Origin of the sequence: Gilliamella sp. Occ3-1 (genome assembly GCF_001690655.1) — a bacterium.
Classification (GTDB): domain Bacteria; phylum Pseudomonadota; class Gammaproteobacteria; order Enterobacterales; family Orbaceae; genus Gilliamella; species Gilliamella apicola_P.
Genome location: NZ_LZHQ01000004.1, coordinates 57,672 through 173,014, shown reverse-complemented (window position 1 = coordinate 173,014; position 115,343 = coordinate 57,672). Strand labels below are relative to the sequence as shown.

General features: G+C 35.5%; 122 protein-coding genes, 1 tRNA gene and 1 pseudogene (2 of these 124 cut by a window edge). 46 read left to right on the top strand and 78 right to left on the bottom strand.

The annotated features are described in order from the left end of the window. Window positions 1–641: the 3' portion of a 4-hydroxybenzoate octaprenyltransferase gene (gene ubiA, locus A9G43_RS01630; RefSeq protein ID WP_065606053.1), read on the top strand. It extends 187 nt beyond the left edge of the window; 641 of the gene's 828 nt are visible here — the last part of the coding sequence; the start codon falls outside the window, past its left edge; its stop codon occupies window positions 639–641. A 438-nt stretch (window positions 642–1,079) separates the two neighbouring features. On the opposite strand, the gene folP is transcribed toward ubiA, so the two are convergent. From folP to rlmE, 3 genes are all read right to left on the bottom strand, one after another. After that, window positions 1,080–1,916, bottom strand: a complete 837-nt coding sequence (gene folP / locus A9G43_RS01625) for a dihydropteroate synthase (protein ID WP_065606051.1) — start codon at window positions 1,914–1,916, stop codon at window positions 1,080–1,082. A gap of 154 nt (window positions 1,917–2,070) precedes the next feature. Continuing rightward, window positions 2,071–3,948 carry an ATP-dependent zinc metalloprotease FtsH gene (gene ftsH, locus A9G43_RS01620; RefSeq protein WP_081297980.1) on the bottom strand — a complete coding sequence of 626 codons (1,878 nt, stop codon included), beginning with the start codon at window positions 3,946–3,948 and terminating at the stop codon, window positions 2,071–2,073. A gap of 76 nt (window positions 3,949–4,024) precedes the next feature. Beyond that, on the bottom strand, window positions 4,025–4,651 hold the full coding sequence (gene rlmE, locus A9G43_RS01615; protein ID WP_065606049.1) for a 23S rRNA (uridine(2552)-2'-O)-methyltransferase RlmE: 627 nt from the start codon (window positions 4,649–4,651) through the stop codon (window positions 4,025–4,027). 96 nt (window positions 4,652–4,747) lie between these two features. On the opposite strand from rlmE, the gene yhbY reads away from it, so the two are divergent. Next, window positions 4,748–5,041 (top strand): ribosome assembly RNA-binding protein YhbY, encoded by a 294-nt coding sequence (gene yhbY / locus A9G43_RS01610; protein WP_065606047.1) that lies wholly within the window; start codon window positions 4,748–4,750, stop codon window positions 5,039–5,041. A gap of 62 nt (window positions 5,042–5,103) precedes the next feature. On the opposite strand, the gene greA is transcribed toward yhbY, so the two are convergent. Continuing rightward, complete coding sequence (gene greA, locus A9G43_RS01605; protein WP_065606045.1) at window positions 5,104–5,580, bottom strand: transcription elongation factor GreA; 477 nt, start codon at window positions 5,578–5,580, stop codon at window positions 5,104–5,106. Window positions 5,581–5,884: 304 nt separating this feature from the next. Here greA and A9G43_RS01600 point away from each other — a divergent pair, with 304 nt between their 5' ends. From A9G43_RS01600 to hslO, 3 genes are all read left to right on the top strand, one after another. After that, entirely contained in the window at window positions 5,885–7,429 is a 1,545-nt protein-coding gene (locus tag A9G43_RS01600; RefSeq protein WP_141673992.1) for a hypothetical protein, read from the top strand. A gap of 101 nt (window positions 7,430–7,530) precedes the next feature. Beyond that, window positions 7,531–7,926 carry a ribosome-associated heat shock protein Hsp15 gene (hslR, locus tag A9G43_RS01595; protein WP_218058578.1) on the top strand — a complete coding sequence of 132 codons (396 nt, stop codon included), beginning with the start codon at window positions 7,531–7,533 and terminating at the stop codon, window positions 7,924–7,926. Continuing rightward, window positions 7,913–8,791: an Hsp33 family molecular chaperone HslO gene (gene hslO / locus A9G43_RS01590; protein ID WP_218058577.1), complete on the top strand. Its 879-nt coding sequence runs from the start codon at window positions 7,913–7,915 to the stop codon at window positions 8,789–8,791. Before hslR ends, hslO begins: the two co-directional genes overlap by 14 nt. 221 nt (window positions 8,792–9,012) lie before the next feature. Here hslO and tsaA read toward each other — a convergent pair whose 3' ends face one another. The 4 genes from tsaA to metN form a co-directional block, all read right to left on the bottom strand. Continuing rightward, a complete protein-coding gene (tsaA, locus tag A9G43_RS01585) occupies window positions 9,013–9,726 on the bottom strand; it encodes a tRNA (N6-threonylcarbamoyladenosine(37)-N6)-methyltransferase TrmO (protein ID WP_442903305.1) in 714 nt (237 codons plus the stop codon). Window positions 9,727–9,848: 122 nt separating this feature from the next. After that, window positions 9,849–10,751: a MetQ/NlpA family lipoprotein gene (locus A9G43_RS01580; protein ID WP_065606037.1), complete on the bottom strand. Its 903-nt coding sequence runs from the start codon at window positions 10,749–10,751 to the stop codon at window positions 9,849–9,851. A gap of 14 nt (window positions 10,752–10,765) precedes the next feature. After that, a complete protein-coding gene (locus A9G43_RS01575) occupies window positions 10,766–11,407 on the bottom strand; it encodes a methionine ABC transporter permease (RefSeq protein WP_065606103.1) in 642 nt (213 codons plus the stop codon). 112 nt (window positions 11,408–11,519) lie between these two features. Then, window positions 11,520–12,551 carry a methionine ABC transporter ATP-binding protein MetN gene (gene metN, locus A9G43_RS01570; protein WP_065606035.1) on the bottom strand — a complete coding sequence of 344 codons (1,032 nt, stop codon included), beginning with the start codon at window positions 12,549–12,551 and terminating at the stop codon, window positions 11,520–11,522. A 115-nt stretch (window positions 12,552–12,666) separates the two neighbouring features. Between metN and gmhB the strand changes: the two genes are divergently transcribed. After that, on the top strand, window positions 12,667–13,203 hold the full coding sequence (gene gmhB, locus A9G43_RS01565) for a D-glycero-beta-D-manno-heptose 1,7-bisphosphate 7-phosphatase (RefSeq protein WP_065606033.1): 537 nt from the start codon (window positions 12,667–12,669) through the stop codon (window positions 13,201–13,203). Between the two features lie 454 nt (window positions 13,204–13,657). Here the strand turns inward: gmhB and gyrB are convergent, their stop codons facing one another. The 7 genes from gyrB to A9G43_RS01530 all read right to left on the bottom strand — a co-directional run bounded on the left by gyrB (window position 13,658) and on the right by A9G43_RS01530 (window position 22,945). Then, window positions 13,658–16,069 carry a DNA topoisomerase (ATP-hydrolyzing) subunit B gene (gyrB, locus tag A9G43_RS01560; protein ID WP_065606031.1) on the bottom strand — a complete coding sequence of 804 codons (2,412 nt, stop codon included), beginning with the start codon at window positions 16,067–16,069 and terminating at the stop codon, window positions 13,658–13,660. A gap of 42 nt (window positions 16,070–16,111) precedes the next feature. Continuing rightward, window positions 16,112–17,185 (bottom strand): DNA replication/repair protein RecF, encoded by a 1,074-nt coding sequence (gene recF / locus A9G43_RS01555; RefSeq protein WP_065606029.1) that lies wholly within the window; start codon window positions 17,183–17,185, stop codon window positions 16,112–16,114. 48 nt (window positions 17,186–17,233) lie between these two features. Beyond that, window positions 17,234–18,337, bottom strand: coding sequence for a DNA polymerase III subunit beta (gene dnaN, locus A9G43_RS01550; protein ID WP_065606027.1), 1,104 nt, complete (start codon window positions 18,335–18,337; stop codon window positions 17,234–17,236). Window positions 18,338–18,351: 14 nt separating this feature from the next. Beyond that, window positions 18,352–19,710 (bottom strand): chromosomal replication initiator protein DnaA, encoded by a 1,359-nt coding sequence (gene dnaA / locus A9G43_RS01545; RefSeq protein ID WP_065606025.1) that lies wholly within the window; start codon window positions 19,708–19,710, stop codon window positions 18,352–18,354. Window positions 19,711–19,879: 169 nt separating this feature from the next. Next, complete coding sequence (gene ompA / locus A9G43_RS01540; protein ID WP_065606023.1) at window positions 19,880–20,977, bottom strand: porin OmpA; 1,098 nt, start codon at window positions 20,975–20,977, stop codon at window positions 19,880–19,882. 194 nt (window positions 20,978–21,171) lie between these two features. Beyond that, a complete protein-coding gene (locus tag A9G43_RS01535; protein WP_065606021.1) occupies window positions 21,172–22,080 on the bottom strand; it encodes a recombination-associated protein RdgC in 909 nt (302 codons plus the stop codon). A gap of 115 nt (window positions 22,081–22,195) precedes the next feature. Continuing rightward, window positions 22,196–22,945, bottom strand: coding sequence for a MipA/OmpV family protein (locus tag A9G43_RS01530; RefSeq protein WP_065606019.1), 750 nt, complete (start codon window positions 22,943–22,945; stop codon window positions 22,196–22,198). A 185-nt stretch (window positions 22,946–23,130) separates the two neighbouring features. Between A9G43_RS01530 and A9G43_RS01525 the strand changes: the two genes are divergently transcribed. From A9G43_RS01525 to A9G43_RS01515, 3 genes are all read left to right on the top strand, one after another. Further along, window positions 23,131–24,540, top strand: a complete 1,410-nt coding sequence (locus A9G43_RS01525; RefSeq protein WP_141671394.1) for an aspartate aminotransferase family protein — start codon at window positions 23,131–23,133, stop codon at window positions 24,538–24,540. 73 nt (window positions 24,541–24,613) lie between these two features. Further along, window positions 24,614–25,663 (top strand): GNAT family N-acetyltransferase, encoded by a 1,050-nt coding sequence (locus A9G43_RS01520; RefSeq protein WP_065606017.1) that lies wholly within the window; start codon window positions 24,614–24,616, stop codon window positions 25,661–25,663. Beyond that, on the top strand, window positions 25,660–26,532 hold the full coding sequence (locus A9G43_RS01515; RefSeq protein WP_065606015.1) for an arginase family protein: 873 nt from the start codon (window positions 25,660–25,662) through the stop codon (window positions 26,530–26,532). Before A9G43_RS01520 ends, A9G43_RS01515 begins: the two co-directional genes overlap by 4 nt. A 77-nt stretch (window positions 26,533–26,609) precedes the next feature. Here the strand turns inward: A9G43_RS01515 and A9G43_RS01510 are convergent, their stop codons facing one another. From A9G43_RS01510 to A9G43_RS01495, 4 genes are read right to left on the bottom strand one after another with little or no spacing between them, the layout of a single operon-like run. Next, the gene (locus tag A9G43_RS01510) at window positions 26,610–27,011 is read right to left on the bottom strand and encodes a DMT family transporter (protein WP_065606013.1); all 402 of its coding nucleotides are present in this window, start codon (window positions 27,009–27,011) and stop codon (window positions 26,610–26,612) included. 1 nt (window position 27,012) lies between these two features. Then, the gene (locus A9G43_RS01505; RefSeq protein WP_034914277.1) at window positions 27,013–27,369 is read right to left on the bottom strand and encodes an EamA family transporter; all 357 of its coding nucleotides are present in this window, start codon (window positions 27,367–27,369) and stop codon (window positions 27,013–27,015) included. Beyond that, window positions 27,369–28,202 carry an alpha/beta hydrolase gene (locus A9G43_RS01500; RefSeq protein ID WP_065606011.1) on the bottom strand — a complete coding sequence of 278 codons (834 nt, stop codon included), beginning with the start codon at window positions 28,200–28,202 and terminating at the stop codon, window positions 27,369–27,371. Before A9G43_RS01500 ends, A9G43_RS01505 begins: the two co-directional genes overlap by 1 nt. A 12-nt stretch (window positions 28,203–28,214) precedes the next feature. Continuing rightward, entirely contained in the window at window positions 28,215–28,943 is a 729-nt protein-coding gene (locus A9G43_RS01495; protein WP_065606101.1) for an MtnX-like HAD-IB family phosphatase, read from the bottom strand. Between the two features lie 158 nt (window positions 28,944–29,101). Between A9G43_RS01495 and A9G43_RS01490 the strand changes: the two genes are divergently transcribed. From A9G43_RS01490 to A9G43_RS01440, 11 genes are all read left to right on the top strand, one after another. Beyond that, entirely contained in the window at window positions 29,102–29,830 is a 729-nt protein-coding gene (locus tag A9G43_RS01490) for a winged helix-turn-helix domain-containing protein (protein ID WP_065560843.1), read from the top strand. Next, complete coding sequence (locus tag A9G43_RS01485; protein WP_065606009.1) at window positions 29,827–31,170, top strand: ATP-binding protein; 1,344 nt, start codon at window positions 29,827–29,829, stop codon at window positions 31,168–31,170. The genes A9G43_RS01490 and A9G43_RS01485 overlap by 4 nt, the downstream gene beginning before the upstream one ends. 269 nt (window positions 31,171–31,439) lie before the next feature. After that, complete coding sequence (gene glnS, locus A9G43_RS01480; RefSeq protein WP_065606007.1) at window positions 31,440–33,116, top strand: glutamine--tRNA ligase; 1,677 nt, start codon at window positions 31,440–31,442, stop codon at window positions 33,114–33,116. A gap of 593 nt (window positions 33,117–33,709) precedes the next feature. Beyond that, window positions 33,710–36,934, top strand: a complete 3,225-nt coding sequence (recC, locus tag A9G43_RS01475) for an exodeoxyribonuclease V subunit gamma (RefSeq protein WP_065606005.1) — start codon at window positions 33,710–33,712, stop codon at window positions 36,932–36,934. A gap of 8 nt (window positions 36,935–36,942) precedes the next feature. Further along, on the top strand, window positions 36,943–37,722 hold the full coding sequence (locus A9G43_RS01470; protein ID WP_065606003.1) for a TatD family hydrolase: 780 nt from the start codon (window positions 36,943–36,945) through the stop codon (window positions 37,720–37,722). Between the two features lie 67 nt (window positions 37,723–37,789). Further along, window positions 37,790–38,755 (top strand): ketopantoate/pantoate/pantothenate transporter PanS, encoded by a 966-nt coding sequence (gene panS, locus A9G43_RS01465; protein ID WP_065606001.1) that lies wholly within the window; start codon window positions 37,790–37,792, stop codon window positions 38,753–38,755. A 128-nt stretch (window positions 38,756–38,883) separates the two neighbouring features. Further along, window positions 38,884–40,287 (top strand): DHA2 family efflux MFS transporter permease subunit, encoded by a 1,404-nt coding sequence (locus tag A9G43_RS01460; RefSeq protein WP_065606099.1) that lies wholly within the window; start codon window positions 38,884–38,886, stop codon window positions 40,285–40,287. A 4-nt stretch (window positions 40,288–40,291) separates the two neighbouring features. Continuing rightward, window positions 40,292–40,924: an MBL fold metallo-hydrolase gene (locus A9G43_RS01455; RefSeq protein WP_065605999.1), complete on the top strand. Its 633-nt coding sequence runs from the start codon at window positions 40,292–40,294 to the stop codon at window positions 40,922–40,924. A 156-nt stretch (window positions 40,925–41,080) separates the two neighbouring features. Further along, complete coding sequence (locus A9G43_RS01450) at window positions 41,081–41,668, top strand: biotin transporter BioY (protein ID WP_051634174.1); 588 nt, start codon at window positions 41,081–41,083, stop codon at window positions 41,666–41,668. Then, window positions 41,652–42,227 carry a YiiX/YebB-like N1pC/P60 family cysteine hydrolase gene (locus tag A9G43_RS01445; RefSeq protein ID WP_065605997.1) on the top strand — a complete coding sequence of 192 codons (576 nt, stop codon included), beginning with the start codon at window positions 41,652–41,654 and terminating at the stop codon, window positions 42,225–42,227. The genes A9G43_RS01450 and A9G43_RS01445 overlap by 17 nt, the downstream gene beginning before the upstream one ends. 97 nt (window positions 42,228–42,324) lie before the next feature. Then, a tRNA-Asn gene (locus tag A9G43_RS01440) sits at window positions 42,325–42,400 on the top strand. 490 nt (window positions 42,401–42,890) lie between these two features. Here the strand turns inward: A9G43_RS01440 and ltrA are convergent. Further along, the gene (gene ltrA / locus A9G43_RS01435) at window positions 42,891–44,555 is read right to left on the bottom strand and encodes a group II intron reverse transcriptase/maturase (RefSeq protein WP_065606097.1); all 1,665 of its coding nucleotides are present in this window, start codon (window positions 44,553–44,555) and stop codon (window positions 42,891–42,893) included. A gap of 1,226 nt (window positions 44,556–45,781) precedes the next feature. Continuing rightward, window positions 45,782–46,165 (bottom strand): autonomous glycyl radical cofactor GrcA, encoded by a 384-nt coding sequence (grcA, locus tag A9G43_RS01430; protein WP_065605996.1) that lies wholly within the window; start codon window positions 46,163–46,165, stop codon window positions 45,782–45,784. Window positions 46,166–46,369: 204 nt separating this feature from the next. On the opposite strand from grcA, the gene ung reads away from it, so the two are divergent. Together ung and gntR are read left to right on the top strand one after the other, a co-directional pair. Further along, complete coding sequence (ung, locus tag A9G43_RS01425; RefSeq protein ID WP_065605995.1) at window positions 46,370–47,059, top strand: uracil-DNA glycosylase; 690 nt, start codon at window positions 46,370–46,372, stop codon at window positions 47,057–47,059. After that, window positions 47,056–48,060, top strand: a complete 1,005-nt coding sequence (gene gntR, locus A9G43_RS01420) for a gluconate operon transcriptional repressor GntR (protein ID WP_065605994.1) — start codon at window positions 47,056–47,058, stop codon at window positions 48,058–48,060. Before ung ends, gntR begins: the two co-directional genes overlap by 4 nt. A gap of 66 nt (window positions 48,061–48,126) precedes the next feature. Here the strand turns inward: gntR and A9G43_RS01415 are convergent, their stop codons facing one another. After that, window positions 48,127–48,477, bottom strand: coding sequence for a DUF805 domain-containing protein (locus tag A9G43_RS01415; RefSeq protein WP_065605993.1), 351 nt, complete (start codon window positions 48,475–48,477; stop codon window positions 48,127–48,129). 257 nt (window positions 48,478–48,734) lie between these two features. Here A9G43_RS01415 and upp point away from each other — a divergent pair, with 257 nt between their 5' ends. Next, entirely contained in the window at window positions 48,735–49,361 is a 627-nt protein-coding gene (upp, locus tag A9G43_RS01410; protein ID WP_034910795.1) for a uracil phosphoribosyltransferase, read from the top strand. A gap of 102 nt (window positions 49,362–49,463) precedes the next feature. Next, a complete protein-coding gene (locus tag A9G43_RS01405) occupies window positions 49,464–50,723 on the top strand; it encodes a uracil-xanthine permease family protein (RefSeq protein WP_081297981.1) in 1,260 nt (419 codons plus the stop codon). Window positions 50,724–51,039: 316 nt separating this feature from the next. On the opposite strand, the gene lysS is transcribed toward A9G43_RS01405, so the two are convergent. The 5 genes and pseudogenes from lysS to A9G43_RS10620 form a co-directional block, all read right to left on the bottom strand. After that, window positions 51,040–52,557, bottom strand: a complete 1,518-nt coding sequence (gene lysS / locus A9G43_RS01400) for a lysine--tRNA ligase (RefSeq protein WP_065605992.1) — start codon at window positions 52,555–52,557, stop codon at window positions 51,040–51,042. Between the two features lie 30 nt (window positions 52,558–52,587). Further along, window positions 52,588–53,686, bottom strand: a protein-coding gene (prfB, locus tag A9G43_RS01395; protein ID WP_141673991.1) for a peptide chain release factor 2 whose coding sequence is annotated in 2 segments (ribosomal slippage) — window positions 52,588–53,610 and window positions 53,612–53,686 — 1,098 coding nt in all. Because the reading frame shifts where the segments join, the coding sequence is not laid out codon by codon here. A 176-nt stretch (window positions 53,687–53,862) separates the two neighbouring features. Further along, window positions 53,863–54,489, bottom strand: a complete 627-nt coding sequence (locus A9G43_RS01390) for a Fe-Mn family superoxide dismutase (RefSeq protein ID WP_065605990.1) — start codon at window positions 54,487–54,489, stop codon at window positions 53,863–53,865. 262 nt (window positions 54,490–54,751) lie between these two features. Beyond that, window positions 54,752–55,480, bottom strand: a complete 729-nt coding sequence (locus A9G43_RS01385) for a type 1 glutamine amidotransferase (protein WP_065605988.1) — start codon at window positions 55,478–55,480, stop codon at window positions 54,752–54,754. 205 nt (window positions 55,481–55,685) lie between these two features. Further along, window positions 55,686–56,788 (bottom strand): annotated as a pseudogene (locus tag A9G43_RS10620) (IS3 family transposase). 371 nt (window positions 56,789–57,159) lie between these two features. On the opposite strand from A9G43_RS10620, the gene pgi reads away from it, so the two are divergent. Then, window positions 57,160–58,809: a glucose-6-phosphate isomerase gene (pgi, locus tag A9G43_RS01370; RefSeq protein ID WP_065605986.1), complete on the top strand. Its 1,650-nt coding sequence runs from the start codon at window positions 57,160–57,162 to the stop codon at window positions 58,807–58,809. A gap of 78 nt (window positions 58,810–58,887) precedes the next feature. Here pgi and crr read toward each other — a convergent pair whose 3' ends face one another. The 4 genes from crr to A9G43_RS01350 form a co-directional block, all read right to left on the bottom strand. Then, complete coding sequence (gene crr / locus A9G43_RS01365) at window positions 58,888–59,391, bottom strand: PTS glucose transporter subunit IIA (RefSeq protein ID WP_065605984.1); 504 nt, start codon at window positions 59,389–59,391, stop codon at window positions 58,888–58,890. A 9-nt stretch (window positions 59,392–59,400) separates the two neighbouring features. After that, window positions 59,401–61,128 carry a phosphoenolpyruvate-protein phosphotransferase PtsI gene (gene ptsI / locus A9G43_RS01360; RefSeq protein WP_065605982.1) on the bottom strand — a complete coding sequence of 576 codons (1,728 nt, stop codon included), beginning with the start codon at window positions 61,126–61,128 and terminating at the stop codon, window positions 59,401–59,403. 52 nt (window positions 61,129–61,180) lie between these two features. Further along, window positions 61,181–61,438 (bottom strand): phosphocarrier protein Hpr, encoded by a 258-nt coding sequence (ptsH, locus tag A9G43_RS01355; protein ID WP_034911114.1) that lies wholly within the window; start codon window positions 61,436–61,438, stop codon window positions 61,181–61,183. Window positions 61,439–61,572: 134 nt separating this feature from the next. Beyond that, window positions 61,573–61,905: a hypothetical protein gene (locus tag A9G43_RS01350; protein WP_065605981.1), complete on the bottom strand. Its 333-nt coding sequence runs from the start codon at window positions 61,903–61,905 to the stop codon at window positions 61,573–61,575. A gap of 144 nt (window positions 61,906–62,049) precedes the next feature. Here A9G43_RS01350 and A9G43_RS01345 point away from each other — a divergent pair, with 144 nt between their 5' ends. Both A9G43_RS01345 and pepP read left to right on the top strand, forming a co-directional pair. Continuing rightward, a complete protein-coding gene (locus A9G43_RS01345; RefSeq protein WP_065605979.1) occupies window positions 62,050–62,601 on the top strand; it encodes a UPF0149 family protein in 552 nt (183 codons plus the stop codon). Window positions 62,602–62,634: 33 nt separating this feature from the next. After that, window positions 62,635–63,954 carry a Xaa-Pro aminopeptidase gene (gene pepP / locus A9G43_RS01340; RefSeq protein ID WP_065605977.1) on the top strand — a complete coding sequence of 440 codons (1,320 nt, stop codon included), beginning with the start codon at window positions 62,635–62,637 and terminating at the stop codon, window positions 63,952–63,954. Between the two features lie 63 nt (window positions 63,955–64,017). Here the strand turns inward: pepP and A9G43_RS01335 are convergent, their stop codons facing one another. Then, window positions 64,018–64,845 (bottom strand): TonB family protein, encoded by an 828-nt coding sequence (locus A9G43_RS01335; protein ID WP_176701677.1) that lies wholly within the window; start codon window positions 64,843–64,845, stop codon window positions 64,018–64,020. A gap of 156 nt (window positions 64,846–65,001) precedes the next feature. On the opposite strand from A9G43_RS01335, the gene ispB reads away from it, so the two are divergent. Next, a complete protein-coding gene (gene ispB, locus A9G43_RS01330; RefSeq protein WP_065605973.1) occupies window positions 65,002–65,988 on the top strand; it encodes an octaprenyl diphosphate synthase in 987 nt (328 codons plus the stop codon). Between the two features lie 109 nt (window positions 65,989–66,097). Beyond that, window positions 66,098–66,970, top strand: a complete 873-nt coding sequence (locus A9G43_RS01325; RefSeq protein WP_065605971.1) for an EamA family transporter — start codon at window positions 66,098–66,100, stop codon at window positions 66,968–66,970. Window positions 66,971–67,090: 120 nt separating this feature from the next. On the opposite strand, the gene ffh is transcribed toward A9G43_RS01325, so the two are convergent. Next, the gene (ffh, locus tag A9G43_RS01320) at window positions 67,091–68,458 is read right to left on the bottom strand and encodes a signal recognition particle protein (protein ID WP_034915314.1); all 1,368 of its coding nucleotides are present in this window, start codon (window positions 68,456–68,458) and stop codon (window positions 67,091–67,093) included. A 180-nt stretch (window positions 68,459–68,638) separates the two neighbouring features. On the opposite strand from ffh, the gene A9G43_RS01315 reads away from it, so the two are divergent. The 6 genes from A9G43_RS01315 to fmt all read left to right on the top strand — a co-directional run bounded on the left by A9G43_RS01315 (window position 68,639) and on the right by fmt (window position 73,664). Then, complete coding sequence (locus A9G43_RS01315) at window positions 68,639–69,022, top strand: RidA family protein (protein ID WP_065605970.1); 384 nt, start codon at window positions 68,639–68,641, stop codon at window positions 69,020–69,022. Between the two features lie 263 nt (window positions 69,023–69,285). Continuing rightward, the gene (locus tag A9G43_RS01310) at window positions 69,286–70,488 is read left to right on the top strand and encodes an amino acid aminotransferase (protein WP_065605968.1); all 1,203 of its coding nucleotides are present in this window, start codon (window positions 69,286–69,288) and stop codon (window positions 70,486–70,488) included. Window positions 70,489–70,523: 35 nt separating this feature from the next. Further along, window positions 70,524–70,655: an entericidin A/B family lipoprotein gene (locus tag A9G43_RS01305; protein ID WP_411588277.1), complete on the top strand. Its 132-nt coding sequence runs from the start codon at window positions 70,524–70,526 to the stop codon at window positions 70,653–70,655. A gap of 54 nt (window positions 70,656–70,709) precedes the next feature. Then, the gene (locus tag A9G43_RS01300; RefSeq protein WP_065605966.1) at window positions 70,710–71,225 is read left to right on the top strand and encodes a hypothetical protein; all 516 of its coding nucleotides are present in this window, start codon (window positions 70,710–70,712) and stop codon (window positions 71,223–71,225) included. 116 nt (window positions 71,226–71,341) lie between these two features. Further along, window positions 71,342–72,256, top strand: coding sequence for a UTP--glucose-1-phosphate uridylyltransferase GalU (gene galU, locus A9G43_RS01295; RefSeq protein WP_065605964.1), 915 nt, complete (start codon window positions 71,342–71,344; stop codon window positions 72,254–72,256). 445 nt (window positions 72,257–72,701) lie between these two features. Continuing rightward, complete coding sequence (gene fmt / locus A9G43_RS01290) at window positions 72,702–73,664, top strand: methionyl-tRNA formyltransferase (protein WP_065605962.1); 963 nt, start codon at window positions 72,702–72,704, stop codon at window positions 73,662–73,664. A 40-nt stretch (window positions 73,665–73,704) separates the two neighbouring features. Here fmt and tehB read toward each other — a convergent pair whose 3' ends face one another. Then, a complete protein-coding gene (tehB, locus tag A9G43_RS01285; protein ID WP_065605960.1) occupies window positions 73,705–74,565 on the bottom strand; it encodes an SAM-dependent methyltransferase TehB in 861 nt (286 codons plus the stop codon). 190 nt (window positions 74,566–74,755) lie between these two features. Between tehB and fabI the strand changes: the two genes are divergently transcribed. From fabI to A9G43_RS01265, 4 genes are all read left to right on the top strand, one after another. Continuing rightward, a complete protein-coding gene (gene fabI, locus A9G43_RS01280; protein ID WP_065605958.1) occupies window positions 74,756–75,544 on the top strand; it encodes an enoyl-ACP reductase FabI in 789 nt (262 codons plus the stop codon). Between the two features lie 168 nt (window positions 75,545–75,712). Then, window positions 75,713–76,288, top strand: coding sequence for a peptidylprolyl isomerase (gene slyD / locus A9G43_RS01275; RefSeq protein WP_065605956.1), 576 nt, complete (start codon window positions 75,713–75,715; stop codon window positions 76,286–76,288). A gap of 176 nt (window positions 76,289–76,464) precedes the next feature. Then, a complete protein-coding gene (gene radC, locus A9G43_RS01270; protein ID WP_065605954.1) occupies window positions 76,465–77,136 on the top strand; it encodes a RadC family protein in 672 nt (223 codons plus the stop codon). Between the two features lie 51 nt (window positions 77,137–77,187). Beyond that, complete coding sequence (locus A9G43_RS01265; RefSeq protein ID WP_065605952.1) at window positions 77,188–77,391, top strand: SlyX family protein; 204 nt, start codon at window positions 77,188–77,190, stop codon at window positions 77,389–77,391. Between the two features lie 175 nt (window positions 77,392–77,566). Here A9G43_RS01265 and rplQ read toward each other — a convergent pair whose 3' ends face one another. From rplQ to iscR, 35 genes are all read right to left on the bottom strand, one after another. Beyond that, window positions 77,567–77,953 carry a 50S ribosomal protein L17 gene (rplQ, locus tag A9G43_RS01260; RefSeq protein ID WP_065605950.1) on the bottom strand — a complete coding sequence of 129 codons (387 nt, stop codon included), beginning with the start codon at window positions 77,951–77,953 and terminating at the stop codon, window positions 77,567–77,569. A 29-nt stretch (window positions 77,954–77,982) separates the two neighbouring features. Then, entirely contained in the window at window positions 77,983–78,972 is a 990-nt protein-coding gene (locus A9G43_RS01255; protein WP_034911133.1) for a DNA-directed RNA polymerase subunit alpha, read from the bottom strand. 25 nt (window positions 78,973–78,997) lie between these two features. Next, complete coding sequence (rpsD, locus tag A9G43_RS01250; protein WP_034911134.1) at window positions 78,998–79,618, bottom strand: 30S ribosomal protein S4; 621 nt, start codon at window positions 79,616–79,618, stop codon at window positions 78,998–79,000. 41 nt (window positions 79,619–79,659) lie between these two features. Then, window positions 79,660–80,049 carry a 30S ribosomal protein S11 gene (rpsK, locus tag A9G43_RS01245; RefSeq protein WP_025314405.1) on the bottom strand — a complete coding sequence of 130 codons (390 nt, stop codon included), beginning with the start codon at window positions 80,047–80,049 and terminating at the stop codon, window positions 79,660–79,662. A 15-nt stretch (window positions 80,050–80,064) separates the two neighbouring features. Next, the gene (gene rpsM, locus A9G43_RS01240) at window positions 80,065–80,421 is read right to left on the bottom strand and encodes a 30S ribosomal protein S13 (protein ID WP_025314404.1); all 357 of its coding nucleotides are present in this window, start codon (window positions 80,419–80,421) and stop codon (window positions 80,065–80,067) included. Between the two features lie 169 nt (window positions 80,422–80,590). Beyond that, complete coding sequence (gene rpmJ, locus A9G43_RS01235; RefSeq protein WP_025314403.1) at window positions 80,591–80,704, bottom strand: 50S ribosomal protein L36; 114 nt, start codon at window positions 80,702–80,704, stop codon at window positions 80,591–80,593. A gap of 26 nt (window positions 80,705–80,730) precedes the next feature. Next, window positions 80,731–82,071, bottom strand: a complete 1,341-nt coding sequence (secY, locus tag A9G43_RS01230) for a preprotein translocase subunit SecY (protein WP_065605948.1) — start codon at window positions 82,069–82,071, stop codon at window positions 80,731–80,733. 8 nt (window positions 82,072–82,079) lie between these two features. Next, on the bottom strand, window positions 82,080–82,514 hold the full coding sequence (rplO, locus tag A9G43_RS01225; protein WP_065605946.1) for a 50S ribosomal protein L15: 435 nt from the start codon (window positions 82,512–82,514) through the stop codon (window positions 82,080–82,082). A gap of 5 nt (window positions 82,515–82,519) precedes the next feature. Then, window positions 82,520–82,699, bottom strand: a complete 180-nt coding sequence (gene rpmD / locus A9G43_RS01220; RefSeq protein WP_025314400.1) for a 50S ribosomal protein L30 — start codon at window positions 82,697–82,699, stop codon at window positions 82,520–82,522. 6 nt (window positions 82,700–82,705) lie between these two features. Beyond that, on the bottom strand, window positions 82,706–83,206 hold the full coding sequence (rpsE, locus tag A9G43_RS01215; protein ID WP_034911141.1) for a 30S ribosomal protein S5: 501 nt from the start codon (window positions 83,204–83,206) through the stop codon (window positions 82,706–82,708). 14 nt (window positions 83,207–83,220) lie between these two features. Next, on the bottom strand, window positions 83,221–83,574 hold the full coding sequence (gene rplR / locus A9G43_RS01210) for a 50S ribosomal protein L18 (RefSeq protein WP_065605944.1): 354 nt from the start codon (window positions 83,572–83,574) through the stop codon (window positions 83,221–83,223). A 9-nt stretch (window positions 83,575–83,583) separates the two neighbouring features. Beyond that, the gene (gene rplF / locus A9G43_RS01205; RefSeq protein WP_065605942.1) at window positions 83,584–84,117 is read right to left on the bottom strand and encodes a 50S ribosomal protein L6; all 534 of its coding nucleotides are present in this window, start codon (window positions 84,115–84,117) and stop codon (window positions 83,584–83,586) included. Window positions 84,118–84,128: 11 nt separating this feature from the next. Continuing rightward, entirely contained in the window at window positions 84,129–84,521 is a 393-nt protein-coding gene (rpsH, locus tag A9G43_RS01200) for a 30S ribosomal protein S8 (protein ID WP_034911147.1), read from the bottom strand. A gap of 17 nt (window positions 84,522–84,538) precedes the next feature. Beyond that, entirely contained in the window at window positions 84,539–84,844 is a 306-nt protein-coding gene (rpsN, locus tag A9G43_RS01195; RefSeq protein WP_025314395.1) for a 30S ribosomal protein S14, read from the bottom strand. Between the two features lie 11 nt (window positions 84,845–84,855). After that, window positions 84,856–85,395, bottom strand: coding sequence for a 50S ribosomal protein L5 (gene rplE, locus A9G43_RS01190; protein ID WP_025314394.1), 540 nt, complete (start codon window positions 85,393–85,395; stop codon window positions 84,856–84,858). Between the two features lie 17 nt (window positions 85,396–85,412). Then, a complete protein-coding gene (rplX, locus tag A9G43_RS01185) occupies window positions 85,413–85,727 on the bottom strand; it encodes a 50S ribosomal protein L24 (RefSeq protein ID WP_065561017.1) in 315 nt (104 codons plus the stop codon). Window positions 85,728–85,737: 10 nt separating this feature from the next. After that, window positions 85,738–86,109: a 50S ribosomal protein L14 gene (gene rplN / locus A9G43_RS01180; RefSeq protein ID WP_025314392.1), complete on the bottom strand. Its 372-nt coding sequence runs from the start codon at window positions 86,107–86,109 to the stop codon at window positions 85,738–85,740. Between the two features lie 196 nt (window positions 86,110–86,305). After that, a complete protein-coding gene (gene rpsQ / locus A9G43_RS01175) occupies window positions 86,306–86,566 on the bottom strand; it encodes a 30S ribosomal protein S17 (RefSeq protein WP_034911151.1) in 261 nt (86 codons plus the stop codon). Window position 86,567: 1 nt separating this feature from the next. Beyond that, the gene (rpmC, locus tag A9G43_RS01170; RefSeq protein ID WP_065605940.1) at window positions 86,568–86,759 is read right to left on the bottom strand and encodes a 50S ribosomal protein L29; all 192 of its coding nucleotides are present in this window, start codon (window positions 86,757–86,759) and stop codon (window positions 86,568–86,570) included. Beyond that, entirely contained in the window at window positions 86,760–87,170 is a 411-nt protein-coding gene (rplP, locus tag A9G43_RS01165) for a 50S ribosomal protein L16 (protein WP_034911153.1), read from the bottom strand. A gap of 12 nt (window positions 87,171–87,182) precedes the next feature. After that, window positions 87,183–87,920 carry a 30S ribosomal protein S3 gene (gene rpsC, locus A9G43_RS01160; RefSeq protein WP_065561018.1) on the bottom strand — a complete coding sequence of 246 codons (738 nt, stop codon included), beginning with the start codon at window positions 87,918–87,920 and terminating at the stop codon, window positions 87,183–87,185. 14 nt (window positions 87,921–87,934) lie between these two features. Further along, the gene (gene rplV, locus A9G43_RS01155) at window positions 87,935–88,267 is read right to left on the bottom strand and encodes a 50S ribosomal protein L22 (RefSeq protein ID WP_034947997.1); all 333 of its coding nucleotides are present in this window, start codon (window positions 88,265–88,267) and stop codon (window positions 87,935–87,937) included. Window positions 88,268–88,280: 13 nt separating this feature from the next. Continuing rightward, a complete protein-coding gene (gene rpsS, locus A9G43_RS01150) occupies window positions 88,281–88,559 on the bottom strand; it encodes a 30S ribosomal protein S19 (protein WP_024496505.1) in 279 nt (92 codons plus the stop codon). A gap of 19 nt (window positions 88,560–88,578) precedes the next feature. Further along, entirely contained in the window at window positions 88,579–89,403 is an 825-nt protein-coding gene (rplB, locus tag A9G43_RS01145) for a 50S ribosomal protein L2 (RefSeq protein ID WP_065561019.1), read from the bottom strand. Between the two features lie 18 nt (window positions 89,404–89,421). Beyond that, window positions 89,422–89,724 (bottom strand): 50S ribosomal protein L23, encoded by a 303-nt coding sequence (rplW, locus tag A9G43_RS01140; protein WP_034885052.1) that lies wholly within the window; start codon window positions 89,722–89,724, stop codon window positions 89,422–89,424. Beyond that, entirely contained in the window at window positions 89,721–90,323 is a 603-nt protein-coding gene (gene rplD, locus A9G43_RS01135) for a 50S ribosomal protein L4 (protein ID WP_034911160.1), read from the bottom strand. The genes rplW and rplD overlap by 4 nt, the downstream gene beginning before the upstream one ends. Window positions 90,324–90,339: 16 nt before the next feature. Continuing rightward, window positions 90,340–90,966 carry a 50S ribosomal protein L3 gene (rplC, locus tag A9G43_RS01130; RefSeq protein WP_065605938.1) on the bottom strand — a complete coding sequence of 209 codons (627 nt, stop codon included), beginning with the start codon at window positions 90,964–90,966 and terminating at the stop codon, window positions 90,340–90,342. Between the two features lie 31 nt (window positions 90,967–90,997). Next, a complete protein-coding gene (rpsJ, locus tag A9G43_RS01125) occupies window positions 90,998–91,309 on the bottom strand; it encodes a 30S ribosomal protein S10 (RefSeq protein WP_006120582.1) in 312 nt (103 codons plus the stop codon). Window positions 91,310–91,675: 366 nt separating this feature from the next. Continuing rightward, window positions 91,676–92,014: an ISC system 2Fe-2S type ferredoxin gene (gene fdx / locus A9G43_RS01120; RefSeq protein WP_065605936.1), complete on the bottom strand. Its 339-nt coding sequence runs from the start codon at window positions 92,012–92,014 to the stop codon at window positions 91,676–91,678. A gap of 14 nt (window positions 92,015–92,028) precedes the next feature. Then, on the bottom strand, window positions 92,029–93,888 hold the full coding sequence (gene hscA / locus A9G43_RS01115; protein WP_065605934.1) for a Fe-S protein assembly chaperone HscA: 1,860 nt from the start codon (window positions 93,886–93,888) through the stop codon (window positions 92,029–92,031). A 36-nt stretch (window positions 93,889–93,924) separates the two neighbouring features. Continuing rightward, window positions 93,925–94,443: a Fe-S protein assembly co-chaperone HscB gene (hscB, locus tag A9G43_RS01110; RefSeq protein WP_065605932.1), complete on the bottom strand. Its 519-nt coding sequence runs from the start codon at window positions 94,441–94,443 to the stop codon at window positions 93,925–93,927. 15 nt (window positions 94,444–94,458) lie between these two features. After that, window positions 94,459–94,782, bottom strand: coding sequence for an iron-sulfur cluster assembly protein IscA (iscA, locus tag A9G43_RS01105; RefSeq protein ID WP_065561024.1), 324 nt, complete (start codon window positions 94,780–94,782; stop codon window positions 94,459–94,461). Further along, window positions 94,782–95,168, bottom strand: a complete 387-nt coding sequence (gene iscU, locus A9G43_RS01100) for a Fe-S cluster assembly scaffold IscU (RefSeq protein ID WP_034911174.1) — start codon at window positions 95,166–95,168, stop codon at window positions 94,782–94,784. The genes iscA and iscU overlap by 1 nt, the downstream gene beginning before the upstream one ends. Before the next feature lie 15 nt (window positions 95,169–95,183). Beyond that, entirely contained in the window at window positions 95,184–96,398 is a 1,215-nt protein-coding gene (locus tag A9G43_RS01095; protein WP_065561025.1) for an IscS subfamily cysteine desulfurase, read from the bottom strand. Window positions 96,399–96,436: 38 nt separating this feature from the next. Next, a complete protein-coding gene (gene iscR / locus A9G43_RS01090; RefSeq protein WP_065561026.1) occupies window positions 96,437–96,892 on the bottom strand; it encodes a Fe-S cluster assembly transcriptional regulator IscR in 456 nt (151 codons plus the stop codon). A gap of 161 nt (window positions 96,893–97,053) precedes the next feature. Between iscR and sltY the strand changes: the two genes are divergently transcribed. Both sltY and trpR read left to right on the top strand, forming a co-directional pair. Next, window positions 97,054–98,991 (top strand): murein transglycosylase, encoded by a 1,938-nt coding sequence (gene sltY, locus A9G43_RS01085; RefSeq protein WP_065605930.1) that lies wholly within the window; start codon window positions 97,054–97,056, stop codon window positions 98,989–98,991. An 11-nt stretch (window positions 98,992–99,002) separates the two neighbouring features. Continuing rightward, a complete protein-coding gene (gene trpR / locus A9G43_RS01080; RefSeq protein ID WP_218058574.1) occupies window positions 99,003–99,284 on the top strand; it encodes a trp operon repressor in 282 nt (93 codons plus the stop codon). A gap of 65 nt (window positions 99,285–99,349) precedes the next feature. Here trpR and robA read toward each other — a convergent pair whose 3' ends face one another. From robA to A9G43_RS01065, 3 genes are all read right to left on the bottom strand, one after another. Next, window positions 99,350–100,267, bottom strand: coding sequence for an MDR efflux pump AcrAB transcriptional activator RobA (robA, locus tag A9G43_RS01075; RefSeq protein WP_065605926.1), 918 nt, complete (start codon window positions 100,265–100,267; stop codon window positions 99,350–99,352). A gap of 96 nt (window positions 100,268–100,363) precedes the next feature. Next, the gene (gene nfuA / locus A9G43_RS01070; RefSeq protein WP_065606091.1) at window positions 100,364–100,939 is read right to left on the bottom strand and encodes a Fe-S biogenesis protein NfuA; all 576 of its coding nucleotides are present in this window, start codon (window positions 100,937–100,939) and stop codon (window positions 100,364–100,366) included. A gap of 117 nt (window positions 100,940–101,056) precedes the next feature. Continuing rightward, window positions 101,057–101,707 (bottom strand): phosphoribosyltransferase family protein, encoded by a 651-nt coding sequence (locus A9G43_RS01065; RefSeq protein WP_176701676.1) that lies wholly within the window; start codon window positions 101,705–101,707, stop codon window positions 101,057–101,059. Window positions 101,708–102,021: 314 nt separating this feature from the next. Between A9G43_RS01065 and A9G43_RS01060 the strand changes: the two genes are divergently transcribed. Next, on the top strand, window positions 102,022–102,588 hold the full coding sequence (locus tag A9G43_RS01060) for a peptidylprolyl isomerase (protein WP_065561031.1): 567 nt from the start codon (window positions 102,022–102,024) through the stop codon (window positions 102,586–102,588). A 49-nt stretch (window positions 102,589–102,637) separates the two neighbouring features. On the opposite strand, the gene pepB is transcribed toward A9G43_RS01060, so the two are convergent. After that, window positions 102,638–103,918 (bottom strand): aminopeptidase PepB, encoded by a 1,281-nt coding sequence (gene pepB / locus A9G43_RS01055; RefSeq protein ID WP_065561032.1) that lies wholly within the window; start codon window positions 103,916–103,918, stop codon window positions 102,638–102,640. Window positions 103,919–104,021: 103 nt separating this feature from the next. Here pepB and A9G43_RS01050 point away from each other — a divergent pair, with 103 nt between their 5' ends. Beyond that, window positions 104,022–104,795, top strand: coding sequence for a tyrosine-protein phosphatase (locus tag A9G43_RS01050; RefSeq protein WP_065605922.1), 774 nt, complete (start codon window positions 104,022–104,024; stop codon window positions 104,793–104,795). 50 nt (window positions 104,796–104,845) lie between these two features. On the opposite strand, the gene A9G43_RS01045 is transcribed toward A9G43_RS01050, so the two are convergent. Further along, window positions 104,846–105,463, bottom strand: a complete 618-nt coding sequence (locus A9G43_RS01045) for a 4'-phosphopantetheinyl transferase family protein (RefSeq protein ID WP_065605920.1) — start codon at window positions 105,461–105,463, stop codon at window positions 104,846–104,848. A 120-nt stretch (window positions 105,464–105,583) separates the two neighbouring features. Between A9G43_RS01045 and metC the strand changes: the two genes are divergently transcribed. Beyond that, the gene (gene metC / locus A9G43_RS01040; RefSeq protein WP_065605918.1) at window positions 105,584–106,765 is read left to right on the top strand and encodes a cystathionine beta-lyase; all 1,182 of its coding nucleotides are present in this window, start codon (window positions 105,584–105,586) and stop codon (window positions 106,763–106,765) included. A 62-nt stretch (window positions 106,766–106,827) separates the two neighbouring features. After that, the gene (gene tilS, locus A9G43_RS01035; protein ID WP_065605916.1) at window positions 106,828–108,138 is read left to right on the top strand and encodes a tRNA lysidine(34) synthetase TilS; all 1,311 of its coding nucleotides are present in this window, start codon (window positions 106,828–106,830) and stop codon (window positions 108,136–108,138) included. Window positions 108,139–108,205: 67 nt separating this feature from the next. Here the strand turns inward: tilS and A9G43_RS01030 are convergent, their stop codons facing one another. From A9G43_RS01030 to A9G43_RS01015, 4 genes are all read right to left on the bottom strand, one after another. Next, window positions 108,206–110,386 (bottom strand): heavy metal translocating P-type ATPase, encoded by a 2,181-nt coding sequence (locus tag A9G43_RS01030; protein WP_065605914.1) that lies wholly within the window; start codon window positions 110,384–110,386, stop codon window positions 108,206–108,208. A 132-nt stretch (window positions 110,387–110,518) separates the two neighbouring features. After that, window positions 110,519–111,322 carry an inositol-1-monophosphatase gene (gene suhB / locus A9G43_RS01025; RefSeq protein ID WP_034909524.1) on the bottom strand — a complete coding sequence of 268 codons (804 nt, stop codon included), beginning with the start codon at window positions 111,320–111,322 and terminating at the stop codon, window positions 110,519–110,521. A 285-nt stretch (window positions 111,323–111,607) separates the two neighbouring features. Then, the gene (locus A9G43_RS01020) at window positions 111,608–113,185 is read right to left on the bottom strand and encodes an alpha-glucoside-specific PTS transporter subunit IIBC (RefSeq protein WP_065605911.1); all 1,578 of its coding nucleotides are present in this window, start codon (window positions 113,183–113,185) and stop codon (window positions 111,608–111,610) included. 124 nt (window positions 113,186–113,309) lie between these two features. Next, window positions 113,310–114,638: a 6-phospho-alpha-glucosidase gene (locus A9G43_RS01015; protein ID WP_065605909.1), complete on the bottom strand. Its 1,329-nt coding sequence runs from the start codon at window positions 114,636–114,638 to the stop codon at window positions 113,310–113,312. Window positions 114,639–114,893: 255 nt separating this feature from the next. On the opposite strand from A9G43_RS01015, the gene A9G43_RS01010 reads away from it, so the two are divergent. Beyond that, window positions 114,894–115,343: the 5' portion of a GntR family transcriptional regulator gene (locus tag A9G43_RS01010; protein ID WP_065605907.1), read on the top strand. 267 nt of this gene lie beyond the right edge of the window; the window shows 450 of its 717 coding nt (coding positions 1–450); the start codon lies at window positions 114,894–114,896; its stop codon lies off the right edge, out of view.

The following is a 115,343-nucleotide window of genomic DNA, read 5'->3' as shown; positions in this document are numbered from 1 at the left end:
TTGATGCACATGTTGAACGGACTAAAAATCGCCCACTGGCTCGTGGTGCACTGACTAAAAAAAACGCATTATGGATGTTATTTGTATTATTACTTATTGCACTTTGCTTATTGCTAACTTTAAATAAACTATCATGGTTGATAGGCTGTTTTGCATTATTAACAGCACTGATTTATCCGTTTATGAAACGTTATACCCATTTACCTCAGGTCATCTTAGGTATCGCATTTGGTTGGAGTATTCCGATGGTGTATGCAGCTACTACTGAGCAGTTCCCATTAACCTGTTGGTTGCTTTTCTTTACTAATATTTGTTGGACAATTGCTTATGATACAGAATATGCAATGGTTGATCGCAATGATGATGTAAAAATTGGTATAAAATCTACTGCTATTTTATTTGGACAATATGATAAGTTAATTATAGGGATATTGCAGGCAGTTGTGGTAATTGGGTTAGTCATGATTGGTATCATCAACCAATTATCATTGTTTTTTTATATTGCTTTATTGCTTATTGCAATGCTATTTATTTACCAACAATGGCTAATCAAAAATCGAGAACGAAAACCTTGCTTTCAAGCTTTTTTAAATAATAATTATGTTGGTTTTATTGTTTTTTTAGGTCTATTTTTTGTTTAAAAATTAAGGTATTTTCTAAAGGCTATTTCACGATAAGGGTTGGGATATTTTATCCCTTTGATTGTAGTAACTAGCAATAGTGATAATGTCCGATTTAGATGTTCTTATACGGAAACCCACTAAAATTACTTGTATCATCTAATACTCATCGCTTCGAGACCATCTGCTCTATACTTAGAGATTCAAAGCTCATAGCTTCAAATTTTTTGCAGAAAGATTTCCACACGAAAAAGAAGCCAGACTAAACCTTGAGTGAAAACTATAAATTATAAAAATCACCTTCAATTGAAAACATAAACAAAATTAATGCAATACCTAATTGATTTTATAAGAAGAAAACATAATAATTTTTTCAATCTCAAAAGAAAAATATTGCTATTACAAAATGTGTCAACAATTCAAACCCAACCATTTAACTAAAAGCCTTTCTTTATGCAATTAGCCTTGTTCTGCAAGAGTTGCTTGTACAATTCTTAATGCATCAAACGTTTCTTTTACATCATGCACACGAATAATCTGCACCCCTTTCATTGCCGCTATCACCGCACAAGATACACTGCCTAACATGCGTTCTTGCGGTGGCATATTTAGCACTTGTCCTATCATGGATTTTCGGGACATACCTACTAATAAAGGCAGGTTGAAATGATGAAACCGTTCAAGCGTTGCTAATAGTCGGTAATTGTGTGCTAATGTTTTACCAAATCCAAAACCAGGGTCTAGTATGATTTTTTGGCGGTCAATGCCTACGCTTATGCAGCGTTCGATCTGTTTTGCAAAAAAATCATCGACTTCTTGATAGATATCTTGCTCGTAGTGTGGTGCATTTTGCATGGTTTGGGGGGCGCCTTGCATGTGCATGACGCAAACTGGTAAGCCGGTTTGTGTTGCGGCTTCAAGTGCACCTGGCTCTGTTAAGGCTCGAACATCATTAATTAGGTGGGCCCCTGCTTTAGCTGATTCAGTCATTATTTGTGGCTTTGAGGTATCAACCGAAATCCAAACATCAAAATAACGAGCAATTTTTTCAACTAATGGCACAACACGGTTTAGCTCTTCATCAACTGATACCTCGGTAGCACCGGGGCGTGTTGATTCGCCCCCTACATCAATAAATGTTGCGCCAGCTTGAATCATGCTGTCAACACGACGCATGGCGTCATCAAGATTGTTATAATTTCCGCCATCAGAAAACGAATCAGGCGTCATATTAACAATGCCCATGATTTGTGGAAAAGAAAGATCTATTGTCTGATTTTGAAAATGTATTTCCATGATTACGAGCTCTATTTTTTTAATTTAAAATGCAGTAGATTAAGGTTAAATTTTCAATATATTTATTATGTTATTACAGCAAATTTGTTCATTAGATATTTTTATTTTATTGATAAAAAACGCGCCGAGGCGCGTTATATTTTATTTAAGTATTTTAACTTTCTGATTTAGGTGGCGTATCACTTCCTTCATTTGGTATTTTGTTCGCTGCTTGTTCGTCACTTTCTGTCCAATCATCAGGAGTGGTAATAGGACGACGAGCAATTAAATCAGCAACTTGTTTTGCACCAATAGTTTCATATTTTATTAGAGCATCTTTCATTGCATGAAGTACATCAATATTCTCTGTTAATATTTTACGTGCGCGCTGGTAATTACGATCAATAATTGCTTTGACTTCTTCGTCAATAATTCGAGCTGTTTCGTCCGAAATATCTTTCGGTCGCCCATATGAATTATCATCGGTTTCGTAAAATAGTGGACCTAAACGATCAGAAAATCCCCATTGTGTTACCATCGCTCTTGCGTATTGTGTGGCAACTTTTATGTCATTCGATGCACCAGTGGATATTTTGTTTGCGCCATAGATTAACTCTTCAGCTAGTCGTCCACCATAAAGAGTTGCAATATCACCTTCTAATTTTTCTCGACTCTCACTAACTCGATCACCCTCAGGGAGAAAGAAAGTCACACCGAGAGCTCGTCCTCGTGGAATAATGGTAACTTTATGGATTGGATCATGATCAGGCATTAAGTGACCAATAATTGCGTGCCCTGCTTCATGATACGCAGTTGAAACAAGTTGCTCTTGAGTCATGGTTAATGAACGTCTTTCAGTTCCCATGTTGATTTTATCTTTAGCTTCTTCAAATTCTTCCATGGTCACTACACGTTTATTACGGCGTGCAGCAAATAAAGCTGCTTCATTGACTAAATTTGCTAATTCTGCACCCGAGTAGCCTGGCGTACCTCTTGCAAGAACAGATAAGTCAATATCCGTTCCTAATGGTACTTTGCGTACATGTACGGCAAGAATTTGCTCGCGACCTTTCATGTCTGGTAAGCCAATTTGAACTTGGCGATCAAAACGGCCTGGACGAAGTAACGCAGGATCTAAAATATCAACTCGATTCGTTGCAGCAATGATGATGATACCACTATTGGCCTCAAATCCATCCATTTCAACTAGCATTTGGTTTAGTGTTTGTTCACGTTCATCGTGCCCTCCCATTGAACCTGCACCACGCTTGCGACCTACAGCATCAATTTCATCGATGAAAATAATACAAGGAGAGTGTTTGCGAGCTTGTTCAAACAGATCACGTACACGCGACGCACCCACACCAACAAACATTTCAACAAAATCTGAACCTGAAATGCTAAAGAAAGGTACATTCGCTTCACCGGCAATGGCCTTCGCCAGTAATGTTTTACCTGTACCAGGAGGTCCAACCATTAAAATTCCTTTTGGAATACGTCCGCCTAATTTCTGATATTTTCCTGGATCACGTAGAAAGTCAACTACTTCAGTCACTTCCTGTTTTGCTTCTTCGCTACCGGCAACATCGGTAAATTTAGTTTTAATTTGATCGGGAGTTAGCATGTGAGCTTTACTTTTGCCTATCGACATTGGTCCCCCTTTACCACCGCCTTGCATTTGGCGCATCATGAAGAACCAAAAACCAATAAGTAAAATCATAGGAAACCAAGAGACAAAAATACTAAGTATTAAGCTTGGTTTTTCATCAGGTTTACCATAGACTGGCACCTTATTGGCTAATAAATCATCCATTAATTTTTCATCAAGGTACGGGATATAGGTAACATAATTGCCACTATTTTTTGTTGTGGCAACAATTTCTCGTCCGTTAATATGCACTTCTTGAAGATTACCAGCTGCGATATCGGAATTAAATTGAGTATAATTGACTTGAGGTCCGCTATTAGATATTGAGCTAAATTGGCTAAATCCAACAATCAATGCTACAGCGATAACTCCCCAGATCAGTAAATTCTTTACCATGTCGTTCAAAAGAAAAACCTCTCATAAAAATTAATAGTTACGACTAAATTTAACGAAATATAGTACTACAAAATTATACAACTGGCTACTTCATACCCATTGCAACAATATAAACTTCTCGTGACCTTGCGCGTGAAGCCTCAGGTTTTCGAATTTTGACAGTTTTAAACATCGAACGTACTTGCTTTAGATACGCTTCAAATCCTTCACCTTGAAACACTTTAACAATAAAATTACCATTAAGAGCAAGCACGTCTTTACACATGTCTAACGCTAGTTCAACTAAATACATTGCTCTTGGTATATCAACTGCGGGTTGCCCACTCATATTTGGTGCCATGTCTGACATGACTACTTGGACTTTTTCTTTGCCAACCCGTTCAAGTAACGCTTTTAAAACTGCTTCATCCCGAAAATCGCCTTGAAGAAAGTCAACACCAACAATGGGATCCATAGGAAGTAAGTCACAGGCAATAATACGTCCTTTATTGCCAATAAGCGATGCAACATATTGTGACCAACCGCCAGGAGCTGCTCCTAAATCAACAACCGTTATTCCTGGCTTAAATAATTTGTCACTTTTTTGAATTTCTTCAAGTTTGAACCACGCTCTAGAACGGAGCCCTTTTTTTTGTGCTTGTTGTACAAAGCGATCATTAAAATGTTCATTGAGCCAACGAGTTGAACTTGCTGAGCGTTTTTTATTACTCACAACTAATAAATCCTTAATGTAAGAGGTCACTTCATTGATTACAAACATATATAAGGGTAGAATAGCAAAATTACAACTTAATGTGATAAAAATTTAATGAATTTATCGAATAAACAAAAAAAGTATTTAAAAAGTGAAGCTCATTATTTAAAACCTATTGTGATGATTGGGGCTAATGGATTTACCGAAGGTGTACTTGCCGAGATTGACAACGCTTTAAATTTCCATGAGTTGATTAAAATTAAGGTTTCTGCTGAAGATCGTGAAACAAAAAAGCTTATTTGTGATGCAATTGTACGCGAAACAAAAGCGTTACCAGTGCAATTGGTTGGTTCTAATTTCACTATTTTTAGACCAAGCGAAGATAAGAAAATTTCCCTACCTAAATAAATGCAACAGGGCTTAGCCCTGTTGCATTTATCATCTACTTTTGTAATTGATTTATTTAATAATTAGATATATTCAACCTTAATAATATCAAATTCAACATCCCCCCCTGGCGTTTTAATTTGTACTGTATCACCGTCTTCTTTGCCGATTAAACCTCTGGCAATAGGTGAGTTGACTGAAATAAGATTTTGTCTGTAGTCAGCTTCATCATCTCCTACGATACGATATGTTGTCTCTTCGTCCGTTTCAATATTTATTACTGTTACTGTAGCACCAAAAATAATACGACCAGTATTTTTTACTTTGGTAATATCAATAATTTGAGCTTGTGATAATTTACCTTCGATTTCTTGAATACGACCCTCACAAAAACCTTGCTGTTCTCTTGCTGCATGGTATTCAGCATTTTCCTTTAAATCTCCATGAGCTCTTGCCTCTGCTATTGCTGCCGTTATTTGTGGTCTTTTAACATTTTTTAGCTCTTCTAATTCGGCTCGTAATAGTTCAGCTCCCTTGACTGTCATTGGGATTTGTTTCATCTAAGTATCTCCCGTTTTTACTCATTTAGTAAATAAAAAGTAACTATCACTTATCTTAATCAAAAGAAAGAGAAAGTTAATTGTTCTTTTGGTTATTTAAAAACATTATAGTGAATAATTATATATTAACTGTAAAGCTGACTTAATAACAAATTATTTATACCGAAAATAAGATGATATTTTGATTAAAATCGGTTATCGTAATGTAACTACCAGTAGTTGATTATAACAATTATATTTATTTATGCGACGATTACGATTTTATATAATCATCTTCCTAACCATTATTTGGTTTTTGGTATTGTTGTCTTATTTTATCGTGCAAACTTCGTTTGGAGCTAAAATAATTAGTCAACAATTATCCAAATTAAGTTCATATACAATCTCAATCGGCAGTGTTAATCACTCTTTTTCAAATTTTTATGAACTGATTTTTGATGATGTTGTTGTCAATGATAATAATCAAGAGATTGTTAATGTTCCTAAATTAGTTGTGGGGTTTGATAAAAATGATCTATGGCAATTAAGTCATTTTAAATATGTTACTGTTATTAATGGCACTATTAATAATACTCAATCTAGTAATTATGCTTTTTCAGCAAATACACTAAGATTTGTTGATTCAACCATTAATATTTTGGCCAATAATGGAAAGGACAAATTTTCTTTCACAAAAATCAATGGGGGGCTTCAACCTTTTTCTTCATCAGGAGCAGATAAATATCAATTTGATTTTACCTCGCAAGAAACTTTGTTAAATCAAATATCAATAAAATCCTTGCTTATTCAAGGATTCCATCGAGATGGTATTACAACCATTACTAATTTAGGTGGGAATATTAATGACGGATTTTTTGTTAGTAAATTAAAAATACAGGCCGACGATATTTTAAATATCGAACAATTAAATTTGCATAATATACATTTTCAATCAACTGATGATGATTTTTTTGATAAATATTCTCATGTCCTACCAAAGCTAACAATCAAACAATTATTAATACAGGAAAGTAGTATTCAGCTGCCTAGTTTTTTAATAGAAAAAGGCAATATTGAAGCGACGAATCTTCGTTATGAAGGGCAATGGAGTTTTGATCAGGGTTCCGTTATTTTTACTGCTGAGGAAATTGTTTGGCATGATGAGTTATTTTCGTCGGTATTAGCACAATTATCATTCCAAAACCAAGAAGCGACAATTCAAAAAGTATTAGCAAAATGGAATAAAGGTAGTATAACTTTTTCTGGTAAGTGGAAAGATAATACCTTACATCTAGATCAATTAATGCTAGCGGATATTGTCTATGAGATTCCTGAAAATTTAGGACAGAGTCTGTTACCTAATATTTTTAGAAATATTAAGCTTGATAAGCTGAATATTTTTCAAAGTTTGATAATTAGAAAGCAGAGCGATTTTCCTTTTAGTTTATATAATTTTCAAGCTTCAGGTAAAGATATCACTTTAGCAAAAGCGCAAAAATTAGGACTATTTTCAGGAACTTTTTTTTTGAAATCTGAAAAAGCTTCGTTAAATCGAATTGATATTCGTTATCCAGATCTTGTTCTCAAATTTGATTCTGATAACTATCCTTCATTAACTTTCAGTTCTTTAACTAATGGGGGAATAATTGAGTCGAGAGCAAAAGTTGATTTATCGCAAAATGAACTGTTATCTTTGCAATTTGATGCTTATGGCGTAACAAGCTTGCTACTAGAAAATTGGAAATTGATAAAAAAACCGCCAAATGCTATGAATTACTCAGCTAATTTACATGGTAAATTACAACCATTTAATTTATCAGGTAAATTTTCGGCAAATGGGAATGAGTATATCATTAATCTTGCGCATTGATTTTTACAAAAGCATCCTTATATAACATCGTTAAGATGTTTAAGTTATTATGTTCATTTGAGCTTAAAAAACTCAATAATAAGTAATATGAGGTAGTAATAGTGCTTATAAGATTAGATAAATGGCTTTGGGCGGCAAGATTTTATAAGTCTCGATCGTTAGCACGAGAAATGGTTGACGGTGGTAAAGTGCATTATAATGGCCAACGTACCAAACCAAGTAAGCTTGTTGAAGTCGGTGCAATCTTAACGCTTCGCCAAGGTTCTGATCAAAAAACAGTTCGGGTTTTAGCCATTAGTGAACAACGAAGAACGGCTATTGAAGCCCAACAGCTTTATAAAGAAACTCCTGATAGCATTACAAAACGAGAAAAAATAGCACAAGCGCGTAAACTTAATGCATTAACAATGCCGCATCCAGATAGACGGCCTGATAAAAAGGAACGACGTAATTTGATTAAATTTAAATATGATAGGCAAAAAGATGGCAATGATTAATATGGATACTTTAAACCGTTTTTTATTTGATAATCACCCTATTCGTGGTGAAATTACCCGTCTGGAACAGACATATCAAGCAATTTTAGATAATCATACTTATCCAATTGCAGTACAAAAATTGCTTGGTGAATTATTGGTTGTAACTAGTTTATTAACAGCAACACTAAAATTTGAAGGTGATATTGCTGTTCAGTTACAAGGTGATGGAGCGTTATCTTTAGCGGTTATTAATGGTAATGATCAACAGCAGCTACGAGGTGTTGCTCGGGTTAGTGGTGAAATCGCTGATAATGCAACACTTAAAGAAATGGTGGGTAATGGCTATGTCGTTATTACTATCACCCCTAAAAATGGTGAGCGTTATCAAGGTATCGTTGGGCTGGAAAAAGATACACTTATTGGTTGTATCGAAAATTATTTTATGCAATCAGAACAGCTCCCTACTCGTCTATTTGTAAAAACAGGTGTACATGATAATAAACCAATAGCAGCAGGTATTTTATTGCAAGTTTTACCTGCTAATAAAAATACAGTTGAATCATTTGAACATGTTAGCGCTTTAACTGAGACAATCACTAGTGATGAGTTATTTCAACTTTCTACTGATGAGATTTTATATCGTTTATATAATCAAGAAGAAGTACGTCTTTTTGAAACGCATGATATTACTTTTAAGTGTGGATGTTCACGTCAACGTTGTGAAGATAGTTTAATGACTTTACCAGCTAATGAGATTGATGAAATCCTAAAGGAAAACGAGGGGGAGATTGATATCCATTGTGATTATTGTGGAAAGCATTATCTGTTTGATGCAATTGATATTGCTGAAATTAGAAGTAAAAGTAACCTAAATTATCATTGATTTTCATAGAAAAACACCACTAAGGCTACTAATACCATAGTGGTAAAGTGAAAATATAGGGAATTAAATCCATATTTAATTTAACAGAATAAAAAAAGATACCAATCTATTTTATCTGTTTTATATAAAAATCTTGTAAAGAAAATTTACAAAATTATTTTACATTGAAATTAATAAAAAATTTTTTAGCCTTAACTTTTTAAAATTCATAAAAATTATTTTTATTTAATTCCTACATAAATATCTTCAACAATGGCGTGTTGATTTACGATTCTCCATTTAATATTAAAATGGTAAAGTGCAAGTCCGTATGCTTGTTCATTAATGTTTTTTTGTTTATAGGCTGGTCTTGGATCTTGGGATATTACTTGTGTAATTAATTCGGCGAGTTGAGGATAACTTTGTTTTTGTAACTCCAAAGATAATCGTGCTTTTTGTGAGAACTCTACTGTTATTTTTTTTTCAGGAGTAGATTGTGCGTATCCTGCAAGTGCTTCTGAGTGGCTATCGGAATAAGGGAGATAAGGCTTGATATCAATAATTGGTGTGCCATCGACTAAGTCGAGACTTCCTAATTTTAAGACTACTTGCTTATTTTCTATGATGATATCTTTTAACTCTACTGCTGAAAGCCCAATATGATTAGGTCTAAATGGCGATCGTGTAGCAAACACGCCCATTGTTTTATTACCGCCTAAACGAGGAGGGCGAACGGTTAATCTCCATTTTTCAGGGGCAACATGGTGAAATAGGAATAATAGCCATAAATGTGAAAATTGTTCTAATCCTTTTACACTGATAGGGTCATTATAAGGTGCTAATAAATAAAGTTCCCCTTGTCCTGCACTAACTAGATTGGGTTGCCTTGGAACGGCAAATTTTTCACTATACGGTGAGCGGATAATACCGATTGGTTCAATTTGATATATCATTATTGGTCGATAATTTTGTTTATGAGTAGCAGTTTTGTTAAGTCATTTAATTACTATCTCTATTTCCGCCGATCGATACAAAGATCGGCGGATTTAATATTAGTCTAATATTTATTTATAAATTATTACCAACCGCGAATAGCTCCACCATTAAAAATTTGGTCAGCTTTTTGTGCAACAGCTTCGGTTTGGTATGCTTTTACAAAATTTTTCACATTTTCATTATCTTTATCCGTTTCACGCGAAACAATAATGTTGACATATGGTGATTCTTTATCCTCAACAAAAATACCATCTTTACTTGGTGTTAAGTTTGCTTGTCCTGCAAATGCGTTATTGATGATTGCAAGATCAACTTGGGCATCATCCAATGAACGAGGTAACATTGGGGCTTCGAGTTCTAAAATATTATAGTTATAAGGGTTACTGGTAATATCAAGTACAGTTGGTAGTAAACCTTTAGATTTATCAATCGTAATCATCCCTTCATGTTGTAATAATAATAGTGCTCGTCCTAAGTTTGTAGGGTCATTAGGAATAGCAATCGTTGAGTTAGCTGGAATGAAAAATGCTTCACCGCGTGGTGAAGTGACTTTTACGCCTTCGCCTCTTTCTATTGATTCATCAATTGGTTTTAGTTTATGAGAATAGCTTGCAATAGGATAAACAAATGAATTACCTACTAAAGCTAATTTATAGTCACGTTCTTTCATTTGTTCATCTAAATAAGGTTTATGTTGGAAAGCATTTACATCAATTAAGCCATCATTTAATGCTTGATTTGGGGTTACGTAATCGTTAAAAATAACTAGTTCAACATTTAGATTATAAAGATCTTTTGCTTGTTGTTTAACTACTTCAGCAACTTCTTGTTCAGGGCCTGAAATTACTCCGACTTTTAGAACATTTACTTTAGCTGGCTCTGTTGGTTTGTTATCCGTTGTGGCTGTTTGTTTATTATTATCACAGCCAGTTAAAAAAAATGCACTTACCAATGTGGTAATAAGCGCTAGCTTTTTAATAGACATATATTTCTCCAAAATTAATGATGCGTGACGCGTTTAACAATCATATTACCAATAAATTGAATAATAAAGACAATAATAATTAATATAACTAAAACAGTATTCATTATAGCTGGCTTGTAGCCGTTGTAACCATATTGAATAGCAAGTTGCCCAAGGCCTCCTGCGCCAACAGCTCCAGCCATTGCAATATATCCTGTCAAAGTAATTAAGGTAATTGTCATACTATTGACAATTATAGGCAATGACTCAGGTAATAAAACTTTATATATGATTTGTAGTGGTGTTGCACCCATTGAGCGTGCAGCCTCTATTAATCCTTTAGGAACATCTAATAATGCATTTTCTATCATACGTGCAATTAATGGCGATACACCAATACTTAATGGTACCACTGCAGCTTGTTTACCTATAAAGGTGCCCATTAAAATTGTGGTGAAAGGAATAATCCATACAATTAATATGATAAAAGGGATTGATCGAAATACATTAGTAATAAATGAAATAGTGCTATTAGCGACATAACAATCCAATATTTGTCCTTTACGCGTCGTATAAAGTAATATACCAACGGGTAATCCAATTATCGTTCCCCAAAAACCTGATAAGATGACCATAAATAGAGTTTCATCTGTTGCTTGTGCCATTTTGAACAGCATTGCTTCATTAAAGCCATTAAATGATGAACAAAAAGCAACAAAGTCAGCCCAAAAATTATATTGAGTTAAATATCGAAATAATGATTCAAAAGGTTTAAATGAAGGAATAAAATCAAACATAGCCGAGCACCTCTACTTTAGTATTATTTTTTTCTAAGAATTGAATTGCTGATGCCATACTTTTTTGTTTCCCTTTCATTTCCGCTAACATTAAGCCAAATTTGACTCCTCCGGCATAATCCATTTGTGCACTGATAATGTTACTATCAATTTCGAATTCTTTAGCGATTTGTGATAATAATGGTAAATCAACAGAGACTCCTGTAAATTCTAAACGTAATAAAGGATTGAGTCCTTCTTTGTGTTCAGATGATAGCCTTATTAAATAATCATCTGGAATACTAAGGTGTAAGGTTGATTGAATAAATTGTCGTGCAATATCTGTTTTAGCATGAGAAAACATTTCGCCTACTGATGACTGTTCAACTAGTTTGCCATCACTTATGACAGCCACTTGATCACAAATCTGTTTTACTACATTCATTTCATGCGTAATTAATAAAATTGTTAGTCCTAATTTTTGGTTAATATTTTTTAGTAATGACAAAATTGAACGTGTTGTTTCAGGATCAAGCGCACTGGTTGCTTCATCACATAATAATACTTTGGGGTCACTTGCCAAAGCTCTCGCAATAGCAACACGTTGTTTTTGTCCACCAGATAAATTAGTTGGATAAACATTCGCTTTTTCTGTCAATCCAACTAAATCCATAAGCTCATTTACTTTCTGCTTAATTGCTATTTTAGGCGTTTTATTTAGTTCAAGAGGGAAAGCGATATTATCAAATACAGTACGTGAAGACAGTAGATTGAAATATTGAAAAATCATACTAATTTTTCGGCGTATTTCAATTAATTTTCTATTAGATAGATTAGTGATCTCTTGATTATCAAAGAAAATCTTCCCACTAGTCGGCTTTTCTAGCAGGTTAATGCAGCGAATAAGTGTGCTTTTCCCAGCCCCTGATTTGCCAATAACTCCGTAAATTTTCCCTTGGGGAACATGGATATTAATGTCTTTTAAAGCATAAATGGGAGTTTTATTATGCTCAAATGTTTTCGAAATATGTTGTAGTTGTATCATAATATATAAAAAAAAAGATGAATAAATGAATATTAAGACGTCTAGACATCTAAGTCAATCAATAATATTCTATGCAATATTAGAGTAATATCTTAATAAAAGGAAAAAACTAAACATGAAGCCAGCTATTTTTTTAGATCGAGATGGTACCATTAATATAGATTATAATTATGTGCATACAATCGATAAATTCCATTTTATTGATGGTGTTATTGAGGCAATGCAAGAACTCAAAAAAATGGGTTTTATGTTAGTTATAACAACCAATCAATCAGGTATTGCTAGAAATATATTTACAGAAGAACAATTTCATACTTTGACTGAATGGATGGATTGGTCTTTACAAGATCGTGGTGTTGATTTAGATGGTGTCTATTATTGTCCTCATGATCCGTTAATTGATAACTGTGAATGTCGCAAACCAAGTCCAGGTATGATTCAAACAGCAGCTAAAGAACTAAAAATTGATATTGCTAATTCCTATATGGTTGGAGATAGAGTGTCTGACCTATTATCGGGTAAAAAAGCTGGCGTTAAAAAAACTGTGTTAGTAAAAACGGGTGATACCATAACAGAAGAGACATTAGAACAAGCTGATTGGATTATTGATAGTTTGGCTGATTTACCAAAAAGAATTAAAAATGAATCTTAGTTATTATTTTAACTAACACTGCGTTTAAATTAAGCGCTATCTTAGTGTGCTAGTTGTGCAATCGTTAATTTAATTGATTCGCAGAAAATTAATAATTACCAAATATAAAAAAGTGATAAATACCAATATTGAAAACTACTATTGTTGGTATTAGTTTTCAATATTGGTAAACACAAAATAAATAATTCAATTAAGCCCATTCAGATTAATAAATCTACCCTGTTGTACTAATTTATAAATTGGAATTTTCATTTTTTATTATGATGATGTGAGTTGGTAAAACACTTTAAAGCGTTTTAAATTGTACAGCTAGTGATTTTAAAACTATCATTAAAGTCAAATCAGATATTTTACCTGATTTGATATTTCAATAATTTCTGGATTTTATTTCATCTACTCCAGACATATTTTATTAATTAACAGATCCAACTATTTCTCTTAATAACGATAATGTTTAGAAATCTAAATTTGCTACTTTAAGCGCATTTTCTTCAATAAATAGTCGACGGGGTTCGACTTCATCCCCCATTAGTGTTGTAAACAATTGATCTGCTTCAATTGCATCTTTAATGGTGACTTGTAACATGCGGCGGCTGGTTGGATCCATTGTGGTTTCCCATAACTGTTCTGGGTTCATTTCACCTAGTCCTTTATAACGCTGAATAGTTAATCCACGACGTGATTCTTTAATTACCCAATCAACAGCTTCGTCAAAAGATTCAACATGTTGTTTGCGCTCACCACGTTGAATAAAGGCGCTGTCTTCAAGTAGATCTTTTAATTGTGCACCAAGATGGCAAATATTACGGTATTCATTACTATGGATGAATACTTGATCTAATGGATAATTAGTATCTACACCATGAGTTTTTACTTTAATGATTGGCACATATAGCTTTGCTTTTTCATTATATTCAGCTGAATAAAGGTAGCTGCTACCATGTTGTTCTTTATTTGATAGTTTTTCAACAAAGGTTTTTGCCCAGTTTTCGGCCTGTTGTTGATTTTGTAGAATACTTTCGTTTAATACATCATGATAAACCAATTCCGATAGCAACACTTTTGGATAGCGACGTTCCATTTTTGTAATAAGTTTTTCGACTTTTTGATATTCAGCAATTAGTCTTTCTAATGCTTCGCCTGCAAGAGCAGGTGCATGGTCATTGACATGTAACGATGCATTTTCAAGCGCTAAGGCAATTTGAAATTGCGTCATTGCCTCATCATCTTTGATATATTGTTCTTGCTTGCCTTTTTTGACTTTGTATAAAGGTGGCTGTGCAATATAAACATAACCTCGCTCAATGATTTCTGGCATTTGTCGGTAGAAGAATGTTAATAATAATGTTCGAATATGCGAGCCATCAACGTCGGCATCGGTCATGATAATAATGCTGTGGTAACGCATTTTGTCTGGGTTATATTCATCACGGCCAATTCCACAACCTAATGCGGTAATTAGTGTTCCGACTTCTTGAGATGAGAGCATTTTGTCAAAGCGAGCTTTTTCAACATTCAAAATTTTACCTTTAAGTGGTAAGATTGCTTGATTTTTGCGGTTGCGCCCCTGTTTTGCTGAGCCCCCCGCAGAGTCCCCTTCCACTAAGTACAGTTCAGATAGAGCTGGGTCTTTTTCTTGGCAATCAGCAAGTTTACCCGGTAATCCGCCTAAGTCTAAAGCGCCTTTTCTACGTGTCATTTCGCGTGCTTTACGGGCGGCTTCTCGTGCTCTTGCTGCATCGATGATTTTTCCGACAACAATTTTGGCATCGCTTGGGTTTTCAAGTAGATATTCTGTTAACTTTTCACCCATTACGGATTCAACTGCGGATTTTACTTCTGATGATACCAATTTGTCTTTGGTTTGTGATGAGAATTTAGGGTCAGGTACTTTAACTGACACTACCGCAATTAACCCCTCACGAGCATCATCACCTGTGGCGCTGATTTTGGCTTTTTTGCTGTATCCTTCAGCTTCCATATAGTTGTTTAATGTTCGTGTCATTGCTCCACGGAAACCTGCTAAGTGAGTACCGCCATCTCGTTGTGGGATGTTGTTAGTAAAGCAATAGATGTTTTCTTGGTAACCATCGTTCCATTGTAGTGCTACTTCAACACCAATACCGTCTTTTTCTGTGCTGAAATAAAATATTTTAGGATGAATAGGATTTTTGTTTTTGTTTAAATATTCAACAAACGCTTGAATACCACCTTCGTAGTGATAATGTTCACTTTTGCCGGTACGCTCATCAAGTAATCTTATAGATACACCTGAGTTTAAGAATGATAATTCTCGTAGTCGTTTTGCTAATATTTCGTAGACAAACTCAATATTGGTAAACGTTTCTGGGCTTGGCCAAAAGCGTACATAAGTGCCAGATTCAGATGTTTCACCAATTACTTTTAGTGGCTCTTGCGGTACACCTAAGTTATAAACTTGTTGGTGGATTTTTCCATCACGATAAATAACTAATTCTAATTTATCTGATAAGGCGTTAACAACTGAAACACCTACACCGTGCAAACCACCAGATACTTTGTAAGAATTATCATCAAATTTACCACCAGCATGTAATACGGTCATGATAACTTCTGCTGCTGAAACACCTTCTTCTTCATGAATACCTGTTGGAATACCGCGACCATCGTCACGCACAGAAACAGAGTTGTCGGGATGGATAGTTACTTCAATATGGTGACAATACCCAGCTAATGCTTCATCTATGGCATTATCAACAACTTCAAAAACCATATGGTGAAGCCCTGTGCCATCATCAGTATCACCAATATACATACCTGGACGTTTACGGACAGCATCAAGCCCTTTGAGTACTTTAATGCTAGAAGAATCATAAGAATTAGACATGGATTTCTCGACTTATTTGATTGTTTATATCATTCTGTATATTTACGAAATTATACCAGATTTTATGTAAAAAATCTTATCATTTTCATCGATCATATGGGTAATTTGCGATTGGTTAACTGCTGTTATAAATACTTGTGAATTAGCTTGTTTTAGACGTTTAGCTAGCAATTCGCGTTTATTGTTATCTAATTCAGATGCAAAATCATCAAGTAGGTAGATACAAGCTTGAGTATTTTGCTTGGAGTAATATTCGCCTTGAGATAAGCGTAATGCGCACATTAATAATTTTAATTGACCACGTGATAACAGATCTTCAACCGAAATGTTGTCAACACGTAATCGAATATCTGCTTTATGTGGTCCGACTGATGTGTAGTTGAGGAGTTTGTCTCGTTCATATTGTTTGCGCAACATTTCGGCATAATCGGTATTATGCTCCCAACCTTGATAATATTGGCAATTAAGTTGGTACTCGGGTAAAAAATCATGGCATGTTTGTATAATTTCAGGAAAAATATGTTGTGAGTAGTTTTCTCTAATGTGGCTAATTTTTTCAGCGATGGGCGCGAGTTCTTTGTCCCAAGGTAATAATTGATTATAGCTATGGGATTGCTTTAATAATGCATTGCGTTGTTTAAATAAACGCTTTAAATTGTTCCATAAATGAACAAATTCTGGGTAATGATGAAAACATCCCCAATCAATAAATGCACGGCGATATTTAGGTCCGCCAGTCAATAAATCAAATCCTTCTGGTGTAATTAGTTGAATAGGTAATAATTTGGCTAAATCGGTTAATCGATAACCTTCATCCCCATCTATTCTGATTTTATTATCATTATTACGCGATTTAGCAAGTCCAATTGAGTGAATTTGTTGATTGGACGTGTTTAGTTCGCTGAATAATACTAGCTCTGGTTGCTCGTGTTGAATAATTCGATTCGATTGAGTATGTCTAAATGCACGACCATGACCAAGCATATAAATAGCTTCAAGTAAGCTTGTTTTTCCACTCCCATTATCGCCTACAATGAAGTTGAAATGTGGAGATAAAGATAACTGTGCATAACTAATATTACGAAAATGATGGACATTGATTTTTGAAAGAGTCATATGCTTTAAATTATTCCGGTCGAAGCCGGAATATTAAGTGAGATTGGATTATAAGCGCATTGGCATAACAACATAAGTTGCCGTTTGATTATTAATATCTTCTATTTGTACACTTGATGTTGCATCGGTTAATAATAGTTGTACGCTATCACATTTCAATGTATTTAATATATCAAGTAGATAGGTTACATTGAAGCCAATTTCAAGCTCTGCTGATTCATATTTTACGTCAATAACTTCTTCTGCTTCTTCTTGTTCTGGGTTATTTGCTGTAATTTTTATTTGATTGTTATGGACATAAAGTCGAATACCACGGAATTTTTCATTAGATAAGATTGCAACTCTTGATAGGGCGTTTTTAAGTTCTTCGCAAGATACTTCAAGTGGTTTATCTGGGTTGCGTGGTAATACTCGTTTGTAGTCAGGGAATCTTCCATCAATGAGTTTTGATGTAAAAGTGAAATCACCAAGATTAACCCGTAAGTTATTATTACCAATTTGCATATTGATTAATTGGTCGTTATCACTAACCAGTTTTGCAAGCTCTAGTACCCCTTTTCTCGGTAAGATGACAGAATGATTAGTTTGAGTATCTTGTTCAATAGGTTGTGCGCATAAAGCTAATCGATGTCCATCTGTTGCAACTGATTTTAATAAACCATCTTCAATTTCAAATAACATACCATTTAGGTAATATCTTACGTCTTGGTTCGCCATTGAAAACTGTACTGCATCAATAAGGCGTTTAATGGTTTTTTGTGGCACTGAAAGTTCAACATCACTTTGCCAATTTTCTAAATTTGGAAAATCGGTGGCTGGTAATGTCGATAATGAAAATTTACTACGTCCTGATTGAATCATCAATCGGTTATCGTCAACGCTTATCGAAATTTTGGCATCATTAGGTAAGTTTCGGCAGATATCAAGAAACTTTCTTGCTGGCACGGTTGTAGAGCCCGGTTCACTTGGTTCAACCAATGGTAGATGAGATATCATCTCTATTTCAAGATCAGTTCCTGTCATTGATAGCGTGTTATCACTCACTTGTAATAATAAATTCGCCAATATTGGTAGTGTAGGACGACTACTTAATGGAGCACTTACAAGTTGTAATGGTTTTATTAGTTTTTCACGATCTATAATAAATTTCATAGTATTGATTCTTTTTAAGTTGATAATGTTCGAATTAAATTGGAGTAATCTTCTTTAATATTATTACTTTCTTCTTTTAACTCTGCGATCTTTCTACATGCATGTAATACAGTCGTGTGATCTCTGCCACCAAAGCCATCACCGATTTCAGGTAAGCTTTTATTGGTAAGCTCTTTGGCAAGCGCCATTGCTACTTGTCGTGGCCTTGCAACAGAACGAGAACGACGTTTAGAAAGTAAATCTGATACTTTAATTTTATAATATTCAGCAACTGTCTTTTGTATATTTTCAATGGTGACAAGTTTTTCTTGTAAAGCTAGCAAATCTTTTAAGGCATCTTTAACAAAATCAATGGTAATAGCTTTACCAGTAAAATTAGCATTAGCGATAACCCTATTAAGTGCGCCCTCTAATTCACGAACATTAGAACGTAATCGTTTAGCAATAAAAAAAGCAACTTCTTCAGGTAATTTAATATGATTTTCCTCGGCTTTTTTCATTAAAATTGCAACCCGTGTTTCTAGTTCAGGAGGTTCAATTGCAATGGTTAGTCCCCAACCAAAACGTGATTTTAACCGGTCTTCAACGCCATTAATTTCTTTAGGATAGCGATCTGAAGTTAAAATAATTTGTTGATTACCTTCTAATAAAGAGTTAAAAGTGTGAAAAAACTCTTCTTGAGATCGCTCTTTATTGGCAAAAAATTGAATGTCATCAATCAACAATGCATCAACTGAACGATAGTAATTTTTAAATTCTTCAATAGCATTATTTTGTAGTGCTTTGACCATATCTTGTACAAAGCGTTCCGAGTGCATGTAAACAACTTTGGCGTTGGCTTTTTTTGCCATTATTTGATTACCAACTGCGTGTAACAAATGCGTTTTACCTAAACCTGTAGAACCATATAAGAATAGCGGGTTATAAGCTTTTCCTGGATTTTCAGCTACTTGTTTTGCTGCGGCAACAGCAAGTTGGTTTGATTTACCTTCAACAAAACTATTAAAAGTGTGCTTATGATTAATACCTGAATGATACACTTGATTATTATTGGTTTCTTTTGTTGTTTTCCATGCCGGAACAACTTCTGCTTTTTGTTGATTATTTTGTACTTTTTTATCTGTAGATACAGTGGATCCTACTTCAAGAAATAATTTTACAGAATCATCGTTAATTAGTTTATTTAATAATTGTGAAATAGTAGTTAAATATTTATTTCTTACCCAATCTAGGACAAATCTATTGGGCGCATAGATATAGAGTTTATTATCGACCATTTCCGCTTGCAACGGGCGAATCCATAAATTGAATTCTGTTGTGGGAATTTCTTCTTGTAATTGAGAAAGGCAATCTTGCCAAATAGCGGTAGGCACGGCAACTCCTTCAACTTTTCTTACTAACAATACCGTAAAGTATTATAACCTTTTTTGTGGATAATTTGTAGATACAAAGTGATATATAATTTAAATATTAACAAAATCGGTAGAAAAAAACCCAGTATTTAACCGGGTTTTAGCTCATAATTCATAACAAAAATTAATTTTAATTTGTTGTATTAGTTACTTCGACCTCTTTAACATTACGTGCTTCAACTTCTATTTCAACACGACGATCTGGAGCTAAACACGCTTTTAATTTCGCTCCACGAAGAGCATCACATTTTGTACCAGTAACTGGTTGAGATTTCCCCATACCACGAGCGCTGATTATGCTAGCAGGAACACCTTTTTCAACTAAGTATTTCATTACTGAGTTAGCACGTTGTTCTGATAGTTTTTGGTTATAACTAACTGAACCGATACGATCAGTATGACCAATTACTACGACAGCACTTTCAGTTGGATTAATTTTTACAAGGTTTGTAAGCAAGTTGTCTAATGCTTGACGTCCTTCTTCTTTTAAGTCAGCTTTTGCATAAGTAAATAGTACATCTTCATTTAATACATAACGGTTTACTTCTGTTTTTAACTCAACTGGTGCCGGAGCAGCAACAGGACCACCTAAACGGTAAGTAATACCTAAGCTTACAGTACCGGCATCTGGAGATGCACTAGTTTTAGTATGAATATGTTGAACGTATTGATATTCTAAGCGAGTAGAAAAGTCTTCATCGAAACGATAGTCAAGACCTAATGCATAAACAGGAGATAAGTCAGTTTTTGTACCATGATTAAGCCTATCAGATTGTCTAACATCTCCACCATTTTTCCATTTAGCGATAGTAACCATACCACCTGCACGGCCATAAATATCCAGACCATCAATGATAGGGTAGCTTAATTTACCAGTTAAAGAAACGCCTTGCGCAGAGATTTTGCTATTACCAGCCTTAGTATTATTATTCGTCCAAGTTCTTTTATATTTAGCTGAACCTAACCAATCATAACCTAACTCAAAGGCTAAATAAGGATTTGCTTGGAAGCCAAGGAAGGCACCGCCAGCAACATTGCTACGATTTGAAGTTTTGATACCAACTTCATCTTTATCATAACCTCGAACTTTATTGGCATCTAATTTATAAAGTTCTGACCAACCTAATTTAGCACCTGTATAAAAAGTGTTATCTTCGTATGCTGCATTAGCTGCAGTAGCTGTTAAACTGGCAACTGCGATTGCTAGAGCTAGAGTAGTTTTTTTCATTTTATTGCCTCAACTTATATATTGTTATAGACGTTGTTTAGTTTCTTTTTTTATTTAAAAATTACTTTAAATAAAAAGAACAATTACTTATTTTTATATAATTATGTTACCCATAATCTTGTCCTAGTATAGCATAGATAATAGGCAAATCTATAGTTATTGCAATTACAATGAAAAATATTTAGATAATTTTATCAAATAATTTTGTTAATTGTTATGTAAAAGTCATTAATGGAATTTGCTAATGTATTAGCCATAATAAAGAAGTCAGCTTCTAATCTTTTATCAAATTCATCTGAACCGATATCTTCGTTTTCATCCAAAATAACAGAATCGAACTTAATTCGTTTAAATGTTAGGTCACTATTAACAATAAAGTTAACGCCTCTTTCATCAATAATTTTAATTTTAGTGATCCATTTCCCTGAATCGAAATGGACACGCATTTCATCACTGGTGATTTCTTGATTTTTACAGCTAATAATTCCATTCCCTTCAAGAGGATCTTTTAGTTCGGCTTGATCGCCCAGTAAAAATGGTGGAAATTTTAGGTTTTCTTTAGCCCATGTGGTCATAACCTGTTCAAGCGGTTTATCAATCGATAAAGGCGTTAAAGCGAGTGAGCCAAGTTCTTTACGTAAAATCGCTAAGATATCTTCTGATTGTTTAAAGCTACTGCAGTCAACAATAATGCGTTTATTATGTGTATCTAACCATAACCAATAGTGATTATATTTACTAAAAGCCCTTGGCATTAGATCAATCATAACTTCATCTTTTAATGTGGCTTTTTCGTTTTTAGTTAGTTTTCTGCTTAGTACTTGTTCTTGTTTATCGATTTTTTCTAATAAAGTTTGTTTAATTACAGGGGATGGCAATATTTTTGTTTCTTTTTTGATCCGTAATAATAAATGTCCTTGCATGTCAACTATAAAATCATCTTGGTTATTATCACAATAAGGCGAAACCCAACCCATCTTTGTGGTGTCTAAATTACTACATGGAGTAAAAGGATGAGACTTTAGAGCTTTTTCTATTGCATCTTTATTAAGTAACGTGTCGCTATTAAGTTGGTAAATTATGGCATTTTTAAACCAAAGCATACTTTTCTATTTCCTAAATTTTTTGTGATAAAGGTTTTATCATTGTTTAAATGAGCAACAACTTATAGAAAATAATAAGCTATCATATTTGGTTATTGGGTATGATGTATATTTACTAAAAGCTATAAGATACACCCATATAAATCGAAGTTACAATGCTATTATCCACCATTGGACTATCTGCCGCATCGCCAGTTAACCTGTCAATATGAACACCGCCAAATGTCGCAATATTTTGGTTTAATGAATATTGTGCAGCTATTTCAGCATAAGGTGTTAATGATTCATCAGCATTAAAGTATCGTAATCCTGAACGAGAAGATTCTTTATGTGAAATACCATAATAATAATTGTTATGCCTATTGTTAGCCCAATTTATACCGATGGTAGGTGCAACAATCAAATTGCCTTGCATATAAGGAACGGTATAATCAGCATTTACTAAAATACTATTACTTTCATTTAATACATCAGTTCCTACACTACTCGAAAAACTTCCCCAATTGGTATCAATAGAATACTCGATTTCTGCCAATAATGTCGAATGGCGGCTATCAAGTAGCCTTAATTGATGGTTATCTGAATTATGTGGCTTAAATTCGTTAGATAAGTAACGTGCGCCAATAGAGACGCTTTGATTGTCTTTGTTATAAGCATAAACACCAGCTGACAGATCATCGATAAAATATAAACCATTATCATAATTGATATGCTGAATAGGATAATAATTCGCACTATATCTTTTATAAGCTGAACTACCCCAACCAACACCAACCCCAATGGAAATGGGATCAGCTAAGGCAATCTGCTTGGTTTCTAAAGTTATTATTGTTAAAATAGCAAATGTAAAAAATATTTTTTTCATTTCTTCTTAATATCCATATATAAAAAGGTGTGCACTTGTCGTTAATTACACTAATTTTATATCTTATCGTTAGTTAGCTTTATCGTCACACAATCTATACATTAATTGTACATTGTAACAAACAAATTTCCTGAATAATAATGCCACATTTTATCATGTTTGAATATCAATTAGTGAGACAACTTATGAGTAAACCAACTTTAGAAATGATTAATAGCCGTCCTGATGATGCTATCTTGTTAGCAGATGAGGCAAAATATTGTTCTTTTGGTGATACAGTGCATTATGTAGAACCACCAAAAATTTTTGATGGTTGTGAAGGTAGTTATATGTATGACAAAGAAGGCAAAGCTTTCCTTGATCTACAAATGTGGTATTCTGCATGTAACTTCGGTTATGCCAATGAACGTTTAAACAATGTTCTTAAAAAGCAAATTGATACCTTACCACAATGTGCTAGCCAATATTTACACCCAACTAAAATTGAATTAGCTAAAACTATTGCTCAAGGTATGGAAAAGCGATTTGGTTATGAAGGGCGAGTACATTTCAATGTAGGTGGTTCACAGTGTATTGAAGACTCTTTAAAAGTTGTTCGTAATGCTACTGGTGGTAAATCATTAATGTTCGCTTTCCAAGGTGGATACCATGGTCGAACTTTAGGTGCTTCATCAATTACATCAAGTTATCGTTATCGTCGTCGCTATGGTCATTTTGGTGATCGTGCGATGTTTGTTCCTTTCCCATATCCTTTCCGTCGTCCAAAAGGCATGACAGCGGAGGAGTATGGTGAACATCTAGTCGCAGAATTTGCGCGTTTATTTGAAACTGAATACCACGGTGTTTGGGATCCAAAAGTTGGGCAAGCTGAATATGCAGCGTTCTATGCTGAACCTTTACAGGCAACAGGTGGTTATATTGTTCCTCCTCGTAATTACTTTAAAGGACTTAAAAAAGTTTTAGATCAGTATGGTATTTTATTGGTGGTTGATGAAATCCAAATGGGCTTTTATCGTACAGGTAAACTTTGGTCAATTGAACACTTTGATGTTAAACCTGATGTTGTTGTTTTTGCTAAAGCATTAACTAATGGTCTTAATCCACTAGGTGGTTTATGGGCGCGTGAAGAATTAATCAATCCTCAAGTATTCCCAGTTGGCTCAACCCACTCAACTTTTGCATCAAATCCGTTAGGTACAGCTGTTGGTCTTGAAGTATTAAAAATGACTTCTGAAACAGATTACGAAAAAATGGTAATGGATAGTGGTGCTTATTTCCTTGAGGGTTTAAAAACACTTGAGAAGAAACATAAAGAAATTGGTGAAGTTGATGGTTTAGGCTTGGCACTTCGCGCAGAAATTTGTACAGAAGATGGCTTTACAGCTAATAAAGCCTTAGTTGACAAAATGGTTGATATTGGTATGTCAGGTGATCTTGATTGGAAAGGTACCAAAATGGGATTAGTGCTTGATATTGGTGGTTACTATAAAAATGTGATTACTTTTGCACCATCATTACACATTTCTCGTCAGGAAATTGATCAAGGTATTGAACTTCTAGATCAGTTAATTACCCGAGCGAAAAAAGAACTTTAATTATTTGATCTTCATAATCCCGTCAATGTCTATTGGCGGGATTATGTGTTACAGCCAATCATAGATTTACCTTATGAAATACCTTAATCAGTTAGAACCTAATGAATTAATAGACAATTTTTTAGCTCATCCTCCGCAAGATTTTTCAGCATGGCTGAGCGAAGATGGCGTGCCTATTTTTTCTGCTAAGTTTGATCTTCTTACTACTGCAGATGATGATTTCAGGCATAAAGTTCAGAAACTTCCTTTTTATAATAAATGGCGGCGTTATTTACAACCTCATACTTGTTTTGTTGGTGCTACTGTTTCGGAATATGCATTATTAACTGATAACGTTGATGCGAATCAATTGGCTGAACACCTTAAAGCAGCTTATGCTAAGCAGTATCCTTTTTTTATTGTTAAAGATATTCCTGTTGCTTCTCCTTTACTAAACGAAAAAGACAACCATTATTCAATGGATTTTATTTCGTCATTAAAAGAAAATGGTTTTATAGAAGTTGAAGGGCAGGCATTAGCTTGGGTTCCGATTGACTTTGCAAATATGGACGAGGTTTTTTTACGGTTTTCTTATAGCCGACGTAAAAATTTTAGAAGAAAATTAAGATCACGTGAAAAATTAAATATTAATGTTTTGCATAGTGGTGATGATTGTTTTTTTGATGATACTGTTCTAGATGAGTATTATCAATTGTATCTTAATGTTTATCAGCAAAGTGAAATACATTTTGACTTATTGACCAAACCGTTTTTTACCCAACTATTACAATGCAAAATCCAAAATGCACATATAGTGACTTATCACTATAATGATAGGTTGGTGGGGTTCAATATTTGTTTTGTTGTTAATAATATGCTAGTTGATAAATATATCGGTATGGTTTATCCACAGGCAAGGGAACTTAATCTCTATTTTGTAAGTTGGTTTGTTAATCTTGAATATGCTTTACAGCAAGGTTTTAGTCACTATATTGCAGGTTGGACTGATCCCGAAGTAAAAGCTTCGTTAGGTGCAAAATTCACCTTTACTAAACATCTTGTCTATATTCGCAACCCATTATTAAGAACCGTATTGCGTAGATTCATTGGTCATTTTGAAAGTGACAAGGAGAAAGTAACATGACATGTCCTATTATTCTCAATTTTGATAGAAGTGTTGGTGAAATTTGTCATGCTAAAACGATTGATTTTACCCAATGGCAAGATGCGATTCGTTTTGGTTGTACTAAGAAAAAATTTCACCAATTTAATGATGTGTTACAGCAATCTTTACCTGAAAACCATGGCACGGTATTAATGGGTAGTGGTGATTATCACCATATTTCATTATTACTGATTGAAAATCTAGCTAAACAATACTCTGCCGAGAATCCAATTCAAGTCGTAATTTTTGATAATCATCCAGACAATATGCGATATTTGTTTGGTATTCATTGTGGTTCATGGGTTAGTTATGTGGCAAGTTTGCCTTTTGTTAGTCATGTACATGTACTTGGTATTACGTCTCATGATATTGGGCTTTCTCATTTTTGGGAAAATAGATGGTCAGCGCTTTTTCATAAAAAGTTGACTTATTGGAGCTTGGAGGTCAATGTTGCATGGGCAAAAAAAATTGGTTTAGGACACGCTTTTCGACATTTTGCAACACCAGATGATCTTATTGCGAGCTTTTTATCCGAACAGTATCACAGTGCACAACCCGTTTACTTATCGATTGATAAAGATGCATTGAGCGAAGATGTAATTCATACCAATTGGGATCAAGGTAAGCTACAAACATATCATATTCTTGATACTATATCATCAATAAAGCCTAGAATTATTGGTAGTGATATTACGGGAGAGCTATCTATATGGCAGCCATCAAATTGGTTCAAACGTTTACTCAGTTCGCTCGATAAACAACCTACCATATCGCCAGATAAGCTTATCAATTGGCAACGAGAGCAACATCAACTTAATTTAACCTTATTAAAGGCATTAGCAGTATAAACTGGCAAAAAAGTTTTAGGAAAGCAGGTATTTTAGGTATAAAGCCTTACCTACCTTCCCATTATTGTGATCAGAATTTAATGTTGATGATTGTGTAAATTTTGTTTAGATAATTTACTTTCTGCTAAAGCTAAAAAGAGAATACCTGAAACAATTAATATTGCACTTATTAACTTGAATAATGTAATAGGTTCGTGAAATAACCAGATTGAAACAATCATAACTGTCACAACTTCAAAATGTGATGCAGCAAAAGCAGGGCCTACAGGTGCTTTTTTTAATAATGTCATCCAAGTGAAGAAAGTAAGAATATATCCCACTATTGAAATATAAATCCAAGGATTGGTAAATACTCGAATTAACCATTGAATACTCATTTCTAATGGTTGAGCTTCGATAGCCGTTAATTTAAAACTACATTGCGCAATTGTGTCAAAAAAAAGCAATACAGAAAAGCCAATTAAATAAAATCTAGCCATATTAAGACATTCCTACAAAAATGACACCAGCAGTGATTAATAGCATCCCAATTAAGCGATAAATGGTTAGCAATTCTTTAAAAATAATTCGACCAACTAACATAATCGTAATGATATTAAATGAAGCAAGTAATACGCCTTGAGAAAGAGGGACTAAGGTTAAAAAGGCTAACCATAATAAAAATTCAGCAATATAAGATATAACACCAACCCAAATCCACTTATTTTTCGATAAATCTAGCCAGTAGTACCAACCATCGCGATTATTTGGTGCGATGGCTGCAAATTTAAAAGCGACTTGTCCTAGAGTATCAAAACAGATATTACTAATCCAAAGTATAATAACTAATGGTGACATTATGCTTTTATTCCTTCTGCGATATTATCAAAGAACGATGCACACTCTTTGATCACTTCACGACGTTGGCTGTCAATAGTAATTAAATGATAACTATCATTTAATACCACTAATTTTGTTGAGCCTGATACCGATTTTTCAACCAATTTGGCATTAGTTTCTATATTGGCGATATCATCATTGCCTGAATGCATAATTAAACAAGGCGAAATTACTTTAGGTAATTGTTTGCGCATCTCTTTTGCCAATAACTGCATTTCGGCAAGTGCAGGAAACGGGTTACCAGCAAGCCCTGCTGATGCCGCATCGCCACTTAACATGCTTTCGGACACTACTGCGCGAATGCGTTCATCTTTAAGTCCATAGGGTGGTTTTTCAATGAAAACCTTTTTTTGAAAAATACCCAATTTTTTAAAATAGACTAATAAGAAGAAAAGTTTTTTTGCCCAAAATGGCATACTCCAACCATCATAACAAAATGTGGGGGCTAAAACACCAACACCTTTAATTTGTTCAGGTCTATCGGCAGCAAGTTTTAGTGCAAGTAGCGCACCCATTGATAATCCAGCAACAAAAACATTATCTACATGCTGTGCTAAATAATCTGCGCCATTTTGTACGCTTTTATACCAATCTTGCCATGTTGTTTTACACAGATCTTCTTCAGTACCACAATGCCCAGCTAATTGGATTGCATAAACAGTAAATCTAGCTTTATTTAATCCATTAGCTAAAATGCGCATTTCATTGGGGGTACCAGTTAAACCATGAATCAAAAGTACGCCATTTTTGTTACCTGGTAGAAAGTAAGATAAATCTTGAATTGTACTCATTAATATTCCTTATTATTTTACCATCATGACAGGGATAACAGCATGTTGCGCCTGTTTTAATGCCGAGGTTACATCTACGAAACTAGTAATCTTACAATGTTCAATTTTATTTTTTTTACAATAATTAACTAACTTGTCTTTGGCAAAAACGAAATCAACATTATGTGATACGCAATAGTCTGATGTGCCGTCACCAACATATAATATTTGCGAAAAGTGCTGTTGTTTTTTTACATGATTACATTTGCAATTGCCACTTTGCTTAATACAGTCCTTATTTGCATAAGGAAACTCAAGGCGCCAACTGCGTGCATTATTATGCATCAATTTATTAGCAAAAATAGGTAAATGTTCAATACCATGACGTTTTAAAATAAACTCAATGGCATAATCTAAACCGTCGCTGAGCACATGTACGGGAATATTGTTCTGTTCTGTATAATGAATAAAAGATTTAAAATCTGGGTCAATTTCAATTTGTGATAAAACTTGATTGAGTTCATCTAAGCTTGCATCCATTAATGCAATTTGTTTACTCATACATTCTTGAGAGCCAATTTTACCGCTAACCCACAATTCTTCAAGCTCATCACAACCATGTTGACCAAAGTGGCTTAGTAAAGTATCTGTGACATCTTTAACACTAATCGTACCATCAAAATCACACAAAACAATTGGCGTGTGATTTTGTGGATAAGATGGATGAAAAAGATGGTTTGCTATTGATGAAAAAGTATTCATTTTGATAAAAAATAGTCTATTTATAGATATTGGCGTAAATTCTCTCATAGAGTGGCTATAAACTTTGTAGCCTCTTTGTATATATTTTGTAACGGGAAAAGAATTATCTGTATAATGAGGTATCTCTAGGTACAAGCTACAGTAATCGAGAACAGATAATGAGTGAACGTATATTAATCATTGAAGATGATCAGCGCTTAGCCAATTTAATTCAAGTTTATCTAATTCGGCAAGGATATCTTGTTGAATGGCATAATAGTGGCGAAGGGGCAGAAGAAAAGATTCAACAACTTAATCCCGATCTGGTTATTTTAGATGTAATGTTACCTGTAAAAACAGGTTTTGATATTTGTCGAGATATTCGTACATGGTTTAGTAATTTTATACTGATCATGACAGCAAGTGAAGATAATATTGATGAAATTGTTGGGCTTGAATTGGGAGCGGATGATTATTTAGCAAAACCAGTTGAACCCAGATTATTACTAGCGCGAATACGAGCTTTATTACGACGGAAACAGATAGAAACCGACAAAGACAATACGAAAGAGTTTGTTTTACCACAGAATAATAAAACTTTAATATTTGATAATCTAGTCATAGACGGTGAAAACCGAAAAGTACTCTTGCACGAGCAAGAAATTGATTTAACCACTGCCGAATTCGATCTGCTATGGTTGCTTGCTTATAATGCTGGGGCAATTCTTTCTCGAGATGATATTTTTTCTCAAGTAAGAGGGATCGATTTTGATGGTAGTGATCGATCTATTGATGCTCGTGTTTCAAGACTTCGTCGTAAATTACTTGATGACCCAGATAATCCATCTCGCATCAAAACAGTGCGAGGAAAGGGCTATTTATTTATGCGAGAAGGAGAAAATCATTGAGTCAATTATTAGCCAAACCGCTATTTTTTAATCGCCGTATTGTATTTTATCTAGTTATTTTACTTTTATTGCAAAGTATTATTGCTTATGGCGCTTTATTGGTTTTTGATTCATTACCTTCATCATTAACAGATATACCTGATGATCATGTTGTGTTTCGTGAATCTCAACGGGGTACGGTAAACCTTATTCGTATGCAAATTAAAGAACATAAAGATCGTCCCCTTCAAGAAGTGGTTAATGAATTGCAACCTTATTTTGGCTACCCTATCGAAGTGTTACCAATTAACACACCGTTACCTGATACTGTACTTAACGAGTTAAAAAAACTTGGTTTTTCTTATGATGGTGATAATGAGATTGTTTATATAGATTTAAAAGATGGCAATTTGCTTCAATTAGGTCCGATTGTAATGCGGGATATTTTGGCATCCAATACCATGTCGTTGACCATCTTTCTTGTTATTTGGGCTTTGTTTAGTGCTATTGTTTTTTTCATTTTAATTTATATGGCTTTTAGTGCCGTATGGAAGGATCTAGTTAATATCAGACAAACTGCCGAGCAGTTAGGACAAGGTAATTTAAAAGCTCGAACCGAAAATGTTAAAGGTTGGTTATTTAAGCCGCTAGCAAATGTTTTAAATAATATGGGAACGCATATTGAACATCTAGTTGGTACTAATCAAACAATCTCTCATGCGATGGCTCATGAATTACGTACTCCTCTTGCCCGTATGCGATTTGAACTTAGTATGCTTGAAGAGTCAACCGATGAAAAAGAGAGATTTTTGCTACAAAAAGGCATGAGTGATGATATTAATGAACTTGAGACATTAATCAATGCTAGTTTAAATTACTTTAAAATGCAGCAAAGCAATGTTGAATTAAACTTTATAAGGGTATCACTAAAACAGTGGAGTGAAAAAGTTTGCCAATCTTTAACATTATTTAAACCAAAAGGATTTGAACTTACTTGTAATAGCCAAGATGCATACGCAATAATTGATACTAATTTAGTTGAAACTATAGTTAAAAATTTGTTGTTAAATGCTTTTAAATATGCAGCACATAAAGCAGTTTTAAATATCACAAAAAAAGGAAATAGAGTCATTTTTGAAATCGATGATGATGGTGCTGGCATTCCTTTTGATTCACGTGAAAAAATCTTTATGCCTTTTGCCAGACTAGATACAAGCCGAACTCGATCAACTGGTGGTTATGGACTTGGTTTAGCTTATGTAAAACTAATGGCAGAATTTCATAATGGTAAGGCCTTTGTTGTCACTAGCCCACTTGGGGGAGCGAGATTTGTTGTTTCGTTAAAGTCAGGTGATGAATAAAAAATAACTTATTGTATTTATTTAGCCCCAAATTTTTTAATTTGCATTTTGATTTTATATTACTTTTGTTTTTTTATTTTTTAGTAAAAAATAGATTTATTTTAAAAAACAGTAGTGTTACGTTAGTTAAAAGCTAATTTTGACCAATGCAAATCGCTTGTTTCCCATTTCAGAAATAAGAAAAATTTGTTATATTCGTCACATAATAAGCAATAATATAGCAAATATTCTCAATTTGTTATTAATAAAGATATCATCAGAGGTTTTTTATGAGCGGTTCATTACCGATCGAGACAGATAATCGTCCATCTAATTTTATTCGTCAAATTATTGATGCTGATTTAGCAGCAGGAAAATATAAAACTACGCACACACGCTTTCCACCAGAGCCTAATGGTTATTTACATATTGGTCATGCTAAATCAATATGTTTAAATTTTGGTATTGCGCAAGATTATAAAGGTAAATGTAATTTACGTTTTGACGATACCAATCCAGCTAAAGAAGATATAGAGTATGTTGACTCGATTAAAGAAGATGTCCGTTGGTTAGGGTTTGAATGGGATGGCGAAATTTGTTACTCATCTGACTATTTCGACCAATTATATGAATATGCTATTGAGCTAATCAATAAAGGACTTGCTTATGTTGACGAGCTTTCAGCTGATGAAATTCGTGAATATCGAGGAACACTTACTCAACCGGGTAAAAATAGCCCTTATCGTGATCGTAGCATCGATGAAAATTTAGCGCTTTTTACCCAAATGAAAGAGGGAAAATTTGCCGAAGGAAAAGCATGTCTGCGTGCTAAAATTGACATGGCATCACCATTTATTGTGATGCGAGATCCAGTGTTATATCGTATTAAATTTGCAGAACATCACCAAACAGGTAATAAATGGTGTATTTATCCAATGTATGATTTCACCCACTGTATTTCAGATGCGATCGAAAATATTACCCATTCACTTTGTACACTTGAATTCCAAGACAATCGCCGTTTATACGACTGGGTATTAGATAATATTACAATCGAGGCTCGACCTCATCAGTATGAATTTTCAAGATTAAATCTTGAATATGCGATTACTTCAAAACGTAAATTAAATTTACTTGTGTCAGAAAAAATTGTTGATGGTTGGGATGATCCACGTATGCCGACTGTTTCAGGCTTACGACGTCGGGGTTATACACCAGCTTCGATCCGTGAATTTTGCCGTCGAATTGGTGTGACAAAACAAGATAATACCGTAGAAATGAGTACTCTTGAGTTTTGTATTCGCGAAGATCTTAACGAAAATGCACCTCGTGCTATGGCGGTGCTTAATCCGGTTAAAGTTGTCATTGAAAACTTCTCGGATACTATTGATGAAGTGCTTAGTATGCCGAATCATCCAAATCGTCCTGAGCTGGGTCATCGGGAAGTCACTTTCACTCGTGAAATCTATATTGATCGTGCGGATTTTAGAGAGGAAGCCAACAAAAATTACAAACGTTTAGTATTAGGTAAAGAAGTGCGGTTGCGTAATGCCTATGTGATTCGAGCAGATCGAGTTGAAAAAGATGCCGAAGGTAATATTCAAACTATTTATTGTAGTTATGATCCAGCAACCTTAAATAAAAATCCTGAAGATGGTCGTAAAGTCAAAGGTGTAATTCATTGGGTTTCAGCTAAATTTGCAAAACCAGCCGAAATTCGCCTGTATGATCGTCTATTTAATACGCCAAATCCAGGTGCAGCAGAGGACTTTTTATCAACAATTAATCCTACTTCGTTAGTAATTGAGCAAGGTCTTGTTGAACCTAGTTTACAAAAAGCTCGAGCGGGGCAAGCTTATCAATTTGAACGAGAAGGTTATTTCTGTTTAGATAGCAAGTTTGCAACTGAAGATAAACTAGTGTTTAACCGAACCGTAGGGTTAAGAGATAGTTGGAACGAAGCGTAATTTAATATGCCACAATTCGCCGGTTTAAGTCGGCGAATGTTCGTTACCACAATGATTTATTCCTCATTTTTAAAAAATTTTGTTTATTGTTCTAAATATCTTAGTAAATCAGGCATACGGTATTCCCCTGCCAGTGATTGTACGTTTTTACCGCTCTTTTTAACCATATGCCGATTCAAGTTACATATAGATGTTTACACTCACCACATATCACATTACATTACATCACTTCAATCCAATATTTTGCATTATTTAAAAAAAATTTTTATGTGCTCTTTAAACAATCACCTCCTCATCAATATCAGTCAGCAAACTGCCTTTAATGATAATTAGTTGCTGATAATATGTTTATAGCGAATAATGGGTATAAGTATAACACTGACCACTTTCAATACAATTATCATCATTATAGTTATTATTTTTGCTATCATGAGACTTGTCTTTATCTTAATCTAAAATTATTGACAAAAAAGACTAATATTACTTGTTAATTAATTTTCTTATATAGAAAATTGATACTAGAATAGCAACTAGATTTATTAATAACAATCAGCGATAATCTTAACCCAATCTTACTAATAATTAGTGTTGTTATGTTTACCATTTATCATTCAAATCAAGTCGATTTACTCAAAACATTATTAAGTGAATTGATGCGCAGGCAACCATTAGAGGATGTATTTACACCTGATGTTGTTATGGTGCAAAGTCAAGGCATGGCACAATGGTTGCAAATTGCGTTAGCGAATGAACTAGGTATCGTGGCTAATGTTGATTTTCTTTTTCCAACTCAGTTTATTTGGCAACTTTATCAAGTCTTGTTACCAGAGGCGCCAATTGAAAATAGCTTTAATGTTGAATCAATGAGTTGGCGTTTGTATTATTTATTGCCTCAAGTTATTAAACAACCTGAGTTTAGCGCGCTTAAACATTATCTTGATATTGATAAGCAAGATAAAAAACGATATCAGCTCGCAACGCGTATTGCACGATTATTTGACCAATATTTAGTTTACCGTCCAGATTGGTTAGCAAAATGGGAGGCAAACCAGACTGTTGCCGAATTGAAGCATCATTCTGATGAAATGTGGCAAGCGGAGTTGTGGCGAAAACTAATATCAATTAGCCAACCTTATCATCGCGCTAATATTCATCAACAAATGCTTGAAATGTTATTAAATAATAACTTTGAACGTTTACGTTTAGATGCATTACCTAACCGTATTTTTATTTTTGGTATTACTTCTCTTCCTCCTATTTATCTTTCGCTACTTTCAGCACTTGGGCAACATATTGATGTCCATTTAATGTTTAATAATCCGTGTAAATGGTATTGGGGCGATATTGCTGAAAAACAGCTGTCAGATATATTAAATACACCCGATAATATACCCAATCCTCTGTTAACCTCATGGGGAAAACTTGGGCGTGATAATCTATTTTTGTTACAAGAATTTAATAATAAGCAAGATATTGAAGCGTTTGCCGATCAGGATCGTTCTTGTCTATTACATGCTATTCAGCAAGATATTTTAGAACTGTATCAAACCGATTTTGATGATAAAACTTTTGCCGTAACAGATAAGTCGATTTCGTTTCATGCCTGCCATAGTGAACAACGTGAAGTTGAGGTATTGTATGACTACCTGCTATCGGTTTTTGATGCAGATCCTACGCTGGAGTTGCGCGATTGCATAGTTATGGTATCAGATATTGATAAGTATGTTCCTTATATTCGAGCCGTCTTTGGTAATGCTGTTGAAAAGCGCTATTTACCTTTTACTATTTCAGATCAAAAAGCACGAAATATCGATCCTATCGTTCAAGGCTTTTTTGCCATTTTAAATTTTCCGAATAGTCGATTTACAGCAGAAGAACTATTTAATTTACTTGAAATCCCTGCTATTGCCGAAAAATTCGCTATTAACGAATCTCAATTAACCTTGTTGCGAACTTGGATTGTTGAGTCAGGCATTCGTTTTGGACTTGATAGTGCACATAGTTGGTTATTTGGGCTTGAGCGGTTATTACTCGGTTACACGATGAACAGTGAACAAGGCGGTTGGCAACAAATATTACCTTATGATGGTGCAACAGGTTTAGATGCCGAATTAATAGGTCAATTAGCCGAATTTATTAAAGTTGTAAGTAAGTGGTTTGCTATCTTAAATGAAGAAAAACCACTAATTAATTGGCAACCTTGTTGCCTTGAATTAATCAATGACTTTTTTGTAAGTAATGTTCAACGTGAATCCATTTTATTGATGATCGAAGAAGAATGGCAAGAACTGATTAATAGTGGATTATCGGCTTGTTATACAGATAATATTTCTATCACTATTCTACATGATGCTATGCAATCACGCTTAGAGAAAAATCATTTAGCGCATCGTTTTTTAGTTGGTAAGATAAATTTTTGTACCATGATGCCTATGCGTTCTATTCCATTTAAAGTTGTTTGTTTACTTGGTATGAATGACGGTGATTATCCAAGAACATCTCTTCCACTTGATTTTGATTTAATCGCACAACATCCAAGACGAGGGGATCGTAGCCGTCGCACAGATGATCGTTACCTTTTTTTAGAAGCAATTTTATCTGCGCAAAAACAGTTGTATATCAGTTATATTGGTCGCGATATGAAAGATAATAGTGAACGTTACCCTTCTATACTTGTTGATGAGTTTTGGGAATATATTGGCCAATATTATGGCAAGGATAAAAATAATACAGATGGCACTACAAATAGCACTACAACAAATAGCTTAGATTTTTTACGTGTAAACCATACACGCACACCGTTTAACCCCCAAAATTTTTTACAAGAACCCAAAAGCTATGCCGATGAGTGGTTACCTGCAGCATTGCAACAAGGTGAAAGTCAGTTATTCATTAGTGAAATACCAATTATTAGTGTAGATAATATTAATCTTGATGAATTAAAACGATTTTACCAGCACTCTATTAGGCTATTTTTACAAAAACGGTTTAATTTTTATATAAATTATCTGGATGATACCTTACCAGATGCCGAAAACTTTAATCTTGATAGCTTAAAGCGCTATCAATTAAACTTACAGATTTTAAATGAATTAATTGCCAATAGATCTCAACAATCAGATGATTTCTATCAACGATTAGCGTTAACAGGTGACTTACCAGATGGTGCGTTTGGTGAAATTATTTATGATAATCAACTTGAATCACTGCAACCTTTGGCCAATAAAGTTGACCAAGAACGTTTAGTCATGACAACGCAAGAAGTTAATTTAACCATTTCATCTAATGATCAACATTACCAATTACAAGGTTGGTTAACTCACATTCAAGACGATGGTATATTGACATGGCGACCGTCAAAGCTTTCGATTCGCGATGGTATTTTGTTGTGGATTGATCATTTGATTTATTGCATTTTAAATCCTGATAAAATTGATAGTCAAAGTCGTATGTATGGTCGGGACGATAATGAATGGCGATTTTCACATTTAAATGCAGATCTGGCCTTAACTATATTAACTAATTTAGTTGAAGGCTATTTGCAGGGTATCAATGAACCATTATTAATGCCATTAAAAAGTTCGTGGAGTTGGTTAATTACAGCTTATGATAAAAAAACAGGTCAGATTATCGCTAGTGAAAGAGCTATCAGTCAACTTTTAAATTCATGGCAAGGCGGATTTAACCAATCCGCCGAGTGTGATAGTTATTATACTCGTCTTTATCCTGAGTTAACCGATACACTGATTGAACAAATTATATTTACCGCTGAGCGATTTTTATTGCCAATTTTATTACATCAAACAACGGCAGAATAAGAGGCATTATGTTTATTGATACACATTGTCATTTTGATTTTCCACCTTTTAGTGATTTTCTTGCTGATTCAATAAATAAGATTCGCCAAGCGAATATTGTTGGATTAATTATACCCGCAGTTAGTGCTAACTATTTTGATGCTGTTTTACAACTTACCAATAATTATCATGAACTTTATGCCGCTTTGGGGCTGCATCCTATCTATCAACATACTATGGCTGATTTAGAACTATTAACCAATATTGTTAAAACAAAACCTAAAAAATTAGTTGCCATTGGTGAAATCGGGCTCGATCGCTACAATTTAAGTATCGATTGGCAACAACAATTATTATTTTTTAGGTCGCAATTAATAATTGCCAAACAGTTTGATTTACCCGTTTTAATACATTCACGCAAAGTGCACGATGTTATGTACCGTGAATTACACAAGGCCAACTTACCTTGTTGCGGCGTAATACATGGTTTTTCAGGTAGTTATCAACAAGCCATGCAATTTGTTAAGCTGGGTTATTATATTGGTGTAGGTGGCGTAATTAGTTATGAACGTGCAAATAAAACTCGCAATACAATTGCTCAATTACCACTTGGCAGCCTAGTACTTGAAACAGATGCGCCCGACATGCCATTAAGTGGGCGTCAAGGTCAAGCAAATCGCCCTGAATATATCACTGAGGTTTTTAAAATATTGACACAATTACGCACTGAATCACCAGAACACATACTTAACACAGTTTTAACAAATACCTTGACGCTATTTAGTGGAATCAATAGAATAAAAATTTAACAAGCAACTAAAATAAATTTAATATTATTATGAAGTTATTTTAGTAAACCGACGACAGTAGGTTTATATGGCTAGACAATTGAATCAACTATTTGCTCAATCTATTTCCTCCCTCATCCGATTATTTCCTTTGTGGGCAGTTTTGTGTGCTGTTATGGTCTATTTTTCTCCTGATACTTTTACACCTATACGTCCCCATGCATCACAATTACTCATGTTTGTGATGTTCACCATGGGAGTTACATTAAGTATTGATGATTTTAAACGTGTAGTAACCAAACCTAAAGCGGTGGTTATTTGTACTTTGCTACATTATATTGTTATGCCGTTAACTGCTCTAATCTTAGCAAAACTGTTTACAATGAGACCAGAACTATTGGTTGGCATGGTATTAGTTGGAAGCGTAGCTAGCGGAACAGCATCAAATGTGATGATTTATCTTGCCAAAGGTGATGTTGCATTGTCTGTTACAATTTCATCTGTTTCGACACTTGTGGGAGTAGTTATAACACCACTGATAACACTACTATTAGTTGGAACAACAGTTGAAGTCCCTGTTTGGGGAATGCTTGTACATATTGTACAGATTGTACTAATACCGATTATATTAGGATTAATTGTTCACCATTTCTTAAATGCTATTGTAAAAAAATGTGAGCAATTTTTACCACTTTTATCAATGAGTTGTATTTTATTAATTATTTGTATTGTAGTAGCAGGTAGCCATACTCAAATTGGCCAAGTGGGGGGCACTGTTATTTTTGCAGTTGTGATTCATAATGCGTTAGGATTGCTTGGTGGTTACTGGGGTGGACGTTTATTTGGTTTTGATGAATCAACCTGCAGAACCATGTCACTTGAAGTAGGAATGCAAAACTCTGCCCTTGCAGCTACTTTAGGCACCACCTACTTTTCGGCTTTATCGGCTCTGCCTGCTGCAGTATTTTCTGTTTGGCACAATATTTCAGGCTCATTACTGGCTGGTTATTGGCAAGGTAAACCAGTAAAGAATCAGAAAAAATCCAATCATTAACAAATAATATTGTAAAATAGCATTCATCAGCTCTCTTTCTTAATCAACTCTAAGTAAGAGAGCTTAATTTTTTGAGCTTATATCCAACCGCTCCACTAGCATTTAAATTAATTTTAGGCCAAATTAAAATGAATAGCGAATTACAGTTACCACCGTTTGTCTATCGTATATTACCGTGGATTGCGGCGTTTGCATTCTTTATGCAATCACTTGATACCTCGATATTAAATACAGCCCTCCCCACTATGGCTAACGACCTCAATGAGTCCCCATTAAATATGCAATCAGCCGTGATAAGTTATGCTTTGACCCTTGCATTATTTATTCCTGTTAGTGGTTTTTTATCTGATAAATTTGGCACTAGAAATATTTTTGTCATGGCCGTTTCACTATTCACATTGGGTTCATTACTTTGCGCTTTATCTAATTCATTAATTTTTTTAGATATATCACGAGTAATCCAAGGCATTGGAGGCTCCATGATGGTGCCTATATCACGTTTAGTATTGATAAAATCTTTTAAGCGCAGTGATTTTTTAGCTGCTTTAAATACTGCCACGATTCCTGGATTAATTGGTCCCGTTTTAGGGCCTGTATTGGGAGGATATCTAGTTGATATGGTAAGTTGGCACTGGGTGTTTTTTATTAATTTACCCATTGGTATTTTAGGTATAATAATTAGTTGGAAATACATGCCTAACTTAAAAGGCCAACACATGCCTTTTGATTTATTAGGCTTTATATTTATTGTTGTTAGCTTTATTAGCGCCACTTTGAGTGTAGAGATTTTAAACCAAAATCAGACATATTATTGTCCATTACTACTTGCGACAATTAGTCTACTTTTTTTATTTATTTATCGTGAATATGCAAAAAAGAAACAAACTCCATTATTCCCACTATCGCTATTTAAAATCCGTACGTTCAAAATAGGAATTATCGGAAATTTAATTTGCAGATTAGGTATATCAGGAGTGCCTTTTCTTATTCCACTATTATTACAAGTGGGATTTGGTTATTCAGCTATTTTTGCCGGCATTATGTTGATGCCAATGGCCATTGCTTCAATTTGTACTCGAATCTTTATTCCACGTATTTTAGCACGTTTAGGTTACCGTTTCGTACTAGTTACTAATACAATTTTAGCTGGCATAATGATTATTTTAATGTCCGTATTAAATTTATCGACACCACTTATTCTTATCAGTTTATTGCTATTTTGTATCGGTGGAATCAACTCCATGCAATACACGGCCATGAATAGCATAACCTTAGCTAATCTAGAAAACGACAATACAAGTAGTGGAAATAGCTTAATGGCAGTAAATCAACAATTAGCAATTAGTTTTGGTACCGGATTGGGTGCTGTTTTATTACGCTTAATTAGCACCACAACAAGTACTATTCACTCATTTCAGTTAACATTTGTTATACTTGGTATGATTACCGTTTTATCAAGCATTATTTTTGCACAATTAAAAAAAGAAGACGGACAAAATCTAACCAATCATCAGCAAGAAATAAGGAGATAAATCTATGTTCCAGTACCAAATCATCCCAGTTACAGCTTTCCAAGAAAATTGTAGCATCATTTGGTGCGATCAAACCATGGAAGGTGCATTTATTGATCCCGGAGGTGAACCCGAACTGCTTATAAAAGCGGTTGAAAAGCTAGGCGTTAATATTAAGCAGATTTTATTAACCCATGGACATTTGGATCATGTCGGTGCTGCAACTATATTGGCTAAACATTATGATGTGAAGATTATTGGGCCAAGCCAAGAAGATGAATTTCTATTAACAAGTTTACCACAACAAAGTACACAATTCGGTTTTCCTTATACTGATAGCTTTTTGCCTGATCGTTGGTTAAAAGAAGGTGAGCAGATTCAAGTTGGTAATATTAGCCTTGATGTACTTTTTTGCCCGGGTCACACTCCGGGACATATTGTTTTTATTAACCATTTGGATAAGCAGGCTTTTGTCGGCGATGTATTATTTAAAAGTAGTATAGGAAGAACTGATTTTCCACGAGGCAACCATGCCGATTTAATTTCATCAATCACTAATAAATTATTACCACTTGGGGATGACTTTATTTTTGTACCAGGCCACGGACCTATGTCTAGTTTTGGTCATGAACGAGTTAGTAATCCTTACTTAGTTTAAGTAACAAATTATTTTAATTATCACACTCTTTATTTTAGAGTGTGATAAAAATATCCTATATCCCACTCCAATGTAAACAAATTAAAAACAAAAAAGTTTACAACAATAATAATTGCGCTATTATAGTTCTACTATTTATATAAAAGGTAGAAAATAATGAAACTTCAACCGACTTCGTATTATCCAACATTTATCACTACACTTGTAAATTTATCTTCTTGGCAACGTAAATTATTAACCACAACAAGTGCAGCATTACTTTTAGGATTAGCCGCTAACATTAGTATTCCAACTTACCCTGTTCCATTTACATTACAATCATTGGCTGTATTGTTAATTGGTGCTTTTTTAGGTCGTAAACTAGGTGCATTAGCAATAATCCAATACCTTATTTTAGGTGCAATTGGGTTACCGCTATTTGCCAATGGTAGTGGTGGAATTATGGCGTTAGCATCACCATCTTCAGGTTACTTATATGGCTATGTATTTAGTGCCTATTTAGCAGGGTTTGCAGCAGAAAGAGGTTATGATCGTCACTTTATTTTAGGTTTAATTGCATTCGCTTGTGCGCATCAATTGTTATTTGTATTTGGCGTTGTCTATTTAATGGGCTATTTACACATCACGCTAATTGATGCTTTAAAAGTGGGTTATCTGCCATTTGTTGGTGTGGATGCGCTTAAATTTATTATTGCAACTTGTGTAATGTTTTCGCTATGGCGCTATCGTGCTAAAAAACAATAATATCCAATGTGGAGATATTATCTTCCAAAGCCTAAAAAAAAATAATGCTTTTAATGGCGCTGTAAGCCTTTCAGGTGCAGTGCCAAAGATAGATGAAATAACCAAAAGTATTAATCATGTTGGTTTATATATTGGAAATAATACCGTTATTGAAGCAACACAAAACTATGGCGTGATTGAACAATCATTGACTAATTTTATTTGTGCAGCTAAGCACAATATCATTGGTAGAATCCATGATTTAGTTGTTATTCAAAATGCATTAAGAAGGGTAAAGAAATGCTTGGGTTCACCTTACAATCACAGCTTTCATCCCTATGCAGATGGGTTTTATTGCAGTGAACTAATTACTTATGCCTTTAAAACTGAGCAAGGTAATAATTATTTCGCATTATATCCAATGAATTTTAAAGATTTAGCTACAAATGAGATTTTATCTTATTGGATTGATTATTATCGCGATCTAAATCAGATTATTCCACAACATGAACTAGGATCGCACCCACAGCAATTACTTAGACAACGCCATTTATTCAAGACAATCCTAACACTTGAATGATAATAAAAGGAGGAAATTTTACACAAAAAAATATTTAAAATAATTTAACTATTGACATAGCGCCATTAAATCTATAATATGCGCGCTACATTTCGGTTCCTCCATAGTTCAGTCGGTAGAACGGCGGACTGTTAATCCGTATGTCACAGGTTCAAGTCCTGTTGGAGGAGCCAACTTCTAAGTGAAAAAACACTTAGTAAATTACTTCATATACAAAAACCACTTTCCTTTAATCAAAAAGTTTCTAAATCTGCTTGGCCATAAACTAATTGAAAAGCAGAAACAATGATATGCACTTTAATAGAAATTTAGCTAATCAACAATATTTAATAATTTAAAAGATAGAAAATAAAATCTTAAGCAATGCATTAACTTTATAATATAGTAAGACCGCATAAAACAATTTCTGAGAAAACTCCTTATGAGTTTTTAGGGAATTATTCTAATCATAAAGTGCCTCTCCTTCGGCGTTTTCCTACAGTTAAGTAAGTCAGGATTGTATTAATTATTATTTAAGCATAAAAAACCCAGCATTTGCTGGGTTTAAATATTTATTATTTAATAAAGTCGGGTAGCAACGACACATTACTGTGTCGCCGCCCCCTAAGAACTGTACGAGCGAATTTCTCCGCATACAGCTCAAGCCTTCCTATTAACTTATTGCTAAGTCGGTTTCAATACGTCTAACTTCAGTGCATGAACTTTAGTATGACATACAGGATGTAATAAAACCCTGTTTTTCAGCTTATTATCTCCACCCTGTACACGGTATATAATATGATGGTCATGCCATCCCGTCTCTTTTGTGATAGGGAGATGACATAGTCCACAACGCCCTTTTTGTTCCTTATACAACCTTTGCCATTGACTTCTGTGCGAATAATCTTCGTACATCCGTTTCTGGTATAGTGTTTCGCCGTATAATTCCCATTCAGGTAAAAACGGGTTGTATTCCGACTTTACCTTTACATGACGTTTAATCTCTGTCCTACTGCAAAACAGTAATTCAGTCCATATCTTTTCGCCGTGCCGATTCGTTGTATGTGTGCCAAATATCCAGTCCCTGCTTTGTATCTTTGTAAAGTATTTCGCTTTAACAAATCGTTTCCGCCTGTTACTGTGTCTTCGACAACACCATCGCCAAATCGCTTGCCAGACTAGATAGTCTACTTTACTGTACGTCTCTTTAGCAACAATGCTGCGGTGATAGTTAGCCCATCCCCTTAACATTGGATTTAATTTTCCTATTAGTATGTCTTGTTTAACCATTTTCATGGCACTTATTGTTTCTTTCACCTTGCGATAAAATGCTTTCACATTATTTTTGCTAGGTTTAATCAACAATTTGCCTTTAAATGATTTCACCGTCCAACCGAGAAAATCAAATCCTTGCTCGATATTAACAACGTGAGTTTTCTTTTCCGATAAGGTTAATCCCCTCTCTTTCAAAAATTCCCGCATTATTGGCAGAACTTCATTTTCAAGTAATTCTTTCGAACTCCCCGATATAATAAAATCGTCCGCATATCGAACCATATACACCTTATTAGCTCGCCGTTGTCTATTTCCAATTACACCAAAGTGTTTAGTTAATAGCTCGTCAATGCCGTCTAGTGCCATATTTGCTAAAGTTGGTGAGATGATACCCCCTTGTGGTGTACCCTCTGCCGTCCGTGTAACCTGTCCCATATCTACTACGCCCGATTTTAACCATTTTGCTAATATCCGTTTATTCATCGGAATATTGGCTATTAACCAATCATGACTAATATGGTCAAAACAACCTTGTATATCCGCATCCAATACCCATTGCGCCGTTTGTCTCATTTGACTCCCTTTGCGTGAAAATATCTTATGCACGTGGCTTATCGCATCCGCCGTTGAGCGATTGACACGAAATCCATACGAGTTTTTATCTGCTGTCGTTTCGGCTACAGGCTGTAAAGCAAATAAATGCAGCGCTTGCATTGCTCTGTCTTTCATGGTCGGAATGCCCAAAGGACGCTTCTTTCCGTCAGACTTGGGAATATAAACTCGCCTTAATGGCATGGGTTTATATCCTTTACTTGTCAGCGTTGCAATGGCTTTCCATTTACTCATTGGTGTTGACCATGTTTCCTTGTCAACCCCTGCCGTTCTTTTACCTCTGTTTTCTGTCACTCTCCGCACCGCTAATTGCTTAGCATACGTTGAGCGTGTCAGTAACCGTTGTAAGCGTTTAACCTTACGGTAGTCACCTTCAATTGTTGCCTTCGCAATCCGTACCTGCAACCCTTTAACATGCTTTGTTGCTTTGACCCAATCAATCTTGTGCCATAGCTCATTCATGTCAGGAGTCGCTGGAGCTGGACTACTTTTAACTTTTTCGTTAAACTTAGAGTACTCTTTCATACTTACTCCTGTAGTAACAGAAATAAGCAGAAATCTACTTGGTTTGTTGTGAATAATTTCTTCGTCCTGTGAGAGAAAGAAGAATTATTCAGTTTGCCAAATAAATTCTACTTCTCTGTCACATGGTGAATTGTTAGAGTAGGGAAATGGGCTTGTTTTCACTTGCCTATTTCCTGTCCTCACCCAATCATTCCCGAAGAAATGACCACAAAAGGATTAGCCAACATCTTACGATGAAAGACCAGTTAGAAGTCTGCACCCTTTCGGGTTAGGTCATGTTTCATACCCTATATCAGCCATTACAGCCAATCATTCGCTTTCTCTAACCTCCCTTACCTGCACCCCCAACAGTATCGCTTACGCTCTACCTGCCCTAGGGCGGAAATACAGGCTTACCAAGTTCCATTATTATCACACAAATAGTTAAGATGCTGTCTGTTCGCCGATAGTGTTTATGATGACGTATCCCCAATGTAAAAAGAGATATCCCACTATATACCTTTTTGGTTAGAGCTTGTCAGTAGCTTAAGCTCTTCAACTATCACGACGTTTATCAACAGTTCACTTACGTTCATCTTTCTATTTAGCCTAGCCCCTCATGACATGCTACTTGCCATTACTTAATGTTACCTCACGATAAACATTAACCTTGCTACTCCTCAAGGGGTACATTGTCAGGAAGCTCCGCACCAGACCGTTACCAGTCTCGCACTATCCCTAGGCTACTGTTAGTCATATAACAGGTTGACTCGCACTTTCACCTAATTTATAAGCAATTGTACTTCAACAATGATAATAACAGCTTATGCACTTATAACTTCACAATAGGTCAATTCTAGCTTAAACTATACGCTGTGGGTTCTTTCGTTTCCTTGGTCGATTCAATAAACTCTTATTGAACTCCTTGGAATCTTCCAGAATATCAGATATGATTAAATGAATTGTCCAAAGAATTTTGTTCTTTAAAGTATGAGATTTGTCTCTCACAGACTTTAACATATTCTTTACTGAATACAGGTTGTACAATATCCTTTCGGACATGTATAACGCCCTACTCAGACATTGTGAGGATGGCTAATTAAAGTTGTTCACCTTAATTAACCCACCCAGCTTTTTAATTAAAAATAAAAGACTTAGGTGCAATAAGTGCGCTCTTGTCGCACTTACATTTTAGTTGTAAATGTACGAGCAATAACATCACGTTGTTGTTCTGCTGTTAATGAGTTAAAACGTACTGCATAACCAGAAACACGAATTGTTAATTGTGGGTATTTTTCTGGGTGTTTTACAGCGTCTTCTAAAGTTTCACGACGAAGAACGTTCACATTTAAATGTTGACCTCCTTCAACTTTTACAGTTGGAGCAACATCTAATGGAACTTCGCGGTATTCGAATTGACCAAGTTCTGCAGTTGGAATGATTTGATCTTCTTTATAAACTGATTTAGCAGCTATACAACGAGCTTCTTTTGTAGAGTCGTCTAATAACCAGAAAGAATTTAGAAGTGCTGAGTTGTCTGCTTTAGTAATTTGGATACCTGTAATCATTTTAAATCCTCCTAACGGGGCCTTATTGCCCTAAAATAATTAGGGTTAATATAGCACTTTAAAAGATTGATAAAAGTCAAAAAAAGCTATTAATTCGATAAGTAATGCCTTTAATTTCTATTTTCTTTTGTGATAGGTTATTATGTAGAACTATATTAGTTATTGCCCAGAAACACTGGCATTATTGATGAGTGATATCAAAATATGACAACAAAATTGACTTGGCATGAAGTTATTGGTGCAGAAAAACAAAAACCTTATTTTCAACAAATAATGCAATTTGTAATGGCTGAGCGTGCTAATGGCAAGATAATTTACCCGCCTCAGCATGATGTGTTTAATGCGTTTCGTTTTACACCATTTGATCAAATCAAAGTGGTGATTTTAGGGCAAGATCCTTATCATGGTCCCAATCAAGCTCACGGCCTTTCTTTTTCTGTTTTACCCGGAGTTAAGACACCACCATCGTTAGTTAATATTTATAAAGAACTAGCAACCGACATTGATAGTTTTACAATTCCTTCTCATGGCTATTTAGCTTCTTGGGCTGCTCAAGGTGTATTACTATTAAATAATGTGTTGACTGTTGAAGCTGGACAAGCGCATTCTCATGCAAAAATAGGTTGGGAAACTTTTACTGATAATGTGATAGCGGCAATCGATGAATATCTTCAAGGTGTGGTTTTTTTATTGTGGGGATCTCCTGCACAAAAAAAGGGGCAGTTTATTAATCGCCAAAAACATCATGTATTAACATCAGTGCATCCATCACCGTTATCAGCTCATCGTGGATTTTTTGGCTGTAAGCACTTTTCCAAAGCGAATGATCTTATTATGCAACAAGGTAAAAAAGCAATAGATTGGCAACCAAGACTAGCGGAAAAACAAACATGAGTAATAATAAAAGACGTCGAACAAGTTTGCAGGAAATTGCAAATTTAATCGGGATTAGTAAAATGACAGTGAGTCGTTTTTTACGCGATCCCAATCTTGTATCTAAACCACTTCAATTACAAATTTCAGCCGCAATAGATAAGTTAGGATATATTCCCAATAAAGCTCCCGATATGCTGTCTAACGCTAAAAGTAATGCCATTGGTATTGTGTTCCCTTCTTTAACCAATCAGGTTTTCGCCGATATTTTAAAAGGTATTGAGATGATGACGGATGTAAGAGGATATCAAACCATGATCACTCATACCGGATATAGTGCTGACAAAGAGGAGTTACGTTTACGCTCATTACTTTCTTATAATATTGACGGGTTAATTTTAACGGAAAGAACACATACTCCAGCAACATTAAAGATGATTGAAATTTCGGGTGTTCCTGTGGTTGAAATTATGGACAGTGTTTCACCTTGTATTGATATGGCTGTTGGATTTGATAATTTTACTGCAACCAAGAATATGATTGATAAAATGATAGATAAAGGCCGCCGTAATATTGTCTATTTTAGTGCAAGACAAGATCAACGAAGTATTATACGTCAAAAAGGATATGAAAAGGCTATGGAAGAAGCAGGATTAACACCTAGAACGCTAGCGACTAAAGAAGCATCATCTTATGAATTAGGGGCAAGATTTTTGCATCAAATTTTAAAAGATTTTCCTTGTGTTGATGGTATTTTTAGTACTAATGATGACTTAGCTTTAGGGGTATTACTTGAGTGCCAACGGATGGGAATTAAAGTGCCAAAACAAATAGCGATTGTTGGATTTCATGGACATCAAATTGGTCAATTTATGAATCCCAAACTAACATCTATACAGACACCAAGAATTGAAATGGGAAAAATTGCAGCGGAGCTGTTATTAAAACGGATTAATGGTGAACAAATTGATAAAAAAGTGATTGATTTACCTGTTGAGTATTTAAACGGAGAAAGTATTTAATAAGGGTAGAAGATGACATTGATAATGATTTAACCTTACCACGTTTAAGATAAGGTTATTAGTAAATTATAACCCCTTAGGGTTTTCACCGTATTGGTTCCTGCCTGGTGTTGAGTCCAGTACGCAGAATACAAATATAATAATAATACCAATGTATGGAATAAGTTGTAACAAAACCCACCAACCTGATTTGCTTGTATCATGTAAGCGGCGTACTGTAACAGCTAAACTAGGAAGGAGTAATGCCAACGCTAAGATAGCGGTTATAGCTAAGGGACTTCCAATCATTTTATCAATGATTGCTGCGATAACAGTTAAAATAAAATTGAACAAAGCGAACATCCAATATTCTTTACGACGCGCTCGTCCATTAAAATTTGTATAATTTTTTGTAATACAATCAATAAACCAATTCATTCCTATATTCCTTTTTTAAATTAATTACTGAAATAAATTATTTGGAACGGCTATTGTGGCTATTCTAATGAAAAAAAAACGAAAATAAAACTGATTTTTATCGTTGAATTTTTTATTTTTATTTTTTTATCAATATTTACATTGCCTATAAGGCTGTTGATTTCAGGTTTTCATAAAGTGATAACTATGTTAGAATTATCGCTCAGTGGTTATTTATACCAGCTAACAAATTATAGAAAATAACACTGAGGCCATCCATGAAAATAGTTGAAGTAAAACACCCTCTTGTACGTCATAAAATTGGATTAATGCGTGAACACGATATTAGTACCAAAGACTTTCGTGATCTTGCCAGCGAAGTTGGCAGTTTATTAACTTATGAAGCAACTGCTGATCTACCTACCGAAACAGTAACAATAGATGGTTGGTGTGGACCTGTTCAAGTAGAACGTATTAAGGGTAAAAAAATTACCGTTGTACCTATTTTGCGTGCCGGCTTAGGTATGATGGATGGTGTGCTTGAGCATGTGCCAAGTGCCCGTATTAGCGTTGTCGGTTTTTACCGTAACGAAGAAACGTTAGAACCTGTTCCTTATTTCCAGAAATTAACCTCGGATATTGAAGAGCGAATGGCTTTAGTTGTTGATCCAATGTTAGCTACAGGTGGCTCAATGGTAGCGACAATCGATTTGCTTAAAAAAGCAGGTTGTAAAAATATTAAAGTATTAGTTTTAGTTGCCGCACCAGAAGGTATTAAAGTGCTTGAACAAGCTCACCCTGATGTTGAACTTTATACTGCATCGATTGATGAGAGGTTGAACGAAAAAGGCTACATATTACCTGGACTGGGTGATGCTGGAGACAAAATCTTCGGCACAAAATAAAATCTCAAAATTTAGACCGGTTAATCCGGTTTTTTTATGCCTGTTAATCAGGTAAGTTATACAATAAACTTCGTTAAGTAAGAGAGGCGAGATGTGAGCAATATCACAACAGATAAAACAAAAAATATAACATCACTGCATAAGCATTCTTGGCAAGATATTTTTACTGGAGCACAAATGTTATTTGTCGCATTTGGTGCATTGGTGTTAGTTCCACTATTAACAGGGTTAAACCCGAATGTAGCTCTTTTTACTGCTGGAGTAGGTACTTTATTATTTCAATTGACAACTAAAGGTAAAGTTCCTGTATTTTTAGCGTCATCATTTGCTTTTATTGCTCCAATCTCATTTGGTGTTGCTCATTGGGGGATTCCTGCTACTTTAGGCGGTTTAATAGCTGCTGGATTTGTATTTATGTTTTTTGCTTTTTTAGTAAAAATAAATGGTAAACATATTATTGATCGTATCTTACCGCCAGTTGTAACTGGACCAATTATTATGGTTATTGGTTTATCATTGGCGCCTGTTACTATAGGTATGGCAATGGGTAAAGAAAGTGGACTGCAAGCTGAAAATTATCAATTGATTATTATTTCAATGTTATCATTATTAACAACTTTAGTGGTTGCCATTTGGGCAAAAGGTTTTTTAAAATTATTACCTATTATTTCGGGTATTGTAGTTGGTTATACGCTCTCTTGCATGTTTGGTATTGTTAACTTCCAACCAATTATTGATGCACCATGGTTTAAAGTTCCCGATTTCACTTTTCCTGAATTTCACTGGCAAGCCATTTTGTATATGATCCCGATTGTAATTGCGCCAACCATTGAACATGTTGGCGATATTATGGCTATTAGCGCCGTAACAGGTAAAGACTATACACGCGATCCCAGTTTACAGCGTACATTACTTGGTGATGGGCTAGCAACTTCGATGGCAGGATTTTTTGGTGGACCACCGTGTATTACTTATGCAGAAGTGATTGGTGCAGTAACGCTAACTCGCAATTTCAAAACTCGAGTAATGACATGGGCAGCTCTTTGGGCAATTTTAATGTCTTTTATCGGAAAAATTGGTGCATTTTTAAGTTCAATTCCAACTGTAGTAATGGGGGGGATTATGGTGTTACTGTTTGGTTCTATTGCATCAGTGGGCATTAATATCTTAGTTAAACATAAAGTCGATCTATCTGTACCGCGTAATATGTGTATTGTTTCATTAGTTTTAGTCTTTGGTATTGGAGGGATGATCTTTGATTTTGGCTCTTATACACTGCAAGGTATTAGTTTATGCGGTATTTTAGCTATTGTGTTAAATCTTATCTTGCCACATCAAGTCAAATCAACTAATAGCCACTAAATTAACTGCTATATCGTTGGTTATTTTTATAGCCAACGATATTTATAATATAACTGTATTAACCTATCACTCTTTTTAGCCTTTCTATTTTTTTGTGGCAAACCTATTTTTGCATTTTTAATCAATATGGTGGTTATCACACTTCATAGCTAGCACAAAATCTATGTATAGAATTATGCAGTTTTATAATCAATGAATGGATTGTTTCTTTTTATATGCTTATCGCTGTTTTTGTCAAAAAGTTTCAGGTAAGTACGTGTTTCAGTATAAAAACACACTTATCAAAAAATAAGTGTGTTTTTAATGATAAACCGTTTTATTTGATTGGACGCATGGTTGGGAATAAAATTACGTCACGAATTGTATGGCTGTTGGTAAATAGCATCACGGTACGGTCAATACCGATCCCAAGTCCTGCTGTAGGCGGTAAACCGTGCTCCAGCGCTGTAATATAATCTTCATCATAAAACATCGCTTCATCATCACCCGCATCTTTTTGTGATACTTGATCAGCAAAGCGTTGAGCTTGATCTTCAGCATCATTAAGCTCTGAGAATCCATTACCTATTTCACGACCACCAATAAAAAATTCAAATCGATCAGTCACAAATGGGTTTTCGTCGTTACGGCGAGCAAGTGGGGATACTTCAGCTGGATATTCAGTAATAAAGGTTGGTTGAATTAAGTTTGATTCAGCCACTTCTTCAAAAATTTCAGTTACCACTCGACCAAGTCCCCAACTTTTTTCAATTTTTATACCAACTGATTGTGCTATGGCACAAGCTTTATCAAAGTCATCTAGATCTGTATTATTGGTTTCAGGGCGGTAATGGCAAATGGCTTCACGCATGGTCATTTTGATAAATGGTTTACCAAAATCAAACGTATGTTCACCATATTGCACAACAGCATCACCTGTTACCGCAATAGCTAAACGACGGAATAATGTTTCTGTTAATACGATCAGATCTTTGTAATCAGCATAAGCCATGTACATTTCCATCATGGTAAATTCTGGATTATGTCTTGGTGATACGCCTTCATTTCGGAAGTTACGATTAATTTCAAATACCCGCTCAAAGCCACCTACAACTAATCGTTTTAGATAAAGTTCTGGCGCAATACGCATATACATATCTAAATCAAGCGCATTGTGATGCGTAATAAATGGTTTAGCTGATGCACCACCCGGAATTACCTGCATCATTGGCGTTTCGACTTCCATAAAGTGGTTTTCAATCATAAAGTTGCGGATTTCACTGACAACTCTGGAACGCGCTTTAAAAGTCTCTCTTGACTCTTGATTTGTGATAAGATCCAAGTAACGTTGACGGTAACGCATTTCTTGATCGGCAAGTCCATGAAACTTATCAGGTAATGGGCGAAGAGCTTTAGTTAATAAACAAATTTCTTCACAGTGAATAGAAAGCTCACCAGTTTTAGTCTTAAATAGGTAACCTTTAGCGCCGACAATATCGCCCAAATCCCATTTTTTAAATTGCTCGTTATAAAAACCTTCAGGGAGATCATCACGAGTAACATAAAGTTGGATTTGTCCAGCAACATCTTGTAGAGAAACAAACGAGGCTTTACCCATAATACGACGCATCATCATACGGCCAGCCACAGTTACAATAATTTTCTTTTCAATCAGTTCTTCGTTAGTTTTATCGCCATATTGTTTATGGAGATCACTAGAAATCGCATCACGGCGAAAATCATTAGGAAAAGCAATACCTTGTTCGCGAAGATGAGCGAGCTTCTCGCGACGTACTTTTAGTTCATTATTTAACTCTTCAATTTGGTTTTGTTGATCTTGCTGCTCTGTTGACATAGTTTTACCTTTTATTTATAACCAAGCGGTTTATAAACCTGCTTTTAAGCTTTCTTCAATAAATTGATCTAAATCGCCATCTAATACGGCCTGTGTATTACGAGTTTCAACGCCAGTACGCAAATCCTTGATACGCGAATCATCAAGTACGTAAGAGCGAATTTGGCTCCCCCAACCAATGTCAGATTTAGTTTCTTCCATTTGTTGTTTTTCAGCATTCTTTTTTTGCATCTCAAGCTCATACAGTTTTGCTTTTAACTGTTTCATTGCTTGATCTTTATTGCTGTGTTGTGAACGGTTATTTTGACATTGAGTAACAATGCCCGTAGGAATATGAGTGATTCGTACAGCAGACTCGGTTTTATTTACATGTTGACCACCAGCGCCTGACGCACGGTATACATCAATACGGAGATCGGCAGGGTTAATGTCGATATCAATATCATCATCAATTTCAGGATAAACAAATACAGAAGCAAACGAGGTATGGCGTCGATTGCCTGAGTCAAATGGACTTTTACGAACTAGGCGGTGTACTCCAGTTTCTGTGCGTAACCAACCGTAAGCATAATCACCTGATACTTTAATCGTTGCTGATTTGATACCAGCAACATCACCGTCCGATACTTCCATCACTTCAGTTGCAAAACCTTTTGATTCAGCCCAGCGTAAATACATCCTAAGTAATATTTCTGCCCAGTCTTGTGCTTCAGTTCCCCCTGAGCCTGATTGGATATCTAAATAACAATCTGCACTATCATATTTACCAGAAAACATTCGTCGGAATTCAAGTTCAACCAGTTTTTTCTCTAACTGTTCAAGTTCAAAATTAGTTTCATCGAAAGTATCTTGATCTTCAGCTTCAATAGCAAGTTCAAGCAAGCCTTCAACATCGTCAAGACCTTGAGTTAATGAATGAATGGTATTTATTATTTCATCAAGTGCAACGCGTTCTTTACCTAACGCTTGTGCTTTTTCTGGATCGGCCCATACTTCGGATTGCTCTAGCTCGGCATTGACTTCTTCGAGCCGTTCTTTTTTTAGATCATAGTCAAAGATACCCCCGAATCACGGCTGTGCGTTCGGTAAGTTCTACTATCTTTGATTTAACTGGATTAATTTCAAACATGATTTAAATGGAGTTGCTCAGTTTTATGATTTATTAAACAAGCGTCCATTGTAGCGGATTTGGGCATAATTTAGCAATTGCCAATTACTATTTTTGAATTTGACTCAGTGCTCGAAAAGAAAAGATGGCGCACTAGGCGCCACTTTTAAGGTGAAAAGAATATGAGTACAATCAAGTTATTTTTTTGCTTCAGCGTATAGCTCAGCAACTTTATCCCAGTTAACTACATTCCAAAATGCACCAATGTAATCAACACGGCGATTTTGATATTTTAAATAATAAGCATGTTCCCAAACATCTAGTGTTAAAATCGGCGTACCAGAAACACCAGCAAATTTTTCGCCCATTATCGGTGAATCTTGATTGGCTGTAGAAACAACTTCAAGTTTACCATTTTGTAATACTAACCAAGCCCAACCTGAACCAAATCGAGTTGCTGCCGCTGCTGCAAATTTTTCTGTAAATGCATCAACCGAACCAAAATCTTTTTCGATGGCCGCTTTTAAGTCGCCTTTTAGTTCAGTACCAATTTTTAATAGTTCCCAGAAAAGAGTGTGATTAACATGACCACCTACGTTATTTTTAATACCCGTGATTTTGTCAGCAGGTACTTTATCTAAATTTTTTAACAAAGTGCTAGGGCAAAATTCTTTTAATTCAGCTGGCAAAGTTTCAAGAATGGCATTTGCATTGTTCACATAGGTTTGATGATGTTTATCGTGATGAAGATGCATAGTTTCAGAATCAATATAAGGTTCTAATGCATCATAAGCATAAGGTAATGGAGGTAAAGTATAAGCCATGAAATTTGCTCCTTTCATATATTAGGTATTATTAACTATTTTATTTCATGAGTATACGGGCTATTAGTATAGCTCTCAAACTATCACTTAGATAGTTAGTGACTATCTGTTATCAGAATGACTATTGCTTTTTCAATTCGTCTTCATTATTTGCTATAAATGGAGTTTATATAAATAATTGCATGGTTTTTATTAATCAGGTTTCCTTTTACTTACTATCAATTAAATATATTTTGTGTTGCTATATTTTATTGTACTGAATTTAGTTCCCTAAAGATGAATGATAAAACTGGCTCAATTTATCGAGAAAAGTGAAAAGTTTTTGATTCATTTCAGTGTAATCATGAGAGCGAAGCTTATCAGGTGTATCGACAAAGCGGTATTTTTCTGCTTGGCTAAGTTCCTTTTGTGAATGGGTAATTAATAACTCGACCACTTCAGGTGTTAACTCCATATGGCATTGGAAACCATAAACAAATTTACTGTATGCAATGATTTGACGAGGACACCCTTCACTATAAGCAATAATTTGAGCATCTTTGGTTAAACCGGGCATATCATTGTGCCAATGACCTACTTCTAATGTGCTACCAAAATCAGAAAATAAAAGATTTTTTTTACCGACTTGAGTTAGTCTAATAGGGAATTTACCAATTTCTTTTTCTGGGCTGTTGCTATAACTTGCCCCTAACGCTTCACCGATTAATTGTGAACCAAGACATACACCAATGACTACTTTCTCTGCTTTTATTGCAGATAAAATAATGGATTGTTCTGCTTTAGAATCAAAATGAGCACATTCTTGTTTGGTGGTTGATGGTGACTGTGGACCGCCCATAACAACAAGAAAGTCGATATCATCAATGCTATTAGGAAGTGGTTCATTTAGGTAAACGCGAGAATAAGTTATAGTATGATGATTATTTAGAGCCCATTGTTCATAAGCTCCGGGTGCTTCAAAAGCCTCATGAATAATAAAATGTATATGCATTAAAAAACACCTCCTTTTATCGTAGATAATCATCGACAAGTTTACTAAAATCATGTGTGTATTGCTATTAATAAAAACATGTTAATGTTGCATATACAATAGATGTGAACCAAAAATGTTTTATATTTATAACATATTACAACGAATATATTTATTGATATAAAATTCTGGTATGCCCACACTTTTTAGCACCCAAAAGATAAGGTCATCGATTTCTTTTGTATTCAATCGGCGACTGGTAATTTAATATTGAATGAAGTCGATTATAATTAAACCAATCCACATAGTGATTAAATTCCAATTTAAGTTGCGCCAGTGAATCAAAAATAGTATTTGACACAAATTCTGTTTTCACTGCTTTAAATGTGCTTTCTGCAATTGCGTTATCATAAGGACAGCCTTTGCGACTTAACGACCGTTTAATTCCAAATGCTGTTAAACATTCATCAATCAAATGATTATCAAACTCTTTTCCTCTATCAGAATGAAACAACTCAATCGTCTGTAAGTTCATTGGAATTTGACTCATAGCTTGCATGACCAGTGCCGCTGTTTTATGCCTGCCAGCACTTCGTCCCACTATTTCTCGATTACTGATATCAACAATTACACGAAGGTAGTGCTAACGTTGTTTAACCTTCACATAGGTTAAATTGGTCACTAATATCTTTTGTGGTTGACCTATATCAAATTCTCGATTCAGTTCATTATCCACCGGCGATTCATTGCTTTTTTCTATATGAATACAATATTTTTTACAGGTGTATTTCGAATACCCAGCCATGATCCGACCTATTCGGCGTCTAGATACGGTTATGCCTTGCTTTCTCAGCTCTGCTTGCAGACGCTTTGTACCATAAGCACGATAATTATTATTAAAAATTTCACTAGGAATATATCTTGTGGTTACTGCGTCAATTACCGTTGATTATAGAAACGATTTCGGTTTACATTTAAACATCGACATAATGCACGTGAGCTGTATCGATGCTTATTATGTAAAATTAACTCGATTTTCTTCCCATTATCAACGCCGCTTGCTTTAGGATATCATTCTCCATTAACAAGCGTTTATTCTCTTTGCGTAGCGCGATAAGTTCGTTCTCTTCAGTTCGACTGATTATCTTTTGCGATGAATGAGCCGGTAGTTTAGTACTGCGTTATCCACTTATCTAATGCTGATTTGGTGAGGTCATACTCTGCGACGATATCCGCACGTTTTTTACCATTTTGATATAGCATGACCATTTGTTTTTTGAACTCGTTAGTAAAGCTACGTTTTGTTCTTCGCGATGAATCGATTGCCATTGTTGTTACCTTCTTTTATTTTTAGTTTATCATAACAATGACCTTATAAAACTGGTACTAATTAGTGTAGCATATCCATATGCAAATAAACAAAACGAAGGGTGTGGATATAAAAATAATAAAAGCAATTGATAATTTTACTAATGATATGGTCATCCTTGTCAATTTGAAAATTAAAAAGATAGAAAATAAAAATTTAAGTACTTTGCGGTAAAAACACCTTACGTTTTTTTAACAGATTTTTTAAACATATAATTTAAATAGTACAGCGTTTTCCTACACATTATTTTTAATCGATAAGATCCTTAGTTGCATCGTTATAAGCATAGTTATATTATGACTATAATGCAATATTATTTAAGGAATAAATTATGTTAAAATCAATTGATCCAAAAACAACCCAATCTTGGAAATCCCTTCAAGCTAGTTACGAAAAACACCACAATAAAACTATTGCACAAATTTTGAAAGAAGAACCGAAACGCGTTGAAAAACTTACTATTTCTTTTGAAGATGAGTTTTTAGTTGATTTATCTAAAAATAGAGTAACGCAAGAAACGCTAGAATTGCTTTATAAGCTAGCTGATGAATGCGATCTAATTGGTGCAACTAAAGCCATGTGTAGCGGTGAAAAGATTAACCGTACAGAAAATCGAGCTGTATTACATGTTGCATTACGTAATGTATCAAATACACCAATTTATGTTGATGGTAAGAATGTGATGGATGATGTTAACGCTGTCTTCGCTAAAATGGAATCATTCAGTAAAAAAATCATTAATGGTGAATGGAAAGGATACACTGGTAAAGCCATTACTGATGTGGTCAATATTGGTATTGGTGGTTCAGATCTAGGGCCTGTAATGATTACCGAAGCATTACGACCTTACAAAAACCACTTGAACATGCATTTCGTATCAAATGTAGATGGCACACATATCGTTGAAGCGTTAAAAGGCTTAAATCCTGAAACCACTTTATTTTTGGTTGCATCCAAAACTTTTACCACTCAAGAAACTATGACAAATGCACAAACAGCACGAGCATGGTTACTTGATACTGCTAAAGATGATAAAGCAGTTGCTTTGCACTTTGTTGCTCTTTCAACTAATGCTAAAGAAGTTGAAAAATTTGGTATTGATATAGCTAATATGTTTGAATTTTGGGATTGGGTTGGTGGACGTTATTCATCTTGGTCGGCAATTGGCTTATCGATTGTTTTATCAATTGGTTTTGATAACTTCAAACAATTTCTAGCTGGTGGCCATGCGATGGATAAGCACTTCCAAAGCGCACCAATTGATAAAAATATCCCAACGTTACTGGCATTAATTGGTATTTGGTACAATAATTTTTGTGGTGCTGAAACTGAAGCTATTTTACCATATGATCAGTACATGCACCGTTTTGCGGCTTATTTCCAACAAGGAAATATGGAGTCAAATGGTAAAAGTGTCGATCGCAACGGTAATAAAACACCTTACACAACAGGTCCAATTATTTGGGGCGAGCCAGGAACCAATGGTCAACATGCATTTTATCAATTAATTCACCAGGGTACTAAACTCATCCCTTGTGATTTTATTGCACCAGCAATTAGCCATAATCCAGTTGGAGATCATCACCCAAAATTATTATCTAACTTTTTTGCTCAAACTGAAGCTTTAGCTTTTGGTAAAACAAAAGAACAGGTCGAGCAAGAGTTCATAGCTGCAGGAAAAAATCTTGATGAAGTGAAGTCTATTGTACCATTTAAAGTATTTGAAGGTAATAAACCAACTAATTCAATATTAGTGAAAAAAATTACACCTTATGCTCTTGGTGCCTTAGTTGCGATGTATGAGCATAAAATTTTTACTCAAGGAGTTATTCTTAATATATTTAGTTTTGATCAATGGGGTGTTGAACTTGGTAAACAACTTGCTGGACGTATTTTACCTGAATTAGCAGATGATAAACCTGTTAGCTCTCACGATGATTCAACAAATAGCTTAATCAACCAATACAAAAAATGGCGTTAAGTATTATTAAAAAAGATAAGTTATAACATAAAAAAACCTTCAGCTAAAACTGAAGGTTTTTTTATAATAGTGAAAAAATTATTTTTTTACACGCATTATTGGTGTTTTACCTGCTTCGACAGAGCCCGATAATTTATTTAATTCTATTATGGTTTCCATATTAGAAATAACTACCGGAGTTAATACGGATTTAGCTTTGCTTTCAAGTAGAGGTAAATCAATTTCAATAATGGTATCACCTACTTTTACCTGCTGACCTTCTTCAGCAATTCGTTTGAAGCCTTCACCTTTTAGTTCTACTGTATCAATACCAAAATGAACAAAAAGCTCAATGCCCTCATCCGATTCTATAGCAAAAGCGTGATTGGTTTCGAAGATTTTTCCTATTTTCCCACTTAATGGAGCGACAATTTTGTTACCAGAAGGTTTAATAGCTACCCCATCACCAACAATTTTTTCAGCAAAAACCACATCTGGCACATCTTCGATTTTAACGATTTCGCCACTTAAAGGAGCAATAATCTCGATGCTATTTTTGTTATCATCGGATACTAATTGCTTAATTTTATCGAATAGACCCATTATTGCCTCCTAACAAATTTGCTTTTCAGCAGTGTAATTTTCAATTAAATCAATTATTTCTTTAGAAGTTGCTTTTTCTAATACAGTATCAGCAAATTTTTTCGCTTCTTCATAGTTAGTATTGCGAATTAATTTTTTGATTTTAGGAATTGATACTGCACTCATACTAAATTCATCAAGTCCCATGCCGAGCAATAAGATTGTGGCTCTTTCATCACCAGCAAGCTCTCCACACATACCTGTCCATTTACCTTCTTTATGAGAAGCATCGATAACATTTTTAATCAGAGTTAACACTGAAGGCGAAAACGGATTATAAAGGTGAGAAATTAATTCGTTACCACGGTCAACAGCAAGCGTATATTGTGTTAAGTCATTGGTACCGATACTAAAAAAGTCTACTTCCTTGGCTAAGTGATGTGCAATCACAGCTGCTGCTGGAGTTTCAATCATTACACCAATTTCAATATTTTTATCAAATGCTTTACCTTCAGCATTCAATTGTTCTTTAAGAATATTGATTTCGGATTTTAATGTTCGGATTTCTTCAACAGAAATAATCATTGGGAACATAATGCGTAATTTACCAAATGCAGATGCACGCAAAATTGCGCGTAATTGTGCATGAAGTACTTCTTTACGATCTAAACAGATTCGAATTGCTCGCCAACCTAAGAATGGATTTTCTTCTTTTGGTAAATGCATATAAGGTACATCCTTATCGCCACCAATATCCATGGTACGGACAATTACCGATAAACCATTGGTTGATTCAGCTACTTCTTTATATGCTTTAAACTGTTCTTCTTCATCAGGATAAGCTTCGCGATCCATAAATAAGAATTCAGTACGGTATAGGCCAACACCTTCATAACCGTTACGTTCAGCACCTGCAATATCACGCACTGTACCAATGTTACCGCAAATTTCTACTTGATGGCCATCAAGGGTTACAGCAGGTAGATCTTTCAATTTAGCTAGTTCTTCTTTATCACTAATATATTTAGCTTGAACTTGTTTTAATTTTTCTTGAGTTGTGTGATCTGGATTGATATAAATGGCATTATTTATTGCATCTAAAATAACAAAATCACCTTGTTTGATTGCTTGAGTTGCATTAGATGTTCCAACGATAGCTGGGATTTCTAAAGAACGAGCCATAATTGAAGTATGCGAGGTGCGTCCACCTGCGTCAGTAATAAAGCCTAACACCATGTCTAGGTTTAGTTGAGCTGTTTCAGAAGGTGTTAAATCTGTTGCAACTAAAATACATGGTTGGCTAATAGCACTTAAGTCAACAATTTCAATACCTAAAATATTTTTGAGTAATCGTTTACCAATATCACGAATATCTGCAGCACGTTCTTTTAGATATTCATCATCTAGGTTTTCTAGTTCTTTAGCTTGGGTTTCAAATACAGATTGAACAGCGGCATCAGCGGTTGAATGTTTACTTTGAATACGAGAAATAACTTCTTGTTCAAGATCCTCATCTTCAAGAAGCATAATATGCCCTTCAAAAATGGCAGCTTTATCTTCGCCTAATGTGGATTTTGCTCGTTCCATAATCGTATGTAGCTGTTTACTTGATTTTTGGCGAGCTTCCTTGAAGCGCTCAATTTCAGCCTCAATCTTGTTATCAAGAATTTGTCTATTACTAATAGCAATAGGCTCTTCTTTTAATAATAGCGCTTTAGCAAAAGCGATACCGGGGGAAACAAGTGTACCTGATACCATAACATTTAATCCTTATTCTATTTTAAAACCGTTCATAGCTAACTGGGAGTTATTATTCCAACTCAGGAATTAATTTTACTAAATGAGCAACAGCTTCTTTTTCGTCTTCACCTTCGGCAGAAATGGTAATAGTTGTTCCTTGTGATAAACCTAACGTTTGTAACTTAAACAGACTTTTAGCACTCGCACTTTTACCATTAGATGTGACAGTAATTTCTGCATTAAAGTTCTTTGCTTCTTTAACAAATTGTGCAGCAGGGCGGGTATGAAGACCATTAGATGCAGTAATAGTTACATCTTGTTTATACATATTATTTTACTCCCAAAATATTTTGTTTCACCGACCAATATAAATAAAAAACGTCTGAAAGGCTAGTAAGATTTCATTGATCTTTTATATTAAGTCAGCCGTATTAGCTATCACATTAAGATAGCCGTAATTTATCAGTATCGGTAGATACGAGTGACTTTATCACTACATTTTTTAAATTCTACCTCTCCATGGATTCCATGTTTAATATTCTCAAAAACGATTTCTTCACTACCATCAAGTTGTGATGCGCGGATCTCATCTCTACAGAAAGCTTCAAATCGCTGTAATTCCTGTTCACTATTACCCAATTTATAAGATGAAGGTAAATCTTGGCTGGTCACATAGGTATGTATTTTATCTTGCACATCAAGGACAATTACGCCTTTATTAGATAAAGGCGAACCACAGGAGGTTAATGATAATATTAATCCTGCAAAAAATAATAGTTGCAGAGAAAATTTCATGATAAATCCTATAATATTCAAAATAATTCCTTTATAAAGCACAGCAACCTGTTTATGATTTATAACTAGATGCAAATTATATACTAATAATCGAAGAAAGTGCAGAGTGCATTTTTCTTGATGTAATAATATTAGGGGAAGTTTATGTCAGATACTATCAATTACGACGAATTTAATCGCCAATTAATTCAAAATAAAATAGGCATTACTGCCGCAGAGTTACATGGTTTTCTTTCAGGTATATTAGCTGGAGGTAACTATGACGAAAGCTGGCGTCCATTAGTTGAGGATATGTTAAATAATGGTCAAAAAATGTCAACATCATTAGATGAAAAAATTAGCCAACTTTATGCGCTTATCAAACAGCAATTTTTTGAAGAAGATTTCAGCTTTCAGTTATTACTTAGCGACAAAGATTTATATACACAACTGGATGATCTAGTTGGTTGGGTAAATCATTTCTTACTTGGTATTGGAATTGTGCAACCTAAAATTAACCACATCAAAGGTGATGTTGGTGAAGCCATTTATGACCTACGCCAAATTGTTAAACTAGGCTATGATGAAAATGAAGATCAACAAGAGCTTGGTTTTGCTTTTGAAGAGATAAAAGAGTATGTTCGCATAACTTCTATGCTATGTTTTGATGAATTTAACGAATTCAATGAGGCAGACACACCCCCAACAATCCATTAATATTAATAACATTACATCTTCAGGGGAATCACAATGATAAATACTGATATCGAAACAGAACTTTTTGCACGTCGAGAAAAATTACTAGCTCAAATGATACCAAATAGTATCGCACTTTTTTTTGCTGCTCCAGAAATGACGAGGAGTAATGACACCCATTACCCATATCGACAAAATAGCGACTTTTGGTATTTTACACTTTTTTCTGAACCAGAAGCGGTATTTGCAGTAGTTAAACAAAAAGATAATACAACTAAATACATATTATTTAATCGCCCAAAAGATACGCTAGCAGAGACTTGGACTGGTTACCGTTTAGGTCAAGATGCCGCATTAAAGACGGTTTTTGTTGATGAAGCTTATACATTTGATGAGATTGAAAAAGTATTACCTGATTTATTAAATGGCAAAACGGCGGTTTACCATGCTGACCAACAGTATCAATATGCCGATAGAATCGTAGATCGCACAATGAATACTCTGCGACAAGGGAGTAGATTAAATCTTTATGCACCAAACAGCACGATCGATTGGCGACCGATAGTTCATCAAATGCGCATGTTTAAAACAGATTTTGAAATCAAAATATTGCGCAAGGCTTGCAAAATCAGCGCTCAATCTCACGTTCGAGCAATGCAAAAATGTAAACCGAATATGTATGAATATCAACTAGAAGCTGAAATCTTGCATGAATTTGCGTGGCATGGTGCACGAGCACCATCTTATAACACCATTGTTGGTAGTGGTAATAATGGATGTATACTGCATTATGAAAATAATAGTCAGCAGTTAAAAGATGGCGATTTAGTTTTAATTGATGCGGGTTGTGAATATCAGTACTATGCAGGCGATATAACTCGCACTTTTCCTATCAATGGCAAATTTAGCCAAGCTCAACTTGAAATTTATAACATCGTTTTAGCATCACAATATCAAGCCATTAAATTGTTTAAACCGGGTACTTCAATTATGGAAGTCAATAATCAAGTTGTAAGAACGATGGTAGAAGGTTTAGTAAAACTCGGGATTATGCAAGGTGATGTTGATAGCTTAATTGCTAATAAAGCTTATACACAATATTACATGCACGGTTTAGGCCATTGGTTAGGTATTGATGTGCATGATGTTGGTAGTGGACGAGATCGAATTCTAGAGTCAGGAATGGTATTGACTGTTGAACCAGGGCTTTATATTAATCAAGAATCAGATGTGCCTGCACAATATAAAGGTATCGGTATTCGGATCGAAGATAACATTTTAATTACTGACACAGGAAATGAAGTTCTGACAGGTGATGTTCCAAAAGATCCAGCTAAAATTGAAAAATTAATGGAAAATAAATTTACTCATTAATTGTGTCGTTACCGTAATTTTTAAAATAAAAATTACGGTTTTTTGTTTTCATCTACCTAATTATTAATCCAACTTAATTGATTTATCACGGTTAAAAATAATCCTAATTTTTAGGTCTTTTGCTGGAATTGGTTTGTACTTCCAAGTTTTCATGGCATTTATTACCGAACGATTAAATATATTATTAGGATTTGCTTCAACAATGCGAATATTTTCAACTCGCCCATCCCTGTTAATATCAAACATTGCTACCACGTAGCCTTCTAAGCGCATATCAAGCGCTCGGCGTGGATACTCAGGTTGATTCCGTCTAATTGGAGAAGGATTACCTGAATATTGGCGATTATTTGAAAGTTTGGGTGCAACAGAGGTATTTGCCAAATTATCACTAACCACTTCTTGCCTAACTTGTTTATGAGAAGCTTTTTGGACTGGCCTGCGCTTTTTTTTCGGCTTTTTCTCTTTTTTTACTACAACTTCCTTTTGGGGTTCAACCGTTGATTTATCGGATATTTTTTCGAGAATAGATTCAGGATTTTCTTCCTTAACTACTTCAGGTTCAACAACAGGATCAACTGGTTTTTCTTCAATTTGTTTGTTATCGATCAGTTCACTATTTTCCGCACCTTGAATTTCAGGGGTATTTTCAACTAATGATTGTTCAGGGGCGGCAAATTGCGATAGATCGACCATAATAGCTTTAATCGCATTATCGCCTTCATCAACAGCAACATTTTTAGCAAACAAGGCAGAACTAAAGAGCAAAGCAAATAAGATAAGATGCGACAATACAGAAACTGATGTACATACATAGGTATTTTTAGGTTTTTTTTTAATTGGACTCAAAGGGGCCTTAGTATCATCGAGATCTATATCAAAGTTAATCTTCATAATAATAATCATATTTAACTTAATGACAGTTATTCTAAATGAAAATGCTTATCATTTGTAGTATTATTTTAAAATAAGATGGATGATACCTTGTTGCATAAAGATATTTATCAGATAATAGAAAATAAATATCTATTATTTGTAGTGGTTAGGCTGATGAATACTCCATCAATGAATCAAATACTCGATCTTGTTAAAAATGATTTAGTCAAAGTAAATGAGGCAATACAGGCAGAACTAACTTCTGATGTGGCTTTAATTAATCAATTAGGCAATTACATCATTAGTAGTGGTGGCAAACGTATACGTCCTGTTATCGCATTATTAATAGCCAAAGCACTCAACTACCAAGGCGATAAACATATTATCACTGCTGCTTTTATTGAATTTATTCATACTGCCACCTTATTGCATGATGATGTTGTTGACGAATCCGATTTACGCCGAGGCAAATCAACCGCCAATGCACTTTTTGGCAATGCCGCGAGCGTATTAGTTGGCGATTATATTTACACACGCTCTTTTCAAATGATGGTACGTACAGAATCGTTTAAAGTATTGACGATCATGTCGGCTGCAACCAATGTAATAGCTGAAGGTGAAGTACAACAGTTGATTAACTGTAACGATCCAGATATCACAAAAGAACAATATTTAGATGTAATTTATCGAAAAACGGCACGTCTATTTGAAGCAACATCGCATTCTGCTGCTGTCCTAGCTGGAGCTAGTGAGAAGCAAGAACTCGCCTTACAAGAATATGGAAAATATTTAGGCACAGCCTTTCAAATCATTGATGATCTACTCGATTATAGCGCTGATAGCAACCAAAAATTAGGTAAAAATTTAGGGGACGATCTTAACGAAGGCAAGCCCACTCTACCGCTTTTACATGCTATGCACCACACAAAAAACGCCCAAGATGCGGCATTAATACGCCAAGCAATAGAGCAAGGTAATGGTCGACAATTATTAGATCGCATTTTAAACATCATGGACGAATGTGGTTCGCTAGATTTTACGTTACAAACAGCCCAAAAAGAAGCGCAAAAAGCGTTTGACGTTATCGCAATTTTACCTGATTCGCCTTATAAACAAGCGTTACAAGATCTTGCCTTATTGTCAGTAAAAAGAGAAAACTAACTAGCCAACAAATCAATTGATAGTATATTTTTATACTCAAACACATAGTTATCGGAAACTTTTTATCAATAGTTTCATATACAATAAATTAAATTTAAGGTAATTATTTATGCTTAAAAGGTTTTGGCCTGTTTTGTTAATTTTTATCTCGATGATTTCAGTGCAAGGCAGTGCCTCAATAGCCAAATATCTGTTTCCTGTATTAGGGCCTGAAGGGATGACAGCTTGGCGATTATTTTTTTCAGCAATTATGCTAATTTTAATATTCAAGCCGTGGCGTAAAACACTGACAAAACAAGCACTAAAATACATTTTTTTATACGGTATTTCAATTGGTTGTATGAATTTAGCGTTTTACAACGCAATCGCAAGAATTCCGCTAGGTATTGCAGTTGCCATTGAACTCACAGGGCCAATTATGGTGGCGATGTGCTCCTCGCGTAAAGTACTTGATTTCATTTGGTTAGGTGTTGCTATTATTGGCTTGGCTATGCTTTTACCCATTGAACAAGCTTCAAGCAATTTAGATCCCAAGGGTATTTTATTTGCGCTATTAGCTGGAAGTGGTTGGGCGTGTTACATCTTATTTGGACGCAAAGCCAGCACTATTTATGGCTCAGCCAGCGTAGCGATTGGATCAGTCATTGCTTCGTGCTTTTTATTTCCTATTGGAATTTGGCAAAGTAGCAGTACCATGTTTTCGTTGGAATTGCTCCCAATGGTTTTTCTGGTCTCATTATTAGCATCAGCAATCCCTTATGGATTAGACATGATTGCACTACCAAAATTACCGGCACAAACATTTAGTACATTAATGAGCTTATCGCCTGTTTTTGCCGCGCTTTCTGGATTCATTGTTTTGCATGAACAACTAACCCACTACCAGTGCTTAGCCATTATTTTTATTATTACCTCATCAATAGGTACAGTGCTAACTATGAGTCGTCCAGTAAAAATAAAATCGAGTAAACCAAACAATTAAATAATTAAAACCACTATTGCACTATTTATAAGTGCGATAGTGGTTGTACGGCAAGCTATAGTTAACAGTTACTAAGTACTCAGATATAACTCATTTAATTGAAAATTTAGTATTAATGACTTAACGAGGAGGTAATCCCATACCACCGCCCATTAATCCTTTCATTTGGCGCATCATCTTCATCATGCCGCCACCTTTCATTTTTTTCATCATCTTTTGCATATCTTCGAACTGTTTTAACAGCTTGTTGACATCTTGAACCTGAGTTCCCGAACCGTTGGCAATACGGCGTTTACGAGAACCTTTAATGATTTCAGGATTAGCACGCTCTTTTAATGTCATTGAACCAATGATTGCCTCCATTTTGATGGTAATTTTATCATCCATCTGTGCTTTAATATGATCAGGAAGTTGACCAACACCGGGTAATTTAGCTAACAAAGCCCCCATTCCGCCCATATTACGCATCTGTTTTAACTGATCTTGGAAATCGTTAAAATCAAATTTATCACCTTTTTTTAGCTTTTTGGCAATTTTTTCTGCTTTTTCGCGATCGACGTTACTTTGTAATTCTTCAATTAAAGATAGCACATCGCCCATACCTAAAATACGTGAAGCAATGCGATCAGGATAAAATGGCTCTAAAGCGTCTGTCTTTTCACCCATCCCTAAGAATTTAATCGGTTTACCAGTAATGTGGCGAATTGATAACGCTGCACCGCCGCGAGCATCCCCGTCAACTTTTGTTAAAATTACACCAGTAAGCGGTAATGCATCATTAAACGCTTTAGCGGTATTAGCGGCATCTTGCCCTGTCATAGCATCGACCACAAATAGCGTTTCAATTGGATTGACAGCATGATGGAGCGCTTTGATTTCATCCATCATATCGCTATCAACATGCAAACGTCCTGCAGTATCAACAATTAACACATCAAAAAATTGCAATTTAGCATGAGAAATTGCTTTATTAACGATATTGACTGGCTTTTCAGCAATATCAGATGGAAAAACTTCAACATCAATAGCCTTAGCTAACGTTTCGAGCTGTTTAATCGCAGCAGGGCGATAAACATCGGCAGAAACAACCAACACTTTCTTTTTATGTTTTTCTTTTAAAAATTTAGCTAGCTTAGCAACGCTCGTTGTTTTACCTGCCCCTTGCAAACCTGCCATTAAAATCACTGCGGGTGGTTGAGTTGCCAAATTGAGCGAACTATTAACCTCACCCATAGCAGTTGTTAATTCTGCCTGAACTATTTTGATAAATTCTTGACCTGGGGTTAAGCTCTTATTGACATCTAATCCAACAGCCTTTTCTTTAACTTGATTAATAAATTCACGAACTACGGGTAGTGCAACATCTGCCTCAAGTAGTGCCATACGAACATCGCGCAATGCATCTTTGATATTATCTTCAGATAATCTTCCTCGACCACTAATATTGCGGAATGTCTGTGATAAACGGTCGGTTAAATTCTCGAACATATTAACTCTCGTAATAAATGAAAAATTGCCATTATCATATCAGAAAATTTCAATAAGTCCCACGATCATAATTTTGCACTGACTTGACACAAAATTGTGTTCCTGCTGAAATGAGGAAAGAGAAAAAGACGATTCTTAATAATCACAAAGCAGAATAAATTAAAAAGGAGAAAATCGGACATGGCAAAAATAATTAGTACTGATAAAGCGCCAGCAGCTATTGGGCCTTATGTTCAAGCAGTAGATTTAGGTAATATGTTATTTGCCTCAGGACAAATTCCATTAGATCCAACAACTGGTGAAATGCCAACTTGTGTTAAAGAGCAAGCCAAACAAAGTTTAGCTAATGTTAAAGCGATCATCACTGCGGCTGGCTATCAAGTAAGTAATATCGTTAAAACGACTATTTTCTTAGCCGATATCAATGACTTTACTACGGTAAATGCAGTATACGAAGCCTTTTTTATTGAAAATAATGCATCTTTCCCTGCACGTTCTTGCGTACAAGTAGCTCGAATTCCCAAAGATGCCAAAGTCGAAATCGAAGTTATTGCCGCTAAATAAATTTGCTTATCAGATTAGCACCAATGGGTGCTAATTTTTGTCAAAAAGTTTCAGGTAACTATGTGTTTCAGTATAAAATTAATATAAAAACATAATTTTTGGGGTTATTTTGTTCTTTAATTCCTCTTATTAAAAACGGCAATTTTCCAACCAAAAATCAACTTAATTATTTGCTATTAAACTATTATTTAATGATTGATCGCCAATAGAGTTGGTGCAATAATCTACAATTATTTATTATTTGTACCAATTGGATTGTAAAAATGTTTGAAAAAGTAGAGCCGTACGCAGGGGACCCCATCTTATCACTAGTAACTGAATTTATTAATGATAGTCGAGACAACAAAATAAATTTAAGTATTGGTTATTATTATGATGAAAATAGCATAGTGCCTCAACTACAATGTATTAAAACGGCGCGTGATTATATCTATCATCACAACCAAGATGCTCAATTGTATTTACCCATGAGTGGCCTACCAGCTTATTGCCAAGCGATTCAATCTTTATTATTTGGTGAAGATCATTCGGCCTCTAAAGATAAACGTATCGCAACGATACAAACCTTAGGTGGATCGGGGGCTCTTAAAATAGGTGCTGATTTTTTATTTCGCTATTTCCCAAATTCACAAGTATGGGTAAGCGATCCAACTTGGGAAAATCACATCGCCATTTTTAATGGTGCAGGTTTTAAAGTAAACCAATATCCTTACTTTGATGAACAAACATGTGGCGTAAAATTTGAAGCAATGCTTGAAACATTAAATCAACTACCAGCTAAAAGCATAGCCTTGCTACACCCTTGTTGCCATAACCCAACTGGCGCCGATCTAACGCAAGCACAGTGGGATAAAGTAATAGCTGTTTTACAAGCACGAGATCTTATTCCATTTATGGATATTGCTTATCAAGGCTTTGGCAAAGGTATTGAACAAGACGTTTATGCGATTCGAAAAATGGCAGATGTAGGATTGTGTGGATTTGTTAGTAACTCATTTTCGAAAACATTTTCACTTTATGGTGAACGAGTGGGAGGATTATCCGTTTTATGTGATAACAACCAGATCGCTAACCGCGTGTTAGGACAGTTACAAGCAACTGTTCGCCAAAATTATTCAACCCCAGCGGCATATGGCGTGCAGTTAGTGAGTTATGTTTTAAATAATCCAGAACTTAAGGCACAATGGTTAAAAGAAGTCGACTCGATGAGAACTCGCATCGTAACCATGCGATCAACTCTAGTTGAATTATTAAAAAAAGCAGCACCTGATTGTCATTTTGATCATTTAGTAAAACAACAGGGCATGTTCAGTTATACTGGTTTTAGTAAAGAGCAAGTTACACAATTGAAAGATAATTTTGCTATTTATTTGGTGGGTAGCGGAAGAATGTGTGTAGCGGGTTTAAATCACCATAATATCGAACGTGTGGCAGAAGCATTTGCTGCACTAAAACAATCATGTTAATAAAGGAGTGTATTTTTATGTTCCATAAAATGTTAATGTTAATATTAGGTATAGCAATGACAACGCTTATTGTTGGATGTAACACCGTAAAAGGTGTTGGTCAAGATGTCGAATCAGGTGGAAAAGCCATTTCACATACAGCCGAAAAAGTGAGTGATAAAATGTAACTAAGGTTATAGACTGTCTACAAATATTTTAACGTCTTAAATATATTTAGTAAAATGTCACGTATTTTATTTACAGTTACATTATTTTTACTTGTTGGGTGTAGCTCGTTAAACTTTCGAACTGCACCTTTAACTATAGAAAATTGTCAATATTCAAACCTATCAGGTATTGAATTTTTATTAAACCCACTCCCTTCAACTAAACCAAGCTATCAACATGTTTATATTATCCAGAGTCGAGAAAGCAAACATTTGCCCAATAGTTATGCGGGAATAAAAGGCAAATTAACCGATCAAATTCTTGTTCGTAATTATCCCAAACAGACATTTTGGCGAACACCAAATTTATTCGAAAGAGCCTCTTTATATGATGATGGATATGATAATCTTTACATCAGCAAAGCACAAAAAGAAGCGCGTGACCGAAAAGCAAAATTTGTAGTAAGGCAAGCCGTGTTACAAAATTGCCAAATTGTTTATATCGCTATTGATTCTTTAGCTAAAGACATAGATAATCCTTTACTAATTGAATCTAACGATTTATCAACCACTAAACAGATACAAAAATGAGTAGATGATTTACTCATATATAAAAGTCAGTGTGAGTCAAAAATACATTTGTTAATGGTTACCGTAGTGAAGTAATTATAGCAACATTATTAGTTAATTTGTTTTAAGGAAATAAAATGACTTCAAATTTAAACAATTCAGTGAATGGAAAAATAAAAAAAGCAGTTATCCCTGTTGCAGGTTTGGGAACACGCATGTTACCAGCTACTAAAGCTATCCCCAAAGAGATGCTACCCGTTGTTGATAAGCCACTTATTCAATATGTAGTTAAAGAGTGTATTGCTTCAGGCATAACTGAAATTATATTTGTTACACACTCATCAAAAAACTCAATTGAAAACCATTTTGATACTAGTTTTGAATTAGAAGCTATATTAGAAGCGCGTGTTAAACGCCAATTATTGCAAGAAGTACAAGGTATTTTACCTAGACATGTAACAATAACCAGCATTCGCCAAGGTTTGGCAAAAGGACTTGGTCATGCTGTACTATGCGCCTATCCAATAGTTGGTGATGAACCATTTGCTGTTGTTTTACCTGATGTGATTATTGATGAATACGAAAGTGACCTTGCCAGCGATAATTTAGCCGCAATGATCAAAAATTATCATGAAACTAAACATAGTCAAATCATGGTAGAGCCCGTGCCAAAAGAATTAGTTTCTTCTTACGGTATTGTTGATTGCTGTGGTGAAGAACTATCTGCAGGTAATGTTGCACAAATGTACAGCATTGTTGAAAAACCATCAGTTGAAGAAGCACCATCAAACCAATCTGTTGTTGGACGTTATGTTCTATCTGAAAAAATCTGGCCTCTACTTGCCAAAACTCCATTAGGTGCTGGCGGCGAAATTCAATTGACCGACGCAATTGCCATGTTACTTAAAGAAGATCGTGTTGATGCCTATTGCATAAAAGGCCGTAGCCATGACTGTGGTAATAAACTCGGTTATATACAAACATTTGTTCAATACGCAATGCGACACAAGTGTTTAGGTAGCGATGTTACAGCTTGGTTAAAGACGCTTTAGTTTCGAGTTTAGGGGCGTTAGGTTTCGGAAATTTTAGCCAATAATGTTGATTATGTTCAAGTTGTGGCGATTCTCTACAAAATTCCTAATGCCTCAGCAAACATTCTTATTTAGTGTTCTAACTTTGCTTAGTTAGCATCGCATTGTAAAGATTGTTATTCTTTCTATAAAAATTTCAGATAATTCATTGATTCTAATTTTCTTATTGAGTAAATTTTAATAAAAACAATTAGCCATAAATTATTTTTATATTTATTATAAAAAATACAATTCTTAATATTTATAAAAAAGATATAATTCAGCATAACTTATTTATATAGTTATTATTGTCAAATTTGATACTAATTAAAAACACTTATTATATCCATAACGCTTTTTGATTAAAGATTCTCACTAAAATTTCGGGTATAATTCAGATAAATTTTTGATTATGGACATAACGGTTATGCCACATGCAACTAAACCTTTAAATATTATTTTTGCAGGTACACCCGATTTTGCTGCAACTCATTTAAAAGCTCTGATTAACTCACGCCATAATGTAATTGCTGTTTTTACGCAACCAGATCGCCCTGCAGGTCGTGGTAATAAATTAACAGCAAGCCCTGTTAAACAATTAGCTGTTGAGCATAATATTCCTGTTTATCAACCAGCAACGCTCAAATCCGAAGAAAATCAAAAAATCATTGCTGAATTAAATGCTGACATTATGGTTGTTGTTGCTTATGGACTTATTTTGCCACAAGCTGTACTTGGTATACCTAGATTAGGTTGCTTAAATGTGCATGGTTCATTACTACCACGCTGGCGTGGCGCAGCCCCTATTCAGCGTGCTTGCTGGGCAGGCGATGAAAAAACAGGAATTACTATTATGCAGATGGATATAGGGCTTGATACGGGCGATATGCTTTATAAACTTACCTGTCCTATTGAGCAATCCGATACTAGCGCATCACTGTATGAGAAACTCGCAAAACTCGGTCCCCAAGGCTTGCTTGATACATTAGAGTTAATCACTGAAGGAAAAATCCAACCTGAAAAACAAGATGAGACGCAAGCAACCTATGCCGAAAAGCTGTCAAAACAGGAAGCTAAACTTGATTGGAATTTGCCTGCCGTGCAACTTGAGCGTTGCGTTCGGGCTTTTAACCCATGGCCAGTGAGTTATTTTGAGGTTAATGGTGAGCCTGTAAAAGTATGGCAAGCCCATGTAGTAAAAATGGATTCAAAACAGCCGGCTGGCACAATTTTGCAAGCCAATAAAAATGGCATTTGTATTGCAACCAGCAACGGCGCATTAAATATGATACTTTTGCAACCTGCTGGGAAAAAACCGATGTCAGCCCAAGATTTGTTAAACTCACGCAAGGCTTGGTTTACAGTTGGCGAAAAACTAAATACACTTTAATCAAATATATTAAATTACAGGATGATATATCCTGTAATTGTTATCTCTTTTTAGCCAATAAGGTTGCAAACCTTAATTTAATTCGGTTTCCATGTATATCTGTTTTATGTAATTGTCCAATATCTTCGTTATATTTTAGTATTTCCCAATCTTGGTAATATTGGTGCAACTCGTTTTCTTTAAAAGTAAATGAAAACCCAACAGAGCAAGGATAATCAGACGTAGACATGGCGCTGACAATTAAATTATATCCTCCTGATTTGGTCATTTTTTGCATGTTATTAATAATAGCTGGAATTCTTTCGGGTTGTAAAAACATCATGACAACGGTCGAAAGAATAAAATCATATTCGCCCAGTAAATTTGCTTGATTGATATCGTAAACCATTGCATTAATGTGCTTAAGGTTATCATCATTAATGATTTTTTGTAAGTTTCCAATACTGAGCTCTGATTTATCAATCGCGGTAACATCAAAGCCTTGTAACTGCAAGTAGAGTGAATTACGACCTGAACCACAACCTAAATCCAATGCCTTTCCTGTTTGGATAATCTTTGTTGCGCTAATTACCTCGGAGTGGGTTTTGGTCATTTGGTATTTTTTTTGAGTATAATCCTCAGGCAAACAGTAAAATGCTAACTGGCACTGTAAGTCATCTGATATTTCGGCTATACGGTGCCATTGCTGTGGCAATATAAATGGCGGTTGCTGCTGAGTATCAAAATAATGCTTAGTAATCACTTCGCCTTGTTCGGTTAACATTTCAAAACCAATACTTCCTTTTAAAATTTCTAACTTCGCCCATGTACCAATTTGGGTATTATGCTTTTGACGCAACAACGCAGGTAATGTATCAGCATTCCAAATAGGCAATGTTTTGTAACAAACTAAATTATTCAAATTGATACCTCCTATAAAAAAACAATAGTTGACTATTATAGTAGGATATTAATATGGTAAACAATCATTTATTTTAGACAATAAAATAAAAACCTATCAACGAAAATAAATTTATAGTAGCGAAGTTGGCTTGATCAACATATAATCGTCACTATCCTAGACTATATAGTGAAAATTAGAGGAATAATTTATGAGATTTTTAACAGGTAAACGTATACTCGTTACTGGTGTTGCAAGTAATCGTTCAATTGCTTACGGTATTGCACAAGCAATGCATCGTGAAGGCGCTGAACTCGCTTTTACTTACCAAAATGATAAATTAAAAACACGCGTTGAAGAGTTTGCCGCTGATTTTGGTTCTAAAATCGTTTTACCTTGCGATGTTGCTCATGATGAAAGCATCTCTGAACTATTTTCTGAACTTGCAAAAACTTGGGATAAATTTGATGGTTTTGTTCATGCTATTGCTTTCGCACCAGGTGATCAATTAGATGGCGATTATGTTAATGCCGTTACCCGTGAAGGTTTTGCTATTGCTCACGATATTAGCTCTTATAGCTTCGTTGCTATGGCTAAGGCATGTCGTTCAATGCTAAATCCAAATTCAGCATTAGTGACACTTTCTTATCTTGGTGCCGAGCGTGCAATCCCTAACTATAATGTAATGGGACTTGCTAAAGCCTCACTAGAAGCAAATGTGCGTTATATGGCAAATGCTATGGGTCCTGAAGGTGTCCGTGTTAATGCAATTTCAGCAGGTCCTATTCGTACGCTGGCGGCATCGGGTATTAAAGATTTCAAAAAAATGTTATCTCACTGTGAATCAGTAACACCAATCCGTCGCACTGTGACAACCGAAGATGTGGGTAATTCAGCGGCATTTTTATGTTCAGATTTAGCATCAGGTATTACAGGTGAAGTCATTCATGTTGACGGTGGATTTAGCATCGCTGCGATGAATGAATTAGAACTTAAATAAGCTGTTCTCAGTGTGTATGAAAAAGGCGCTAAACCTTAAATGTTTGCGCCTTTTTTATTTTATTTTTTTGGTAAGTTTTGAACAAAAATATAAAATTTAGAATACTTATACTCTTTTTTCCGTTAAAATCTAATGTAATTTGCTCAATAAAAGTTTGTTGGAGAAAAAATGAAAATAGCAAAAAATACAGTGGTTAGTTTAGCATACCAAGTTCGCACTAAAGACGGTGTTTTAGTTGATGAAGCAACTACGGCAGTGCCATTAGAATATTTACATGGCGCAGGTAACTTGCTACAAGATCTTGAGAACGCATTAGATGGTCACCAAATTGGCGACAAATTTGACGTTGAGCTAATTAATGCTTACGGGGATTTTAATGATGCTCTTGTACAAAATGTTCCTCGTGACGTTTTTGTTGGTGTAGATGAACTTGAAGTTGGTATGCGATTTTTTGCTGATACCGAGCATGGTTCTTTACCCGTTGAAATCACCGCTATCGATGGCGATACCATCACTATTGATGGAAACCATATGTTAGCTGGACAAGATTTACAATTTAACGTTGAAGTATTGGCTATTCATGAAGCTACTGAAGATGAAATTGCTCACGGGCATATTCATAGTGAGCATGGTCATGATCACGGACTTGGCGGTTGTGGCTGTGGTGGACATTCTCATGAAGACGAAGATGATGAAAACACAGGCTGCTGTGGCGGTGGCCATGGTGGCTGCGGTTGTCACTAATTCTTAATTAATTCAAATTAAATTTTAAAAGTGCTCTATAGCGCTTTTTATTTACTTCTGTTTTGTGTTTTTGCTTAATAAGTTGTGAAACAACTCCCAATATTTTAAATTATCATTTTGCTTTGCTAATTTTTCCTTTAATAATCTCTATTTTACAATTATTGGGATCTGCAACTATGTCTTCACAACCAATAGTATTAATGCCACGTGAGAAGCTTTTAAAATTTGGCGTTGAAGCACTCAGTGATGCAGAATTACTTGCTCTTTTTTTACGCACTGGTACTCGAGATTTGCCTGTTTTGGAACTGTCACAAAAGCTATTAAATGAGTTTGGTTCTTTTTATAATTTAATTAATGCAAGCCATAGTGATTTTTGCAAGAAGAAAGGATTGGGAACAGCTAAATATACACAATTGAAAGCAGTTGTTGAACTTTCTTATAGATATTTAAAAGTTAAAATGACTACCGATAATTTTTTGACATCGTCATCTTTGACACATCACTATTTAGCTAGTCGATTGGCTAATAAAGATCGTGAAGTTTTTATGGTTATTTTTTTAGATAATCAAAATCACGTCATAGCATCAGAAGATATGTTTGTCGGTACCTATAATTGTGTTGAAGTCCACCCAAGAGAAGTTGTTAGGCGAGCATTACAACATAACGCAGCTGCATTGATTCTAGCTCATAATCATCCTTCAGGTGTGGCAGAACCTAGTCAGGCAGATCGTCATCTTACACAAAAAATAGAAGAAGTTTGTGAATTGGTTGATATTCGAGTCATAGATCATATTGTTATAGGTAAAGGTGAATATGTCTCTTTTGCAGAGCATGGATGGATTTCGTAGCTATTTTTACATACAATGTAATTTAATTAACTAATCTATTGAATTTATTTTATGAACCAGCAATTAGAATTACTTGAAACCAAAGTAGCTTTTCAAGATATCACCATCGAAGAACTCAATCAAATGGTAACTAATCTTCAAGCTGATGTTAGCAAATTAAAAGAGCAATTGACGTTATTGTCTCAAAAACTACAAGCAACACAATCTCCAAATATTGCTAATTTATCTGAAGAAATACCACCACCTCACTATTAATTGTATTTATGAGGTAAATAACTGTTGTTAACAATTATTTATTTAATAATTTTGTCGTGATCTCTTTTAGTTTTTAACTAACTTTAACTAAAGTTAGTAATTTGAGTTTTCAAATATAGTAAACATAAAATAAAAAACCGGCTATATGCCGGTTTTAATACACAATGATTTATTATTATTCAGCTGATGCTGCTTCTTCTACTGCAGAACGATCAACTAATTCAATATAAGCCATTGGAGCATTATCTCCATCACGGAAACCACATTTTAAAATACGTACATAACCGCCAGGACGGGTAGCAAAACGTGGACCTAAATCTGAAAATAATTTTTTAACTGTATCTTTATCACGGATACGAGCAAAAGCCAGACGGCGATTAGCTACGCTATCGCTTTTGGCTAGCGTAATTAACGGTTCAACAACACGACGCAACTCTTTTGCTTTAGGCAATGTAGTTTTGATGATTTCATGTTCAACAAGTGAACTTGTCATGTTACGAAACATTGCTTGACGATGGCTGCTATTTCGGTTCAGTTGACGACCACTTTTACGATGGCGCATAACTTTATCCTTCTTATATAAATTTTATCTTAGTCTTCAACAATACTTGCTGGTGGCCAATTCTCAAGACGCATGCCTAAAGATAAACCACGAGACGCGAGCACGTCCTTAATTTCAGTAAGTGATTTCTTACCAAGATTAGGGGTTTTAAGTAACTCAACTTCGGTACGTTGTACTAAATCACCAATATAATGAACTGCTTCTGCTTTTAAGCAATTAGCAGACCGAACAGTTAACTCCAAATCATCTACTGGACGTAAAAGGATTGGATCAAATTCCGGTTTATCTTCTTTAACTTCTGGTTGACGTACATCTCGTAAATCAACGAAAGCTTCAAGTTGTTCAGCCAAAATAGTTGATGCACGACGAATAGATTCTTCTGGATCGATAGTACCATTAGTTTCCATATCGATAACAAGTTTATCTAAATCCGTACGTTGTTCCACACGAGCAGCATCAACAGAATATGCAATGCGCTCTACAGGGCTATAACATGCGTCAACTAACAGACGACCGATTGGTCGTTCTTCATCTTCTGACTTAACGCGAGCAGAAGCAGGGACATAACCACGTCCTCGTTGTACACGAATACGCATACTAATTGAAGCATTGGCATCAGTAAGATGACAAATCACTAAATCAGGATTAACAATTTCAACATCACCATCATGAGTGATATCAGATGCTGTTACTGCACCTATGCCCGATTTATTTAAAGTCAGCATAACATCATCTTTCGTATGTACACGCACTGCTAATTTTTTTAAATTAAGCAGAATATCAAGTACATCTTCTTGAACACCTTCTTTAGTACTGTACTCATGCAGAACACCGTCAATTTCAACTTCGGTTACTGCATATCCCGGCATAGATGATAATAAAATGCGGCGTAGTGCATTACCTAAAGTATGGCCAAAACCACGTTCTAGTGGCTCTAAAGTCACTTTAGCATGTGTTTGGCTATATTGAACAACATCAACTAGGTGAGGTTTTAAAAACTCTGTTACAGAACCCTGCATTATGTCCTCTCTTAAGTGCTAAACTTTACTTAGAGTAAAGTTCGACGATCAAATGTTCGTTGATATCAGCAGATAAATCTGAACGTTCTGGTAAGCGTTTAAATACACCTTCCATTTTGCTAGCATCAACTTCTAACCATGTTGGTTTTTCACGTTGTTCAGCTAACTCTAAAGCGGCTTTAATACGTGCTTGTTTTTTTGATTTTTCGCGAACACTAATCACATCTTCAGGTGAAACTTGATAAGATGCAATATTCACAACACGACCATTAACAAGAACAGCTTTATGACTAACTAATTGACGAGCTTCAGCACGAGTTGCACCAAATCCCATGCGATAAACAACGTTATCTAAGCGACGTTCTAAAAGACCAAGTAGGTTTTCACCAGTATTGCCTTTAATGCGAGCAGCGCTTTTGTAGTAATTACGGAATTGACGTTCTAAAATTCCATAAATACGTCTAACTTTTTGCTTTTCACGTAACTGAACACCATAATCTGATAAACGCGGTTTACGCGCACCATGTTGTCCAGGAGCTTGTTCTAATTTACATTTACTATCAATCGCTCGGACGCCAGATTTAAGGAATAAATCTGTACCTTCACGACGACTTAATTTGAGTTTTGGTCCCAAATATCTTGCCATTTTATTTCTCCAATAATCCTAAACATTCAATGTTTAAAAAATTAAACACGACGTTTCTTTGGTGGACGACAACCGTTATGAGGAATCGGAGTAACATCAGTAATGTTAGTGATGCGATAACCCGCTGCATTTAATGCACGAATTGTTGACTCACGACCAGGACCAGGTCCTTTTACCATAACTTCCAGATTCTTAATTCCGTAATCTTTGACAGCTTCAGCACAACGTTCTGCGGCCACTTGAGCTGCAAAAGGAGTTGATTTACGAGAGCCACGGAAACCAGAACCACCAGCGGTTGCCCAACCTAACGCATTACCTTGACGATCGGTAATAGTTACGATTGTATTGTTGAATGATGCATGAATATGAGCTATACCATCAGAAACTTGCTTTTTTACACGTTTACGTGTACGAACAGGTGTCTTTGCCATTTAATTATACCTCAATTATTTCTTGATTGGCTTACGCGGTCCCTTACGGGTACGAGCGTTAGTCTTTGTGCGTTGACCGCGAACAGGAAGTCCACGACGGTGACGCATTCCACGATAACAACCAAGGTCTAATAAACGCTTGATACTCATAGTTACTTCTCGGCGTAAATCACCTTCAACAGTGAATTTAGCGACTTGTTCACGTAACTTTTCAATCTGATCTTCAGATAGTTCTCTGATCTTAACATGTTCAGGAATACCTGCTTCAGCACAAATTGTCTTAGCGCGAGTATTTCCGATACCATAAATTGCTTGTAAAGCAATTACAGCATGTTGTTGATCAGGAATGTTAATGCCTGCTATACGGGCCACTATGCACTCCTTTATTGTTAATGTTTAGCAAATTCACCATACTGAAAAGCCCGTTTTCAGGATACTCAAACAGTGAATTTACAAATAAATCTAGGCTGGCTATTCTAGCCAGCTTTACTATACTTTGGCAAGAAAAATATGCAAAAGCCCAACCTTCCAGTTAAATAAATTAACCTTGACGTTGTTTGTGTTTACCTTCAACGCAAATAACACGAACGATGCCATTACGTTTAATGATTTTACAATTTCTGCATAATTTCTTGACTGAAGCACGAACTTTCATTTTTTTCTCCGTAACTTCTGGCTAACTTATCGGCCATAGCCTTTAAGGTTCGCTTTCTTTAACACTGACTCATAACGATTTGGCATCATTAAAGTCTGTACTTGTGCCATAAAATCCATGATTACAACAACAACAATTAATAATGATGTTCCACCAAATTGAACTGGAACTTTCATTGCGCTTGTCATAAACATTGGAACCAAACATACAAAAGTAATGTAGATTGCACCAATTAGCGTCAAACGAGTCATTACCTTGTCAATATACTTAGATGTTTGTTCACCTGGACGGATACCTGGAATAAATGCACCAGATTTTTTAAGCTGATCTGCTGTCTCTCTTGGGTTAAAAACCAACGCTGTATAGAAAAAACAAAAGAAGATAATTGCCACCGCAAAAAAGATTATGTATAACGGTTGATCATGGCCAAAATATTGACTAATAAGTACAATAAAATATCTCCATCCTGTACCATCTCCTTGGAACCAAGAAGCCATCATTGATGGTAACATAGCAATTGTAGAGGCAAATATCGCAGGAATAACCCCAGCCATATTAATCTTTAATGGTAAGTGTGTACTTTGTGCTGCATAAACACGACGACCTTGTTGTCGTTGGGCATAGTTAACAACAATTCGTCGCTGACCACGTTCAACAAATACAACAAAATAAGTTACACCAACCACTAATGCAGCAACAACCAATAATAAAATCGGATGCAATGAACCAGAACGAGCTTGTTCAATTGTTTCATAAATAGCATGAGGGAGACTCGCCACGATACCAGCAAAGATAATGATTGAAATACCATTACCTACACCTCGCTCAGTGATCTGCTCACCCAACCACATTAGAAACATAGTGCCAGTAACTAAGCTAACCGATGCGATAAAATAGAAAGAAAATCCTGGATTAATCACTACATTTTCATAATCAGGAATATTAGGTAAACCAGTCGAAATACCAACAGCCTGTATTATTGCTAAAGCAAGTGTGCCATAGCGAGTGTACTGACTAATTTTTTTACGACCAGACTCACCTTCTTTCTTCAATTCAGCTAACTTAGGGCTAATTGCCGTTAATAACTGCACAATAATTGATGCCGAAATATAAGGCATTATCCCTAATGCAAAAATTGAAGCACGGCTTAAAGCACCACCAGAGAACATATTGAACATACCAACAATACCGTTTGACGATGCTTTTGTTAGTAAGTCCGATAAAGCTTTAGTATCAATACCAGGAACCGGAATATAAGAACCGAGACGAAAAACAATAAGCGCTAAAAGCACAAACATTAAGCGTCTTTTAAGCTCACCACTACCGCCTCGTGTACTTTGAAAATCTAATCCTGGTTGCTTTGCCATTTTTCTAATTATTCCTCAATTTTTCCGCCAGCAGCTTCAATTGCAGCTCTAGCACCTTTAGTTACTCGAATACCGCGAACAGTTACTGGTTTAGTTACTTCACCAGATAACATGATTTTTGCATATTCGATATGTGAATTAATCACATTTGCAACTTTTAAGCTATTTAGGTCAACAATATCGCCTTCGACTTTCATTAAATCTGAAAGACGAACTTGAGCTGTAACTTGAGCTTTACGTGAGGTAAAACCAAATTTTGGTAAACGACGATATAAAGGCATTTGACCACCTTCAAAGCCGCGACGAACGCCACCACCTGAACGAGATTTTTGACCTTTAATACCACGAGTACCAGTTTTACCTAATCCTGAACCGATGCCTCGGCCCAGACGTTTTGGTGCATGCTTTGAACCTTCAGCAGGAGATAAAGTATTTAAACGCATTACTATTACTCCTCTACTTTAACCATGTAATAAACTTGGTTTACCATACCACGAATTGCAGGAGTATCCTCACGCTCAACAGTATGACCAATACGACGTAATCCTAGACCTACTAATGTTGCTTTATGCTTCGGTAGACGGCCTATAGAACTACGAGTTTGTGTAATTTTAATTGTTTTTGCCATGGTTAATTACCCCAAAATCTCTTCGACGGTTTTACCACGTTTAGCAGCAACCATTTCTGGTGATTTCATACTTTCTAAGCCATCAATAGTTGCACGAACCACATTAATTGGGTTAGTAGAACCATATGCTTTAGCTAGAACGTTACGAACTCCAGCAACTTCTAAAACTGCACGCATTGCACCACCGGCAATAATACCAGTACCTTCTGATGCTGGTTGCATATAAACACGAGAACCTGTGTGAGCACCTTTAACTGGATGCTGTAAAGTATCGTTATTTAAAGCAACATTGATCATATTGCGACGTGCTTTTTCCATTGCTTTTTGGATTGCTGCTGGCACTTCACGTGCTTTACCATATCCAAAACCTACGCGGCCATTACCGTCACCAACAACTGTTAGTGCAGAAAAACTAAAAATACGACCACCTTTTACGGTTTTAGAAACTCGGTTAACTGCGATTAGTTTTTCCTGCAGTTCACCAGCTTGTTTCTCGATGTTTGACATCTTTAACTCCTACCTTAGAACTGTAGGCCAGCTTCGCGAGCAGCATCTGCTAGCGCCTGAACTCGACCATGATATTGGAAACCTGAACGATCAAAAGAAACTTCTTTGATATCTTTCGCTAACGCACGTTCAGCAATTGCTTTACCAACCACTGCAGCTGCGTCTTTGTTTCCAGTGTATTTTAAACTTTCACTGATAGCTTTTTCTAATGTAGAAGCGGCTGCCAGTACTTCTGATCCGTTTGGTGCGATAATCTGCGCATAAATATGACGCGGAGTGCGGTGAACCACTAAGCGAGTCGCAAGTAGTTCATGCATCTTGCGACGCGCTTTAGTTGCACGACGGATACGAGCTGATTTCTTATCCATAGTGTTACCTTACTTTTTCTTAGCTTCTTTAGTACGCACAACTTCATCTGCGTAACGAACACCTTTACCTTTATAAGGCTCAGGACGACGATAAGCACGGATATCAGCAGATACTTGTCCAATTAATTGCTTATCAGTACTTTTTAGTACGATTTCAGTTTGAGAAGGACATTCAGCTGTTACACCTGCAGGTAATTGATGTTCAATTGGATGTGAATATCCAAGAGATAAACTAATTACATTACCTTTTACTTGTGCACGATAACCGACACCAACTAACTGAAGTTTTTTTGTAAAACCTTCAGTAACACCAATAACCATTGAATTAATCAAAGCACGTGCAGTCCCAGCTTGAGCCCAAGCATCTGCAAAACCATCACGAGGAGCAAATTTAATTTCTCCTTCTTCTTGATTAATCACAACAGCATTATTTATTGTGCGAGATAATTCGCCATTTTTACCTTTAATCGTAATTACCTGACCATTGAGTTTTACCTCTACGCCAGCAGGAACAACGACAGGTGCTTTTGCAACACGAGACATTCTTTTCTCCCTTAAGCTACGTAGCAGATAATTTCACCACCAAGACCTGCTTGGCGTGCTGCACGATCAGTCATAACACCTTTAGAAGTAGAAACAACTGCGATACCTAGTCCAGCCATAACTTTCGGCAATTCATCTTTACGCTTATAAATACGTAAACCTGGACGGCTAACACGTTTGATACTTTCTACAACAGCTTTACCTTGGAAATATTTTAAAGTAATTTCCAGTTCTGGCTTAGTGTCACCAACAACTTTAAAGTCCCCAATATAACCTTCTTCTTTTAGCACATTGGCAATTGCCACTTTTAGCTTAGAGGAAGGCATGGTGACTGCAACTTTATTCGCAGATTGACCATTACGAATACGGGTCAACATATCTGCTATAGGATCTTGCATGCTCATCTATAACACTCCCCTGATTACCAACTTGCCTTTTTAAGACCAGGAATCTCACCACGCATGGCTGACTCACGAACCTTAATACGGCTTAAACCAAACTTACGAAGGACGCCATGAGGACGACCAGTTTGACGACAACGACGACGTTGACGTGATGGACTAGAATCACGAGGAAGCGTTTGCAATTTAAGCACTGCATTCCAACGATCTTCATCTGATGCATTAAGATCAGAGATAATCGCTTTTAATTCTTGACGCTTTGCAAAATATTTTTCTGCTAGCTTTACGCGTTTCTTATCGCGTTCAATCATTGATTGTTTAGCCATTATGCCCTACCTTACTTACGAAATGGGAAGTTAAAGGCAGATAATAAAGCTCGGCCTTCTTCATCTGATTGTGCAGTAGTGGTGATAGTAATATCTAAACCACGAACACGATCAACTTTGTCATAATCGATTTCAGGGAAAACGATTTGCTCACGAACACCCATGCTATAGTTGCCACGACCATCAAAAGATTTTGCGCTTAAACCACGAAAATCTCGAGTCCGAGGAAGAGCAATATAAACTAGACGTTCAAAAAATTCCCACATACGTTCGCCACGTAAAGTGACTTTACAACCAATAGGATACCCTTGACGGATTTTAAAACCAGCAACTGATTTGCGTGCTTTAGTGACTAGTGGTTTTTGACCACTGATTGCTGCTAAATCTGCAACAGCATTATCTAATAATTTCTTATCAGTAATTGCTTCACCCACACCCATATTCAAGGTGATCTTTTCGATCCGAGGGACTTGCATGACAGATTTGTAGCCAAACTGTTCTTGCAGTTTATTTACTACCTGTGCTTTGTAGTAATCATGCAGTTTCGCCATCGTACACTCCAAATTACTTAATTGATTAATTCATTAGTAGACTTATAAAAACGGACTTTTTTACCGTCTTCAATACGAAAGCCTACGCGGTCTGCTTTGCCAGTAGCAGGATTGAAAATTGCCACATTAGAAACATTGATAGCTGCTTCTTTTTCAACAATTCCACCTTCTTGATTTAATGCAGGCACTGGTTTTTGGTGTTTTTTCACCAAATTGATACCTTCAACAATCACTTTGCCTGTAGACAAAACACTCTTTACTTTACCGCGTTTACCTTTATCTTTACCTGTTAACACGATAACTTCATCTTCTCGACGGATTTTCGCTGCCATTACCCGCTCCTTACAGTACTTCTGGTGCTAATGAAATGATCTTCATAAACTTCTCAGAGCGAAGTTCACGAGTGACCGGTCCAAAAATACGCGTACCAATCGGTTGCTCACTGTTATTATTTAAAATAACACAAGCGTTACGATCGAAACGAATGACAGATCCATCAGGGCGACGAACACCTTTTCTAGTTCGCACAACAACAGCTTTAAGTACATCACCTTTTTTGACTTTACCACGTGGAATTGCTTCTTTAATGGTAACTTTGATGATATCGCCTACTGCTGCATAACGACGGTGCGATCCACCGAGAACCTTGATACACATTACGCTACGTGCGCCAGAGTTATCGGCAACATCTAGCCTAGTCTGTTCTTGGATCATTTTAATGCTCCGTATAAATTAATTATTGTCTAATCTACCTTCATCCACCTCAACTACCATGGATAAGAATAGACAACCAAAAACCCACTTACGTGAGTGGCGTATAGTATAACACCACTCAAATAAAATGGATAGCATATAATAAACGACCGTTGAGCCGTTTATTATATTATGCACATTTTTTAATCAAAAAAGATTAAATAACTGCTTTTTCAACGATTCGAACAAGAGTCCAAGATTTAGTTTTTGATAATGGACGACACTCTTTAATTTCAACAGTATCACCAATACCACACTCGTTGTTTTCATCATGTACATGCAATTTAGTCGTACGTTTAATGAATTTACCATATAACGGATGCTTCACTTTACGTTCAATAGCTACAGTAATAGATTTATCCATTTTGTCGCTAATAACACGACCTTGCTGAGTACGAATTTTTACTTCAGTAGTCATATTACGCACCCGCCTTTTCAGTTAATAATGTTTTAACTCGTGCAATATTACGACGCACTTGGTTTAACATATGAGTCTGTGTTAACTGACCTCCAACTAATTGCATACGTAAGTTAAATTGCTCACGTAATAAATTAAGAAGTTCAGTATTTAACTCTTCAACGCTTTTTTCGCGTAGCTCTTTTGCTTTCATTTACATCACCGTCTTAATCACAAAGGTGGTTTTAATTGGCAGTTTTGCAGCTGCCAACGCAAATGCTTCACGAGCAACTTCTTCCGGTACACCGTCCATTTCATAAAGGACTTTACCTGGTTGAATCTGAGCAACCCAGTATTCAACGTTACCCTTACCTTTACCCATACGCACTGCAAGTGGTTTTTCAGTAATCGGTTTATCAGGAAAAACTCGAATCCAGATTTTACCTTGACGCTTAACTGCACGAGTCATTGCACGACGTGCTGCTTCGATCTGGCGCGCAGTCAAACGACCACGACCTACAGCCTTAAGACCGAATGTACCGAAACTAACATCAGTACTTACAGCAAGACCACGATTGCGGCCCTTGTGCACTTTACGGAATTTTGTACGCTTTGGTTGTAACATCAGCGACGCTCCTTATTGTTTTCGGCCTTTTCGCTGCTTTTTCGGTTGAGCAGCAGGTTGTTTTTCTGCTTGTTCAACGGCAGCCATACCACCAAGGATCTCACCTTTGAAGATCCACACTTTAACACCAATAATACCATAGGTAGTTAATGCTTCAGATAAACCATAGTCAATATCAGCTCGTAATGTATGTAAAGGTACACGACCTTCACGATACCATTCGCTACGAGCAATTTCAGCACCGCCTAAACGACCACTTACTTCGACTTTGATACCTTTAGCACCCGCCTTCATTGCATTTTGAACCGCACGTTTCATAGCACGACGGAACATAACACGGCGTTCTAACTGAGAAGTAATGCTATCAGCAACTAATTTAGCATCAAGTTCTGGTTTACGAACTTCAGCAATATTAATTTGTACTGCAACATCACGTTTTTCTCTTTTGTCTTTATATTTATTGACAATAGAAGCTACGGCATTACGTAATTTTTCAACGTCCTCGCCTTTTTTACCAATCACGATACCCGGACGAGCAGTGTGAATAGTAATACGAACGTTAGTTTCTGCTGAACGGTCGATCACAATCTTAGAGATTGACGCTTGAGATAATTCTTTATTTAAGAATTCACGCACTCTAAAATCACTTTCTAAATTATCAGCGAATGTCTTTGTACCCGAATACCATGTAGATGTCCAAGGCTTGACAATGCCTAATCGGATACCATTTGGATTTACTTTTTGACCCATTGCTATTCTCCAGCCTAGCGATCTGAAACGATCACGGTGATGTGACTCGTACGCTTCAAAATTCGATCTGCACGACCTTTCGCACGAGGCATAATACGCTTCATGGTTGGGCCTTCATCTACGAAAATCTTCGCAACTTTTAGATCATCAATATCAGCACCATCGTTATGCTCTGCATTAGCAATAGCAGACTCTAATACTTTTTTAACAAGTACAGCCGCTTTTTTATTGGTGTACGTTAAAATATCTAGTGCCTGAGACACATTCTTACCGCGAACAAGATCTGCAACTAAGCGAACTTTTTGTGCAGAAGAACGAGCGTGGCGGTACTTTGCAATTGTTTCCATCTCTTTCTCCTACTTATTTCTTCTTAGCTTTCTTATCAGCCGCGTGGCCGCGATAAGTACGAGTCGGCGCGAATTCACCCAATTTATGACCAACCATTTCGTCGGAAACATAAACTGGAACGTGCTGACGACCATTATGGACAGCGATGGTCAAACCGATCATGTTAGGAAAGATCGTTGAACGACGGGACCAAGTACGAATTGGTTTCTTGTCCCCGCTTTCCACCGCTTTCTCTACCTTCTTCAGCAAGTGTAGGTCAATAAAAGGACCCTTCTTGAGAGAACGTGGCATAGCTAATCCTCTATATTAATTATTTCTTATTGCGACGGCGAACAATATACTTATCAGTACGTTTGTTGCTACGCGTTTTCAATCCTTTGGCTTTTTGACCCCATGGAGACACAGGATGTTTACCAAAGTTACGACCTTCACCACCACCATGTGGATGGTCTACCGGGTTCATTGCTGTACCACGAACAGTAGGACGAACACCACGCCAACGCGTTGCACCCGCTTTACCTAATACGCGAAGCATATGCTCTGAATTACCAACTTCACCAATAGTGGCACGACAATCAGATAATACTTTACGCATTTCACCTGAACGTAGACGTAATGTTACATAAGCACCATCACGCGCAACGATTTGAACATAACTACCAGCAGAGCGAGCAAGCTGTCCGCCTTTACCTGGTTTCATTTCAATATTATGCACGGTAGAACCGACTGGAATATTGCGCATTGGTAAACAGTTACCTGTTTTAATTGCTGCATCAACACCAGATTGGATCTGATCACCTGCTTTTAAGCCTTTAGGCGCTAAAATATAACGGCGTTCACCGTCTTTATATAAAACCAATGCAATATTTGCACTACGGTTTGGATCATATTCCAAACGTTCAACAACTGCTGGAATACCATCTTTATTACGCTTAAAGTCGACAATACGATAATGTTGTTTATGACCACCACCAATATGACGGGTAGTTATACGACCATTATTATTGCGACCACCAGTTTTGCTTTTTGAATCAAGCAACGGTGCATAAGGTTTGCCTTTATGCAACTCTGGGTTAACCACTTTAACAACGTGGCGACGACCCGGAGATGTAGGTTTACACTTAACAACTGCCATTGTTCTTACTCCTCCGAATTACTCAGCGACGCCAGCAAGGTCTAAATTTTGACCTTCTGCTAAAGTAACGTAAGCTTTTTTCCAGTCGCTACGGCGACCGATTTGTTGACCACGACGTTTAACTTTACCTTTAACAACAAGTGTATTAACGTCATCTACTTTAACTTCAAATAGTTGTTCAACTGCGGCTTTAATCTCTCTCTTAGTAGCATCTTTAGCAACTTTCAATACTAATGTATTTGTTTTTTCCATTGAAATAGATGCTTTTTCAGAAACATGTGGTGCTCGCAGGACTTTAAGCAGACGCTCTTCACGAATCATGCTAACATCTCCTCTACTTGTTTAACGGCATCAACTGTGATAACCACTTTGTCAAATGCAATCAAACTAACTGGATCAATACCTGCCACATCACGCACATCAACTTTATGCAAGTTACGTGCTGCTAAGAAAAGATTTTCATCAACTTCAGAAGCGATAATAAGAACATCATTAAGATTCATATCGTTTAATTTCTGAGTTAATAATTTAGTCTTAGGTGCTTCAACAGTAAATGTTTCAACCACAACTAAACGTTCTTGACGCACTAATTCAGAGAAAATACTCTTTAATGCACCACGATACATTTTACGGTTAACTTTTTGGCTATGATCTTGTGGTTTTGCTGCAAATGTTACACCACCACTGCGCCAGATTGGGCTCTTAATTGAACCTGAACGAGCACGACCGGTACCTTTTTGACGCCATGGTTTTTTACCTGAACCAGCGATTTCTGCACGAGTTTTTTGTGCGCGAGAACCTTGACGAGCAGCAGATGCATAAGCAACAACTACTTGATGAACTAACGCTTCATTAAACTCACGTCCGAAGGTAGTTTCGGAAACAGAAAGCGCTTTCGCGTCTTTTACTACTAATTCCATCTCTATCTCCTCGACGTTAAGCCTTGATTGCCGGTTTAACAATTACGTCACTATTGATTGCGCCAGGAACTGCACCTTTAATTAATAAAAGGTTACGTTCAGCATCAACACGTACAATATCTAAGTTTTGAACAGTTACACGTTCATTACCTAGGTGACCTGCCATTTTACGACCTTTAAACACTTTACCCGGAGTTTGGTTTTGACCAATAGAACCATGACCACGGTGTGCCAAAGAGTTACCATGAGTAGCATCTTGAGTACGGAAATTCCAACGTTTAGTAACGCCAGCAAAACCTTTACCTTTAGATGTTCCAGTAACATCAACTTTCTTAACGTCAGCGAAGATATCAACGTTAATACTTTGACCTACAGAAAATTCGCCTTCTTCAAAACGGAATTCCCATAGACCACGACCAGCTTCAACGCCAGCCTTAGCGAAATGACCTGCTTCAGGTTTGTTTACGCGGCTTGCTTTTTTGCTGCCAGTAGTAACCTGAATAGCTTTATAACCATCATTCTCAAGTGTTTTAACTTGAGTAATGCGGTTGCTTTGAACTTCAACTACGGTGACAGGAATAGAAGCACCATCTTCAGTGAAGATACGCGTCATTCCTACTTTACGACCGATTAAACCAATCATTGTTTCGACCTCTCAATCATTCAGCTTAGGATTAACCTAAACTGATCTGCACATCAACACCGGCAGCAAGGTCTAGACGCATTAAAGCATCAACTGTTTTTTCAGTTGGCTCAACAATATCAACTAGACGCTTATGAGTGCGAATCTCGTACTGATCACGCGCATCTTTATTTACGTGTGGAGAAATCAATACAGTGAAACGCTCTTTGCGTGTCGGTAATGGAATAGGACCACGAACTTGCGCACCTGTGCGCTTCGCAGTTTCTACAATTTCAGCAGTTGATTGATCAATCAAACGATGATCAAACGCTTTTAACCGGATACGGATTCTTTGGTTCGACATGAGACCAGAGCTCCATTATTTAAAAGTTATAACAAAAGACTACTCCTCTTTCCCTGTTTCGATTGACAGGAGAGTGTAATCCGTTCTTTTTCGTAACCCCCAAATCGGGAGTATTGTTGATATAATTAGCTATTTTTTATATAACAATTATATCTTTTTCTCATTTGCTTACATAAAGACAATAAACAAAGTGGGGCAATTATACTCTGTTAGTTAACTAACGGCAAGAAATAAATACAGATATTGGGTTTAAAGATGAGAAGCTTTTTCTGGTTATTAATTTACAATTACCAAATTTCAATCAAATAACCAGATTTAATGTTATTTTTATATTAACCCATAATGGATAATCATTATGATAACTTACTAATGATCTTCTTTGGCATGATTAAGGCTATATCTTGGGATCTCGACCTCTAAATCTTCATTCGTGACACGAGCTTGACAGCTTAAACGGCTATGCGGTTCAACTCCCCAGGCTTTATCTAACATATCATCTTCTTGCTCATCGCTTGCTTCAAGCGAATCAAATCCCTTACGCACAATACAGTGGCATGTTGAACAAGCACATGACATTTCACAAGCATGCTCGATTTCAATATCATTGCGCAATGCCACTTCTAAAATGGATTCGCCTTCTTGGGCATCAACAGTTTTTCCATCTGGACAAAGCTCCGCATTCGGTAAAAAAGTAATTTTTGGCATAATAATCTCGTTAGTTAAATATCATCAACGTTATGGCCAGTTAACGCATGTCGAATTGACCTATCCATTCGCTTAGCTGCAAAATTTTGTGTTACTTTATCAACAATTTTAATTTGTTTTTCAATTGCATAACTGTCATTTGACTCACTTACAGCTTGTAATTGATGCTTAGCAATTAAAATATGGTTTAGTTCACTTTCATCTAATAAGTCAGCATCTTTATCTAAAGCACTTTGCAAGCTTTCAAGCACTCTGGCTGCCTCAACTTTTTGTTCAGCAAGTATTCGAATCTGTTTATCTTGCTGTGCGTAACTGATTGAATCTTGAATCATATCGGCAATTTCATTATCAGTCAGTCCATATGAAGGTTTTACTTGGATAGCAGCTTCAATACCCGTTGATTTTTCCATTGCTGTTACACTTAATAAACCATCAGCATCAACTTGGAAAGTCACCCTAATGTGCGCACCACCGGCAGGCATTGCTGGAATACCTTGCAGAGTAAAACGAGCCAAAGATCGACAATCAGCAACACTTTCACGTTCTCCTTGTAAAACATGAACCATCATCGCGGTTTGACCATCTTTAAAAGTTGTAAACTCTTGAGCTCTTGCACACGGAATTGTACTATTACGTGGAATAATTTTTTCGACCAATTCACCCATGATCTCAATGCCTAACGACAATGGGATCACATCAAGCAATAACATATCTGAATCGGGTTTATTGCCAACCAAAATATCGGCCTGAATAGCTGCACCAATAGCAACTACTTTATCAGGATCGATAGATATCAAGGGATTAGTTTTAAAATAATTCCCTACTAATTCTCGCACTAATGGCACACGAGTAGAGCCGCCAACCATAACAACTTCAACTACTTCATCCATATTAATCTCGGCATCTTTTAATGCACGGCGACAAACAGCTAAAGTGCGTTTAACCAATGGCTCAATTAATTGTTGAAATTGCTGGCGAGTAATAGTCAAAGATTGATTATCCAGAGAAAATACAGCTAAATCTTGCTCACTTAATAAAATCTTTATTTCGGTAGCTTGGCTACTGATTTTTTGATTAATATAAGGATCTATATTATTAGTTAATCCTAATTTCTCTTTTATATGGTCAACAAGTAGCCGATCAAAATCATCACCACCAAGAGCTGAGTCACCGCTAGTTGCTAGAACCTCAAAAACACCTTTATTTAAGCGTAAAATAGAAATATCAAAAGTACCGCCACCTAAATCATAAACAGCGATTATACCTTCCTTCCCTGAATCTAAACCGTACGCAATCGCAGCGGCTGTAGGTTCATTAAGTAGGCGCAATACATGCAAACCAGCTAATTTGGCAGCATCTTTTGTTGCTTGCCGTTGTGCATCATCAAAATAAGCTGGCACAGTAATAACCACACCATCAATTTCACCTTGTAAACTCTCTTTTGCTCGCTCAGCTAACGCTGTCAAAATTTCTGATGAAACTTGTATTGGATTTACTTGCTCATTAGGCAAATTTAATAAAGGAACACCATTTTCAGTTTGTGAAAAAGTATAAGGAAATTGTGATAAATCTATATCAGATAAACTTCGCCCCATTAATCTCTTAATAGAGCTAACTGTATTTTGCGGATCATTCACAGCATTATCTTTGGCATTTTTTCCAATCGTGATAACAAAGTTATCATCATGATCGATGCCATAATGCACAACGGATGGCAATAGCGGATTACCTTCTAAATCAGGCAATACCTCTGCTTGTCCACTTCGTACCGTTGCTACTAATGAATTAGTTGTACCAAGATCAATTCCTACAGCAAGGCGGCGCTGATGTGGTAGTGGAGTTTGTCCTGGTTCGCTGATCTGTAATAATACCATTTAATCTATCTCTATCGATATGTTACTTATCTTAAATTATAAATCAAATTGCTTTTCTTGTAACTTTTCGATTTGTTCAATCAATCTGGCAAGATAGCGAATTTTATAGATCTGATTAAGTGCTTTTGACCAATCTTGATTAGTAATAAATTGTAATAATTCGTTATAAACTATCTTTTGACAAGCAACAATCTCAGCATAAAAATCATCTAATAATTCAAAATTATCTTTACGTTCGATATCATCAAGTCTTTCACGTAAAACAAATTGCTCCATTAAAAAATCAGTATCATAAATAATACTTTGTTCAGTTGCTACGTCAAAACCTTGTAGAGATAAAAAATACTCAGCGGCTTTAATTGGATTTTTTAACGTATGATAACCATCATTAATGATTGCTGACTTTTGAACAATTGCCACTTTATCAATATCGTTTCCAACAGCAAAATTATCTGGATGATATTGCTTTTGCAATTGCTGATAATGAGTTGTTAGTTGAGCGACATCCACCGGCAATTGAGCTGGCAAACTAAATAGCTCGAAGTAATTAACCATAATTATTGTGCCCGATTACACATTAAAGCTTTCGCCACAGCCACATTCGTGCTTCGTATTAGGATTATTAAACTTGAAACCTTCATTTAATCCTTCTTTAACAAAATCAAGTTCAGTACCATCAATATAAACTAAGCTTTTTTTATCCACGATAACTTTGACATGTTTATCTTCAAAGACACTATCATCATCATTAATCACATCGGCAAACTCTAAAACATAAGCCATACCAGAACAACCAGATGTTTTAACACCTAATCGTAACCCAACACCCTTTCCGCGATTAGCCAAAAAAGCTTGAACACGATCAGCTGCGCTATTAGTCAATGTGATTGCCATTAACGTTGTCCTTTTTTGGTTTTGTAGTCATCAATAGCAGCTTTAATTGCATCTTCCGCTAGAATTGAACAGTGAATTTTAACCGGAGGTAAAGCAAGTTCTTTAGCAATATCCGTATTTTTGATAGCTTCTGCTTCGTCTAATGATTTACCTTTTATCCATTCTGTAACCAAAGAACTTGATGCAATTGCACTACCACAACCATAAGTTTTAAACTTAGCATCTTCAATAATACCGTTGTCATTCACTTTGATTTGTAGACGCATCACATCACCACACGCTGGTGCGCCAACCATACCACTACCAACATTAGGATCATTTTGATCAAACGAACCAACATTACGTGGGTTTTCGTAATGATCAACAACTTTTTCACTATATGCCATAATTTACTCCCAATTTTAATGTGCTGACCATTTAATCTTTGTTAAATCAACGCCATCTTTAAACATTTCCCAAAGAGGCGATAAATCCCTTAATTTCCCAATAGATTCTCTGATTAATTTAATGACATAATCAATTTCTTCTTCTGTGGTAAAACGACCAATAGAAAATCGAATTGAACTATGAGCCAGCTCATCATTAAGCCCTAATGCTCGTAATACATAAGACGGCTCTAAACTCGCAGATGTGCATGCAGAACCAGAGGAAACAGCTAAATCTTTTAAAGCCATCATCAACGATTCGCCTTCAATGTAAGCAAAACTCACATTTAAGATATTTGGCACACTGTGCTCCAAAGAACCATTTAAATAAACCTCTTCAATGTCTTTTAAACCATCCCATAAACGATTTTTTAAAGCCAATAAACGAGGCATTTCAGTAACCATCTCTTGTTTAGCTATATGATACGCTTCACCCATGCCCACAATTTGATGCACAGGTAAAGTACCAGAGCGCATGCCTCGTTCATGACCACCGCCATGTATTTGAGCTTCAATACGAACACGCGGTTTACGCCTTACATAAAGCCCACCAATACCTTTTGGCCCATAAATTTTATGACCAGAAAATGACATTAAATCAACTTTTAAGTTAGCTACATCAATTGGTAATTTACCAACAGACTGGGTTGCATCAACATGAAAAACAATACCTCTTTCACGGCACATCTCACCAATTTTTTCGATGTCTTGTATTACACCCGTTTCATTGTTGACATGCATAATTGATACAACGGTTGTATCACTACGCATAGCCGTTGCAAGTTTATCAAGATCAAGGATCCCATCGGATTCTGGCGTTAAATAAGTTACTTCATAACCTTCTCGCTCAAGTTGGCGACAAGTATCAAGCACAGCCTTGTGCTCAGTTTTACAAGTAATAATGTGCTTACCTTTGGCTTGATTAAAATGAGCGGCACCTTTAATTGCTAAATTATCAGCTTCAGTTGCCCCTGACGTAAAGACAATTTCGCGTGAATCAGCACCAATAAGATCGGCAATTTGATTACGGGCAATATCAACGGCTTCTTCAGCTTGCCAGCCAAATTTATGGGAACGAGATGCTGGATTACCAAATATACCGTCTGGCGTTAAATACTGCATCATTTTTTCAGCAACTCTAGGATCTACAGGCGTTGTCGCTGCATAATCCATATAAATAGGTAGTTTCATTAATTACTCCCAATGAAAAATTCTGTATTCTATTTTTATTAATTAATTTGAACGTGATGTATATTACTTTGTCGACTAGCAACAGCTTTAACTTCTTTATTATTGACCAATTCACTCAATGTAATGCTAGTTAAAAAGTCCTCAATTCGTTCACTTAAATCATTCCACAGTGTATGGGTTAAGCACCTAACACCACCTTGGCATCCATCTTGCCCGTGACATTTTGTCGCATGTACTGTTTCATCGACCGCTTTAACAATTGAACTAATAGCAATTTGATCCATAGAACGACTCAGTATATAACCGCCACCAGGGCCTCTAACACTGCGCACCAAACCATTTTTTCGTAACCGAGCAAACAATTGTTCAAGATAAGAAAGTGAAATTTCTTGACGTTCTGAAATATCAGCTAGTGATACCGGTCCTGAATCTGCATGTAAAGCAACATCAAGCATTGCTGTCACCGCGTATCGCCCTTTTGATGTCAGTTTCATTGAGCATTCCTTTATATGTGTGTATGCTTATTGTATATATCCTTTCTATTTAGTCAAGTATTTAGTTGAGTATTTTAGTAGGAATTAAGCTATGGCTCTTATCGACGAATCATAGCTTAATATGCTAATCTAATAAGCTAAATTCACATGGGAGTTAAAGGATGAAATTACTATTACGTTATTTTTTGATAATTAGCCTATTGTCCACAGGTAACATTTACGCAGATAGTTCTCTAAAAGGACGAGAAAATTATCAAAAATGGCTTAATTCATATCAATCACTTAACTTTGAAGAACAGCAAACATTGCTCTCTACCATAAAAGATTACCCATTATATCCTTATGCTGCTGTACAGTTTTTTCAGAGTAATATTAAAATCGTTTCACCACAAATGGTAAGCAATTTTGTCAATCAATATAATGATTTTCCGCTAACAGCTTCATTGACACAATCTTATTTAACCGAATTAAGCAATCGCCAAGATTGGAATTCCATCATTTCATTCCCAAAAGATAACTCCATACTATCTAATTGTCGTTATCAATATGCATTACTACAACAAGGAAATAACGAGGTTGCTTTTAGCACTGTTGAATCACTTTGGATGACAGGCAAAGAACTTCCTTCTGCATGCGATCCATTACTCGACGCTTGGGCTCAAGCAGGTAAACGGACAGCTAATTTAATACTATTGCGTATCGAACTTGCTATTGAAGCAAATAATTTAAAATTAGCCAAGCATCTAGCTAACTTACTTGATGACAACTACAAAACAACCAAAATCAATTTACTAGCAGTTCTTAATAATCCTAAAAAATTAGAAGATTTTTCAAAAAATATTAAAGCTAGCTCTTTCACTAAAAAAATTGTATTAGCATCATACCCTCGCTTAGTAAAAGCTGATATGAATTTAGCTGCAACATTATTACCAAAATTAGTTAAACAGCAGACGTTAAACAAAACAGAACAAGTAGCATTACAAAAAAGTTTGGCTAACAGTTACTTCAAAGATTCTGCAACTGACGAACAAATAAAATGGCGCGATAACTATATAGCGAAATATCATGATACAACTTTAGTTGAAAAGCGTATCCGCCTTGCTATTGATGACTATAACTTCTCAGACATCGCTTATTGGATAGCACAACTATCGCCAGAAGATCAACAAAAAGAAGACTGGCAATATTGGCAAGCTAGAGTTTTATTAAATAATAATAAGAAAAGTGAAGCTAACAAAATTTTGCAAACACTCACAACCAAACGTGGGTTTTATGGCATGATAAGTGCACAAACACTTAATCAACCTTATTCAATCAATAACCAATCTCCAAAGATTACACAATCAGAAATATCAACGTTAAAAAACAAATACAATAATCAACCTTATGTAAAAAGAATTAACGAATTACGTTATTTGGGAATGCTACCAGAATCAAATTACGAATGGCGATATATGCTAAATAATCAAAAAAACAAAAATGAATACTTACCATTAGCTCAATATGCTTTACAAAAAGGGTGGGGTGATCTTAGTATTCAAGCAACCATTGCTGGCAAACTTTGGGATAACTGGACAGAACGTTTACCTATTATGTACAAAGATTTATATAACAATGCATTAAAAGATAAAGCTATTGGGTTATCTTATGCTTTAGCTATTTCTCGTCAAGAAAGTGCACTTGATACTACTTCCAAATCACCTGTCGGCGCCAGTGGGTTAATGCAATTAATGCCAGCCACAGCAAAAGAAACAGCTAAAAATGTTAATTCAGTAACTTATATTTCATCAGCACAATTATTTGATCCTCAAACAAATATACAGTTAGGCACTACCTATTTAAACACTGCTTATCTACAAAATGATAAAAATCGTATATTATCTTCAGCCTCTTATAATGCTGGTCCAAATAATGTTAAGCGCTGGCTAAAAAAGAGTAACGGAAAACTTGATGCAGTAGCATTTATCGATAGTATACCGTTTACTGAAACACGTAATTACGTCAAAAACGTATTGGTATATGATTATATTTATCAAGTAATCTTAGGACAAAAAAATGTCAATTTTCTTAGTTCAAATGAATTTAATAAACAATATTAATGGTGATTATAATGAAAACTAACGAATGGAAACAAACAGTTGAATTATTACACCAAGCATTTAACGATGGTTATTCACTGGATATATTAAAATTACTAATGACAGCCGATGAGCGAGACGCTTTAATTACTCGAGTTAAAATCGTACATTCATTACTTGATGGTTCAATCAATCAACGTCAACTTAAAGAGCAACTAAAAATTGGTATTGCAACAGTAACAAGAGGATCTAATAGCCTAAAAGAAGCAACTCCAGAATTTAAAAAGTGGTTAGAAAAGGTTTTATTAAGCTAGGATAATTAAATGATTTAGTCAATATCTAATAGCAGATTTTTATATCATATTATAACTATTATTAACTATAAACTTGATTGGATATTGACGTCACTATCAGCAACAACCGGCACACAATAATCACACTCCATATGCTTAATATCCTTAAACGATTCGACAGAGTCATCGCGAAGATTATGATGAATCTCAATTACACAACTAGAGCAACGTAAGCGTACCTTTAATACTGGCATAGCAGCTAAATGCACTTGTGAAATAAAATCGCCAAACTCATCAGGAGAACCAATATATCTAAAGCAAAGATACAATCCTCCTTCATTAACTATCTGCTCAATATGCTCTAAATTATTATTCTGATCTAAAGCAATTGTATAAAAAAGCTCTTGTTCATTAGCATTATCTTTGCTTTTCAATATACGGCTAAAAGCATAAATTTTATCTGGCAAGTTTTCACATGTATTGCCACAACGAGATATATAATTATGAAAAAATTGTGATCTTAGTTTATTTTCTTCATCTAATAATTGACTCAAATTGCAATTATTTTTAAAGGTGATACCCCAAAACGTTTTTTGAGGCATATTAACAAATTTTGGCTCAGGCAATGAAAACCGGTTTTTATTAAGCTCAATAGCAGGAGTTAATCCTGTAGGATCCCAAATATCTCCTCGTCGGTAACTTGCTGGGGTTTCATTGAATTGCTTTTTAAAAGAACGAGTAAATGTTTGTTGAGAATCAAAACGATATTGCATCGCAATATCTAAAATAGGTTTACTTGTCATGCGTAAAGCAAGCGCGGCATAAGTTAAACGACGATGTCGAATATAAGTACCAAGAACTTGACCAGTTACCTCTTTAAACATACGTTGTAAATGCCACTTTGAATAACCTGATTTTTGTGCAACATGATCAATAGATAATGGTTGTTCCAAATTTTTTTCAATCCAAACGATAAGATCTGAAATAATACTAACTTGATTCATAAAACCCCATCAGAATGTCAAATGGCAAACATCATCCGATTATGACTCAATCCCAGCAATAAGCAAGATTTAAATAAAAATTATTTTCTGCCATTATTAGCAAAAAGAATGAGCTCCAGCTCGGTGTTCAGTAATATCTTTTACACCAGCGAGTTCAGGAAACTCTGCCATTAATTGTTTCTCAATACCTTCTTTCAAAGTATAATCGACCATTGAACAACCATTACACCCCCCACCAAATTGTAAAACAACATAATTATCTTCGGTTAACTCCACTAAACTAACATGCCCACCATGGCTAGCTAATTGCGGATTGACCTGTGCTTGAATTGCGTAATTAACACGCTCAATAAGAGGTGCATCATCAGCTACTTTTTTCATTTTTGAATTTGGTGCTTTTAATGTTAACTGCGAACCTAATTCATCAGTCACATAATCAATGACAGCTTCTTCTAAAAATGGCGCACTAATTTCATCAATATAAACTGAAAAATCAGCGTACCGTTCTTCTATATCGCTATCTTCTATAGTATCAGCAGGGCAATACGAAACACCGCATTCCGCACTTGGAGTACCAGGGTTAATAACAAATACTCGAATTTGTGTTCCATCGGGTTGATTAGCAAGCAATTTTTTAAAGTGCTGTTGAGCTGATTCAGAAATAGTGATAATAGACATAACCCCTCACTTTAATGTAATTAGGTAATAAACAAACCTAACATCATTTATAATATATTGATAATAATAGTTGACTAACTTTCTTGGTTATTATAGGGGTTGTTTAGGATTTTACAATACTGTACGGCATAAACAAACAACATAAACACTCGTTGCTCCACAATTTTTTAGTTGCTGACTAATTGCATTAATCGTATTACCTGTTGTAACGATATCATCAATAAGCATTACCGATTTATGTGAAAGATTTTGATGGCACATAAAAAGCTTTTCAACATTAGCGATTCGATCTGTAAGAGATAAATTTTTTTGATCTTGCGCATTTGACCTTCGAGATAACAAATAAGGATAAAATCCACGATTTAACCATCTAGCAATCGGTTTTGCCAATAACTCCGCTTGATTAAAACCACGAGACCAATAACGAAAATGATGTAATGGCACACAAGTGACCAAATCAGGCTTAATTAACGCATCGATTTCTCGCCGTTGATACCAAGCCAAAAACATCAATCTTGCTAATGCAGTACTCAATTCAATTTTGTTGTAGAACTTTAGATGATGAATCAATTTTTTTAAAGGATTAACATACTCAGAAACAGCAATAAGCTCATCCCAATAAGGTTTCTTTGCGCGGCACCGATAACATATATCAGTCGATAAAGAGTGTGGTAAACAGCATTGATGGCAGACCTTATTAAATTTAGGTATATTTTCAACGCATTGGCTACAAATACCATGATGAGATAAAAATAAAGGCATATCACACAAAATACATCGCATAACATAATAAATTTTTTTTGTAAAAAAGTTTCCGATAACAATATGTTTAAGTATAAAAATGGTTCAGTATAAAAAGGTAGCAATAAAAAACCATTTTTTATCACCTATAACTTCTTAGTGTATAAAATTAAGTTAACATCAATAAAATAGACCAATCCGTTTTGTAATTGCATATAATTAAATAGTTATACGATATACAGCACAAAAAATTATCTGGTTTTGCATAATTGCTATTTAAATTAGCTTAATATTCGGTATAATCAGCCAATCCAAATGGAAGGAGGTTTTATTATATGAAAAAAATCAAACTATTAATTTTAACATTATTACTAACAATTTTTTCAACTGTCGTCTCAGCTACTCCTCAAGTCTTATTACAAACCAGTATGGGTGATATTGAGATTGAACTAGACAGCGAACATGCGCCAATTACCACTAAAAACTTTCTTGATTATGTTAACAGTGGTTTTTATGAAAATTTAACTTTCCACCGCGTAATTCCTGGATTTATGATTCAAGGCGGTGGCGCTGATGATCAACTAAAATTCAAAGACAATAACCCACCAATTAAAAATGAAGCAGACAATGGATTAAAAAATGATCGTGGCACCATTGCAATGGCAAGAACAAGTGAAATAAACAGCGCAACCAGTCAATTTTTTATCAACGTAGTAAACAATGATTTCCTTAATTACAAATCACCTGAACAATATGGTTATGCTGTATTTGGTAAAGTAACTAAAGGGATGGATATAGTTGATAAAATTGTTAGTGTCCCAACTAAACGCGTGGGACCACATCAAAATGTGCCGGTTGAGCCTATTTACATCAAAAAAGCAATTGTTATTAAAAATGATTAAAATTGCACTTTATTAACAAAAAACCACTTTTAAAAAGTGGTTTTTTGTTTTATTTAAGCTGACTAAGTAAATTAGCAATTGTCCTCACACCAATACCTGTTGCCCCTGTTGCCCATAAAGCTGTGGCACTTTTACGGAATGTTGCAGAACAATCAATATGTAACCAATTTTTTTGATAATTTTTAATAAAATGCGATAAGAAAGCCGCAGCAGTACTTGCCCCTGCAGTATTAGGTATACCTGAATTTGCTATATCAGCAAATGATGATGGAAATTGCGAACGGTGAAACTCGGCTAATGGTAATCGCCAAAAAGCTTCATGCTCAATATCGCTACTAGCTAACAATTGGCTAGCAAAGTTATCATCAAACGAAAGTAATGACTGATAATCATTCCCCACCGCAATCTTAGCCGCTCCAGTCAGTGTTGCACAATCAATAATATAATGAGGCTGATCATTATCAGCACAAATTAAACCATCAGCCAAAACTAGTCGCCCTTCTGCATCAGTGTTATCAACTTCAACCGTTTTACCGTTACGGTAATGAATAATATCGCCTAACTTAAACGCATTGCCACTCACTAAATTATCCGCACAACATAGATAAAGCTTAATACGTTGATTTAAACCGCGCGCAATGGCTAATGCTAATGCACTTGTTACTAACGCAGCCCCACCCATATCTGAGCGCATTGACTCCATAAAATTACTTGGTTTTAAACTATATCCTCCTGAATCAAAGGTAATACCTTTACCAACTAAACAGGCTGTTATCGGTGAATTAGGGTTTTGGGTTGGGTTATAATCTAGTTCAAGCAAAGCCGCTGGCCGATCCGAACCTTTTCCAACCGTATAAATGCCCATATAACCTTGCTCTCTTAAAGCTTCACCTGAAATGATGTTGTAAGTCACAGCTGATGAGTAAGTGCTAATTAACTTAGCTGCTCGTGTGGCTAACTCAACAGGACTTAATGTTTCAGCTTGTTCATTAATAATATCCCGACACCAATCAATAATTTCTATACGATGTTTCAATTCTTGTTTGTCTTTGGTGTTGAGTTCTGACCAAGTTACTTTTGTACTTTTTTTGGCATTACGATAGCCTAACCAAAAATGCCAACAAGCTTCGATATCCCAATTTTCACCGCTTAGTTTAACCGAATTTATTCCTTGGTTATCTAACTTTCGACCTGCACGTTGAATCGCCCCTAAGCGATGTTCCGGTTTATAATGAATAGTAATCGCCTCGTTAGAAAAACTCAGCAATGCATCTTTTCCCCACTGTTTTGGTGCAGGTTTATCAGTTAGTAAAACAGATAACATCGACATAGTAAAAACCTCAAAAAATTGATAAACAACATAACAATGAATTAATTCTAATCAGAAACATGTTAATATAGCAAGTAAAGTTAAAAATAAATAAGGATGGGTTATGGCATCAGTTGTACCGATAAAAAATGGGATTAATTTTCGTGATTTAGGTGGAATCAAAACAATTGATGGACGTCAAATTCGATCTGGCCTACTATACCGCTCAGGCGCATTCTCGCTTATTACACAACAAGAGCAATCTTTTTTAGCTAATCAGCTAAATCTGCACTACGTTTTAGACTATCGCGATCCTGATGAAATTAAGCGAAATCCAGATAAATTATGGCAAAATACTCATTATATTAATGTACCAGCTAATCCGTTAAGTAATACGATCACCGCAAGTTTAACAAGTGATCTAGGCAATGCTCACCAAACACTTAAAAAAAATGCTCCATTTGATTTTATGATTAAGCTTTACCAGCTACTACCATTTAATAACACAGCATATCAAAAACTTTCCTCAATCCTACTAAACTCACAAGGTAGACCATTGGTACAACATTGCGCTGTTGGCAAAGATCGTACAGGTGTTGGCGTTGCATTAACATTGTTTGCTTTGGGTGTTAGTGAAGAAACTGTCATGCAAGATTATTTACTAACAGAACAGCTATTGTCAGATTATCGTGAAAATATATTAAGCCAATATCAACATAAAATGACGCCTGATGAGTTTGAAAAACGCAAATTAATTTTTGCCGCCAAAAAAGAGTATCTAACTGCGGCACTGAATGCAATTAAAACGCGTCACGGTACAATTGACAATTGGTTATCACAGGAATATCAATTAAACGAAACTAATAGAAAAAGAATTCAAGATATCTATCTGATTTAATAAATAACAAACCATTATTGCGCCATAATAAATAATGGAAAAACATTGTATTAAGACAACAAAATTAATTTAGAGATTGGTTGGTTGCTGTTCACCGACAGATGAACATTATCCACTTGACGATATTGATAATAAAATTCTTGTGCAAAAGGTGCCATAATCATCTGCTGTTTTAAATCGACGTTAACCGATTTTATTTGCCAAACACCTTTAGCATAAAGCTTTAATGCAGACTCTTTTAATGTCCATAGTTGCCAAAAGGCTCTTAATGTATCATCTTGTTTAGTCATCCATTGATATTCGTCATCAGCAAAAAAATTTTTAGCTACTTTCAAATAATTTTTTCGTGGACGTGCTACTTCGATATCTAAACCAACCTTACCTACTAACGAAATCGCAACTGCTACCCAATCTTGGCTATGACTAATATTAAAATCTGGTAAGTGTGGCTCTAAAAAAGAGGGACGACCATTATCTCCAACCTTAATAACAGGTAACATCGAAATATCACAGTATTGTTTAAGCAAATGAGCCAAAATTGATCGGCAAACTAAAAACTGTTTTTTACGTTGGCCACTTAAATTATTCGCTTCATCAAGAAGCGTTTGAGGCAACAGTGAAAAATCAATGTCAGCATCCTTAAGACAAGCAAGTTGAACAATTAGCATAATTGGCAAGAAAATATTAATAAAATTTATTTTTTACTATTTTAACAGCATGCTATGCTAACTGTTATCAAAATTAATAAAAATATCAACCTTAATAAATAGTAGCAAGGGTGTATCATTATGTCATTACCAACAAAATTAGTTCATGCAGGACGTAAAAAGCGTTATACACAAGGCGCTGTTAATTCGGTTATTCAACGTGCATCATCATTGGTTTTTGATTCAATTGAAACAAAAAAAGAAGCAACCAAAAACCGTGCTAATGGTGCATTATTTTATGGACGCCGTGGTACATTAACTCATTTTGCGCTACAAGATGCGATGGTTGAAATCGAAGGTGGAGCTGGTTGCTATCTATACCCTTGTGGCGCAGCTGCCGTCGCTAATGCTATTTTAGCTTTTGTTCAAGCTGGCGATCATATATTAGTGTCTGAAGCCGCTTACGAACCTACTCAAGAATTTTGTCAGCAAATTTTAAAAAATTTTGGTGTTGAAACAGATTACTTTACGCCATTAGTGGGGCACAATATTACAAATCAAATTAAACCCAATACCAAAGTCGTATTTTTAGAATCACCAAGTTCCATTACGATGGAAATTCATGATATTCCTTCAATGGTTAAAGCAATTCGCAGCACCAATCCAGAAATTATTATTATGATCGATAATACATGGAGCGCCGGCGTATTATTTAAAGCATTAGATCATGATATTGATATCTCAATACAAGCAGGTACTAAATACCTAATCGGTCATTCTGATGCCATGATAGGCACCGCTGTTGCTAACCAGCGTTGTTGGGAAAAATTACGCGAACGTTCTTACTTAATGGGACAAATGTGCGATGCTGATACCGCTTATATAGCCGCACGAGGATTGCGAACATTAGCAATACGATTAAAGCAACACCACGAAAATGGCATAAAAGTAGCAAAATGGTTAGCTCATCATCCTAAAGTTGCTACCGTCAATCACCCAGCATTAGAAAGTTGTAAGGGGCATGAATTTTTTAAACGTGATTTTTCAGGTGCAAGTGGATTATTTTCTTTTGTACTCAAAGATCGATTAACTGACGAGCAATTATCTGATTTTATTGACAACTTAACTTATTTCTCAATGGCTTATTCATGGGGTGGTTTTGAATCATTAATTTTAGCTAATCAACCCGAAGAACTAGCAAAAATTAGGCCTGTATCTGGTATTGATTTTAAAGGAACTTTAATTCGTCTTCATATAGGGCTTGAAGATCCCGATGATTTAATTGCCGATCTTGCTACTGGTTTAGACAGAATCAAGCTATAAAAAATAAATCTATATAAAGCCAATGCATTACGAATGTTTAGTTTAGCATAATTAAGTAGAAGATGAATAATCATAGCCAAATCACGTGTGACGAAATAATAAAACAAACAGTTTTTCATAATATAAAACACCACAAAGCGCTACTGGTTGCATATAGTGGTGGTGTTGACTCAACGGTATTAATGCATGTGCTTGTTAAGCTTAAAAAACAATTGTTACCAAATTTAGAACTAAGAGCGATCTATATTCATCATGGTTTGAGTAGCAATGCTGACAACTGGGCAACGCATTGCAGGCAACAATGCCAAACATGGCAAGTTCCAATAATTATTGAAAAAGTCAGACTTGATCCCATAGCGGGTAATATTGAAGAGCAAGCTAGAAATGCACGTTACCAAGCTATATATCGCCATATAAAAGATGATGAAACGTTATGTACAGCTCAACATCTTGATGATCAATGTGAAACTTTCTTCTTGGCATTGAAACGTGGTAGTGGACCTGCGGGATTGTCCGCAATGCCAAGGGAAAATCAACAACATCTTCGACCTTTATTAACAATATCACGATCACAAATTGAAACCTATGCGAATAAACATCAACTCAATTGGATAGAAGATGAAAGCAACCAAGATGATCACTACGACCGTAATTTTTTACGCTTAAAAGTCTTACCAATTCTTAATCAACGCTGGCCACATTTTTCGCAAATGGTTGCACGCAGTGCGGAATTATGTCAACAACAAGAAACGTTAATTAATGAGTTATTATTGGTAGAGTTTAAGCAAGTTATCACCGAACAAAATCAACTGGCTATTGCACCATTAATGGACTATTCCGAGTATAAACGAAATGCAATTTTACGCATGTGGTTTAAACACAATCATATTAATATGCCAACACGCCAACAAATAACATTAATTTGGCAAACCGTTGCATTAGCAAAAGAAGATGCCAATCCGAAATTTATCTTTAATAACCAACAAGTTCGCCGTTATCAAAATCAACTTTATTTGTTAGCATTATATCAAGATATTGAACAGCAAATCCTAAACTGGGATTTAGCGTTGCCATTAACACTTCCAGATAATGTTGGCGAATTACAAGTTAATTATCAAACTGATTTATGTTGCCGCTTACCACAAGCAGATGAAAAAATCACCGTTAGATTCCATGCTCAAGGAAAATTTCAAATTGTTAATCGCCATGGTTCACGATCAATAAAAAAACTATGGCAAGAGCATAATATTCCACCATGGATGCGAACTCGAATCCCTCTAATTTACTACAACGAACAACTGATTTGCGCAGTTGGCGCATTTGTTACCGAACAAGGAAAAGGAACACAAATCAGTTTTAAACTCACCACTTAGCGTTAATCTCCTCAAAATAAGGTGGCTGATACACCACCTTAATTAGGGTATTTTCAATTATTATATGTTACGATTTTGCCTTCCAACGTTTAAGCAAAAGTGCATTGGTTACAACGCTAACACTGCTTAACGCCATAGCGGCACTGGCTATCATTGGATTTAAAAATCCCAATGCCGCTAGCGGAATACCGATTAAATTATAGAAAAATGCCCAAAATAGATTTTGTTTAATTTTATTATAGGTTCGGCGCGAAATATCGATCGCATCAACAATCAAAAACAGATTACCACGCATTAGAGTAATACTTGCTGCATGCATAGCCACATCGGTGCCTGTGCCCATAGCAATACCAATATCGGCAGCCGCCAAGGCTGGAGCATCATTAATACCATCTCCTACCATTGCCACTGTTTTATTGCCAGTTATATCTTCACTTTTTTGTAGTTGATAAATATAGTTTGCTTTATCTTGCGGTAATACTTCAGCAATAACCTTATCTAAGCTTAACTGCTGCCCCACATAATTAGCCGCTTTCTGATTATCGCCAGTTAACATAACGGTTTTTACATTTAACTGATGCAATGCTTGAATAGCTTTTTCGGCCTCCTCCTTTATTACATCGGCAAAACCCAAGAGTGCTAATATCACCACATTACCTTCTGATTGCTGTTTCGCTAAAAATGAAATGGTATAACCTTTACTCGATAACTGATTAATTTTATCGTCCATACCAACAAAATAGGCATTTAATGATTTCATCCAACGCAAACTACCTAAATAATATTCGGTGTTATCAACGGTCGCCATCACTCCTGAACCAGCTACCGAAGTAATATTTTGAGCATAATGATACTCTTTAGCTTTACTTAAAATAGCTTTAGCAAGTGGATGCTCACTACCTGCTTGTAATGACGCTGCGAGCGATAAAATTTGATCGGGCGTCTCGCTATCCATAACATCCATTTCAACTAATTCTGGTTTACCAATGGTTAATGTGCCTGTTTTATCAAATGCAACCATATTAATATTATGCAGTGTTTCTAATGCCTCGGCATCTTTAATTAAAATACCATGACTAGCTGCCACTCCTGTACCAACCATAATTGCTGTTGGTGTTGCCAAGCCTAATGCACAAGGGCAAGCAATCACTAACACAGCCACCGCATGGAGTAATGCTTGTTGCCAGTCATGCGATATCACCCCCCAAGCCAATAACGTAACAAGTGCAATCAATAAAATCACTGGCACAAAAATAGCGCTGATGCGATCAACAATTCGTTGGATTGGTGCTTTCTTAGCCTGAGCAGATTCAACCATTTCAATAATTTTGGATAAAGTAGAATCCGCTTGAATCGCTGTGGTTTTAACGATAAGTAACCCTTCGCCATTAATTGTACCACCAGTAACAACATCATTAACGGTTTTATTTATAGGAAAGCTCTCACCAGTTAGCATTGATTCATCACTACTAGATGCACCTTCAATCACAACGCCATCAACTGGAATACGCTCTCCAGGCTTAATAATAACAATATCATCCACTTTAACTTGGTTAATGGGTAAACTTATTTCTTGATTATCACGCCTTACTAAAGCAACATCAGGGCGTAGCGCAGACAGGGCTTCAATTGCTTGTGTGGTTTGATGTTTAGCTCTTGATTCTAACCACTTACCAAGCAAAATTAAGGTAATAATAATAACTGAAGATTCAAAATAAAGGTGCTCATCATTGCCTATGATAAGCTGATAAACTGATAACCCATATGCCGCACTAGTACCAATGGCCACTAATAAATCCATATTACCCGACAACGCTTTAGCCGCATTAAAACCGCTTCGATAAAATTTAGCACCAAGTCCAAATTGCACAATAGATGCAATAACCAGTTGTAACCAAGCTGGCATCATCAAATGAAACCCAAAAGGCTCTAATAACATAGGTAACACAAAAGGAATGGCTAAAATAACAGAAATCACAATCGGCCAAATAGATGCTTGTTTGTTAACTTTCTTTGCACCTGATTGTTGATCTGAAATTTTAATAGCACGATAGCCCGCTTTATCAACCGCAGACATTAATGCTTCAAGCTTAACATGAGTATCTGCATTAATAGTTGCTTTCTCAGTTGCCAGATTAACACTGACATCAATTACACCATCAACTTTTTTAATTGCTTTTTCTACACGACTAACACAAGAGGCACAACTCATTCCTTCAATATTAAGATGATATTGTATTGTCTTCATAAAATGCAGCCTTAATTTTTATACGATTATTGATTAGTATATACTCAAAATTGATAACAATGCAGAAAAATACTAGACAGATCGCAAGAATTTAACTTGCGATCAAAATAAGAGGAAATAAAAAAGGTAACGTTAGTTACGTAATTTTTCGGGCCACTCGTTTTGAGTAGAAACTAATAAATCCTTAACAATTCTAGGATTACCCGCAACAACATTGCCCGAAACCATATAATTATTGCCACCTGCAAAATCGGTAATAACGCCACCTGCTTCACGCAAAATCAACTCACCACCAGCAATATCCCATGGTTTTAAGCCAATTTCAAAAAAGCCATCTAAACGACCTGCGGCAACATAAGCAAGATCTAAAGCGGCAGAACCAGTGCGACGAAAATCGCCACATCTAACAAATAATTTTTGTAACACGCCAAAATAACTATCGCTATATTGTTTAGCTTTAAACGGAAAAGCCATTGCCAGCACGCTACCGTCTAAATCTTTCGCATTACTCACTCGAATACGATAACCATTAAGTTGAGCGCCTTTACCACGAGCCGCTGTAAACAGCTCATTACTCATTGGATTATAAACAACGGCAATTTCGGTTTTACCTTTAACCCGAGCTGCGATAGACACTGCAAAATGAGGGATATTTTTAATAAAATTGGTAGTACCATCAATTGGGTCAATTATCCACTGAGTATCGGCATCATTACCTTTAGCTAAGCCGCTTTCTTCGGCAATGATAGTATGGTCAGGATAAGCTTTTTTAATTGTTTCAATAATCAAAGCTTCAGCCGCACGATCGGCATTAGTGGCAAAATCATTAGCGCCTTTGGTTTCAATTTCGATTGAACTAGGATTTTCATAAGCCTTGATGGCTACATTACCTGCTTTACGAGCAGCACGAATAGCAATATTCAGCATCGGATGCATAGTTTTATTCCAATTGATGTGTTAAAGAACGGGTTGGTTTAGTAAAATGAACTTAGTCATACTAAAAATTATGGTATAGTATATAAGTTTTGTAACTTTATTGCCAGACTATATGGGATCGATAGGGTAAATACCTAAAATTACCCTAAAATATAGATTCCCTATTTTTAAGCATGTTCTTAATGATTTGTTTGTTTAATCGGAACTCATAAACAATCTATATTTTAGAACCGATTAAACAAGTTAATTAATAGTTTACTAATTGTTCATTAATATCGACATTATTTACTTCAATAGTATGCTCATTTCCTCTCTAACTTGAGGTACAGTTAAGCCAACAATAATTTGTAATGATTGTCCCTTGTATACAACATTTATTGCCCCATAACTTTGAAAATAAGTCACTTTCTGAACTAATTCAGGATTACTTACTTCAATACGTAATCGAGTTGCACAGTTAGTCAATTGTATAATATTTTCTTTACCACCTAATCCTTCAATAAAGGCAATTGCTTGTTGAATTATCAAATCGTTAGTTTCAAATTCAGTATCATATTGATTTGACGATTTACTCTTTTTACTATTTTGATAATCTGATTTAGTAAATAGTTTAATATTAGTATCTGAACGGCCAGGAGTGATAAGATTGAATTTAAGAATTAAGAATTTAAACACAAAAAAGTAAATTGCTGTAAAAGTTAAACCAATAGTAACTTGAATAACATACGTCATCCAATGATTTGCTCCCAGAGGTAACCAGTTTTGGAAGATAAAATCTATAATACCTGAGTAAAAATTTCCTGATACACCAAGCATATACATAATTGCAGCCATTGATGCTGCTAAAAAAGCGTGAACAACAAATAAAATAGGTGCAATAAAAAGGAATGTAAATTCAATGGGCTCTGTTATCCCAGTCAACACAGCTGTAACTGTTGCTCCAATTAATAGTCCCAATACCATTTTTTTATTTTCTGGTTTTGCTGTTGCATAAATAGCCATTGAAATACCTGAGCAACCAAATACCTTCCCCATACCAATTAACATAAAACCACCCTGAGGAAATAATTTAGTTAATGATTTTGTGCTGTTAGCAAATTCAGAAATATGAGAAATCCAATAGTTAACTGTACCTCCATCGGTGACAATTGGACCAAAATAGATTGGACCATAAACAAAATGATGTAATCCTGTAGGAATTAAAATGCGCTCTAAAAAAGTAAATAGCCATACACCAAATGCACCAGAATTTAAAATAAAAATTTGCAGGCTTTGGATACCATTTTGAATAGGAGGCCAAACCAATACCGTCAATACAGCTAGTACCAACATTAAAGGAAAACAGATAATAACGATTAATGGTGTCCCTGTAAATACATTTGCCCATTCAGGTAAACGTAAATCAAAATAACGGTTATGAATCCAAACAGTAAAGGCTGCTGTCATAATTGAACCAGCAATTGAAGTATCTAATGTTAATACACCACCAATTTCAATTAATCCTGTTTTCCCTACTTGATAGTTTATACCTAACTGTTCACTCCGAATATCAAGTATTCCTCCTATAAAATAATTAAATGTTAAATAAGAGATAAAAGCGGCTAATACAGCTCGTCCTGATGCCTTTTTTGCTAATGCAATTGGCAAACCTAGAGCAAACAACATTGGCATATTTTGAAACAAAACCAAAGATGCTTTTTGAAATATACTGACAATTTTAACATAAGTAGATCCTTCTACAGCAAAAGGGAATAAATGTGGATTAAGTAAAACGACGGTCAATCCCAATAAAATGCCTGCAGAAGGAAAGAGTAATACAGGAACAAACATTGCTGCTCCAAAGCGTTGAATTGTATTTCTCATAACATTAACCTTTTATTAATATAATGATTTTGTTATTCTTAAAATATTTCCGTGCATGTTTATGAATAACACTAAACGTTTGCATTTACTCAAACGTTAGCATTATTCGTGTTAAACAAAATAATTATTTAAAAAACTGAGGTAAATAGTCTTTATTTTCGTTTAAGATTTCTTCAACAATTACTTTTGCTTTTGGAACGTTAACAACAGTTCTATTTAACGTTAACGCATTGATTAATTTTTGTTTAGAACCTTCATACCAAGCATCAACGACTAATTTTTCATAACCTAATTGGATTTCTATCATCCCTTTTTGGAATGTCGGAATATTACCAATAGCAAACGCTTTAGGACCATCAGAAGTTAGCATACAAGGCACTTCAACCATTGCATCATCTTGTATGTTACTAATAATGCCTTTGTTTGGAACAATTACAAGATAGATATCGCCTTTGTTATAAGCTAGTGACGCAGCAACACGAATCATATAACGACCATGAATATCATCATGAAGCTCTTCACCAACAATAGAATTTTTATTAATAATACGTTTACACATTTCAAATACTTGTTTTTCACGCCCATTGATAACTTGACGGGCTCGCGTATTATTAATATCTTCTTTATTCACCATTTTTTCTGGATATAGATAGTATTGTAAATAAGTATTTGGCAAAAATTCAGGGTTATCTCTTAACATCGTTTCCATGTTTTTAAACGTTGCTTGCCAAGAAGGATCATTAGCAATAATTGAATCAACTGCTTTAATACCATCTTTTAAAATAATTTCTTTAATACGTTGGGTTAAATCTTCGCCTTGTTTATTCTTAATTTTAGTAAACCAACCATAATGATTTAAACCGAAGTATTCCGGTACAAAATCCCAAATTTCACAACCAAGTAATTTTGCGTAGCTCACCATGATTGCCGCAGGCATATCACAAATATTTAAGATTCGATTATCGTTAGGAAATTCTCGATTTAAGGCATCTGCGACAATCGCTGCAGGATTAGTATAGTTTAAGATCCAAGCATCCTTTTTATATAAACGAATTTCGCGAACAAGGTCTATCATATCTCCTATGGAACGTAATCCGTAAGCCATCCCCCCTGCACCACATGTTTCTTGACCTACACATTGGTGAGATAAGGGGATTTGTTCATCACGCTCACGCATTTTTAAACCACCGGTACGGATTTGCATAAAAAAGAAATCAGAGTTTTCAAAAGCAATTTTTCTATCTGTTGTATAAATAAATTCTTCAATTTCTGGATAGAGTTCTTTAAACATAATTTTAGTTGCTTTTGCATTTAGCTCCTGACGATCTTCATCAATATCATAAAAAACAACTCGTTTTAACGGAAAATTTTGTTTTTCTGTAACAAGACTTCTCATAATACCTAATGTATAAGTACTACCTGCACCAACAATGGTTAAATTGATCTTTTTCATAATATGTTTCCTAAATTACATTTATTGAATAAAATCTTTCCATAGATATATTATCAATAAGTATTAATATTAAATAATACTTATTTGATACAAATGTGAAAAGGATCACAAAAAATGTTTATTCATAGTAGATCAACACATATTAGATAATTTGATTGAGTACAATAAAAATTAAATAATGATAAATTTACCATCTAATGCTATTTTGATTATTCAATGTTAATATAATACAAATTCAATATGTAGGATATTACCGTGAGTAAACCACTTTATCGACAAATAGCTGAAACTTTTGAAGAAAAAATTCGTTCTGGCGAATTAGATGTTGAAGATGTATTACCTACAGAACAATCTTTACAAGAAATATATAATGTTAGTCGTGTTACTGTTCGTAAAGCTCTTGAGCTACTTGAAAAACAAGGATTATTAGTACGTATAAAAGGAAGTGGTACCTATGTTAAATACAATTCGACCAAGCACGATGCCTTTCAATTAAAAGGATTTGAAGAAAACATTACCTCACAAGGGCGAATTGCTAGTACGAAAGTAATACATTTTCAGTTAGAACAGGCACAACCCGTTATTGCAAAGCATCTAAAAATTGAAGTTGGAACATTAATATATTCAATAATACGTATTAGAACAATAGACGATGAGCCTGAAATTTTAGAGCAAAGTTATATGCCTCTTTCACTATTTCCTGAT

Excerpts from the sequence above, each read along its gene's own strand:
- folP (WP_065606051.1), bottom strand. The coding sequence starts at position 1,916 with ATGGAAATACATTTTCAAAATCAGACAATAGATCTTTCTTTTCCACAA.
- yhbY (WP_065606047.1), top strand. The coding sequence starts at position 4,748 with ATGAATTTATCGAATAAACAAAAAAAGTATTTAAAAAGTGAAGCTCAT.
- greA (WP_065606045.1), bottom strand. The coding sequence starts at position 5,580 with ATGAAACAAATCCCAATGACAGTCAAGGGAGCTGAACTATTACGAGCC.
- hslO (WP_218058577.1), top strand. The coding sequence starts at position 7,913 with ATGGCAATGATTAATATGGATACTTTAAACCGTTTTTTATTTGATAAT.
- A9G43_RS01580 (WP_065606037.1), bottom strand. The coding sequence starts at position 10,751 with ATGTCTATTAAAAAGCTAGCGCTTATTACCACATTGGTAAGTGCATTT.
- A9G43_RS01575 (WP_065606103.1), bottom strand. The coding sequence starts at position 11,407 with ATGCTGTTCAAAATGGCACAAGCAACAGATGAAACTCTATTTATGGTC.
- metN (WP_065606035.1), bottom strand. The coding sequence starts at position 12,551 with ATGATACAACTACAACATATTTCGAAAACATTTGAGCATAATAAAACT.
- gmhB (WP_065606033.1), top strand. The coding sequence starts at position 12,667 with ATGAAGCCAGCTATTTTTTTAGATCGAGATGGTACCATTAATATAGAT.
- gyrB (WP_065606031.1), bottom strand. The coding sequence starts at position 16,069 with ATGTCTAATTCTTATGATTCTTCTAGCATTAAAGTACTCAAAGGGCTT.
- recF (WP_065606029.1), bottom strand. The coding sequence starts at position 17,185 with ATGACTCTTTCAAAAATCAATGTCCATCATTTTCGTAATATTAGTTAT.
- dnaN (WP_065606027.1), bottom strand. The coding sequence starts at position 18,337 with ATGAAATTTATTATAGATCGTGAAAAACTAATAAAACCATTACAACTT.
- ompA (WP_065606023.1), bottom strand. The coding sequence starts at position 20,977 with ATGAAAAAAACTACTCTAGCTCTAGCAATCGCAGTTGCCAGTTTAACA.
- A9G43_RS01535 (WP_065606021.1), bottom strand. The coding sequence starts at position 22,080 with ATGCTTTGGTTTAAAAATGCCATAATTTACCAACTTAATAGCGACACG.
- A9G43_RS01530 (WP_065606019.1), bottom strand. The coding sequence starts at position 22,945 with ATGAAAAAAATATTTTTTACATTTGCTATTTTAACAATAATAACTTTA.
- A9G43_RS01525 (WP_141671394.1), top strand. The coding sequence starts at position 23,131 with ATGAGTAAACCAACTTTAGAAATGATTAATAGCCGTCCTGATGATGCT.
- A9G43_RS01520 (WP_065606017.1), top strand. The coding sequence starts at position 24,614 with ATGAAATACCTTAATCAGTTAGAACCTAATGAATTAATAGACAATTTT.
- A9G43_RS01515 (WP_065606015.1), top strand. The coding sequence starts at position 25,660 with ATGACATGTCCTATTATTCTCAATTTTGATAGAAGTGTTGGTGAAATT.
- A9G43_RS01510 (WP_065606013.1), bottom strand. The coding sequence starts at position 27,011 with ATGGCTAGATTTTATTTAATTGGCTTTTCTGTATTGCTTTTTTTTGAC.
- A9G43_RS01505 (WP_034914277.1), bottom strand. The coding sequence starts at position 27,369 with ATGTCACCATTAGTTATTATACTTTGGATTAGTAATATCTGTTTTGAT.
- A9G43_RS01500 (WP_065606011.1), bottom strand. The coding sequence starts at position 28,202 with ATGAGTACAATTCAAGATTTATCTTACTTTCTACCAGGTAACAAAAAT.
- A9G43_RS01495 (WP_065606101.1), bottom strand. The coding sequence starts at position 28,943 with ATGAATACTTTTTCATCAATAGCAAACCATCTTTTTCATCCATCTTAT.
- A9G43_RS01490 (WP_065560843.1), top strand. The coding sequence starts at position 29,102 with ATGAGTGAACGTATATTAATCATTGAAGATGATCAGCGCTTAGCCAAT.
- glnS (WP_065606007.1), top strand. The coding sequence starts at position 31,440 with ATGAGCGGTTCATTACCGATCGAGACAGATAATCGTCCATCTAATTTT.
- recC (WP_065606005.1), top strand. The coding sequence starts at position 33,710 with ATGTTTACCATTTATCATTCAAATCAAGTCGATTTACTCAAAACATTA.
- A9G43_RS01470 (WP_065606003.1), top strand. The coding sequence starts at position 36,943 with ATGTTTATTGATACACATTGTCATTTTGATTTTCCACCTTTTAGTGAT.
- panS (WP_065606001.1), top strand. The coding sequence starts at position 37,790 with ATGGCTAGACAATTGAATCAACTATTTGCTCAATCTATTTCCTCCCTC.
- A9G43_RS01460 (WP_065606099.1), top strand. The coding sequence starts at position 38,884 with ATGAATAGCGAATTACAGTTACCACCGTTTGTCTATCGTATATTACCG.
- A9G43_RS01455 (WP_065605999.1), top strand. The coding sequence starts at position 40,292 with ATGTTCCAGTACCAAATCATCCCAGTTACAGCTTTCCAAGAAAATTGT.
- A9G43_RS01450 (WP_051634174.1), top strand. The coding sequence starts at position 41,081 with ATGAAACTTCAACCGACTTCGTATTATCCAACATTTATCACTACACTT.
- ltrA (WP_065606097.1), bottom strand. The coding sequence starts at position 44,555 with ATGAATGAGCTATGGCACAAGATTGATTGGGTCAAAGCAACAAAGCAT.
- grcA (WP_065605996.1), bottom strand. The coding sequence starts at position 46,165 with ATGATTACAGGTATCCAAATTACTAAAGCAGACAACTCAGCACTTCTA.
- ung (WP_065605995.1), top strand. The coding sequence starts at position 46,370 with ATGACAACAAAATTGACTTGGCATGAAGTTATTGGTGCAGAAAAACAA.
- gntR (WP_065605994.1), top strand. The coding sequence starts at position 47,056 with ATGAGTAATAATAAAAGACGTCGAACAAGTTTGCAGGAAATTGCAAAT.
- A9G43_RS01415 (WP_065605993.1), bottom strand. The coding sequence starts at position 48,477 with ATGAATTGGTTTATTGATTGTATTACAAAAAATTATACAAATTTTAAT.
- upp (WP_034910795.1), top strand. The coding sequence starts at position 48,735 with ATGAAAATAGTTGAAGTAAAACACCCTCTTGTACGTCATAAAATTGGA.
- lysS (WP_065605992.1), bottom strand. The coding sequence starts at position 52,557 with ATGTCAACAGAGCAGCAAGATCAACAAAACCAAATTGAAGAGTTAAAT.
- A9G43_RS01390 (WP_065605990.1), bottom strand. The coding sequence starts at position 54,489 with ATGGCTTATACTTTACCTCCATTACCTTATGCTTATGATGCATTAGAA.
- A9G43_RS01385 (WP_065605988.1), bottom strand. The coding sequence starts at position 55,480 with ATGCATATACATTTTATTATTCATGAGGCTTTTGAAGCACCCGGAGCT.
- pgi (WP_065605986.1), top strand. The coding sequence starts at position 57,160 with ATGTTAAAATCAATTGATCCAAAAACAACCCAATCTTGGAAATCCCTT.
- crr (WP_065605984.1), bottom strand. The coding sequence starts at position 59,391 with ATGGGTCTATTCGATAAAATTAAGCAATTAGTATCCGATGATAACAAA.
- ptsI (WP_065605982.1), bottom strand. The coding sequence starts at position 61,128 with ATGGTATCAGGTACACTTGTTTCCCCCGGTATCGCTTTTGCTAAAGCG.
- ptsH (WP_034911114.1), bottom strand. The coding sequence starts at position 61,438 with ATGTATAAACAAGATGTAACTATTACTGCATCTAATGGTCTTCATACC.
- A9G43_RS01350 (WP_065605981.1), bottom strand. The coding sequence starts at position 61,905 with ATGAAATTTTCTCTGCAACTATTATTTTTTGCAGGATTAATATTATCA.
- A9G43_RS01345 (WP_065605979.1), top strand. The coding sequence starts at position 62,050 with ATGTCAGATACTATCAATTACGACGAATTTAATCGCCAATTAATTCAA.
- pepP (WP_065605977.1), top strand. The coding sequence starts at position 62,635 with ATGATAAATACTGATATCGAAACAGAACTTTTTGCACGTCGAGAAAAA.
- A9G43_RS01335 (WP_176701677.1), bottom strand. The coding sequence starts at position 64,845 with ATGAAGATTAACTTTGATATAGATCTCGATGATACTAAGGCCCCTTTG.
- ispB (WP_065605973.1), top strand. The coding sequence starts at position 65,002 with ATGAATACTCCATCAATGAATCAAATACTCGATCTTGTTAAAAATGAT.
- A9G43_RS01325 (WP_065605971.1), top strand. The coding sequence starts at position 66,098 with ATGCTTAAAAGGTTTTGGCCTGTTTTGTTAATTTTTATCTCGATGATT.
- ffh (WP_034915314.1), bottom strand. The coding sequence starts at position 68,458 with ATGTTCGAGAATTTAACCGACCGTTTATCACAGACATTCCGCAATATT.
- A9G43_RS01315 (WP_065605970.1), top strand. The coding sequence starts at position 68,639 with ATGGCAAAAATAATTAGTACTGATAAAGCGCCAGCAGCTATTGGGCCT.
- A9G43_RS01310 (WP_065605968.1), top strand. The coding sequence starts at position 69,286 with ATGTTTGAAAAAGTAGAGCCGTACGCAGGGGACCCCATCTTATCACTA.
- A9G43_RS01305 (WP_411588277.1), top strand. The coding sequence starts at position 70,524 with ATGTTAATATTAGGTATAGCAATGACAACGCTTATTGTTGGATGTAAC.
- A9G43_RS01300 (WP_065605966.1), top strand. The coding sequence starts at position 70,710 with ATGTCACGTATTTTATTTACAGTTACATTATTTTTACTTGTTGGGTGT.
- galU (WP_065605964.1), top strand. The coding sequence starts at position 71,342 with ATGACTTCAAATTTAAACAATTCAGTGAATGGAAAAATAAAAAAAGCA.
- fmt (WP_065605962.1), top strand. The coding sequence starts at position 72,702 with ATGCCACATGCAACTAAACCTTTAAATATTATTTTTGCAGGTACACCC.
- fabI (WP_065605958.1), top strand. The coding sequence starts at position 74,756 with ATGAGATTTTTAACAGGTAAACGTATACTCGTTACTGGTGTTGCAAGT.
- slyD (WP_065605956.1), top strand. The coding sequence starts at position 75,713 with ATGAAAATAGCAAAAAATACAGTGGTTAGTTTAGCATACCAAGTTCGC.
- radC (WP_065605954.1), top strand. The coding sequence starts at position 76,465 with ATGTCTTCACAACCAATAGTATTAATGCCACGTGAGAAGCTTTTAAAA.
- A9G43_RS01265 (WP_065605952.1), top strand. The coding sequence starts at position 77,188 with ATGAACCAGCAATTAGAATTACTTGAAACCAAAGTAGCTTTTCAAGAT.
- rplQ (WP_065605950.1), bottom strand. The coding sequence starts at position 77,953 with ATGCGCCATCGTAAAAGTGGTCGTCAACTGAACCGAAATAGCAGCCAT.
- A9G43_RS01255 (WP_034911133.1), bottom strand. The coding sequence starts at position 78,972 with ATGCAGGGTTCTGTAACAGAGTTTTTAAAACCTCACCTAGTTGATGTT.
- rpsD (WP_034911134.1), bottom strand. The coding sequence starts at position 79,618 with ATGGCAAGATATTTGGGACCAAAACTCAAATTAAGTCGTCGTGAAGGT.
- rpsK (WP_025314405.1), bottom strand. The coding sequence starts at position 80,049 with ATGGCAAAGACACCTGTTCGTACACGTAAACGTGTAAAAAAGCAAGTT.
- rpmJ (WP_025314403.1), bottom strand. The coding sequence starts at position 80,704 with ATGAAAGTTCGTGCTTCAGTCAAGAAATTATGCAGAAATTGTAAAATC.
- secY (WP_065605948.1), bottom strand. The coding sequence starts at position 82,071 with ATGGCAAAGCAACCAGGATTAGATTTTCAAAGTACACGAGGCGGTAGT.
- rplO (WP_065605946.1), bottom strand. The coding sequence starts at position 82,514 with ATGCGTTTAAATACTTTATCTCCTGCTGAAGGTTCAAAGCATGCACCA.
- rpmD (WP_025314400.1), bottom strand. The coding sequence starts at position 82,699 with ATGGCAAAAACAATTAAAATTACACAAACTCGTAGTTCTATAGGCCGT.
- rpsE (WP_034911141.1), bottom strand. The coding sequence starts at position 83,206 with ATGTCAAACATCGAGAAACAAGCTGGTGAACTGCAGGAAAAACTAATC.
- rplR (WP_065605944.1), bottom strand. The coding sequence starts at position 83,574 with ATGGATAAGAAATCAGCTCGTATCCGTCGTGCAACTAAAGCGCGTCGC.
- rplF (WP_065605942.1), bottom strand. The coding sequence starts at position 84,117 with ATGTCTCGTGTTGCAAAAGCACCTGTCGTTGTTCCTGCTGGCGTAGAG.
- rpsH (WP_034911147.1), bottom strand. The coding sequence starts at position 84,521 with ATGAGCATGCAAGATCCTATAGCAGATATGTTGACCCGTATTCGTAAT.
- rpsN (WP_025314395.1), bottom strand. The coding sequence starts at position 84,844 with ATGGCTAAACAATCAATGATTGAACGCGATAAGAAACGCGTAAAGCTA.
- rplE (WP_025314394.1), bottom strand. The coding sequence starts at position 85,395 with ATGGCGAAACTGCATGATTACTACAAAGCACAGGTAGTAAATAAACTG.
- rplX (WP_065561017.1), bottom strand. The coding sequence starts at position 85,727 with ATGGCAGCGAAAATCCGTCGAGAAGATGAAGTTATCGTGTTAACAGGT.
- rplN (WP_025314392.1), bottom strand. The coding sequence starts at position 86,109 with ATGATCCAAGAACAGACTAGGCTAGATGTTGCCGATAACTCTGGCGCA.
- rpsQ (WP_034911151.1), bottom strand. The coding sequence starts at position 86,566 with ATGACTACTGAAGTAAAAATTCGTACTCAGCAAGGTCGTGTTATTAGC.
- rpmC (WP_065605940.1), bottom strand. The coding sequence starts at position 86,759 with ATGAAAGCAAAAGAGCTACGCGAAAAAAGCGTTGAAGAGTTAAATACT.
- rplP (WP_034911153.1), bottom strand. The coding sequence starts at position 87,170 with ATGTTACAACCAAAGCGTACAAAATTCCGTAAAGTGCACAAGGGCCGC.
- rpsC (WP_065561018.1), bottom strand. The coding sequence starts at position 87,920 with ATGGGTCAAAAAGTAAATCCAAATGGTATCCGATTAGGCATTGTCAAG.
- rplV (WP_034947997.1), bottom strand. The coding sequence starts at position 88,267 with ATGGAAACAATTGCAAAGTACCGCCACGCTCGTTCTTCTGCACAAAAA.
- rpsS (WP_024496505.1), bottom strand. The coding sequence starts at position 88,559 with ATGCCACGTTCTCTCAAGAAGGGTCCTTTTATTGACCTACACTTGCTG.
- rplB (WP_065561019.1), bottom strand. The coding sequence starts at position 89,403 with ATGGCAGTTGTTAAGTGTAAACCTACATCTCCGGGTCGTCGCCACGTT.
- rplW (WP_034885052.1), bottom strand. The coding sequence starts at position 89,724 with ATGATTCGTGAAGAGCGTCTGCTTAAAGTCCTGCGAGCACCACATGTT.
- rplD (WP_034911160.1), bottom strand. The coding sequence starts at position 90,323 with ATGGAATTAGTAGTAAAAGACGCGAAAGCGCTTTCTGTTTCCGAAACT.
- rplC (WP_065605938.1), bottom strand. The coding sequence starts at position 90,966 with ATGATTGGTTTAATCGGTCGTAAAGTAGGAATGACGCGTATCTTCACT.
- rpsJ (WP_006120582.1), bottom strand. The coding sequence starts at position 91,309 with ATGTCGAACCAAAGAATCCGTATCCGGTTAAAAGCGTTTGATCATCGT.
- fdx (WP_065605936.1), bottom strand. The coding sequence starts at position 92,014 with ATGCCAAAAATTACTTTTTTACCGAATGCGGAGCTTTGTCCAGATGGA.
- hscA (WP_065605934.1), bottom strand. The coding sequence starts at position 93,888 with ATGGTATTATTACAGATCAGCGAACCAGGACAAACTCCACTACCACAT.
- hscB (WP_065605932.1), bottom strand. The coding sequence starts at position 94,443 with ATGGTTAATTACTTCGAGCTATTTAGTTTGCCAGCTCAATTGCCGGTG.
- iscA (WP_065561024.1), bottom strand. The coding sequence starts at position 94,782 with ATGGCAATCACATTGACTAATAGCGCAGCTGATCGTGTTCAAGCTTTT.
- iscU (WP_034911174.1), bottom strand. The coding sequence starts at position 95,168 with ATGGCATATAGTGAAAAAGTTGTTGATCATTACGAAAACCCACGTAAT.
- A9G43_RS01095 (WP_065561025.1), bottom strand. The coding sequence starts at position 96,398 with ATGAAACTACCTATTTATATGGATTATGCAGCGACAACGCCTGTAGAT.
- iscR (WP_065561026.1), bottom strand. The coding sequence starts at position 96,892 with ATGAAACTGACATCAAAAGGGCGATACGCGGTGACAGCAATGCTTGAT.
- sltY (WP_065605930.1), top strand. The coding sequence starts at position 97,054 with ATGAAATTACTATTACGTTATTTTTTGATAATTAGCCTATTGTCCACA.
- trpR (WP_218058574.1), top strand. The coding sequence starts at position 99,003 with ATGAAAACTAACGAATGGAAACAAACAGTTGAATTATTACACCAAGCA.
- robA (WP_065605926.1), bottom strand. The coding sequence starts at position 100,267 with ATGAATCAAGTTAGTATTATTTCAGATCTTATCGTTTGGATTGAAAAA.
- A9G43_RS01065 (WP_176701676.1), bottom strand. The coding sequence starts at position 101,707 with ATGCCTTTATTTTTATCTCATCATGGTATTTGTAGCCAATGCGTTGAA.
- A9G43_RS01060 (WP_065561031.1), top strand. The coding sequence starts at position 102,022 with ATGAAAAAAATCAAACTATTAATTTTAACATTATTACTAACAATTTTT.
- pepB (WP_065561032.1), bottom strand. The coding sequence starts at position 103,918 with ATGTCGATGTTATCTGTTTTACTAACTGATAAACCTGCACCAAAACAG.
- A9G43_RS01050 (WP_065605922.1), top strand. The coding sequence starts at position 104,022 with ATGGCATCAGTTGTACCGATAAAAAATGGGATTAATTTTCGTGATTTA.
- A9G43_RS01045 (WP_065605920.1), bottom strand. The coding sequence starts at position 105,463 with ATGCTAATTGTTCAACTTGCTTGTCTTAAGGATGCTGACATTGATTTT.
- metC (WP_065605918.1), top strand. The coding sequence starts at position 105,584 with ATGTCATTACCAACAAAATTAGTTCATGCAGGACGTAAAAAGCGTTAT.
- tilS (WP_065605916.1), top strand. The coding sequence starts at position 106,828 with ATGAATAATCATAGCCAAATCACGTGTGACGAAATAATAAAACAAACA.
- A9G43_RS01030 (WP_065605914.1), bottom strand. The coding sequence starts at position 110,386 with ATGAAGACAATACAATATCATCTTAATATTGAAGGAATGAGTTGTGCC.
- suhB (WP_034909524.1), bottom strand. The coding sequence starts at position 111,322 with ATGCATCCGATGCTGAATATTGCTATTCGTGCTGCTCGTAAAGCAGGT.
- A9G43_RS01020 (WP_065605911.1), bottom strand. The coding sequence starts at position 113,185 with ATGAGAAATACAATTCAACGCTTTGGAGCAGCAATGTTTGTTCCTGTA.
- A9G43_RS01015 (WP_065605909.1), bottom strand. The coding sequence starts at position 114,638 with ATGAAAAAGATCAATTTAACCATTGTTGGTGCAGGTAGTACTTATACA.